The organism is Thioclava sp., from assembly GCF_048263065.1.
Taxonomy (GTDB): Bacteria; Pseudomonadota; Alphaproteobacteria; order Rhodobacterales; family Rhodobacteraceae; genus Thioclava.
Window position 1 is genome coordinate 447,699 of record NZ_JBLXEM010000001.1, and the last position, 110,608, is coordinate 558,306.

Here is a 110,608-nt window from a genome sequence, read left to right on the forward strand (position 1 = left end):
CGAAAGGGATGCCGCGCAGCCCTTCGCGTTCGAAAATCTGGTCAAAGCGGGTGATGTCGGCGGGCGTCATCGCGCCAAGCGTGTCGCGCCCGGTCAATTCGCGACCATCGGTACTAAGGTTCAACTCGCGGATATGGGTCATGCCGTGGGTCTCAACATAGCCGTCATGGCCGTACAGCATTCCGTTATCCGAACTGTCATCGTGACGTGCCCAGACATTCTGGGGCACTTTATCAAGGAAGGCGCGCGGCGCGCGACCAAACAACCGTTCGGGGCCGAGACGCGACGAGGAATAGCCATAGATTGACAGGGTGGAATGGCTGGCAGTCGCACGCCCGGCCCGCGCCCAATCGCGCCCAAAATGCGCACCCGAGCCGCAATTGACGATCAGCGGACGGCGCCCCGAGGTCAGTTCAAACGCTAGTGTCGAGGCGTGTCCATTGGCCGAGGCCAGCCCTTGCGGCGGGGGCGCCGTGTCGATGATCAGCGAGCTGCGCCCGCCTTGCATGCGCGAAAAGCCCATCGCCATCGGTTCACGCCGCACCCCCCGCACGCCAGTGGCCGACAGCGCCGCATCCAGCCGCCCTTCCAGCCCGCGCCCGCCGCCATGAAACCGCGCCAACCCGCCATCGGAATGACGCAGCGCACGCAAGGTCGGGGCGATCCGCGAGATAGCATCCAGAATTTCGCCGGGGGGCGTGCGACCGGCCGCCTCAAGCGCCTCGCAGGCCCAGTTGAGCAGCGTCAGAACTTCCAGCAGGTCTTGCGGGTTGCGCGTGGCAATCGCGCCATCTGCGTCAATCCGGGTTGCACATTCGCGCGTGAGCGCCTTGATCGCGGGATCGGCGTAATGCTCCATCCCAGTCAGCGCAAGTCCGGCATAGATCAACCCGGTCAGCGCCTCAAATCGGGGCAAGCCGGGGGCGGTGGATTTCCAGCGGCTCGACAGGAAAATCGTTTGTTGGCCGAGCGCGCGAAAAAACAGGTCCGAATCAGCGCTTGAGCGCCCGTTCAGGATCAAGATCGCGTGGTTGATCCAGCGGATCAGCCGGCAGCCCGTCAGATCGGGTGTCCAGCCCAGCCCTTTGCCCCTGCCAAATCGGGTGATCCAACCAAAGACCCAATCCTGCGCGCGCAGCCGCGCCTCGCGGTCGCCGACAGCGGCCAGATCATCCAGCCACGAAAAGCCCTGAAGCGCCTCTTCAAAGCTTGGATCGGGCATCGGCAGATCCCAGATACTCACGCCCGGTCCTTCGACCAAAAAGCCGGAAAACAGGAAATTTCCCTGAATAAGCTGACGTCCGCGTGCGAACGACCCTATCGTGCGCGGCTCGGGCTGGCTGACAAAACCGGTCGCAGGCCGTGCCCGCCCGGCCCGCGCTGCAGCGAGACGGTTCAACGCCGTGGCGAGTTTTGCCGATGATTGGGAGCTGTCTTTGCTCATACCTGCCGCTCTAAAGCCCTTCTGCCGGGGATAAGCGCTACGTTATCGAGGCTTCGCCCCGCTGTCACCGGTCTGACGCACAGATCACGCCAAGCGTTGCAGTCGCGCCATGTAAAAGCCGTCCATGCCGCCACGATCTGCCCAAAAATCGGGGCGCAGGCGCAATCCGCCCTCGGGGGTGATCCAGTCTGGCTCGATGCCGGGCAACTCGGGCGGGATGACGCGCAGGTCTGGATGGCGTTCCAGCGCCGATTTGATTTGCGCCTCGCCTTCTTCCGGTAGCAGTGAGCAGGTCGCGTAAACCAAGCTGCCACCGGGTTTGAGCCAGCCCAGCGCGCGATCCAGCAAGTCCGCTTGCAGTGCGAAGAGCGGTTTGATCGTTGCACTGTTCTTGACGAAAGGCAGGTCGGGGTGGCGGCGGATCGTGCCAGTGGCCGAGCAGGGCGCATCCAGCAAAATCGCATCAAAGGGCGCATCGGGCTGCCAGTTCAGCGCATCGGCAGCGATGATTTCGGCCTCTAGTCCGGTGCGGTCTAGGTTTTCGACCAGCCGCTGTAGACGCGGCCCCGAAATATCCAGCGCTGTGACCTGCGCTCCTGTTGCGGCGAGTTGCAGCGTTTTGCCCCCCGGTGCCGCGCAAAGATCAAGAACGCGCGCGCCCGGTGTCGGGGCCAGCAATTTCGCAGGCAGGGCCGCAGCGGCATCTTGCACCCACCAATCGCCAGTTTCAAAACCGGGAAGATCGGTGAGCTTGCCATGTGCATTCAAGCGGAGCGAGCCGGTGGGCAGCAACTCTGCACCCAAAGTTTCGGCCCATTTCGGCGCGTCTGATTTGACGCTTAGATCAAGCGGAGCGCCTGCCAGATGCGCGGCCTCCATGGTTTGCGCGGCGCGCTTGCCATAGGCGGCCATCACGCGGCCGCGCAGCCAGCCGGGCATTTCCGGCGCAGGTTGTTTTGCCCAAGCCTCGGTTTCGACCGAAACCTTGCGCAGCACCGCATTCACAAGCCCCGAAAAGCTGCTGGTCTTTGGTCCGGCTGATTTCGCCAGTGTCACGGCAGCATCCACCACGCCATGCGGGGCCTGATTTTCCTCAAGCAGTTCGACCGTGCCCAGCCGCAAAAGCGCCATGATATCGGCCGATGGTTTACGCCGCAGATGCGGCTTTAGCACCCCGTCAGCGCGTGCTAGATGGCGCAGCGTTGTCGTGGCAAGACGCTGGGCGCGAGCGCGCTGGGGCGGCTCCAACCCGTCCAGCGCGTCTTGGCCAATCTGGTCAGAGAGGCTCTCGTGATCCTCGGTGACGCCGATGATCAGGCCGAGGGCGGCGAAACGCGCGGGATCTGGTCGTGCCATTGGATGCGGCCTTGTAGCTTGTTGCGATTGGGTCAACGGCCTATATCATGCGCGCGCCCCCTGACAAGGAACACAAAGCCCATGTCCGACCTGAACTCCGAACAATCGCCCGACTCTTCGCAAGATAAACGCGATCTGCCATCTGCCGCAGTGCGTGCCTTGGCCGAGGCCGAAGAGCGCCGTCGCGCGGCTCAAGGTCAAGCGCTGCCCACGGAATTGGGCGGGCGCGACGGGCCAGAGCCTGTGCGCTATGGCGACTGGGAGAAAAAGGGCATCGCGATCGACTTTTGAGCGATGCGCGATGTGGGAAGCGCCGGGGGTTTTACACCCCCGGACCCCCGCAGGATATTTCAAACACTTGGAAGAATGCGGGCGGTTACAGCCCCAAGACGTCGAGCATGTCATATTCGCCCGGAGCCTTGTCTTGTCCCCAAAGCGCGGCTTTGAGCGCGCCGCGTGCAAAGATCGCGCGGTCGGTGGCAACATGGCGCAGGATGATGCGCTCGCCTTGACCCGCGAACAGCACATCATGTTCCCCTACGATATCGCCGCCGCGAATGGCCGAGAAGCCGATGGCCCCTTTCGCCCGCGCGCCTGTGATCCCGTCGCGACCCGATTCGCGGTTCTCGGCAAGGTCGATTCCACGCCCTTGCGCGGCGGCCTCGCCCAGCATCAGCGCAGTGCCTGAGGGCGCGTCGACCTTTTTGTTGTGATGCGCTTCGATCACCTCGATATCCCAATCGGTATCAAGGGCGGCGGCGACTTTCTTGGTGAGTTGGGTCAGCAGGTTGACCCCGAGGCTCATATTGCCCGCCCGTACAATCACCGCATGGCGCGCGCAGGGTTTGAGGGCTGCGATGTGATCCGCGCTCATGCCGGTGGTGCCGATCACATGGGTGAGGCGGGCTTGCGCTGCAATTTTGGCAAAGGCGAGCGTGGCCTCAGGTGCAGTAAAGTCGATCACGGCTTGCGCACCGGAAAATGCTTCAAGCGGATCGGCGGTGACGATCACGCCATTGGCGTGGCTGCCCATCGCCTCGCCCAGATCACGCCCTATCCAGTCATGGCCCGCGCGTTCGATTGCGCCGACAAGGCGTGCGCTGTCGCTGTCCTGAATGAGGCGGATCAACATTTGACCCATCCGTCCGGATGCCCCGGTGACTACGATACCCGGCAGGTTGCTCATCTGACATCATCTCCTTCACGCTTTGGCGTTATCTAGCCGCTTGCATGCGCCCATGCAAAGCCCCCCGTTGCGCGCGCGGGCCCGAGGCATTATGTGAGCGCCATGGCTAAGAACAGTTCCTCAGCGGCTCGCGGGCCGAAACTCCGTCAGCTTCGCATGGGCGAGCTGATCCGGCACACTCTGTCGGATCTGCTTTTGCGTGGCGATGTGCATGATCCCGATCTCAACCGGATTTCGGTTACCGTGGGAGAGGTGCGGTGTTCGCCCGATCTCAAGGTCGCCACCGCCTATGTCACGCCCTTGGGCGGTCAGGGTGGCAGCGAATTGATCGCGGCACTGGTGCGCAACAAGGGTGAGCTGCGCCATCTTCTGGGCAAAGAGATGACGGCGAAATACGTCCCCGATCTGCGGTTTCGTCTGGATGAGACCTATGACCAGATGGACGACACACGGCGGCTGTTTGCCGATGAAACGGTCCAGCGCGACATTGCGGCGCGCGATGAAGGCGATGATGACGACGCGCGCGATTAAGGCGGGTGTGGCGGCGCTGGTGCTGATGGCAGCGCCGGTTTGGGCCCGGGCGGCGGCGCCATGTTCTGACATGGATTTCGACGGGCTGACCTATACCGTATGCGAGGCGCATGCGGGGGATGATCTGCGTCTTTACCTCAATGACTCCGATGGCCAGTTGATAGGCACACCCGAGCGTTTGGCGGCGATCCTGCCTACCGATAAGCAGATTGTTTTTGCGATGAATGCGGGGATGTATCACCCTGATCGCAAGCCGGTGGGGCTGTTTGTCGAAGGTGGCACCGAAGAGCATAAAATCGTGACCTCGGAAGGGCCGGGCAATTTCGGATTGCTGCCCAACGGGGTGTTTTGCGTTGGCAAGGCGCTGTCGGTCGTGGAATCGCGCACTTTCGCCGCCGACCCGCCGAATTGCCGCTATGCGACGCAATCGGGGCCGATGCTGGTGATCGACGGCGCGCTGCACCCCAAGTTTCTCGCCGATGGCACCTCGACCAATATTCGCAATGGCGTCGGAGTTTCGCCGAATGGTCAGACGGCGTGGTTCGCGATTTCCGACCAACCCGTGACCTTCCACCAATTCGCGCGGTTTTTCCGCGACGATCTTGGGGCGAAAAATGCGCTGTATCTGGATGGCAAAGTGTCTCGCCTGACGGTGCCCGCGCAGGGCCGCGAGGATCTGGGCCTGCCGATGGGGCCAATCGTGGCGCTGATCGCACCCAAACCCGCTGCCAATTGACGCCACCGCCCCCCTGCGCTAGCAGACGCGCTGCATAGATAAGGGACGATCATGGCTCGCAAAAAAGGGCGCGACATTTCGGGTTGGCTGGTGGTGGACAAGCCTTCAGGCGTTACCTCTACCTCTGTGGTCAACAAGGTGCGCTGGGCGCTGGATGCCAAAAAGGCGGGCCATGCGGGTACGCTGGACCCGGCGGCGACGGGCGTATTGGCCGTGGCGCTGGGCGAGGCCACCAAGACTGTTCCGTTCATCACCGATGCGCTGAAATGCTACCGGTTCGTGGTGCGCCTCGGCGCGTCGACCAAAACCGATGATGCCGAGGGCGATGTGATCGCAACGTCAGCGGCGCGCCCATCGGATGATGAAATCCGCGCTGCGCTGCAGGCCTTTGAGGGTGATATCGAACAGGTGCCGCCGCAATTTTCGGCCGTCAAGGTCGATGGCGAGCGCGCCTACGCCCTCGCGCGTGCAGGCGAGGAGATGGAACTCGCGGCGCGCCCGCTTTACGTCGAAAGCCTTGTGATGATCGCGCGCCCTGATGCGGATCATGTCGAGTTGGAAATGGTCTGTGGCAAGGGTGGCTATGTGCGCTCAATCGCGCGGGATCTGGGGCGAGCCTTGGGATGTTTGGGCCATGTCGAGTGGCTGCGCCGCGAATGGTCGGGGCCGTTTGAGGCCAGCGACGGGATCAGTCTTGAGCAGATCGACGCACTCGCCAAAACGCCGGAACTCGACGCGAAACTGTTGCCGCTGGAACTGGGTCTTGACGATCTGCCCCAGCTCAAAGCCACGCCCGAGGGGGCGGTGCGGCTGAAGAACGGCAACCCCGGCATGGTCATTCCCGCCGCAGACGCGATTGAATGGGGCGATGAGGCTTGGGCCAGTTTCGAGGGCAAACCGCTTGCCGTTGGCATCTACAAATCGGGAGAGTTGCACCCGTCGCGAGTCTTTAATCTTTAGCTTTCATCCGGCAATAAATACTCCCGCCGGAGGCGCCTGCCCGTAACATTTACGCGCCCCCAGTTTTAAGGTGCGACCAAAGATAAAGAGAGCGAATGATCACGCGTGAACATATCAAAGGCGATGCGCCCTCAATCGCGGTCTATTCCGATTGCGAGAAATATCGCTACGCACTGACCCGTGTCTGGGACGCAACCAAGCCGCGCGTGCTGTTCGTTATGCTTAACCCCTCGACCGCTACCGAGGTGCAAAACGATCCGACCGTTGAACGCTGCGAGCGTCGTGCGCGCGCGCTGGGCTTTGGCGCGTTTCGGGTGACCAATATCTTTGCCTGGCGGGCCACCGATCCCAAGGTGATGCGCGCGCAGGCCGATCCGGTTGGACCGGAAAACGATCAGATGATCCGCGACAGTGTCGATTGGGCAGGCGAAGAGCGCGACCGGATCATTTGCGCGTGGGGTGCCCACGGCGCGCATCTTGATCGCGGGGCCGCAGTGGAACGCTTGCTGCGCGCCGCCGGGCGCGATTTGCACCAGTTGGGACTGACCAAATCGGGCGCGCCAAAACACCCGCTTTATATCGCCTATCACCGTCAGCCCGAGCCGTGGCGCGAACCGTGTGCGTGATCGCATTCGGCGTGCAGTGTTAACGAACCGATAGCATTTTAACCTTTTTTCATTAGGGAAACCTCTGGAAAGGGCGTATTGATCACGCAAATTCACAGAGGTGTGAGAAATGCTGTTTTTGTCTGGTTTGTTGGGGCTCCTCGTTGCCGGGACGTCCGCGGGTTTGCTGGCTTTCAAGCCGGACGAAGATGCCTCCGATGTCGCGCCTGACGCGGATGTTGAAGATGAAGCCAGCGATAGTGACGCGCCAAGTATGCTTGATTTCGCGACCGCAACAGATTTCCTGGTCACGCCAGACAACGTGTCTGGCCCTGATGACGTTCCCGCCGAGGTCAGCGCGGGCGAAGAGCGTGTCGATCCCGTTATATCCGCTGCGGCGTCACAGGGCGATGATATCGTCTGGGGCGATGCGCAGGGCGACACGATTGAGGGCGGTGCAGGCGACGATCAGGTCGCGGGCTACGCGGGCGATGACACTTTGTTGGGCGGGGACGGGAGCGATGGCCTGTTTGGCGATGGGGGCGATGATATGCTGGCTGGGGGCGCGGGCGATGATGCGCTCGATGGTGGCGATGGCGATGATCTTCTGGTTGCCGAGGATGGCGATGACGCTTTGGTCGGTGCCTTTGGTGCAGACACGCTGATGGGCGGCGCGGGCAGCGATATGCTGTCGGGCGGCGCTGACGGCGATCTGCTGCGCGGCGGCAGCGGTGACGATACGCTTGAGGGCGATGCGGGCGATGACACGCTATCGGGTGATGCGGGCCATGACGAGATGTCGGGCGGTGCTGGCGATGACATGATCGTTGGCTTCAATCTGGACGCGGGCTCTGATAACGGTGACGATGCGGATTTACTGAATGGCGGAACCGGCGCTGACACGCTGATGATCGGTTCGGGCGATTGGGCCAACGGTGGTGACGATGGCGACCTGTTCACAGTGGGCGAATGGATTGACCCCGCGACGCCCGCCATGATTGCCGATTACACCCCAAGCGAGGATCAAATCGCGATCGTCTATGACCCGCAGACCACGCCAGATCCTGTGCTAACGGTTGAACAATCGGAGGATCACGCAGACGCGTCTTGGCTCTTGCTCAACGGGGTGCGTTTGTCCGAGGTGCTGAATGCGCCCGATCTAAGCGCCGAGGACGTGCTGCTGGTCACGCCGCAGCAATTTGCGTGGCTCTAGGGCGCAGGTTTCGCGAAATATAACTTTTCTTCGCGCCGATTCGCGCCTATACGCGCGCATCCGGCCTGCAAGGGCTGGGTGCCTATGGACCCTGCTGGACGACATCCCGGCTTGCGCCCGAACCCTCAATGTAAGGAGATCCCGATGTCGATCACTGTTGAAGACAAAAACGCGCTGATCAAAGAATTCGCCACCAAAGAAGGCGACACCGGTTCGCCCGAAGTGCAGGTTGCGATCCTGACCAAGCGTATCTCGAACCTCACCGAGCATTTCAAAGAGCATAAAAAAGACAACCACTCCCGTCGTGGTCTGCTGATGCTCGTCGCGCAGCGCCGCAAGCTGCTCGACTATACCAAAGCCAAGGATACTGCCCGCTACCAGTCGCTGATTGAGCGTCTCGGTCTGCGCCGCTAACAGCCGTCGGTTTTCCAACTGCGCAAACGCCCGTCTCTTAGGAGGCGGGCGTTTTGCTTTCGCGCCTGTGGTTTTGGCGGAATTTCAAGAAGTCGATTGAACTGAAACTGCGTCTTTTGTGGCGATTTCACCTGAATACTGAAATTAAAAAGACGATTTGACCAAACAATATCAATGGCAGGGTGATTTCCCTAATTTTCCTTCGGTTTGCAAAGATTTTATGTCACCGTTTCCTGTGAACAGGACACATGAAATCTTGCGGCATGGAGGAGCAAATGGGAGTTGGCGTCTGGATTAGCCTGACCACGTATTTCGTTTTGATGATAGGCATCGGCGTTTACGCTTGGCGAAAATCGACTTCGAATTCTGAGGAATATATGCTGGGCGGGCGCAATCTGCCCCCCGCCGTTGCCGCTCTGTCGGCGGGGGCATCGGATATGAGCGGCTGGCTGCTGCTGGGCTTGCCCGGCGCGTTGTTCGTATCGGGCCTGACGCAAAGCTGGATCGGCATCGGCTTGTTTGTCGGCGCGCTGGTGAACTGGATCGTTGTAGCCCCGCGCCTGCGCGAGCAGACCGAGCGCTATGACAACTCCCTCACCATTCCGGGGTTCTTGGGCAACCGGTTCCCCACCCAAGCCACACTGCTGCGCCTGGTTTCTGCGGTGATCATCGTGGTGTTTTTCGCCGTCTACACGGCCTCGGGGCTGGTCGGTGGCGGCAAGCTATTCGCCAGTGCCTTTGGTGGCAGCTACATGGCGGGCGTGATCCTGACGCTGGGGATCGTGCTAGTTTACACCGTGATCGGCGGGTTTTTGGCCGTCAGTCTGACCGACTTCGTCCAAGGGTGCATCATGATGCTGGCGCTGGTGATCATGCCAATCGTGATCCTAACGACCGGGCAGGGCGATGGGGTGGGTGCCGCCGCAGATCGCCTAACGGCGATTGATCCAAACTACTTGTCGATGACGCATGGGTTGACCTTTGTGGGCTGGCTTTCGGCGGTGGCTTGGGGTCTGGGCTATTTCGGCCAGCCCCATATCATCGTGCGCTTTATGGCGGTGCGCTCGGTTGCTGATGTGCCCAAAGCGCGCAATATTGGCATGGGCTGGATGGCGATTTCGCTGATCGGCGCGATTTCGGTTGGTATTTTCGGGCGCGCCTATGCCGAGCGTAACGGGCTGAACGTCGCCGATCCTGAAACGATCTTCATCATCCTCTCGAACCTGCTGTTCAATCCGCTGATCACCGGGTTCCTGTATGCCGCTCTTCTGGCCGCAATCATGTCGACCGTGTCGAGTCAGTTGTTGGTCTCGTCGTCGTCGCTGACCGAGGATTTCTACAAGATGGTTCTCAACCGCGAAGCATCGGACCGCACCTTGGTCAATGTCGGGCGTCTAGCAGTGCTGGCGGTCGGTATCGCGGCGATCATCATCGCACGCAACCCTGACAGCAAAGTGTTGGGGCTCGTGTCCAACGCTTGGGCCGGTTTTGGTGCAGCCTTTGGCCCGCTGATCCTGCTGTCTCTGACATGGAAACGCATGACGGGGATCGGCGCTGTGGCGGGTCTGGTCGTGGGCGCGCTGACGGTGATTGTCTGGATCGCTTTGGGGTTGAACAAATCCTTCATGGGTGGCGCGGGGGTCTATGAGATCATCCCCGGTTTCATCGCCGCGCTCATTGCGATTGTAGCGGTCAGCCTTGCGACCCGCGACACCGGAGAGTTCCGCGCAATCCCTGCAGAGTGATTAACGCCGACTGATCAAACTGATCAAGGAGCGCCCGTCTTGCAAGAGGCGGGCGTTTCAGTGCCAAGATCGTTGATATACTCAGCCAAGGTTTCTAGGGTCAACGAAATTGTTAAATGGCCTTTTGAGCAATGGGTTAGAATGTCTCCAAGAAATGCGACGGTGGACTATATTCGACTGCTGGCAGCTTTCGCGATTGTGTGGTTTCATAGCAATGCGCCGGGCCATCAACTCGCCTATCTCGGCTTGCCGTTTTTTCTTGTCTTGCTGGGGCTGCCGTCGCGAGCATCGCTAAAGGTCAAGGCGCGGCGCTTATTAAGACCGTTCGTCGTTTGGTCGCTGATCTATTCAGGCGCAAAGATGGTTCAGGCTTTGCTTCGCCATGAGCCCCCGCTTGGTTGGTTGGAGCCATGGATGCTGATGACTGGCACCAGTTTGCATCTGTGGTTTTTGCCGTTCGCGTTCGTGGTGTCCCTGCTTTACCTGCGAGATCATCCGAAATGGCTATTGGGTTTGATGCCGGTCGTCGGTGCATTGGCCATGATCGTTTTCGCAAAGGTTCTGTCGCCACCCTTTGCGCAATGGGCGTTCGGGATCGTACCGCTGACCTTGGGTTATTGCTATTTTCGTTGCGGGCGCTGGGTTGTGCTGCCTTGGGTGATCAGCGTCGCGCTGCTGTTTGCGTTCCGTCCAGCCTCTGACAATGGTGCGATCGCTTTGGGAACTGCGGCGTCTTTGCTGTTGATGCAGATCCGCTTGCCGCAATCAGCGCTATCGGATTGGTGCGCGCGTCTGTCTTTATTGATCTATCTTGATCATCTTTTGGTTATTGGAGTCGGGCAATTTATTGGCCTGACCTCGTATGCGCTCGCACTCTTTGCTATCAGTGGGGCGATGGTTCTATCGCTAGGCATTACGTGGCTGGCCCGTGTGACGCGATTTGGCGCATTGCTGACCTGAGCGACACCCTGCGCAAGCGCGCCGCCCCCCAACTCCATGCTTCCCAACTCCCTTATTTTCCTGTATGGCCCTGCCATCTGTGACGTGACGCCCAAAGCCCCCGGGCACATGCGAATAGGATAGGGGGCGGCGGCAATGGGGCCGCCATGCAAATCGGGAGACACGGGATGGGCCCGTGGGTGCTCCCAGACAGGATACGCTGAATGTTCAATATCGTTAAAAAATCAATCCAGTGGGGCGAAGAAGAGCTCACGCTGGAAACCGGCAAGATTGCGCGTCAGGCTGACGGCTCGGTTATCGCCACTCTAGGTGAGACCTCGGTCATGGCCAACGTGACATTTGCCAAGGCGCCGAAACCGGGTCAGGATTTCTTCCCGCTCACGGTGCATTACCAAGAGAAATACTACGCTGCGGGCAAAGTGCCGGGCGGCTTCTTTAAGCGCGAGGCGCGCCCGACCGAGAAAGAGACGCTGACCGCGCGTCTGATCGACCGTCCGTGCCGTCCGCTGTTCGTGCCGGGCTTCAAACATGAAGTGCTGGTGATGTGCACCGTGCTGTCGCACGATCTGGTCAATGAACCCGATATCGTGGCGATGATCGCGGCCTCGGCTGCGCTGACCATCTCGGGCGTGCCCTTCATGGGGCCGATCGCGGCGGCGCGCGTGGGTTTTGCGGATGGCGAATACATCCTCAACCCCGAAGTCGACGACATGCAGAAACTGCGCGAGAACCCCGAGCAGCGTCTCGACCTCGTTGTCGCGGGCACCAAAGACGCCGTGATGATGGTCGAATCCGAGGCTTACGAGCTGTCGGAAGCCGAAATGCTGGGTGCTGTGAAATTCGGTCACGAGGCGATGCAGCCCGTGCTGGACCTGATCATCGATCTGGCGGAATCGGCGGCAAAAGAGCCCTTCGATTTCCAAGCGCCCGATTACTCGGAGCTGTATGAGGCTGTGAAAGCAGCGGGCGAAACCGAGATGCGCGCGGCGTTTGCGATCAAAGACAAGCAAGAGCGCACCAATGCGATCTCTGCGGCTGTCGCCCTGATCAAAGACAAGCTGACCGAAGAGCAGCTTGCTGATGCCAACCTTGGCTCGGCGATCAAAAAGCTGGAATCCTCGATCCTGCGTGGCGACATCATCAGCGGTGGCGCGCGTATCGACGGGCGTGACAACACCACCGTGCGTCCGATCGTGTCCGAAGTTGGCATCTTGCCGCGCACCCATGGTTCGTCGCTGTTCACCCGTGGTGAAACGCAGGCGCTGGTCGTGACCACGCTGGGCACGGGCGATGACGAACAGATCATCGACGCGCTGCATGGCAACTCGCGCTCCAACTTCCTGTTGCACTACAACTTCCCGCCCTACTCGGTCGGCGAAGTGGGCCGTGTGATGGGTCCGGGGCGTCGTGAAATCGGTCACGGCAAGCTGGCATGGCGCGCGCTGCAAGCGGTTTTGCCCGCAGCGACCGACTTCCCTTACACCATTCGCTTGGTGTCCGAGATCACCGAATCCAACGGCTCGTCGTCGATGGCGTCGGTCTGCGGTGGGTCGCTGTCGATGATGGATGCGGGCGTTCCGCTGAAAGCGCCGGTGGCTGGTGTGGCGATGGGCCTGATCCTTGAAGAGGATGGCAAATACGCCGTGCTGACCGACATCCTTGGTGACGAAGATCACCTTGGCGATATGGACTTCAAAGTGGCGGGTACCGAGAACGGCATTACTTCGCTGCAGATGGACATCAAGGTTGCGGGCATCACGCCCGAGATCATGGAGCAGGCGCTTGCGCAGGCGAAAGACGGCCGGATGCACATCCTTGGCGAGATGAACAAGGCGCTTTCGGCTGGCCGTCAGGAATTCTCAGCCCATGCTCCGCGTATCGAGACGATGCAGATCCCGACCGACAAGATCCGTGAAGTGATCGGCTCGGGCGGCAAAGTGATCCGCGAGATCGTCGAAGTATCGGGCGCCAAGGTTGATATCAACGACGAAGGCATCATCAAGATCGCCTCGGCCAATGGTGAGGCCATCCAGAAGGCTTACGATATGATCCACGCGATCGTGGCCGAGCCCGAGGAAGGCCATATCTACACCGGTAAGGTCGTGAAGCTCGTCGATTTTGGCGCCTTCGTGAACTTCTTCGGCAAGCGCGACGGTCTGGTCCACGTCAGCCAAATCGCCAACACCCGCCTGAACCACCCGAGCGATCTGCTCAAGGAAGGTCAGGAAGTGAAGGTGAAACTTCTGGGCTTTGACGACCGCGGCAAGGTGCGCCTTGGCATGAAAATGGTCGATCAGGAAACCGGCCAAGAGATCGTGGCCGAGAAGAAAGAAGACTAAGAGCGGCGACGCTGTTGTCGAAAATTGCGCTGGCCCCTGCCCAAAAGCGGGGGCCTTTGCTATTTGATACATAGAAGCCGCGCGCAGGAGATGTCATGGAACAGACAAGCCTACTCAAACCGGTCACCGCGCAGCGTAAACACGGTGCGCGATTGACTTGCGTTGCGCTGACACACAACGAACGGCGCATTTTGCCGGAGTTCCTTGCGCATTATCGCTCGCTTGGGGTTGATCATTTTCTGATGGTTGATGATCGCTCGGATGACGGCTCACGCGAGCTGCTTGAAGCGCAACAGGACGTTAGCCTGTTTACGCCAGTCGATGGTTCAAGTTATTCACGCGACAAGCGGTTCTGGCGTGCCCTGCTGCTTGATGAGTATTGCGATGGCTCTTGGGTTGTCGTGCCCGATGTCGACGAACATCTGGTCTATCCTGACATGGAGAGCCGCGATTTTTTGTCGGTGGTCTCTGCGTTAGAGGCCGAGGGTGCAGAAGCGGTGCAGGCGACGATGATCGACATGTATTGCGACGCGCCGTTCAGCGAACATCGCTACGGAACGGGGCGGTTGATTGATACATTTCCGCTTTTCGATGGCCCGGATTCCTACATCCGGATCGCCAGCCCAAGAAAATTTCGCGCAAAATATCCGACACCCTATTTCCAAGTGATTGGTGGCATGCGTCAACGCGCTTTTGCTCCGTTTGGAATTGTGCCGGGTTCGGTTGAGGCAAAACTGGTGCGACGCTTTGGTGATGTCGGGGGCAGCTATGAAACTGGCGCGATCAATCGGCTGAGCGCCGCGCTGCTGCGCCACACGCTGCGGTCACGTCTGCGCAAAGTGCCGCCATATAACTTGACCAAGATACCATTGTGCCGCTGGAAATCGGGCATGTATTTTTACAACGGAGCGCATGCACTCTCTCGATCGCTGCCGTTAGCGAAGACGCGCATGGCGCTTTTGCATTTCAAGTTCACCAATGGGGTTGATCAGATCCGTTACATTGCAGATCGGGGCGAGCATGCTGAAGGGGGCGCCCACTACGCGCGTATTGTCGAGCAAGGGGTGTTGCTGGCGCGTTCACCAAAGTTCGGCGGAACGCGCTTTTATAACGGCAGTCAGGCACTGGGCAGGCTGCTAAGCTAATCTGTGTATTGCTTGCCTGCTAAGAGGGTGTCGTCTATTGGACTCTGGGGGGGCACCGAAACGAGAGGTGGTCGAGAGATATGACGTGGAGAGACGAGTGACACTCAAAAAGCCAACTTTCAGGAACTTGCGTCTTCGGATGCATCGTTTCACTGGTCGAAAAGTTACGAGCCTTGACGGGCTGAGCTTGATTTGTAGCGAAGACAAGATCCCACGTTCGGTCGCGACGGCGATTATCAAAGGGGGCTACGAGCTCGCTGAACGGCAACTTGCCCGGAAAGCTATCCGTCGAGATGACAGGGTAATTGAGATCGGCACCGGGGTTGGCGTGGTTGGGCTTGTCTGCACTCAGGCGGCAAGCGCGGGACGCGTCACATCCTACGAGGCGAACGCCATTCTAGAGCCGATCATTCGCGAAAACTACGCGCTCAACGGACTATCACCGAACTTGATACTCAAGGCGGTTACGGTCGATGGTAGCCCAATTACCTTTTATCGCGACCCCAAGATTATTTCTTCGTCCGTCATTGATCGCGGTCTTGAAAACGAGAAGGTCACTGTAGAAAGCGTGCCAATTGAACAGGCTTTGCTGGAAACCAACGCAAACGTGTTGGTGATGGATGTCGAAGGTGCCGAGATTGCCTTACTCGGTGCCGCAGATTTGTCTAACGTGCGTGAAATGATTATCGAAGTGCATCCTCATATCATGGGCGTAGAGGCAATTGATGGTATGCTGGCTGATCTCGTTGAGCGTGGCTTTACCCTGCGTGAAAAGCGGCACAAAACAGTGTGGCTCAGCCGAGAACCAAGCTAACCCATGTGGCCTGCCTATGTCATAAACCTCGCCGATAACACCGTGCGGATGGATCGGGCGCGGGCGGTGCTGGAGGGGCAGGGGGTTGCGTTTCAGCGGGTTGAGGCGGTCAATGGCTGGCAATTGCCGCAAGACCGGATCGACGCGTGTTATAACGTGGCGCGCAATGCGCGCGCGGGGCGTCAGCCGCTCGTGCCGGCTGAAATCGGGTGCTACCTGTCGCATATCGAGGCTTGGCGTCAGATCGCGGAAGGGTCGGCCGAGGGCGGCGTCATTTTCGAGGATGATTTCGAGGCAAACGAGACTTTGCGCCCCGTGATCGAGGCCTTGTCAGCCGACGGTGCGCGCGATTGGGATATGGTGAAACTGTTCACGCTTGATCCGCAGGTCGCGCTTGCGCAGGCGCGTGATCTGATCCCCGGCATTCGCATCGGAATTCCTTACCGCGTGCCCACCTGCCTGATCGGTTACGCGCTGACCCGCTCTGCCGCGCAGCGCTTGCTGGCCCAAACCACATCGTTTTTCCGCCCCGTGGACGAGGATCAGAAATTCGTTTGGGAGACGGGCTTGCGCGTGGCGTTGGTGCTGCCTGCGCCCGTGCGCATCGGGGATCAGCAGGCCGTGACGGGCACTATCGGCAAGGCACGCCGTGCTGGTCGGCGTGGCGGCTTGGGGCAAGCGCTGCATTCGCTGAGGTATGGGCTCCGCTATCGTCGTGCGCTGGCGTGTCACCGGCGCAAGGAAGGTTGGTCGTGTGATGACTAAGGCGACGCCCAAACGCGTGCTACATTTCCATTTCGGCAAAGAGGGGGGGGCGGAGCGGTTTTTCGTTAACCTCGCCGGAGCTTTCGCCGAGCGCGGTCTGGAGCAGCGCTTTGTGATCCGCCCGAACCGGACTTGGGAGGGTGACATCACACCGCTCGGCCCGGTGATGCGCAACAATTTCAGCCGGATTTCGCCGCTAAGTCTGCTGGCGCATTGGCGTGCAAACGCGTGGGTGCGCGATTGGAAACCCGATGCGGTGATGGCGTGGATGCCGCGCGCTGGCCGGTTGCTGCATGACTGGCCTGGTGTCGTGAAACTTGCGCGGATGGGCGATTTTCCGGAAAACCTTAAGCATTTTGGTAAATGCGATGTGTTGGTAGGAAACCTGCCCGGCATCGCCACGCGCTGTCGCGATCTGGGCTGGCAGCGCCCGGTTCTGACGATCTCGAATTTTGCCCGCAAGGTCGATGCGCGCCCGATTGATCGCGCTGCGATGGGCACACCAGAAGGGGCGTTTGTCGTCGCCGCCTCAGGTCGTTTTGTGCCGCGCAAAGGGTTCGATACCTTGATCCGCGCGGTTGCCCGCCTGCCTGATGCATATCTGTGGCTGCTGGGGGATGGCCAGCAACGCGATGCCCTCGTGGCGCTGGCAAAAGAGTTGGGGATGGCCGATCGCGTGCGGTTTGCGGGATGGGTGAGCGAGCCGATGCATCATGTCGCGGCTGCCGATGCGTTCGTGATGCCGTCGCGCCACGAGCCCTTGGGCAATACTTTGCTTGAGGCGTGGCAGGCGGGCGTGCCCACGGTGGCCACACGTTCTGAAGGGCCCGATTGGTATATGCGCGACGGCGTGGATGGGATCGTGACTGACATCGACGACGACGGCGCAATTGCTGCGGGTCTGGCGCGGTTGCGCGATGAGCCCGATCTGGCTGCTACATTCGTGCGTAATGCGCATGCGCGGCTGAATGCCTATTTCAGTCGTGATGCAGTGGTAGATGCGTATCTGCGTGTGTTTTCAGGCGATTTTACGGCGCAGACCGGGCCCGATTCGGGATGAAAGCGTTGGTGATCAATCTTGATCGTGAAACAACCCGTTTGGCGTTTCAACAGGCGCAGGCAGAACGGCTTGGATACGAGATTGAGCGGATCGCGGCTGTGACGGTTGATGCCATCGCGCCGCCCACGGATGATCAGGTCTGGGCGCGCTGGCAGCGCCCTTTGCGCGGCGTCGAGATTGCTACGCTGATGTCACATCGTATCGCATGGCAGCGCGTTGTCGCCGAAGACTGCGCAATGCTTGTGCTTGAAGATGACGCTTGTTTGATGAACAGTGCGGCGGCGTTTTTGGCACAGGTGCAAGCGGCTTTGAATGTTGAGTTTGCGACACTTGAGACGCGCGGGCGGCGCAAGATCGTGGGCCGGCGTCACGCTGACCTGCCGGGTCTGCGGCGGCTGTATCTTGATCGTAGCGGGGCTGCGGCGTATCTGCTTTGGCCTGCAGGGGCGCGCAAGCTTTTGGCGCGCGCCGATGCGGTCCCCGCGCTGGCTGATGCAGTGCTGGTTGAGACGGCGGGGTTGCTGCGCTGGCAGGCCGACCCGGCGCAAGCGATCCAGATTGACATGGCGCAACGCTATGGGCTGAGCGCCCCGATCCCGGTCGCCAGCGCAATTTCCAGCGTGGCGCGACCGTCGCGCGGAGGCTGGCGCTTTCGTGTCAGGCGCATCTATCGGCAAATCGTGATGGGCCTAATCGGATTGCGCACCTTATTGGGGGCGCAGCGGCGCGAAATACACCCCGCACCACAACAAGGGGGGCGCTAATGGCTGGCCTGCGTATGATTCGAAACTACCTGACTTGGCAGTTCGGTCACCCGACTCATTTGTTTTTGCACATCCCCAAAAATGCCGGGGTGAGCCTGCGCAAGCATCCGCAGTTGCAGGGGCGTATCTTGCCCGCTGATCCCTATCTGCTAAAGGACCGCGCTTATCGCAAGGAATTGCTGGCAACGATGAACGCCAATGGCGAGCACCACGGCTATCAACACGCGCGTTGGAGGGATTTGTCGCCCAAGGCGCAGGCGCGCTTGCAGGCCTTTGCGGTGGTGCGCAATCCGTGGGCGCGCACGGTGTCACGCTGGACCTTTGGCAAGCTGGCGATGGAAAAATCGACGCGCTCCAAGGATTATACCGCCCAAACTTTCGAAGCGTTTCTCGAAGAGCGCCATGTCTGGGGCAACAAGCCGTTTTACTGGCACCGCGCGATCCGTGGTTGGTATCCGCAGATTGATTATGTGACCAATGAGGTCGGTGAGATTCAAGCCGACATCCTGCGACTGGAACATTTGCGCGATGAACTGTCCGCCTATTTCAAGGTCGATCCCGCGCCGCAGCGCAACCGATCCGCCAAGGCCGATTACCGCAGTTTTTATACCCCGCGCACAATCCAGATCGTTGCCGATTGGTATGCCGCCGATATCGAACGTTTCGGGTTTGATTTCGACACGCCCGCGCAGCGCAACTACTGGGCGCAAGAGCGCGCATGAAAAAGCCCCGGCACGGTGGCCGGGGCTTGATACAATTTAAGGTGATCCTCAGACCTTAACGGTGCGCAGATAGGGCAGCTTCACGTCGACATCGCCGTATTTCGCCTTGGCTTCCTCGGTCGACAGCGACAGGCCGACGATCACGTCCTGACCCGGCATCCAGTTGGCGGGGGTTGCCAGCGGCTGGCCGTCGGTGGCTTGCACGGCATCAAGCGCGCGCAGGATTTCCGCGAAGTTGCGACCAACGGTCATCGGATAGATGATCATCAGGCGGATTTTCTTATCGGGGCCAACGATAAACGTCGTGCGCACCGAAGCCGAATCTGCCGCCGTGCGTCCGTCGGGCAAATAGGCCTCTGCGGGCAGCATGTCATATAGCTTAGAGACAGTCAGCGAGGTGTCGTCGATGATCGGGAAGTTCGCGGGCGCGCCTGCGATTTTCTCGATGTCGGCTTTCCATTTCTTATGCTCTTCGACGGAGTCGACGGATACGCCCATCACCTTGGTGTTGCGCTTTTCGAACTCGGAAGCGAGCTGGGCGACCGCGCTGAATTCGGTGGTGCACACGGGCGTGAAGTCTTTGGGGTGCGAAAACAAGATCGCATAGCCGTCACCGACCCAGTCGTGAAATTTGATCTCGCCAGCGGTCGAGTCGGCAGTGAAATCGGGAGCAATATCGTTGATGCGCAGGCCCATGAGGCAACCTCCTGTCAGTGAAAATTCATCGTCAGACCGGATATAGGCCTTTCGACCGCTCCCTTCCAGACACTTGAGCCTCTTTTTAAGTTGCGCTGCGTGACATCTTGTCCTCGGCTCTGCGCGGTGACAGGTTTGGTCAGTATTCAGCCAAGGAGGCGGCGATGATCGAGAAGCAGGATTTTTATATCAACGGGCAATGGGTGGCCCCGAAGGTGGCGCGTGACTATCAGGTGATTGATCCGGCCAGCGAAGAACCATGCGCGGTGATCTCACTGGGCGATCAGGCCGATACGGATGCCGCCGTGAGCGCGGCCAAGGCGGCTTTGCCCGCTTGGAAAGCCGCCGATCCGGCAAAGCGCATTGCCGCTGTCGAGCGCATCGCCGAGATCTATGCGCGCCGCTCCGAGGAAATGGCGCAGGCGATGAGCCTTGAAATGGGCGCGCCGATTGATCTGGCGCGCAAGAACCAAACTGGTGCTGGTGCCTATCACATCGCCAATTTCATCACGGCTGCAAAGGACTTCCCTTGGGTGCATCCGCTAGGCGATGGCACACCGGGCGCGATGATCGCGCATGAGGCGGTGGGTGTTGTGGGGCTGATTACGCCGTGGAACTGGCCGATGAACCAAGTCACGCTGAAGGTGATTCCGGCGATTTTGGCGGGCTGTACGATGGTGCTGAAACCCTCCGAGGAATCGCCGCTGTCGTCGCTGCTATTTGCAGAGATCTTGGACGAAGCGGGCTTGCCGCCGGGCGTCTTCAACCTTGTGAACGGCGACGGGGCGGGCGTGGGCTCGCAGCTGTCGAGCCATCCCGATATCGAAATGATCTCGTTCACCGGCTCGACGCGCGCCGGGCGCTTGATCTCCAAAGCGTCGGCGGAGACGTTGAAACGCGTTGCGCTGGAATTGGGTGGCAAAGGCGCCAATCTGGTCTTTGCCGATGCGGATGATGACGCGGTTGCGCGCGGTGTGAAGCATTGCTTCCAGAACTCGGGGCAAAGCTGTAACGCGCCGACGCGGATGCTCGTGGAACGCTCCGCCTATGACCGCGCGGTCGAAATCGCGCGCAAAACGGCAGAAGAAACCAAGGTTGCCAGTCCGCGTGAAGAGGGCAAGCATATCGGCCCGGTGGTGAACAAATCGCAATTCGAGAAGATCCAGGGCTTGATCGAAAAGGGTATCGCTGAGGGGGCCAAGCTGGTGTCCGGTGGTCCCGGTCGCCCGGAAAACCTCAATCGCGGGTTTTATGTGCGTCCCACGGTCTTTGCCGATTGCGATCCGTCGATGACGATCATGAACGAGGAAATCTTTGGCCCCGTTCTGTCGATCATGCCGTTCGACTCGGAAGAGCAGGCGATCGAAGTGGCGAATGCCACGCCCTACGGGCTGACGAATTATGTCCAGTCCGGTGATGGCGCGCGCCGCAATCGACTGGCGCGGGCGCTGCATTCGGGCATGGTCGAGATGAATGGCGAAGATCGCGGTGCAGGTGCGCCATTTGGCGGCGTCGGTGCCTCGGGGCGTGCGCGCGAAGGCGGTCGCTGGGGCATCGAGGAGTTTTGCGACGTCAAATCGATCTCGGGCTGGGCTGAATAGGGGCGCTGCCCCCGGCCTTCGTCGTCGCCGTGCGCGCGTTGCGCTTGGCGACGACCAATTTTCTTGCAACTCAGAGACCGATGAAAGTTGCGATCTCGCCTGGACCCCGCGTCAAGTTACAAGGCGGGGTGCAAGCGCGCGGCGTGCGCGGCTACGCGATGCGCCAGATTTTCGCTGGCAGGCCTTGGCGCACTGCGGTGCCCGAGATCGGGTTGACCCAGACGCCGGGTTTGTCGCGCGTCGGATCAATCAGCCCGAGATCATTAAGCAAGACACCCGCCGCCAGTCGCGGATCGCCCGGCTTGGTGTCACCGTCGATGGTGATGTCATGCGCGCCAAAGCCGCGATGGCCAAAGCCGTGCTCGATTGCCACCGTGTCGGGCGCGATGCCTTCGCGGACCACCGCTACGCTGTCTAACGTGCCCCCCGGCGTGCTAAGCCGCACCATGTCGCCGGTGCGGATGCCATGAGCGCGCGCCAGGGCGCTGCCCACGATCACCGGATTGGAGGCGACGATGCGCAACAGCACCTCGGCCCCGACAGAATACGAGTTCTGCAACGGGGATTTGTAGCTGAACACCCGGATCGGCCAGTCCTCTTTCGCGTAGTGATCAGATACTTTCGAGCCATCCGCGAATTCCGCCTCGCGCCATGATGGCGTGCCGGGCACGCGGGTGCCGGTGGTGGCGCGGCGGAAGCTGCCAAGCTCTTCGTTCCAGATCAGCATCGGCTTATCAAACGCATAGGTCGCGCGCGCGCCGTCATAGCTGTGCTCGATGTTTTCATAGCGCCCGCCCTTGGCATAGATCGTCGCGGCGCGACGCCATTCATCAGGCTTGAGCACCGCTTTCAGATCATCCGCGATCCGCGCGACATTGGACAACTCGATATCCTCGTCGCTGGCAGGTGCCACCGGCGTCTTGCCTTGCATCGCGACATTGGCCGCGCCCCGCATATACCAATCTTCAGCGCGATTAAGCGGATGCAACTTGCCTTGGGCATCGGGAATCGCCTTGTCGCCGAAACCGGGCAGTCCCATGCGTTTGGCGGTCGCGATCAGGAAAGTCTCCATCCCGACGCGCTCACCTTGAGCATTCTTTTCCATCCTCGGCTCGATCACCGGCCAGCGCGCACAGGTCGCTTTCGTGGCAACGCCGCCCCACGGTTTGGTGAAGCCCCAAGTTTCATACATCACCGAATCCGGCACGATGTAGTCTGAAATCCCCGTGCTTTCATTGATGAAGGGATCAATCGAGATGATCAGCGGCACCACTTTGGGGTCTTTGAGCTTTTCGACCAAGGGCGCAACGCCGGGGATGCCGTAGACCGGGTTTGTATTGCGGAAGATCAGCGCCTCGGCCCCGTAGGGGTAGTGGTTCACCATCGTGGAAATCCACTCCGTCGCCAGACCCGGTGCGTTGGGATACCAAGGGCCGTCGGCGGGGTAGGGCTTGCCTGCCGCTTTCTTGCGCTTAAATTCGCTGGTTTTTTCATAGGGCACATTGCGCCCGGCAGGCAGCCCTTTGGCTTTCACCGCGCCGGGGAAATGCGCCAGATCATAGGCCGGACCCTTGTTGTCGGGGAACCAGCCGCCCGCGATCATCGCGCCGCCTTTCCAGTTCAGGTTGCCAATCAGCGTATTGAGCATGCTGAGCGCATAGGCATTGGCAAAGCCCGACCCGCCCATCATCCCGCCATGGCTGTCGACCGCAGCACGCCGCCCGTGGCTGGTGAATTCGCGCGCGAGATCAATGATTTTCGCGGCGGGAATGCCGCAGGCGTCGCTATAGGCCTCAAGGCTTTGATGATGCGCTTCTTCGCGCAGCAAAGTGAGCGACGTCTTGATCGCAACGCCGCCGTTTGCCGTGTCCACCTCGCCCTCAAAGAACAGCGGCGCGGGTGCGTTTCCGGCAGGGATCGGGCCATTTGACGAGGCTACAAGATAGGGATCAGCGTCGGAATAGGCGTCGCCCTCAACAGCCAGCCCCAGATCCGAGCCGCGCAGGAAATGCCCAAAGCGCGGATGGGTTTCGTCCACGATCACCAGATGGGTTGCGTTGGTCCAGCTCGCCTCGCCCGCGGCATCGGCGGCGGCATGCGAGGGCTGGGCGAGGTAGTCGTGATTGATCCGATCATTGTCAAACATCCACGCCATCATTGCCATTGCCAGCGCGCCATCGGTGCCGGGCTTGATCGGCATCCAGCGTGATCGTTCCCCCGAAGGGCCATTTTGCGCGTTGTTCAGGATCGGATCGATCACCACATAGCTTAGATCGCCATCCGAGCGCGCCTTGGCCACAAGGTTGCCGATGCGTTTGAACGGGTTGCCCGCATTGCCCGGCGCAGTGCCTGCGAAGATGATGAATTCAGCATTTGAGAAATCGGGCTTGGCGTGAGGCATTGCCTTAAAGTCGCCAAACAGGGCACCTGAACCCGAGCGGAACGCGCCGCCGCAATAGCTGCCATGGCGGGTGAAGTTGTTTGAGCCAAAGCTTTGCTTAAGCCAGCGCAGCACGAAATTGTCGCGCCCGTCATCGACGCAATTCATCCACATCAGGCGGTTGGCGCGCGGCCCGAATTCGGGTGCGCCCTCAACTGCTGGGGTTTCAAGGTCGCGGATTTCGCGCAGACCGGCAACACGGCCCTCACCGAACAGATCGCCACCCTCGACGACCTCTTCGATCAGTTGCTCAAAGCTGATCGTCTGCCATTGCCCCGAACCGCGCGGACCGACCCGTTTCAGCGGTTTCAGCACCCGGCGCGGGTTCTCGACCTGTTGCAAAACGGCATTGCCGCGCCCGCAGGCGGTAGAGCGGTTGGTCAGCCCATTGCCTTTCCCAGCCTGCGCCATCGCGGCGAAACTTTCCGCGACCGAGCTTTCATAGGGGATGAAGGGATCGGTGCTCATCGGGGAATAGGGGTTGCCGGTGACGCGCAGCACCTTGTTGGCCTTTTTGTCCACCCGCACCCGCACACCGCACATCGTGGTGCACCCGATGCACATCGTATAGCTCATTGCCTGATCGGGGTTCAGCACGACATCCCCGGTTTCGGGATTGACGGTATATTCCGCCGGGATCGAGTTGCCGGTCAGGTGTTCATTGCGCGGCACCTCGCCCGACCACTTGCCTTTGACGAGCTTTTTCACCGTTCCGGCATAGCCCACACCGAACGTGGCCAATGCTCCGGTCGCGACGGCACCTTTAAGAATGTTGCGGCGATTGGTCATGGCGGTCTCCTCAGACAGAGCGAGCGGGATGAGCGGGCGTAGAAGGGCGACGCCCGGCGGGCGGGGTCGCATCGGCCCAAGGGAAGAAGGTCGTGTAGGCGATCAGCAGGAAAATCCAGAGCCCGAAGGTGCCAATCACCCCCATCAGCCCGTCAAGCCCGCTGGGCAGCAGCGCGTCATAGAGGCCAGAGCCGACTTTCGGCACCGCCTGACCGCCCATGAAGACCGTCCAGCGAAACATCCAAGCGGCATGGATCGCGATCAGCCCGGTCGCCCAGCCGGTGTTGCGCGGCGCGACAAGCGCTAGAACGAAGGGCACCGCGATGGCCAGCGCGCCCCAAACGGCGATCTGCTTCCAAATCGGGAATCCCGCGACCGAGGCCAGAGCTTGGGTATGTGCAGGCGAGAGGCCCGAGCGTGCAACGGTAAACCAGATGATGCCCAAGCCCCCAACCACGGCCAGCGCAAAGACCAGATCGCGGTTAAGCGATTCTTCCAGCGCGCCGTCGCGGTTCAGGACGCGTTCAAGCACCAACATCACGCCCAGCGCGCCGACGAAGCCGGTGGCGGCAAATTGCAGCGGCAGCAGCGGCGTGTTCCAGAGCGGGCGGGCGCGCACCACGGCGACTTCGGTGCCCGTATATAGAAGGATGCCAAGGGCAGCGAGCCCCGCGCCAAGGCCCAGAAGGCGGGCAAAGCCGTTTGCCTCGCCTTTCAGCGCCAGGATCCGGAACAGCCACGCAAACCGCCAACTCTCTTGCCCCATCGCATAGAAGGCGGGGCGGTGAATGGCCCATGCAAAGGCAAGCAACAGCACGACGTAGCTGGGGACAATCCACGCCCCCCACGCCATCCATGATGTCGTGTGGGTGTAAACGAAGAACTCCCAGAACCGGAAGGGTTGGTGCAAATCGGCCAGCAGGGCCACTGGGGCGACGATGCCGGTGGTAACAGCCACCATCAGCGCCAGCCGCGCTTTGGGCACATCGACTCCCCGGCCGAACACAAAGCCCGGCAACGCCATCAAAAGCGCCGTGCTTGAGATCGCGATCAAGAAGAAATATTGCACCGCCCAAGGCAGCCAAGCGGCCTCATGCACGGTGCCGACGAGTTCGTGGACTTGAACTTGCATCACAGACCCTCCTCATGGCTGCGGGCGCTATCGGCCATCTCGGGATGATAGGCAGCCTCACCGGCCACCCGACCGTCCAGAACGTCATCCAAGCCGATATAATAGACGTTGGGATTGGTGTGCATCTCGGGGCGCAGCACCGAGACCTCGTTCTCGCGCAGCATCCGCGAGACTTCGCTGTCGGCATCGTTCAGATCGCCGAAATTGCGCGCTCCGCCGACGCAGGTTTCGACACAGGCCGGCAACAGCCCCGCCTGCGTGCGGTGGAAACAGAAGGTGCATTTATCCGCGACCTGCGTCTCATGGTTGATGAAGCGCGCGTCATAGGGACAAGCCTGAACGCAATAGGCGCAGCCCACGCATTTGCTCGCATCCACCAACACTTCGCCATTCTCGGCCTTAAATGTCGCCTCGACCGGGCAGACCGGAACGCAGGGCGGATCATCGCAATGGTTGCACAGTCGTGGCAGCATCACCATCGCAGGATCTTGGCCGTCTTTGACCAGTTCATAGACCGAAACATGGGTGCGAAATGCGTCTTGGGGAACGTCATTTTCCATGATGCAGGCAACCGTGCAGGCCTGACAGCCAATGCATTTGCGCAGATCGACCACCATGCCCCAATGGGGTGTGGCCTCGGGGCTGTCTGCGCTGGCGGCTTCGGCGGATTTGCTGGCACCGGCAACGGTGGCGGCGGCGCCGATGGTCACCTTGCCGATCGCGCCAAGAAAGCCGCGGCGGGTCGTGTCCATGGGGCTGATCCTTTCTATACTGGGTCAGCCTGAACAGTAATATGACGCGCCGCGCCGCGGTATCGGTGCAAACCCCGAGGGGTCTGGGGGTTAACCCCTAGTCGGCCTGCCATCCCGCTGCGACAAGCAGTCGCACCAGATCGGCCGCACTGCTGGCCTGCATCTTCTCCATTGCGTTGTGGCGGTGGTTCTCAACCGTCTTGAGGCTAATGCCCAGATCATGCGCGATCTGTTTGTTCTGCCGCCCTGCCAGAACTGCACGCGCGACTTCGCCCTCGCGCGCAGTCAGGCTGTCAACGCGTTGGGTCAGTTGGGCGCGCTCACTTATGGCCTGCGCACGCTCACGACTGATGCGCAGCGCTTCGTTGATACGTTCAACCAAGGCCATGCCCTTGATCGGCTTTTCAAAGAAATCCATCGCGCCTGCGCGCATTGCACGCACAGCCATTGGTACATCGCCGTGACCGGTAATCATGATCACCGGCAGCGGGCAGTCGCGCCGCCCGAGTTCTTCCAGCAGTTCCAACCCCGTCATGCCGGGCATGCGCACATCGGCTAGAATGCAGCCCACCGCCTGATCGCCCAGCGTGGACAGCAGATCTGCGGCGCTGGCATGAGAGGCAATCGTCAAGCCAAGCGAGGACAGCAGAAACCCCAACCCCTCGCGCGCGGCGCGGTCATCATCGACGATATGGATCACAGGCGTGTCGCTCATGTCTCATCCTCACCGATCGGCAGCCAGATTGCCACCCGCAAGCCCACCCCGTCCGTTGGGATTTTCGCCCGCATCCAGCCGCCATGTGCCTCTATGATCGAACGCGACAGGGCCAGCCCCAGCCCGATCCCCTCGGGTTTCGTGGTGTAAAACGCTTCGGCGAAATGGGCCATCGCGGTCTCGGTCATACCCGTGCCGCGATCGCGCACAGACAGGCAGATCCCCGCGCCATGGGCAGGATCATCCGAACGCTCGGCGTTGATCATGATGCGGCGCTGGTCAGGCTCGGTTTGCGCCATCGCGTCCACCGCGTTCTGCACGAGGTTGAGGATCACTTGCGTCAGATGCACCCGGTCGCCGGTCACCTGCGGGAGGCTCTCTGCGCACATCACCTCGACATGGATCCCGGCGCGATGGGTCTGCGCCTCATAAAGCGCGCTACATTCTTCAAGCAGATCACACATCTTGATCGGGGTGCGCTGGCTTTCGCGCTTGCGCACGAAGGCGCGGATGCGGCGGATCACGGTGGCGGCGCGCTCGGCTTGCCCCGCTATCTCGCCCGAGGCGGTCTCCATATCCGCTTGCGTAAAACTGCCGGTCTTGAGCCGCAGCAAACAACCCTGCGCATAGTTTGAAATCGCCGAAAGCGGTTGGTTCAACTCATGCGCGATGGACGAGGCCATCTCGCCCAAAATCGACAGGCGCGCGACATGCTCCAGCTCGCGCATATGCAGCCGGTCGGCGGTTTCGGCGCGCTCACGTTCGATCATCTCTTGCTTGAGTTGCGTATTGGCGGTGTCCAGCGCGCGGGTGCGCCGCCGCACCAGTGTCTCAATGCGCACGGAATAAAGCGCCCAGAATATCAACGCCACCGCCAGCGCGATCAGCCAGTCGCTGTAATCGGCAATAAAATCGCGCAGGTTGACCGGACCGGTGCGGGCATAGGGGCCAAGCTGTAACTGGCGCAGCAGATTATGCACCGGTTGGTAATCCAGCGGCACCGTCCATTGATTGACCGAGGGCATCTGCATCAGGGCAATCGCGACTTTCTTGGCCAATTCCGGCGAGGTTTTGGGCGTTTTTGCAAAGGGCCAGCCGGGGTAGATCGGGCTAGAAAGCGCGCAGCTTGTTTCGTCTGACGGCTGCAGGGCAAAAGCGTGCAACGCCCCGTAGCGCGCCGGATCTTCGCGCTGCAATTGCTCAAGCATGCAAGGGCGCAACACAGCCGCATCGGCGCGCCCGTCCAGCACCGCTTGGGCCGCGCGCTCCATCGGATAGCCCGTCACCTCAAGTTGCACCTTACTCGGCAGCCGGGGATCTGCCTTCAACATCTCGGACCAAATCACCTGAAACCCGCCAAACGCCTCGGGGGCATTGATCGCTAGCTTGCGCCCCGCAAGATCGTCGAGAGTTTTCAGGTCTTGCGTCGTGACCAGTGTCGAGCCCACGGGCTGATCGGACTGCGCGGTGGCGATGCGGCTGATATGGTAGCGATATTCCAGCTCGGCATAATTGCCCGGATTGGTGATGACGAAATTTAGGTCTTTCGCCGCAAGCGCAGCGTCAAGCTGGTGGATATCAAGCGGCTCGAAGTGAAAATCATAGCCGGGCAACGCCGCATCCAGCGCGGCTTCGGTGGGCTTCCAATGGCTGAGCGAGTGATCCGAGCCGAGGTAATCCAGAACTCCGATCCGCAGCGTCTCTTGCGCCTGCGCCGCGGGAGCCAGCAAGATCAGGCAAGCGAGCATCGGCAGCGCATGCCGCCAGCCAGCCCGCAACCGCGCGGCCACGATCTTCAAGTCCCACATCGCTATTCCCACAATCTCGCGCCGGAGCCAGATCCGTTCGCCCGGCTTTCGGGATGCCAGAATGTTTAGGCGCGGTCAAATGCAGGCATTCCGGGAGAACACGACACGGTCTTAATCGTTGCACGTGTGAAGACGAAAGGGGCGCTGACCCCAGCTTGGCTCGCTCAGGCCCGTCGAGATATTTGGATCAAGAGGAAAAGGGGCGGTTGCGCAGGCGGTCACCCTTCGACATGATCGCGCGGATTTCGCAACGGGAGATGGTGATGGCGTTCACATTGGCGACTTGGAATATCAACTCGGTGCGGCTGCGCGAAGGGCTTGTGTGCAAGTTGCTAAGCGAAGAAGCGCCCGATGTGCTTTGCTTGCAGGAATGCAAAAGTCCGGTCGAGAAAATCCCGACGGAGGCGTTCCGCGCCTTGGGCTACACCCATATGATCGCGCGCGGTCAGAAGGGCTACAACGGCGTGGCGATCCTGTCCAAGCTGCCGATTACCGAGGTCGCGGCGCATGATTTTGCTGATCTTGGCCATGCGCGCCATGTTGCGGGGCAGCTGGAAAATGGCGTCACGATCCACAATTTTTATGTGCCAGCCGGGGGCGATGTGCCTGACCGGGAGGTGAATGAGAAATTCGGTCAAAAGCTCGATTATCTGACGCAGATGCGCGATCATTTTCGGGCCGAGGGTGTGAAAAAGGCGATCCTTGTGGGGGATCTGAATATTGCCCCGCGTGAGGATGACGTCTGGAACCATAAGCAACTGCTCAAGATCGTGTCGCATACGCCTATTGAGGTTGATCATCTGAACGCTGCGATGGAGGCGGGCGATTGGGTGGATGTGACGCGTCAGGATATTCCCGAAGGCCAGCTTTATTCGTGGTGGAGCTATCGCGCGCGCGACTGGGATGCGGCGGATAAGGGGCGCCGTCTGGATCACGTCTGGGCGACCTCGGATATCGCGGCGGCGGGTCATTCCAGCCGCGTCTTGCGTGCGGCGCGCGGCTGGGAGCAACCCTCGGATCATGCGCCGGTGTTTGCCAGCTTCGATCTTTGATTGGCGCGGGCAAAGCGTGTGGCGAGGTTCAGATTTCGCCCGGCGCTTAGCCCGAAAAGTCCTGCCCAGATTGCGGCCGCCAGCGGTGGCGTAAGCGGGCTTGCAAACCAGCTTGTCCCCGCCGCTGCGCCGTAATGCAGCGCGAATTCAAAGGCGAAGATCAGCAAGATCAGGACCAAGAGCATCGGGTCGCCGGGCGTTGTTAATTGTCGTGTGGCGACGTCGATTTTGACGCTCCAGCGGGCCGCATGCAGCCAGCCCAGCGCAATCCCTGCTGCGCCGCCGATGACAGCGAGTATCAGGTCAAATGACGATGCCTGCGGGAAAATTCCGAAAAACCCGTGTAGTCCTAACGCGCCAAAGATGACGGGCATCAGGGCCAGTCGCTCTACCCGGATCGTGCGGGCGTGCAGGCGTTTGACGCCCAGCCAGACCAGACCTGCGAACAGAAAATAAACGTATGTGGGAATATGTGACATCGTATCGCCTTGTGTTGGATTGACATGTGCAAAGGTAGCCCAAATCTTAACGCTGTAAAAATAAGGGTTGAACACAATGTCGCGCACTGACCAACACGAGGACACCTATCATCATGGCGATTTGCGCAAAGCGCTGTTGGACAGCGCGCGTGTATTGCTCGAAGACGGGGGGCCGCCCGCGCTGAGCTTGCGCGAGATTGCCCGCCGCGTCGGGGTGTCGGCCCCAGCCGCCTATCACCATTTCCGCAACCTCGAGGCCATCGCGCAGGCGGTGGCTGAACAGGGGTTCGGCGAACTCGCAGCGAAGTTGGCTGGCGCGCAATCGGGCAGTGGCGTGCACGCGATGGGGATGGCGTATATCGGCTTTGCACAGGCCAATCCAGGGCTGTATCGGCTGATGTTCTCCGATGGGCTGGCTGCGAAATCCGATGCGGGGGCGGCGTTGCAAGCAATGCGCACGCAGGCATTCGCAACGTTGCGCAGCGCGCTTGAGCCACAGGTGCCGCAAGATCAAACGCCGGCATTGGCGCTGTATTTGTGGTCAGTGACGCATGGCTTGGCGCTATTGGCGATTGACGGGCAATTGGGCAGGGCTGAGCAGGCGCAACAGCAGATCGCGCAGGTGCTTGAATTGACCGGGCGTGCCTTGCCGCCCCTCGCGACGACCTGACGCAGGACATTCGGGGTTTGCGTTTCCACCCACGCGCGCCATATAAAAACGGAAACTCCGAACCCGATGGTGAGAGACATGTTAGAACTTGGTGCCACGCAAAAAGCCGCCCCCGCAGGCGATCTGATCAAGGACGTATCTGAGGCCAATTTCATGGCCGAGGTCGTCGAGAAATCGCAGACCGTGCCCGTCATCGTTGATTTCTGGGCGCCATGGTGTGGCCCGTGCAAACAGCTTGGTCCGGCGCTTGAGGCCGAGGTCATGGCCGCAAAAGGCGCGGTCGTAATGGCCAAGGTCAATGTCGATGAGAACCAAGGGATTGCGGGCCAGTTGCGGGTGCAATCGATTCCCACAGTATACGCCTTCTGGCAAGGCCAGCCGATTGATGGCTTTCAGGGCGCGCTGCCCGGATCGGAGGTCAAGGCTTTCGTCGCCAAGGTGATAGAGGCCAGCGGCGGCGCGGATAACGGTCTTGCGGATGCTGTCGAGGCGGCCGAGGCGATGCTGACCGAGGGCGCGGCAGAAGATGCGGCTGAAACCTTCGCGGCAATCCTAGACGAAGACCCGGAACTGGCCGAGGCGCACAGCGGGTTGATCCGCGCGTGCATCGCTTTGGATGATCTGGATGGCGCGGGGGCTGCGCTTGCGGCGGTGCCTGCCAAGCTGACCGACACCGCCCCGATTGAGGCCGCGCGCGCACAGCTTGATCTGGCGAAACAGGCGCAATCGGCGGGCCCGCTAGATGATCTCAAGGCCAAGGTCGACGTCAATGCAGACGATCATCAGGCTCGTTTTGACTATGCGCAGGCGCTTTATGCGGCGGGTGATGCCGCCGGGGCGGTTGATCAATTGCTTGATCTGTTCCGCCGTGATCGCGAATGGAATGATGGCGCGGCCAAGACGCAGCTTTTCACGATTTTCGACGCGCTCAAACCCAATGATCCGGTTGTGCAGTCGGGTCGGCGCCGTTTGTCGTCGATGATATTTGCCTGATCGGCCCGATGACCTATCTCGGAGGAATGATCAAACACGGCGACCTGCCCGACACTCTTCCACTTTTCCCGCTTCCCGGGGCGCTGCTGCTGCCTCGGGCGCGGCTGCCTCTACATATCTTTGAGCCGCGCTATCTTCAGATGATCGAGGATTGCATGAAAACCCCGCAGCGGCTGATCGGGATGATCCAGCCGCTCAAGGGGCCGGAGGGGCAGAACCACCTTAACGCGATTGGCTGTGCGGGTCGTCTGACCGGGTTTTCCGAAACTGAGGACGGGCGCTACATGATCACGCTCGCGGGGGTTTCGCGCTTTCGGTTCCTGCACGAGCAAGAGGGGTTCACGCCCTATCTTTGCGCGTCCGTCGACTGGAAGCCGTTCGCGCGTGATCTTGGTCCGGCGGAACAGGATAGCGGCTTTGATCGCGATGCCTTTTTCGACTTGCTTGAGCGCTATTTCGTGGCGCAAGGGCTCGATACCGATTGGGAGTCTTTGCAAGAGGCCGAAGAGGAATTGCTGATCAATTCTCTTGGCATGCTGCTGCCGCTAGAGCCTGAAGATAAGCAGGCGATGCTTGAGGCTCCCTGCCTTTCGACCCGGCGCGAAACCCTAGTGACTTTGCTGGAATATGCGCTGCATGGTGGCAGCGAGGAGAAGCTGCAATGAGTGACGGAACCGATACACCGGATGCGGAGGCGCAAAACGAACGCGCCAAGCCGCTATTTGATCGCCACATGCTTGAGGCGCTGGTTTGCCCGCTGACCCATGCGGTTCTCCACTATGACGCCGAGGCGCAGGAGCTGATCTCAAAGCCCGCCCATTTGGCGTTTCCAATTCGCGGCGGCATTCCGATCCTGCTGGAAGACGAAGCGCGCCGCCTTGACGGTTAAACGCGACGATTAAAGCGGCCGTCCTTGCAGCAAGCGGGGCAGGGGGCCTGACAGCCCTGCTGCTTGGCGCATGAAGCCCCGACGCAGACCGGGCAAGGCCTGCACGATCCCCATACCAAGATCACGTCCCGCACGAAGTAGTGGATTGTTGCTGGAAAACAGCTTGTTGACGCTATCCATGCCCAGCGCAAGCGTGGTTGAATCAAACCGCCGCCAGCCCTGATAGCGTTCCAACACATCCAGCGCACCAATGTCTTCGCCGCGACGCACGGCCTCAACCAATATCTCGGCGAGGGCAGCCACGTCGCGCAGGCCAAGGTTCAGCCCCTGACCGGCAATCGGATGCACGCCATGCGCCGCATCGCCCACAAGTGCAATACGCGGCGCGGCATAAGCGCTGGCGAGCGTCAGATTGAGCGGATAGCTAAACCGTGGCCCGGCCAGCTTGATTTCACCCAGAAAATCGCCAAAACGCGGGCGTAGAACCGCGAGGAAATCTGCGTCATCCAGTGCTGCGATGGCTTGGGCGGTTTCGTCTTTCTCGCTCCAGACGATAGACGAGCGGTTGCCTTTGAGCGGTAAAATCGCCAGCGGTCCCGACGGCATGAAGAATTGATGCGCCACGCCGTTATGGGGCAACTCGTGCTCAATCGCGGCGACGAGGGCGGTCTGACCATAGCCCCAGCCTTCGCGCTTGATCCCTGCACGCTCGGCGACGCCTGAACGCCGCCCATCCGCGCCCACCAAAAGCTTGCTGCGCAGCTTGCGCCCATCGGAAAGCGTCGCGACGATTGCCCCCGGTTCAACGGTTTGCTCGGTCACTTGCGTGTCATGTATCAAGGTGATCGCGGGATTGGCCTCCATCGCGTCCAGAAAGGCGCGATACAGATAGCGGTCCTCAAGCATGTAGCCGACCGGGGCCTGATCAAGCTCACGCGCGTCAAAATGCAGGAACATCGCCGCGCCGCCTTCGCCGGCATGGCCGTCGCTTGCCTTGACCTCCATCATCGGTTGCGCGGTATCGGCCAGCCCCTGCCAGACGCCAAGCGTTGACAGCAATTTCTGTGATGCAATCGCAAGCGCATAAGCGCGCCCGTCAAACGTATCGGTGGCGCGTTGGCGCGCGGGTGCGGCGTCAACCAGCGTGACGGTTACGCCCGCCGAGGCCAGCGCAAGTGCCAATGCAGGCCCGTTCAGCCCACCCCCAGCGATCAAGACATCGGAATCGTGTTTCATAGTGCTTACTATGGCGCGCCGTGCGGGATTGTCCATGCGCGCCGGTGTCGCTAGCGTGACGTCAAACAGGTTAGGAGACGGGCATGGAATGGCGGCTGGCAGGTGCGGCGGAACAGGGACGTGCGATTGCAGCGGGACAGCTTGATCCGGTGGAACAGACCGAGGCCTATCTGGACGCCGCGCAGCATGCCAAAGACATCTACGCCCGTCTTACGCCGCAGCGCGCCCGAGATGAGGCAATGGCAGCCCATCAACGCGCCAAGGCGGGGCAGCGGCGTGGGTTGTTGGACGGCGTCGCGCTAAGTTGGAAGGACTTGTTTGATAGCGCAGGCGTTGCGACTGAATCCGGGTCGCGATTGCTGGCGGGACGTGTGCCGGGTGCGGATGCCGTGGTGCTGGCGCAAGCCGGGCTTGGCGGTGCGGTGTGTCTAGGCAAAACCCATATGACGGAACTCGCGTTTTCGGGGCTCGGCGTGAACCCGATGACCGCCACGCCAGCCAATATTCATAACGCGAATCTCGCGCCGGGCGGATCGTCCTCGGGGGCGGCGCTCTCGGTGGCGCGCGGGTTGGCAGCGGCGGCGATTGGCTCGGATACTGGCGGATCGGTGCGTATTCCGGCGGCTTGGAATGATCTGGTGGGTTTGAAAACCACGCATGGCCGGGTGCCGACGCGCGGGGTGGTGCCGCTCTGTCGCAGCTTTGACACCGTCGGACCGCTTGCGCGCAATGTCGAGGATTGCGCCCATATTCTTGCGCTGCTCGAGGGGCGCAATCCGCCTGATTTGCGCGAGGCTTCGCTGAAGGGCACGCGGTTGCTGGTGCTGGAAGGGCTGCCGTTTGAGGGTACGCGCGAAAAGCCGGTGCAAGGGTTTGAAACGGCGGTGGATCGGCTCGCCAAGGCGGGCGCTGTCATTGAGCGGCGCGGCCTGTCGATGGTCAGGCCTGCGATGGATCTGTCGGGCATTTTGTTTGCGCCCGAGGCGTATGGCGAGTGGAAACATCTGATCGAGGCCGCGCCCGACAAGATGTATCCGCTGATTTTGGAACGCTTCCGCAGCGGGCGCGATGTGCTGGCATCGGACTATGTGGCGGGCTGGCATGCGCTGGCGGGGTATCGCGCGGACTATCTGGCCGCCACGGCGGAATATGACGCTGTGCTGGTGCCCACCGCACCGATTGAGCCACCCGATGCGCAACGTTTGCTGACCGATAAGGCCTATTTCGAGACGGAAAACCTGCTGGCGCTGCGCAATACGCGGATTGGCAATATTCTGGGTCTTTGCGTGCTGACGCTGCCAACGGGTGTGGCGTCCTGCGGGATTTCGCTGATGGGCGCGCCGATGGCCGAGGACCGCCTGCTGCGTCTTGGGGTGGCCGCAGAATCAGCGCTCGTCTGAAAAGTCACAGTCTTGTGTGTCAAGCCACTTTAAGCGCTGTCTTTTTCTGGACGCGCCCGCTTGGGTTTTGTAACCTGTGTCTCAATACGGGGCGACATAGACTCCGAACCATGAGGCAATGATGGATTTTCCCGAGCGGTTTTCGAACCTGCCCGAATATGCGTTCCCGCGTTTGCGGGGGTTGCTTGATTCGCACGCTCCCGGCGGCGATCCTCTTGCCATGTCTATTGGTGAGCCGCGTCACCCTATGCCTGCTTTCGTGGGTGAGGTGATCGCGCAAAACCTTGAAGAATTTGGGAAATACCCCGCTAATGACGGCACGCCAGAGTTGCTGAATGCGATTTCTGACTGGCTGAAACGGCGTTATAGCATTGCGGTTGGGCCCGATCAGATCATGGCGCTCAATGGCACCCGCGAGGGCTTGTTCAACGCGGCGATGGCGCTGGCACCCGAGTTGAAAAATGGCAAACAGCCCGTGATCTTGATCCCGAACCCGTTTTATCAGGTTTACGCGGTGGCTGCGGCTGCGGTGGGGGCCGAGCCGATCTTTGTGCCCGCAGGCCCAGACACCGCATTTCTGCCAGATTATGCGGCACTTGCGCCTGAAATTCTGGATCGTGTGAGCGTGGCCTATCTGTGCTCACCCTCGAACCCGCAGGGCGCGGTGGCATCGCGCGACTATCTGACCGATCTGCTGGCGCTCGCCGAAAAGCACGATTTCCGCATCTTCGCGGATGAATGCTATTCCGAGATCTGGCGCGAAGCTGCGCCCGTGGGGGCCGCCCAAGTCGCGGCAGAACAGGGCATCGACCCCGAGCGCGTGGTGATTTTCCATTCGCTCTCGAAGCGGTCGAACTTGCCGGGGCTGCGGTCGGGATTTTTGGCTGCCGGCCCGGAAAGCATCCGCCACATCCGCCGCTTGCGCGCCTATGCCGGTGCGCCGCTGCCCCAGCCTTTGCAGCGCGTTGCCGAACGTGCTTGGGCTGACGAGGCGCATGTGACCGAAAGCCGTCGGCTTTATAACGAAAAATACGACATCGCAGGGGCGGTGTTTGCGGGGCTGGACGGGTTCAAACTGCCCGATGGCGGCTTTTTCCTGTGGTTGCCCGTCAAGGATGGCGAGGCGGCAACGCTGAAGCTATGGCAAGAGACCGGCATTCGGGTCTTGCCGGGCGCCTATCTGGCGCGCGACGTAAATGGAGAAAATCCCGGTAAGGGATTCATACGGGTGGCCTTGGTCGCCCCAAAAGAAGAAACGCAGCGCGGGCTTACACAGCTACGCGACTGCCTATACGATTGAGGACGGTAGGTTATGGCATCTTATCAGGTACGACAGCGCGATCCGCTTTTTGATCAGGACACGCAGGCAGTTCTTGAACGGCGCGGCAAAGAGTTGGTGGGGGCCGTGCTGGTTCTGATCGGCGTTCTTGCGGCGATGATGTTGTTTTCCTACGCCCCCGAAGACCCCAGTTGGATGGCAGCCTCGGATCAGCCGGTGCAAAACTGGCTTGGCCGGATCGGGGCGGGGATCGCCTCGCCACTGTTTGTCATCGTGGGCCATGGCGCGTGGCTTCTGCCCGCCGCTTTGCTGGTTTGGGGAGTGCGTTTGATGACCCACCGCGGTGAAGATCGCGTTCTTGCGCGCATGATCTTTTTCCCGATCGCAGTGGCGATGGCCGCCGTTTACGCCGCCCTGCTGGTTCCCGGCGCGCAATGGGGGCAGGCCTTTGGTCTGGGCGGGCATTTTGGCGACATGATTGCAGGTTCGTTGCTGGGGATCGTGCCAGTGTCGGGGGCCTTCGGGCTCAAGCTGTTGTCGCTGGTGCTGGCGGTGGCAATGCTGGCGATGGCCGCGTTTGTGCTAGGCTTCACCAAGCCCGAGCTGCGCATGATTGTACGGTTCATGTGGTTGGGCACGGTGGCGGTTTATGTCGGCGTGATGAATGTGCTGGGCAAAGGGGCGTCGGCCTCGGTGCATGGTGCACGTCTGGCGGCCGAACGCGCTCGCGAGCGCAGAGCGCAGGCCGCAGAACGCGCCGCTGAGCAGGCCGCTTGGGAAGAGCAACAGGCCTTGGCCGCGGGCCATTGGGCCCCCGAGGTCGAGCCAGTGCGTCCCTCGCTACTGTCGCGTATCCGTCGCCCCGTCGAACCCGAATATGACGCCTATGATCCCACCCCCGAGTTGTTTGAGACCGAGCCGCATTGGGGCAGTCTTCCGCAAGAAGCCCCCAGCGATGACCGTATTCGTGCGCGCATCACGCAGGCGGTGCAAAACCGCAAAGCTGCGGTGGTGACGCCTGATTATGCGCCCGATTATGCTGTAGAATCCGCACCTCGTCTGGCCCATGACCTGCCCGAGGCGATGATTGCGCCCGAACCGCAAGCGCCAGCGTCGGTGCTGGCCGCCGTAGCAAAACGCCTCGCGCGCGCACCCCGTCAGTCTCAGGTCAGCGCCGCGCAACCTGCGATGCGTGCCGAGCCGGTGTTGCGGGCCGAACCGCCGTTACACGCCGCGCCGCGCTACATGCCCGGCCACGGGCCTGCGGTCACGGTGACGCGTGAAGCGCCCGCCGAGCAAGGTTATGACTGGACACACCCCAATTGGACGCCGCCCGAAGAGGACGGCGACGTGATGGATCTGCGCACCGATCATTTTTACTCCGGCGATGATGGGGCCTTTGACGTGGCCACCGGCGAGACCCAATGGGTCGAAGAGCCGATGATCGATTCCTATGACACCTATCAGGCCTATGAGGCCGAGGTTCCCGAACTGCCCGCCGCCGCGCGTGGGTTGGACCGCAAGGTCATCAAGCAGCCCGAGGCCAAACGCGTCGTGCAGCCGGTGAGCAAACCCGCGATGCCCTCGCGTCGTGCCCTTGAAGAGGCGCAGCCGAAACTGGCGTTTGAGGCCAAACCAAGCGCGCCTTATGAAATGCCGCCGCTGTCTTTGCTGACCAACCCGGTTTCGATCCAGCGTCATCAGCTATCGGATGAGGCACTTGAGGAAAATGCGCGGATGCTGGAATCGGTGCTGGATGATTATGGCGTCAAGGGAGAGATCGTCTCGGTTCGCCCCGGTCCCGTGGTCACGATGTATGAACTCGAACCCGCGCCGGGTTTGAAGGCCAGCCGCGTGATCGGTTTGGCCGATGATATCGCGCGTTCCATGTCTGCACTTTCGGCGCGGGTCTCGACCGTCCCAGGGCGTTCGGTCATCGGGATCGAACTGCCCAACGAGCATCGCGAAAAGGTCGTGCTGCGCGAAATCCTGTCGGCGCGCGATTTCGAGGATAAGAATACCAAATTGCCGCTTGCGCTGGGTAAAACGATTGGCGGTGAGCCGATTGTCACCAACCTTGCCAAGATGCCCCACCTGCTGATCGCAGGGACCACGGGCTCGGGTAAATCGGTGGCGATCAACACGATGATCCTGTCGCTACTGTATCGGCTGTCGCCCGAGGAATGCCGGTTGATCATGATCGACCCGAAGATGCTGGAGCTGTCCGTTTATGACGGCATTCCCCATCTGCTGAGCCCGGTCGTAACCGATCCGAAAAAGGCGGTTGTGGCGTTGAAATGGGTGGTCTCCGAGATGGAGGACCGCTACCGCAAGATGTCGAAAATGGGCGTTCGCAACATTGAGGGCTATAACGGGCGCGTCAAAGAAAGCCTTGAGAAAGGCGAGATGTTCAAGCGCACCGTGCAGACTGGTTTCGATGAGGAAACTGGCGAACCGATCTTTGAAACGGATGAATTCCAGCCCGCAACGCTGCCCTATATCGTCGTGATCGTCGACGAGATGGCCGATCTGATGATGGTCGCGGGCAAAGAGATCGAAGCCTGCATTCAGCGTCTGGCACAGATGGCGCGGGCCTCGGGCATCCACCTGATCATGGCGACGCAGCGCCCCTCGGTCGATGTCATCACCGGCACGATCAAGGCCAACTTCCCAACCCGGATCTCCTTCCAGGTGACGTCTAAAATCGACTCGCGCACCATTCTGGGCGAGCAGGGGGCCGAACAGCTTCTGGGCATGGGCGACATGCTGTATATGGCGGGCGGCGGAAAGATCACGCGTTGTCACGGTCCGTTCGTGTCGGATGAGGAAGTCGAAGAAATCGTCAATCATCTCAAAAGCTTCGGTCCGCCGGAATATATGTCGGGCGTGGTCGATGGGCCTGATGATGATACGGCCTCCGACATCGACGCGGTGCTGGGGCTGAACACGGGTGGCAATACTGGCGGCGAAGACGCGCTTTACGATCAGGCGGTGGCGATTGTGATCAAGGATCGCAAATGCTCGACCTCGTATATCCAGCGCAAACTGGGGATCGGCTATAACAAGGCCGCGAAACTGGTTGAGCAAATGGAAGATCAAAGCGTGGTCAGCGCCGCCAACCACGTCGGCAAGCGTGAGATCCTTGTGCCCGAACAGGGATAGGTCGGCGCGTTCAGTGGCGCAAAAGCGCTCAATTTTTCGAAAAGCCCCGGCGCAATAACACGCTGGGGCTTTTCCTTTGCGCCAGAGCGCTTAAGTTCAACGGCATGAAACAGATACGCATCCTTTTGGCCGCCGTGTTCACGCTGGCATTCGCGCTTCCGGCTATGGCCGAGAAGCTGTCGCTTAACGCAATTTCGGCCTACCTCAATGGAATAAAAACCGCGTCAGCCGATTTCACGCAGGTCAATTCTGACGGCTCAATTGCCACCGGAAAGCTGTATCTCAAACGTCCCGGTCAGGCGCGCTTTCAGTACAATTCGGATAAAACACTGGTCTTGGCTACGGCCAACCGGGTGGCGATATTTGATCCGAAATCGAACCAACCACCGGAACAATACCCTCTGGTGAAGACGCCGCTTAACTTGATTTTGGCCCGCAATATTGACCTCAATCGCAACCAGATGGTGACCGGGTATAGCACGGATGGGCCTAAAACGCTGGTGACGGCACAAGATCCGGAGCATCCCGAATATGGCTCGATCCAGCTTGTGTTTACTGCCAGTCCGGTCGAGCTGCGCCAATGGGTGATCACCGATCAGGCTGGCGCCAAGACGACGACAATCCTGAACAACCTTCAAAAAGGCGGCGATTATCCAACCTCGCTGTTCTCGATCGATCTGCAGATTGCGCGGGGCAGATGAGCCCTGCCCATCGTTTAGCGGCGACAGCTTTCTAGCTGAATCTCATACATCTGGGCGCGGGCCTCGACCCGATTTGCCACTGCCAAAAGCCACGTTTTCGAGCGATGCGAACCTCGCGAGAACCCGCCACGTCCCTCGTGATAAGCAAGGTACTGGTTGCGCGCATCCGATTTGGAAATCCCAAGCTGCTTAGTCGTGCCATCCATGTACCAGCCCATAAAATCGGTGGCGTCGCTGATGCGATTGCGCTTGGCGCCAAAGCTGCGGGTGTCTTTGCGATATTCATCCCAAGTCGCGTCAAGCGCCTGACTATACCCGTAAGCCGAACTTTGGCGCCCGATCGGGATAATCCCAAGCGCAAAGCGGTTGGGTGTCTTGGCATTGCCGTCGAACTTGCTTTCTTGGTGGATCGTGGCCATCTGCACGGCGACCGGGACGCCCCATCGGGCCTCGGTTTTACGCATCGCAGAGTAGTATTGCGGCCGTTCACGCACGAGTGCGCAGGCGTTATCAAGGTTACGCGGCGGTTTGGGTGGGCCACCGCACGCGGCAACCACCAACAATAGCCCAAGGGCGAGAATTTTCTTCATCACTGCTCTTCTTTGCTCTAACGGCTTATTTGCAGCCATATTAGGCTGTTTTTCCCGTTTCGGAAACCGCAAAGGCGCATTGAGTCGTAAAGACTGTTTGTTTCATCTGCACAGACTGTTTCCGGCAAAAATGCGGCAAGAATGTGGACATCGTGGGTCTTCACAATTTATTAATGAAAAAAGAGGGGTCGCAATGCACAGTTCTCAGGCGAAATATCACATCGGCCAGATCGTACGGCATCGAAAACATCCCTTCCGGGGCGTCGTGTTTGATGTCGATGCCGTCTTTTCCAATTCGCAGGCGTGGTACGAAGCGATCCCCGAAGACGTTCGCCCAAGCAAAGAACAGCCCTTCTATCATCTGCTTGCCGAGAATGATGACAGCTTTTACGTCGCTTATGTGTCGGAACAAAATCTTATTGCAGATCGCACCGGAGAGCCCGTGAGCCATCCTGATCTGCCGGATTTGTTCGGCGATTTCGACAATGGCACCTATCCGCTGCAGTTCCAGCTCAACTGACCGGAGCTATCCCGCCGCGCGTTCCAGCACCGGCGCAAGCGTCAAGCGGAACGCCAGAAGGTTGCGGTTGTCGTTGCGCGTATATCCCAGATTGGTGGCTAGATCGCGGATGAGAAACCAGCCAAAACCGCCTTCCGGCAGGCTTTCGGGGCGTGGTCGGGCGTCGTTGTTATCCGTTTCGGACAGGCAGGTCATGGGCAATGGCACACCATCATCACTGACCGAGCAGCTAAGCCCCTGCGTATCGCGCACCATTGACAGCGTGATCGTGCCCACCCCGGTATCGCCGTAGCTATGTTCGACGATATTGTTTAACACTTCCGCCAAGATCAGTTCCAGCGTGCTCGCCTCATCTGGCGTCATCACCCGCGCGAATCTAGCGAGTGCAGCGCGCAAGGACGTGCGCACCGAAATGGCGCTGGCTGGAAAACTCAGGTGAAAAATTCGGGGGGCGGCGCTGGATCGGGCGGTGGCACTGGGCTTTTCCCAGCTGACGCATCACGCATATTTCCGCCCCGCATTAAGTGCTGTGTCCAGATCGGGATGGATACGAAACACCGTATCCATGCGGGTCAGGCGAAACACCTTATCGACATTGCCGGTCAAGCCACACAGTTCCAACTGTCGGTGCGGTGCGAGTGATTTCATTACGGCAACCACTGCACCCAGCCCGGAACTGTCCAGGAATTGGATTTTCGACATGTCCAGAATGACCCGAGGCGCAGGTTGCACGGTCACTTCGCGCATTTGCTCCTTAAAGCGGATTGCGATTGCGGCATCGAGGCGTGGCTCGTCGACATGGACCACAAGGATGCCATCATAGGCTTCGGAAAAAAGGTTCATCTACGGCTCCCGCAGCAAGTTTTCTGAATGCAGGCTAGACGCCAATGCTTACCATTCGGTATCCGTGGGGCAGAATTTGGGGAGAAGGACATGGAAAATGTGGTGATCGTGGGCGCGGCACGTACGCCGATGGGCGGAATGCAGGGCGTGTTTAGCGATGTGAGTGCTGCCGATTTGGGCGGTGTGGCGATTGCGGCGGCGCTTGGTGGCGCAGGCGTGGCCCCGACCTGCGTCGAAGAACTGCTGATGGGCTGCGTGCTTCCGGCGGGGCAGGGTCAGGCCCCCGCGCGCCAGGCCGGTTTCGCGGCGGGTTTGGGCGAAGACGTGCCCGCGACCACGCTTAATAAGATGTGCGGCTCGGGGATGAAAGCGACGATGATCGCCTTTGATCAGATCGCGTTGGGTCAGACCGGTGTGATGGTCGCGGGCGGCATGGAGAGCATGACAAACGCGCCCTATCTGCTACCCAAAATGCGCGGTGGGGCGCGGCTGGGCCATGCGCAGGTGATCGATCACATGTTCCTCGACGGGCTGGAGGACGCTTATTACAAGGGTCGCCTGATGGGCACGTTCGCCGAGGATTGCGCGCAGGCGTTTCAGTTTACGCGCGAGGCGCAGGATGACTACGCTCTGGCTTCACTGTCGCGCGCGCTTGCGGCAGAGGAGTCGGGCGCATTTGCCGATGAGATTGCGCCGGTCACCGTCAGAAGCCGCAAGGGCGAAACAGTTGTGGGCGTTGATGAGCAGCCCGCCAATGCGCGCCCCGACAAGATCCCGCAGCTCAAGCCCGCGTTTCGCAAGGATGGCACGGTGACGGCGGCGAATTCGTCGTCGATTTCGGATGGCGCGGCGGCGCTGGTGCTGGCCTCGGAAAAGGTTGCGCAGGCCGAGGGACTGACGATCCGCGCGCGCATCCTGGGCCATGCGAGCCATGCCCAAGCGCCTTCTGAGTTCCCGACCGCTCCAGTCCCCGCGATAGAAAAGCTGCTGCAAAAGCTGGGTTGGAGCGTCGAGGATGTCGATCTGTGGGAGGTAAATGAGGCCTTCGCGGTGGTCCCGATGGCGTTCATGCACAAGCTGGGCGTGCCCCATGACAAGGTGAACGTGAATGGCGGCGCCTGCGCGCTGGGCCATCCGATCGGCGCATCGGGGGCGCGCATCATCGTCACGCTTCTCAACGCGCTGGAAAAGCGCGGGCTGAAACGCGGTATTGCCGCGATCTGTATCGGTGGGGGCGAGGGCACGGCCATCGCGATTGAACGCTCATGAAGGTTGATTACGAAGATCTGTCCAAGCGCATCGCGGCGTTGACGGCAGGCGAAACCGATGAGGTCGCGCTGATGGCGACGCTGGCCTGTGAGATTCATCACAGCGATGACCGGTTCGACTGGACGGGATTCTACCGAGTGACTGCGCCGGAGTTGCTGAAAATCGGCCCCTATCAGGGAGGGCATGGCTGTTTGGTGATCCCATTCGCGCGCGGCGTCTGCGGCGCGGCGGCGCGCACGGGCGAGACGCAGCTTGTGGCCGATGTCGAGACCTTCCCCGGTCATATCGCCTGCGCCAGTTCCACGCGATCAGAGCTGGTGATCCCGGTATTTGCCAAGCGCGGGGTGATCGGGGTGCTTGATATCGACAGCAACCAGCCCGACGCGTTCACGCAAGAAGACGCAGACGCGCTAGAGGGGATCTTGCGCGATGTGTTTGGCCATCTATGAGGGGATTATGATGACACATACCGGCTCTTGCCTGTGTGGCGCGGTCACCTACGAGGTGCGCGGCGATTTGCGGCCCTCTGTTGCGTGCCACTGTTCGCAATGCCGCAAAACCTCGGGGCATTATTGGTCTGCGACGCAGGTCGATGACGGTGAAACTGACGCTTACCTGCGATGAAGGGCTTCGTTGGTATCGCTCGTCCCCGCAGGCCGAGCGTGGGTTTTGCCAGCACTGCGGGGCGTCGCTGTTTTGGCGAATGGATGGCGAGGGGCGTACTTCTATCGGGTCGGGCACGCTGAATCTGCCCACTGGGATGGCGACCGCCAAGCATATTTTCGTGGCCGATAAGTCGGATTACTACCAGATCGAACCCGGTCCCGAACAACTGCCCTGACTTGACCACCCGCGCCTGTCGGTGCATCCCCGCGCGATGAGCTATGTCTACGATCCGCCCAAAGACGCCCCACGCATCCTGCATGCCGATCACGAGGTTCTCGTGGTTGACAAGCAGGCGGGGCTATTGTCGGTGCCCGGCAAGGGGCCGGACAAGGCGGATTGCCTGCTGAGCCGCCTGCGGGCGATTCATCCGCAGGTTCTTCTGGTGCATCGTCTGGATACCGATACATCCGGCGTAATGGTCTATGCGTTGACCCCGCACGCACAGCGCCATCTGGGGCTGCAATTCGAGAAACGGCAGACCAAAAAGGTCTATCAGGCGCGGCTTTGGGGCGAGTTGGCGCAAAAAGAAGGCACGGTCGATCTCCCGCTTTGCGTCGATTGGCCCAACCGCCCCCGCCAGCATGTCGATTTTGAAAACGGGCGTGCGGCGCAGACCGACTGGCGGGTGATGCGCCATGAAGACGGCACCACCCGCATTCGTCTGATGCCGCTGACCGGGCGCAGTCACCAGTTGCGCGTGCATATGACTGAGCTGGGCCACCCGATCTTGGGCGATCCGCTGTATGCCGAAGGGCCGGCGCGCGGCTTCCCCCGGCTGATGCTACACGCAGAATCCCTTCGCTTTCGCCATCCCGACGGCGGTGTCCACCTTAGCTTTAGCGCAGACTGCCCCTTCTGATATTGATACAATCGCGCTCTTTTCCCCGCGCGCGCGGGCGGGCATACTCTGCCTAGTTGAACGCGGAGACCTCCCATGCCCAAACCCCTGCGCCTAGGCGTGAATATCGATCATGTCGCGACGATCCGAAATGCGCGCGGCTCGTCCTATCCTGACCCGCTGCGCGCGGCGCTGATGGCGCAAGAGGCGGGGGCGGATGGCATCACTGCGCATCTGCGCGAAGACCGCCGCCATATTCGCGATGGCGACATTGACGCGCTGATGGCGGGTATCAAGGTGCCGCTGAACTTCGAGATGGCCGCCACGCCCGAGATGCAATCCATCGCCCTGCGCCATATCCCACATGCCTGCTGCATCGTGCCCGAAAAGCGCGAGGAGGTGACGACCGAAGGCGGCTTGGACGTTGCGGGTGATCTGGCGCGGCTGACCGATTATGTTGCGCCGCTGGTCGAAGCGGGCATTCGCGTGTCGATGTTCATCGGCCATGATCCCGCGCAAATCGAAGCCTCGGCCAAGATCGGCGCGCAGGTGATCGAACTGCACACGGGCCATTACTGCGACATGCATCATGCGGGCGATTTCGCGGCGCGTGATGTGGAACTAGAGGCGCTTAAGGCGGGGGCCGCTTATGCCGACAGCCTTGGGCTTGAAGTGCATGCAGGCCACGGGCTGACCTATGACACGGTCACCCCTATTGCCGCGATAAAGCAAATCCGCGAACTGAATATCGGCCATTTCCTGATTGCCGAGGCGATCTTTACCGGCCTCGCCCCCGCGATTGTGCACATGCGCAAGCTGATGGACACGGCGCGAGGATGAGATTTCATGCTGATATAGGGCTTTGAAATGAAAAGATATTACTGGATTTATGCCGCGTGGTTCATTGGGGCGTCAATTGGTTTGCCTATCTTGCTTGAAGTCGTAAGGCATTTCTCCGGTGTTGACCTTTACAGCTCGTTCGTAACGATTGCGCCCGCAATGGTCGCGGCGATGGTCGCCGGGATGAGTTTCGTGAAAGGGCGTGAAACGGCTCCGACGTCATCGGAAAGCTGGCGATTTGCGCGCGGCTCGCTGGTGATCGCGCTCGTCTTTTCGATGCTTTACGCCGCCGCGTTTTTCGCGATCTTCCCAGAGGTGAAGGAGAGTCTGCACGGCCTGTTCGAACCCACCATGCTCGGTGTGATGGCTGTCATCTTGGCGGTGGTGTTCCTGATCATATTCCTCACCAACCGAATATTTTTCGCTATGGGCGCGAAGAACGGGCTGAAGGCCGCGCTGCGCAACAAAGCGAAGGCAGGCTGAATGATCCTTGGCATCGGCACCGATCTTGCCAATATCGAGCGGATCGAGCGCACGCTTGCCCGCTTTGGTGACCGATTTCGCAATCGGGTCTTTACCGACGTTGAGCAGCGCAAAGCCGAGCGTCGCCGCGATACGCCCGGCACCTATGCCAAGCGTTGGGCGGCGAAAGAGGCCTGTTCCAAGGCGCTGGGCACCGGGCTGCGTATGGGGATTTCATGGAAAGATATGGCGGTCACAAATCTGCCAACTGGACAGCCGGTGATGCATCTGACCGGCTGGGCTGCGGATCGGCTTTCAGCCATGACGCCAGAGGGTTACGAGGCGCAGGTTCATGTGACATTGACCGATGATCACCCTTGGGCGCAGGCCTTTGTGGTGATCGAGGCGCGCAAGCTTTCTTGACTCGGGCGTGAGGCTGGGTAAGGAGGGCGAGAATTCATAAAGGCAGGGCAGATGGCGAAAACGAAAACCGAAGGCGGGATCTGGGAAACCGTGAAGACGATCTTCTGGGCGCTGTTGATTGCAGGCGTATTCCGCACGCTGTTCTTCCAGCCGTTCTGGATCCCCTCGGGCTCGATGAAAGACACGCTGCTGATTGGCGATTTCCTGTTCGTCAACAAAATGGCTTACGGCTATTCGCGTTATTCCTGCCCGTTCTCGGCCTGCCCGATCACCGGACGCATTCTGGATCGCGCACCGACGCGCGGCGATGTCGTGGTGTTCCGCCACCCGACCAAAGATGTCGATTTTATCAAGCGTCTGATCGGGATGCCGGGCGATACGATTCAGGTGACCGACGGATTGCTGTATATCAACGGCAAGGCAGTTGGTGAGAAACCCGATGGCGATTTCACCGAGGTGATGGCACCGCAAGGGCCGCAGCAGTTGATGCCGCGCTGTGCCAACGCGCCTGTGGGCGAAGGCGATGCCTGCATCAAGCACCGCTATATCGAAACGCTGCCCAATGGGGTGAGCCACGAAATCCTCAAGATCACCGATGGCGGTTATGCCAATAACACCCCGGTCTTCACGGTGCCCGAAGGCGAATATTTCTTCATGGGCGACAACCGCGACAATTCTGAAGACAGCCGCTTTTCGCAAGCCGTGGGCGGTGTCGGATATGTGCCCGCAGCCAACCTCGTCGGGCGCGCGGACCGGATCATGTTCTCGTCTGCCGGACGGTCGCTGTTTTACTTCTGGACGTGGCGTTCGGATCGTTTCTTCAAGGCGGTCAATTGAAGCTGAGCGCGGATATCAAGGCCTTTCAGGGCCGGTTGGGGTACACCTTCACCCGACCCGAGATCTTACTGCGCGCGCTCACCCATTCGTCGATTTCGACCGCGACCCGGCCCGACAATCAACGTCTTGAGTTTCTGGGCGACCGGGTGCTGGGGCTGGTGATGTCCGAGGCGCTGTTTCTGGCGGATCGCGCCGCGTCCGAGGGGCAGATGGCGCCGCGCTTCAATGCGCTGGTGCGCAAAGAGGCCTGTGCCGATGTGGCGCGCCAGATTGACCTTGGCGCGGTGCTAAAACTGGGCAGATCCGAGATGATGACCGGCGGGCGGCGCAAACAGGCGCTGCTGGGAGATGCGATGGAAGCGGTAATCGCCGCCGTCTATCTCGATGCTGGTTTTGAGGCTGCGCGCGATCTGATCCTGCGACTTTGGGGCGAGCGGCTTGAGGCCGTCGAAGAAGACGCGCGTGATCCGAAAACCGCCTTGCAGGAATGGGCGCAGGCGCGCGGCCTGACCCCGCCAAAATATGAGATCACGGGCCGTTCTGGCCCCGATCATGCCCCGAAATTTACCATTGAAGCCCTGTTGGATAACGGCGCGCGCGAAACCGCGCAGGCTGGCTCCAAGCGTCAGGGCGAAATGGCCGCTGCCAAGGCGTTGCTGGCGCGGCTGAAGGAGAGCGAATGAGTAACCCGACACGCGCCGGTTTCGTGGCCCTCATCGGAGAGCCCAATGCTGGTAAATCCACCCTGCTGAATGCGATGGTCGGGGCAAAAGTCTCGATCGTGACGCATAAGGTGCAAACCACGCGCGCGCGCATCCGTGGCGTGGCGATGCAGGGTCAAAGCCAGATCGTGTTCGTCGACACGCCCGGTATTTTCCGCCCGCGCCGACGTTTGGACCGCGCGATGGTGCAGGCCGCTTGGGGTGGGGCAGCGGATGCCGATGTCGTGGTGCTGCTGATCGAGGCGCATCGCGGGCTGACCGAGGGTGGCAAGGCCATTCTGGAGTCGCTGAAAGAGCGCGAAGGTCTGCGCGTGGCGCTGGCGATCAACAAGATCGACAAGGTGAAATCCGAGACGCTGCTGGGCTTGGCCGCGCAGCTTAACGAGAAATTCGAGTTTGCTAAAACCTTCATGATTTCCGCCGAGCGCGGCCATGGCGTGGCTGACCTGAAAGAGTGGCTGGCAGGCGAGATGCCTGAGGGGCCGTGGCTCTATCCCGAAGACCAGATAGCGGATTTGCCGCTGCGCATGATCGCCTCGGAAATCACCCGCGAAAAGCTGACGCTGCGTCTGCATGAAGAGCTACCCTATCAGTTGACCGTCGAGACCGAGAATTGGGAAGAGCGCGAGGATGGCTCGGTGCGGATCGACCAGCTGATCTATGTCGCGCGCGACGGTCATAAGGGCATTATCCTTGGCCATAAGGGTGAGACGATCAAGTCGATCTCCAAGGCGGCGCGGATGGAGCTGATCGAATTCCTCGACCGTCCCGTGCATCTGTTCTTGCAGATAAAGGTGCGCCCGAATTGGCTGGACGATGCCGAGCGCTATTCCGAGATGGGGCTCGATTTCAAGGACGGCAACTGAGATGGCGGCGCGGCTCACGACCGATCTGTGGGTGCACGCCTATCTCAAGCGGCTGGAACTGGCCAATATCCCGGCCTATGTGACCGCGCATGGACAGCAAAGTTCCGGCGCGGTGCTCGTGAAATGCGCGCGCCTAGATGGGACCGCGCAAAGCTACGAACGGCGCATCGATTTGATGACGGGGGCCAGCGCGTGGATGTTGCTGCACGACGGCCCCGAGGCAGAGGTCGATGCGAGTATTGCCAAGCAGCGCAGCTTCGACCCCGACCTCTGGGTGATCGAAATCGAAAGCCGCGATGGGCGCACATTGCTGGATGAAGAGGGGCTTAGCGACTAAGCCGCATCCACGCCATCACACGCCCGAGTGCGACTATTACGAGCCCGCCCAACCAGAACGCGATCACGAATTGCGCGGACCAGATTGCCAACCCATTCCAGCCAAGCTGCGTGAGATTGAGAAAGAAATACGGATAAAATCCGGTCTCAAGTCCCCGGACCACCGCATAGACTAGATAGACCGCGGGCCAGATCAACCAAAGCCCTGCGTCCCGCCATTGCAGCGAACGCTTGGGCGCGAAAAGCAGCCACCAGATCGGCACTAGGATCGGCGCGGCGGTGTGATACAGGAAATTCTCCAGCCAATTGAGGCCATAAAGCTCCGCATTCCCCGCCAGAAGCAGGTGATAGACCGCGCCCACGATGGTCATCCACAGCATGAGGGCCGCCAATAGTGCTGGCGAAAACAAGCGCTTGCGCCACAGCATCACGCCGAACAAAATCCCGACTAACGAGTTGGTCCAGATCGTGAAATAGCGCAGCATCAGCCACAGGATGCCCAAGGGCACCGAGGCGTGGGGATGCGCGGCGAGATTGGTGCTAAAGCTTGCCGCGAAGGCAATGACTTCACATAGGAAAATTAGCAATGCGAGGGATTGGGATATGCGTGTCATGGGTGCAAGCTAGGCTGAGTTTCGCCGCACGCGCAATTCACGAAGCCGCTTGCGCCGCAACGTCACGCATTCGATAGTCTCGCCATGGACTGGCAAGATCACGGCACCATTCTGTCTGCGCGCCCGCATGGTGAAAACTCGATGATAGTCGAGCTGTTCACGGCCGATCATGGCCGTCACGCGGGCGTGGTGCGCGGCGGGGCATCGCGCAAGATGGTGGGGATTTTGCAACCGGGCAATCGCGTGGCCGCGACATGGCGCGCGCGTCTTGAGGACCATCTGGGCAGCTTTACAATCGAGCCGCTGCAAAGCCGCGCGGTGATCCTGACGGATCGTCTGGCGCTGGCGGGGTTGAACGCGACCTGCGCGCTGCTGCGGTTTACCCTGCCGGAACGCGAGGCGCATATGCGGGTTTTCGCGGCGTCCGAGGCGCTTTTTGATCTGTTCGTTGAGGGGGGCGACTGGGCGGTCGACTATCTGCGCTGGGAGATGGGGCTGCTCGAAGAGATGGGCTACGGCCTTGATCTGAGCCAATGCGCCGTCACGGGCACCCGCGATGATCTGGCCTATGTTAGCCCGCGCACGGGGCGGGCGGTCAGTCGTGAGGCAGCAGGCGAATGGGCGCCAAAACTGCTGCATTTGCCGCTATTTTTGCTGGGGCAGGGGCCAGCCACGGGAGCTGAGATTGCGCAGGGGTTGCGCTTGACCGGGTTTTTTCTGGGCGAACGGATGGCCACCGATCTGGGTAATCGCCCGCTGCCCGAGGCGCGTAACCGGTTGGTGGATTTGCTGGCGCGTCAGGGCTGAGCGCGGTCGTCCAACACCAGTTGCAACAGTGCTAGATCGAGCCAGCGCCCGAATTTTTTGCCCACTTGCGGCATCATCCCGACATGGGCAAAGCCAAGTCGTTCATGCAGGCGCACGGACCCGGTATTGGCCGCATCAATGGCCGCGATCATGACGTGAAAACCACTCGCCCGTGCGCGGGAAATCAGCGCCTCCATCATCTGCGCGCCCTTGCCGCCGGAACGGTGATCTCGGTGAACATAAACCGAGTGCTCCACACTCAGATGATAGCCGTCATGGGGGCGAAACGGGCCAAAACTGGCGTAACCTACGGCCTTTCCGCCGTCCTCCCAGACGAGCAGCGGATAGCCTGCCGCCTGCCGATCGGTGATCCAGTCGCGGCGGTTTTGCGCATCGACCTCGATATCGTTCCAGATCGCCGTCGTGTTGCGCACCGCGTCATTATAGATTTCAGCGATGGCTTCGGCGTCGTCTGGCTTGGCGTCCCGGATCATTTGCGCTCTCCCTGCTTAGGGTGCAGATTTGGCGCGCAACTTCGCGCGACGCAAGCCTCATTTCGCGGCGAGGAAACGCGCGGTGCGGATCACGGCTTCATCGGCCGGGGTGAATTTGACGCCTAGATCATCGGTTGCCGCCGCATGGCTAAGATGCATTTTTTGGCCAATCATCGGCAAGATCAGCGCGATTTGCGGGTCGAATAACGCCATCAGCTTTAGGAGGAATTTCGGCGCCAAGCGTTGCGAGATTTTGCGATCGGGGAAATTGGCCTGAAGGGCTGCCGCAAGATCGCGGAAATTGGCAAAACTCTCTGCGCAGATATAGCGCTTGTTGATCGCTTCGGGGCTATCCAGTGCTGCGATATGACAGGCCGAGACATCGGCGATATCCACGACCGGCAAGTCCAGATCGGGCTGCATCGGGTCGCGCCCCGACAAAAGACGCGCAACCACCGCGACCGAAGATCCGGTGTGCTTATCCATCGGCGTGCCGCAAACAAGGCCGGGGTTTATGACGCTCAATTGCATTTCGGGATGGGCTTTGACAAAGTCCCAAGCGGCGCGTTCCGCGAAGATTTTTGAGCGCGTGTAGGCGCTGCAAGTCGGGGCCTCGGGGTTGGACCAATCGGCCTCGGTTATCGGGTCCGAGGTCACACCATGCATCACCGCCTCCATCGAAGAGGTCAGAACGACACGCGTCACGCCTGCCTTATGCGCCGCCTTGAGCACGCGCTTGGTACCCTCAACCGCCGGGCCGATGATCTGGGATTCGTCCTTGGGCTTGCTGAGGGGAAAGGGCGAGGCCGTGTGCATCACGCCATTCACGCCGCCCATCGCTTCGGCCCAACCGCGATCCGTCATCAGATCGGCCTCGACAAAGCTAAGACGTGCCAGGGCCTCTGGCGGCAACCCCGCAAGTGCCGCGCGTACCTCTTGGCTGCGCCCGGATTTTCGCAACGTGCCGCGCACAGTATCGCCGCGCGCCAGCAGATCATAGGCGATCTTCTTGGCGATAAACCCGGTGATACCGGTGACGAGGATCGTGCGGGGCATACGGCCCTCCTGATGTGGGTGGTTATGATCAAATTGGCGAGGACGGGGGGGAAGTCAAGTTAGCCCCGTCAGCAGGGGCAATCACGTGTGGCTGAGATGCCGCCAATGCAAAGGGCGGCGCCCGATGGACACCGCCCGATTTGTTATGTTCAAACGACGTTAGCCCAGCAAGCGGCGCGCAATGACCTGCGCCTGAATTTCGGCGGCGCCCTCAAAGATATTGAGGATGCGGGCGTCACACAGGATGCGCGAGATTTGATATTCCAGCGCGAACCCGTTGCCGCCATGGATCTGCAGCGCGTTATCGGCAGCCGCCCAAGCGACCCGCGCGCCCAGCAGTTTCGCCATGCCCGCCTCAAGATCGCAGCGATGACCGTGATCTTTTTCCCAAGCCGAGAAATAGGTTACCTGGCGCGCGATCATGATTTCCACCGCCATCATCGCCAACTTGCTGGCCACGCGGGGAAACTCGATAAGCGATTTGCCGAATTGCTTGCGGTCTATGGCGTATTGCATGCCGATTTCCAGCGCCGATTGCGCCACGCCAACGGCGCGCGCTGCGGTTTGGATGCGCGCAGATTCAAATGTCTCCATCAGCTGCTTGAAGCCCTTGCCTTCTTCGCCGCCCAGCAGGTTTTCACCCGCCACGCGGAAGCCGTCAAAGGCCAGTTCGTATTCCTTCATGCCGCGATAGCCCAGCACCTCAATCTCGCCGCCAGTCATGCCGGGCGTCGGGAAGGGGGCGTCATCGGTGCCCGGCGTCTTTTCCGCCAAGAACATCGACAGACCTTTGTAGTCGCTTGAATCGGGGTTGGTGCGCGCCAGCAGCGTCATCACATGGGTGCGCGCGGCGTGGGTGATCCAAGTCTTGTTTCCGGTGACAACCCAATCGTCGCCATCCTTGATCGCGCGGGTGCGCAACGAGCCAAGATCAGATCCGGTATTGGGTTCAGTGAAGACAGCGGTGCTCAGGATCTCACCGCTCGCAAGACCGGGAAGCCATTTTTCCTTTTGTGCCTCGGTGCCGCCGCAGATGATCAACTCGGCTGCGATTTCCGAGCGCGTGCCAAGCGAGCCAACGCCGATATAGCCGCGCGAGAGTTCTTCGGTCACGACCGCCATCGACGCTTTGGACAGGCCGAGCCCGCCATATTCCTCGGGGATGGTCAGGCCGAACACGCCCAGTTCCGCCAGTTCCTCGATCACCGACATCGGAATCAGCTCATCCTTGAGGTGCCATTCATGGGCAAAGGGTTTCACCCGGTCCTCGGCATAGCGGTAGAACTGCTCGCGGATCATTTCCAGCTCTTCATCCAGCCCGGATTGACCAAAGATCGAGCGGCCCTGCACGTCTTGAAGCAGGGTAACCAGACGCAAGCGCGCCCCATTACTGTTGCCCGAGGCAATCAGTGTGGCGGCAGCGTCCGACGGGGTCCACGAGACGCCCATATCGGCAAGACGCACCATCTCGCCCTGGTTCATCTGGATGCCGCCCGCGATTTGGGCGAGATATTCGCCGAAACCGATCTGCAAGATCAGCTGCTCGATCTCGCCGAACTTGCCTTCGTCGGCCAGCCGCTTCGCCCAGCCATGCAGTTGCTTGAGCGATTGTTCATAGGTCGTCAGCCACGCCAGACCATGGGCCTGATACTGATGCGCCTCCAGCAGGGCACCAGAGATGCGCCCGTCCTTGGTAGCCTTGGCGCGCAAGGCTTCGGTCGCATCCGAGACAAGCGCCGCCAATTCGGGCAAGGTCGCTTCGCTAAGCGTTAGAAGGTCATCCAGAATGATCGTCGTAACCATATCGGCCCCGTCATGTGCCATGAATCGGCTCCCTATTCTGCAGTTGCATAGTGCATAGGTATTTTGCATCTGCAGCGCAATTAAAATACGCTCAAAGCTTCATTAAAGACCTAAAATGTCGTGCGCGTCGCCGCGTCACCATGCTCCGAGTGATTTTTGCAGCGCAATTCCGCCTGATCTTCGCGCCGGGCTGGTCGCGCGCGCCCCACGCGTTAAAAGCAGGAAAACTGCGGAGGGACATATGGCGGGATTGGAGGTCTGGCAGATCGGTCTGGCGTTTGCGGTGACGCTGTTTGCGGGCTTTGTCAAAGGCGCGGTCGGCTTCGCGATGCCGATGATCATGCTGTCGAGCTTTGCCTCGTTTCTGCCGCCCGAGATCGCGCTAGCGCTGCTAATCCTGCCGACCTTGGTGAGCAACCTCATTCAGGCGTTCCGGCAAGGCGTGGGCGCGGCGTGGGGCTCGATCCAGAGCTATCGTTTTTACATCGCGATGATTATTATCTTCATCCCGGTCAGCGCCAGCTTCGTGCGCATCCTACCGCAAGACGCGATGTATCTGCTGCTGGGCGTGCCGATTGTCGCCTTTGCTATCTGGCAATTATCGGGGCGGCCACTGGTGCTGCCGGTGCATCATCGCAAGCGGACCGAGACGATTTTGGGCGTAATCGGAGGGCTGTATGGCGGGATTTCGGGTATCTGGGGGCCACCGTTGATCGTCTACCTGCTCTCGATCCACGCGCCCAAGCAGGAAGCCGTACGCATTCAAGGTGTGGTATTCATGATTGGCGCGGTGATCCTGACAATATCGCATCTCGCCTCAGGGGTGTTGAATGCGCAAACGGTGCCGCTTTCGGCGCTAATGGTGGTGCCAGCGCTGATCGGGATGCGGCTGGGCTTTGGCGCGCAGGATCGCCTTGATCCGGTGCTGTTTCGCCGCCTGACACTGATCCTGCTGGGCCTCGCGGGCGCCAATCTGGTGCGCCGCGCGCTGATGGGCTAGGCGGCGACTGGACCGCGCCCGTGACGACGCGCTGCGGCCAATGTCGCGGCCTCATATCCGCTGGCGATCTTTAGGACGGGTTTGCGATGCAGCGGCAGCTCGCCAGCGCGCGCGATCTCAGCCAAAGCGGTTGTCGCCGCCAGCAGGGGTTGGCGCGCGAGACGTCCGATATGCAGGCTTTCCACCTCACAGCCATCGGCGATCAGCAGGTGATGTCCACCCAACAAAATTCCCTGCCAGCTAAGCAATCCGGGGCGATCCGGTTGCAGCGCAGTGCAAGCATCGACGAGGTGATGTGCCTCGATCAGCACCTTCTCTTCGCCTAAAATGTAGTCGACCGATGGCCCGCACAGCGCGATCCGATGTTGGGGTAAAAGCCACAAATCTCGGGTTTTGCCAAAGACTGGGGCGCGCAGTTGAACGGGGCGCAAGTGACCCAGCGCAGGCAAGGTGACGCGCCCTGCCCAGACGACCTTCTGCGGCCCGGCATCGGCTGTAAGAACCTCATCGCCCGCGCGAATATGCGCGGCGGGGCGCGAGCCCCGTGGGGTTTCGATCGGCGTGGCTGGGGCGAAACATGCGCCCGGCCCAAGCGGGTGGAGGTGATCGCCCAGCGCCAGCCACGACACGCGCGGACCAAGCTTGGCGCGACCATCGCCCGCCACCAGCGCCATCGCCTCGGCGCGGGTGGGCGGCAGCGGCGCGTGGCCGGAATGTTGGCGCAGCGTGCCATGGTCCAGCGCCTTGAGCGTCAACAGGCTTTCGCGACCCGGCCCATCCCAACGCCAGCTAAGACGCATCCGCCCGCCGGTCATGATCTCGGAACGTGCATCCAGCGAAATCGCATGCACCTGATCGCCGCGCCGTTGAGTCAGCGAAATCCGCCCCTGTGCATCCAGCCCAAGCGACAGAAATTCACGCCAACCAGCGGTGCGATCTTCCAGATGGATCAGCGGCAACGGCCCGCTTTCGTCGCGCACCAGCGTGAATTCCAGCATCAAGGTGCCTTGCGCCAATATCGGCGGCAAAACGCGATCATCAAAACGGTAATGGCCGCGATGGGGCTCGAACGCGGCAATCCAGCCAGACGCGCGGCTCATGCGGCGCGACCTTGCAAGAGGTTGGATTCAAAACTGCGCAAAAGCGGGCGCGCAGGTGGCCCAAAGCCGTCGCCAGTCAGCGGGCAAAGCTCGGGAAAGAGCGTCAGGATTTCGGCCTGAAGATCGGCTTCCAGCCCCCCCATCGTCATCGGGCCGGGCAGGAAACTCTCAGTAGCGATGCCTTCGGAGAAAACGATGTGATGGCAATCAAACAGGATATGGACATACGTGACCATACCGCCTTCGCAGCGTGTGATCGTGGTGCCATTCACCAGGTTTTTTGCCGCGATCAGAACTTCTGAGGAATCAAACAACAGTTCTGCCATCGGATCGCACACCAGCACGCGGTGCTGCGGCGACAACAGCAGGTCGCGGTTGGCCCCAAGCGTGCCTTGACTGAACCGGATCGGCGCGAAATTGTCGTGCGCCGGCACCGTTTTAGAGCCACTCCAGATCAGTGGCTGCGCGCCCGCATCCTGCGTCATCACCAGATCGCCGGGGCGCAGGACCTCGACCGGGCGCAGGCCTTCGGGGGTGTCGATCAGCGTGCCAGCCACGAAACAGGCCACGTTGAGATCAACCACGCCAACCGAGCTATCGCCCGCCGAATTTTCGATCGTATAGGTGAAGGCGGTCTGTTCGATATCGGCGCCCGAATCGATGCTTACCGTGCCGTCAGGGTTCAGCGTGATCGACTGCCCGGTAGATAGCGTGACCGTATCGCCTGCCACGACGTCGATACCGTTGACCTTGGTGATTGTGATGCTGCCGGCAGCCGTGTTCGTATCGTTCTGGGTTAGGTCGAACTCTTTGATCTTGCCTGGCTTGAGCTGCAAGTCGTCATCCGTCGCAATCAGCGCGGTTTGCACGCTATCCGCCGCGATCAGAACGTTGGAATCATATGAGGTATCCGACACATCCGCGACGCCGATCTTAAGCGTATTGGGCACGCCCGCATTGACCGGAAAGGTGACGGACATGGTAACAGTAAAGCCGTCCATCTCGGTGTTGTAGCTGTCGCCCGTGTTGTCGATATAGAGGCTGTCATTCGCCCCGCCATTCACGTTGGACACCGAGGCAGAGCCATCGCCCACATTCACCGTCGCGGGCGTGCCATTGACCCAGATTCCGAAGAAGTCATTGTAGTTAGAGTTGATATATTCGGGATATTCCTCGGAGGCGAAAACGAAGGTCAGGGTCATAGTATCCCCGACAGGCGTGAAATTCACCTCAAGGATTGAGGCGTCATAGGTGGTCGTGCCCGCCATCGCGTTGAAATCGCTGTCGCTAGGCCCGCTCGTATTCGTTGATGTGCTAGTCGAACTGTTCACATCGCCCGAGCTGCGCGTGAAGCTGTCGGCGTAACCGGTAGATAAGATGACACCGCTATCGGAGGGCGCAACACCGGGCGAAATTGTATCCGCGTCGCTATAAATCGCCGAGGACCGGGAGTCTCCCGTATAGGTCGCCGAATTTACCGTCACACCACTGCCAAAGATGGTCTGCGCCATCTGTATCGCGGTTGCGTTCAGATCATATGTCAACTCTGCCATTTTTGCCCCCGAACCCCTCGAAGACAGCGCAACACATTTGCGGTCATTGCCGCATTCCGCGGGCCATTTGGCCTCGTTTATGTCATGTGGGCTTTTGCCCTGCTCGTGTTGCCCTGCCTCGGGCCGTTTATATTTTTCCTTATACTGACAGGTTTTACGGTGATTGCGAGCCCTGGGTCACGCAATAGCGAGCAGAGGTGGCGGTGTTGCAACAGCCATTGCCCGCGCTGCTTTTGCGCTTTACTTCTATCGGCGATGTCAAAAGGAGCGCGAATGACCATTGATGCCGTTGCCCTAAGCGCCGATCTGATCCGCTGCCCCTCGGTCACCCCTGATGAGGGCGGGGCGTTGGTCTTGCTGCAATCCTTGCTGACCGATGCCGGTTTTGAATGTGCGCGCGTGGATCGCAATGGCACACCCAATCTGTTCGCGCGCTGGGGGGCAAAGGGGGCGCCCAAGACGTTTGGTTTCAACGGCCATACCGATGTCGTGCCGGTGGGCGATGCGCAGGCGTGGTGCCATGATCCCTTTGGCGGGCAGATCGTAGACGGTGTTCTTTGGGGGCGCGGGGCGCAGGATATGAAATCGGGCGTGGCCGCATTTGCTGCCGCTGCACTGGATTTCGTGCGCGAGACCCCGCCCGATGGTGCGGTGATTTTGGCGATCACCGGGGATGAGGAAGGGCCGGGCCGCGATGGTACGTTGGCGCTGCTCGACTGGATGGCTGATCAAGAGGAAGCGATGTCGGTCTGTCTGGTGGGTGAGCCCACTTGCCCCGAGGTGATAGGGCAAATGATTAAAATCGGGCGGCGCGGCTCGATGACCTTCTACATCGAAGCCGAGGGCGTGCAGGGCCATGTCGCCTATCCCCACCGCGCGAAAAACCCGCTGCATGCGCTGGTAGATCTGCTTGGGGAAATGACGCAGAAACCGCTCGACCCCGGCACCGAACATTTCCAGCCCTCCAGCGTTCAGATCACCACCGTCGACTGCGCCAACCCGGCCAATAACGTGATCCCGGCGCGCGCTACGGCCACGGTGAATATCCGCTTCAATGATGCTCATACCAGCGCCTCGCTGATTGATTGGGCGACGGCGCTGGCCCGCGCAATCACTGATCAATCGGGCGTCAACTTCACGCTCAATCCCGATGTATCAGGCGAAAGTTTTGTCACGCCGCCCGGCGCGTTTGTCGATCTGGTCGCGCACGCGGTTCAGGCTGAAACCGGCGTCACCCCCGAATTGTCCACCTCCGGGGGCACCTCGGATGCGCGGTTCGTCAAAGACCACTGCCCGGTTGTAGAATTCGGCATTGTCGGCGACCGTATGCATCAGGTTGATGAGCGTGTGCCGGTCGATCAAATCGAAACCCTTAAACGCGTCTATACGCGCATTTTGCAGGACTATTTCGCGTGATTATCGAGCCCGTTAACGATATTTCCCCCTGTCATTCGCTGCGACGTGCAGTTTTCATCGATGAACAGGGTATTTCTGAGCCCGAGGAATGGGACGATCTCGATACGGGCGCAATTCACTTGCTGGCGCGTGACGGCGATTCTCCCTTGGGCACGGCACGATTGATCGTTGCCGGTAAGACGGGCAAGATCGGGCGCCTCTGCGTGGCCAAATCAGCGCGCGGCACCGGCCTTGGCGCGGCGCTTGTCACCGAGTCTTGCCTGCGCCTCAAAGCCCATGGCTGTTCACGCGCCTACCTGTCGGCGCAAACCTATGCGATCCCGTTTTATGAACGCTTGGACTTCACCGCTTATGGAGTGGATTACGACGACGCAGGCATTCCGCATCGCGACATGGAAAAACCGCTGTAGATTTCTAGACGGCACGGTCGAATTTTGTCGTCAGGTGGATCAAACTTTCTGAATCCTGGACGCCCGGAATCTCGCCGATCACGTCAAGGACCTTGTCGAGTTGCGGTGTCGAATTGGCCGCGATTTGCAGCATCAGGTCGATCCGCCCCGAGGAGGTGACGATCCGCTCGATTTCGGGCAGGGTGCGCAGTTTTTGCAAAATCGCAGCCTGCACCCGCAGATCGATTTCGAGCAGGACCGTGGCGCGCAGGCGCGCGGCCTTGGCAGCCTCGCCCAGTTTGACCGTGTAGCCAGCGATCACACCATTGGTTTCCAGCCGCTCCAGCCGCGCCTGCACGGTCGAGCGCGCCACGCGCAATCGGCGCGCCATCGTCGCCAGCGATATCCGCGCATCGGCCGAAAGCAGGCCGAGAATCTTCTGATCTAGCTCATCCATAGCCATACCTTACAAATTGACCGGCACTTTCGTCATTCTAACGAAGTTTCGCAACATTTTTGTTCTTTCATCTGGTGAAAACGTGCCGCATATCGCGGACTATCGAAAGACAGGAAAAGGGCGGCTCATACGTACCTTGCCTGCGGACTGGTTGAAACGCGTAAGCGCTCTCCCAACCCGCTCGGGGCAAGAGGTGGCTGCCACTCATATGGCAAGGAGCAAGCCGATGGGACTGTCGAAAACGATCTGGGCGAACCCCGTTGAAGTCATCCGCACCAAGCAGCCGGATCATCCGGTTCTGGTGTTCGCGCCGACCGTGCTGCAAGCCACGGCGCGCCGTTTCATGCGCGGCTTTCCGGGACTCGTGACCTATGCGGTGAAATCCAACCCCGATGAGATGGTTGTCGAGAATCTGATCGCGGCTGGAATTCGTGGCTTTGATGTCGCTAGCCCCGCCGAGATTGCGATGATCCGTCGCCTCGCGCCCTCTGCTGCGCTGCACTACCACAACCCGGTGCGCGGGCGTGACGAGATCGCTTTTGCGGTGAAGATGAATGTAAAAACGTGGTCGGTGGATTCGATCTCGGAGTTGGAAAAACTGATCGAGATGGTACCGACCGAGGGGTGCGAAATTTCCGTGCGCTTCAAGTTACCGGTATCGGGTGCCGCCTATAACTTTGGCGCGAAGTTCGGGGCGACTGCAGAAATGGCTTCTGTGTTGTTGTCGCGTGCGGCAGCGGCGGGGTTCATTCCTTCGCTGACCTTCCATCCGGGCACGCAATGCACCGATCCGATGGCGTGGGATGCCTATATTCGCGCCGCTGCCGAGATCGCGCGCAATGCAGGCGTGCAAATCGCGCGTCTCAATGTCGGAGGCGGGTTTCCGAACCATCGCACGCAGGGTCCGGCTCCGGTACTCGAAGAGATTTTTGCGCTGATCGAGCGGGTCGCGGACGAGGCATTCGGTGCGGCGCAACCTGCGCTGGTTTGCGAACCCGGTCGTGGTCTGGTCGGTGATGCGTTCGTGCATGTCACGCGCGTCAAAGCGGTGCGCGACGGGGCGCATGTGTTCCTCAATGATGGCGTCTATGGCGGGCTGGCCGAGATGCCGCTGATCGGTGTGATCGACCGCGTTCAGGTGATCTCGCCCGAGGGTCAGTTTCGGCATGAGCCTGGCGAGCCGCGCGTTGTGTTTGGCCCGACTTGCGATTCGGTGGATCGTATGCCGGGAGAAATGGCGCTGCCGATGGATCTGGCCGAGGGCGATTTTATTGTCTTTCAGGGTATGGGGGCCTATTCGAGCGCGACCAACACGCGCTTTAACGGCTTTGGTCAGCTTGAAGTGGTCACGGCCCTTAGCCTTGATTTCTAAGCTCTGACGGGCGCGTCCCGACAAAGACAATGAAAATTAACCAACCTTGCCTTACACTCAGTGGGGCAAGGTTTTTCATTTGTCTCGGAAGGGGGCGTGGTGCGGAGGCTGTTTGACAGGGTGATGTCGGTTTTCCGCCGGCACGACAAAGCCCGTCCCGAGGCGCGCACTGCCGCGCGCGGGCGTGGGTCGGTCGATCATGTCCTGCTGCTGGATGGCACGATGGGCAGTTTGCGCTCGGATCGGATGACCTCGATCGGGATTATCTACCGGTTTTTACGCCGGGCTGCGCCGACGGCCTCGGTCTATTACGGCAAGGGACTGCAATGGCGCGAATGGCATGATACGTCTGATGTTTGGTTCGGCTGGGGGGTGAACCGACAGATTTTGCGCGCCTATGGCTGGCTGGCGATGCGCTATCGACCCGGCGATCGGATTTTCCTGATCGGCTATTCGCGCGGGGCCTTCGCGGCGCGCTCGTTGGCGGGGATGATTGAACGTGTGGGGTTGCTGCGCGCTGACGTGGCGATTGAACGCAACACCAAGACGGCATGGCGCCATTATGAGGGGGCAACGCCTGCGCCGATTATGCAGGGTTTTCGCGACGGGCTGTGTCATCCATCGGTGCGTCTAGAGATGGTGGGCGCGTTCGATACCGTTTCGGCTCTGGGCGTGCGGCTACCGTTTTTCTGGGTGCTGAATGATCGCCGCGCGCGGTTTCACAGCCATATTCTGGGCGAAAGCGTGCATCACGGCTATCAGGCGCTGGCGCTGGATGAAACGCGATCAGTGCTGGAGCCTCTGATCTGGGATTGCGAGGGAACGGGGGCGTCGCGGATCGAGCAGGTCTGGTTTCGCGGCTGTCACGGTGACATCGGCGGGCAGCTTGCGCATTTCGAGGATGCGCGCCCCTTGGCAAATATCCCGTTGGTCTGGATGCTGGAAAAGGCCGAGGCGCTGGGCCTGTCGCTGCCACCGGACTGGCAAGAGGCCTTTCCCCGCGATGTCAACGCGCCCTCAGTGGGCAGTTGGCGCGGCTGGGGAAAGTTCTCCTTGCTGCGCGCGCCGCGCATGGTCGGGCGCGATCCGAGCGAAAGCTTGCACGAGACGGTGGTGCTGACCCGCCCGGGGAAATGGAAAGCGATCCTGCGCCCGCGTCTGATGCGCGAGGATATGTACCTCTCCGAAAAGGTCACGCCCGCGCCGATGCCCCCGGCGTCAGGGAGTCATCACGAAACAGGTGGCGGTTCCAGTAGCATAGAGTCGCCCGTCCTGCGCGCCCCGGATCTCGCCACGCGCGACACCGGTTGAGCGCCCGATATGATCAAGTGTGCCGACCGCGATCACCTCGGTGCCCGGTTTGATCGCGCGGATCAGGTTGACCTTGAACTCTAGCGTAGTCTGGGTCTGACCCCGTTTCAGGCCGGTGATCACCGCGCAGGTCATCGCGGTGTCCAGCACCATCGCATACCAACCGCCATGAATGCCGCCATAGCCATTGGTTTGCGGATGAGCGGGTGTGCCGTGCAACCCGACACGGCCTTCCTCGACCTGCGTGATCTTATAGGCCATCAACCGTTGCACGGTGGGTGAGGGCACTTCGCCCGCCGCCATTTTGCGAATGTAGTCGAGCCCAGATATGCTCAGAACCTCGTCAAGCGCGAGGAAATCTTCGGGGCCTTCGGCGTAAATGGGATCGGGCATTGGTGTCTCCTGCTGGTTGCGTCACAGGCTAGCGCCGGTTTTGGCAATGCCAAGGACATGCGTGATTTTTCCTTGCGTCACGACGCTAGCGGGCACGAAAAAGGGGGGCGCGCGGCCCCCCGATTCAGATTGCGCCGATGGTCTCTCAGGCGACGTTTTCGAGAACTGTCTCGGGTGTCACACCCAAAGCATGGCACACATCGCGCGTCAGGGTCGGGCGGTTGAGCGTGTAGAAATGCAGATCTTCGACGCCGCCCTCAATCAGCTTGTCGCAAAGCTCCGTGCACAGCGCGGTTGCCAGCAACTGTTCGCGATCATCGCGGGTTGCCGCCTCAAACGCCTCTTCGACCCAAGCGGGGATTGAGGTGCCGCAGCTTTGAGCGAATTTCTTGGCCCCTTTCCAGGATTGGATCGGAAGGATGCCGGGGATGATCTTGGTGGTGATCCCCTCTTTCACGCAGGCGTCGCGGAAGCGGAAGAACGTGTCGGCCTCAAAGAAGAACTGAGTGATGGCACTGGTGGCCCCCGCCTCGACCTTGCGCTTGAGCCAGCGCACATCGGCCAGATTGTCAGTGGCTTCAGGATGAGGTTCGGGATAGGCACCGCAACGAATGGTGAAACGGCCATCTTCGGCCAGTGCCTCGATCAACTCGACCGAAGAGGCGAACCCATCAGCATGGGGGGTGAAGCCGTTCGACCCTTTGGGTGGATCGCCCCGCAGCGCGACGATTTCGGTCACGCCGACTTCGGCATAGGCATTTACGATGTCCATCGTCTCGGCCTTCGTGGCCTCAACGCAGGTCAGGTGCGCCGCCACATTGAGCCCGTAATTCTTATGAATCGCGCCCACCGCCTCATGGGTCAATTTGCGCGTCGTGCCGCCCGCGCCATAGGTGACAGAGACGAATTCAGGCTGAAGCGGGGCCAGAAGTTGCGCCGTTTCCCACAACCGAAAGGACGCATCCAGCGTCTGGGGCGGGAAGAATTCGAAGCTGATTCTCGGCGTGGTCATGGCGGCGTTCCTTTTGTTCGGTCTCTTGTGTCAGATCGGCGGGTGTGAGACAAACTCATAATCTTCACAATTGTTATGAGCCAAACCACAAGATGCATCTCGAGTTCCGTCACCTGCGCACGATCAAGGCGATTCATGATGCCGGCGGGCTCGCACGGGCGGCGGACGTTTTGCACATAACACAAAGTGCGCTCTCTCACCAAATCAAGGGGCTGGAGGATCAGACGGGGGTCGAGCTGTTCGTGCGCCGCTCCAAGCCGCTGAAGCTGTCGGCGGCGGGCATGAAGCTGTTGCGACTGGCCGAGCGCATCCTGCCCGAAATCGCTGCGACCGAGGCTGAATTCGACGCGCTGCGATCAGGCCGCGCGGGGCGATTGCATATCGCGATCGAATGTCACGCCTGTTTTGACTGGCTGTTCCCGGTGCTGGAGAAATTCCGTCACGCTTGGCCCGAAATCGACGTCGATATTCGCCCCGGACTTGCCTTCAACGCCCTGCCTGCCTTGGCGCGCGAAGAGGTCGATCTGGTGATTTCGTCAGATCCCGAAAAGATCTCCGGTGTGCAGTTCAACCCACTTTTCGATTACGCCCCCACGCTGGTGGCCCCCGCCAATAGCCCGCTGGCGGCGAAACCCTTTGTCGAGGCCGCCGATTTTGCCGATCAGACGCTGATCACCTATCCGGTGGATCGCGCGCGCATCGACATTTTTACGCAATTGCTGACGCCCGCCAAGGTCGAACCCAAAGTGCAGCGCAAGGTCGAGCTGACGGCGGTGATCTTGATGCTTGTGGCCTCGGGGCGGGGGGTGTCGGTGCTGCCCGACTGGGTGCTGCGCGAGGTGAAATATCAGCCCGATTATATCACCCGCCCGGTGACAGCGCAGGGCCTGACGAAACGCCTGTTCGCCGCCACTCGGGTCGAAGACGCGACCCAGCCCTTCATGGCCCATTTCCTGCGGCTGGCGCGTTCAGAGCCGGTGAAATTGCAGCGCGCGTGACGGGGGCGGCGCGCAGGCTCTTGGATTCCGCGCGCAACCCTTGTAAGGCAGCCGCTTGACAGCCGAAGGAGCCCCCGATGCAAGGCAGCGCAAACCTCAACCTGATGATCAAGGCCGCGCGCAAGGCGGGCCGCTCGTTGGTCAAGGATTTCCGCGAGGTCGAAAACCTTCAGGTCTCGACCAAGGGGCCGGGTGATTTCGTGTCCAAAGCCGACCGCGAGGCCGAGGCGATCATCAAAGAAGACCTGCGCGCCGCGCGCCCGTCTTATGGCTGGGTGGGCGAAGAAACCGGCGAGGAAGAGGGCGAAGACCCGACCCGCCGCTGGATCGTCGACCCGCTTGATGGCACTACGAATTTCCTGCACGGCTTACCCCATTGGGCCGTTTCGATCGCGCTGGAACACAAGGGCGATGTGATTGCGGGCGTGGTGTTTGATGCTGCCAAGGATGAGATGTATTACGCCGAAAAAGGCCTTGGTGCGTTTATGAATGAAACGCGCTTGCGGGTTTCTGGGCGTCATAAAATGATCGAGTCGATCTTTGCGACCGGAGTGCCCTTTGGTGGCAAAGCAACCCTGCCAGCAACCTTGCAAGACCTTGCGCGTTTGATGCCGCAATGTGCCGGTGTGCGGCGCTGGGGCGCGGCGTCGCTGGACTTGGCCTATGTCGCCTCGGGGCGCTATGAGGGCTATTGGGAGCGCGGGCTGAATTCCTGGGATATCGCGGCTGGGCTGATTCTGGTGAAAGAGGCGGGCGGCTTTGTGTCGTCCCTGCGCGAGGGCCGCACGATCTTTGAATCTGGCTCGGTGATTGCAGCGAATAACGCAATGTTTGACCCGTTGAAAAAAGTTCTAACAGAAAAATCCTAGAATTTTAGACGTTCAATCGTCTCTAGGTTGATTTCTCGCGATTTGTTCACTCCTTGTTCACTCTCTCGTGGCAGCGTGCAAATGCTGCCATAGGAGGGACGCTGCCATGTTCCAAGATGCTTACTGGGCCGATGCTGGTCCAAACCAATCGCGTGCAGAATTCGGTGGGGCCTACCCGATCGAAGCCGCGTTGGATGAATTGCGCCTTGCCGCGCGCGATCTTGCTTTTGCTGAAGCTGCCGAAATGATTGCGCAAAACCGTATTACGGTCATAGACGGAATGATTGCCGCATGTGAGGCCGATGCTGCGGAGTGTGCGGCGAGTGAGGCGGCGGCCTTAAGCGATGCGGCAGCGAATTTGCGCGAAGAGAGGGCGTCGCTGGCAGAAACACTACCGCTGGAACGCGCGTTTCGCGCCGATCAACGCGATCTTGCCAGCGCCCGGATCGCAGCGGTGCAAACGCGGCTTAAGGCATGGCTTGATGACCCTGCGGCGATTGAAGTCCCGTTCAATCCCAATATCGCCCCTGATGAGGCGATTGCATTGGCGCAAGAGGGGCTGGCATGCTCACCCGAAGAGATCGCGATGGCAGCACGATCGGATGCCCGCGCGCGCCTGTATGAGGTATCCTCAGGTGAGGCGCTTGATATTTCGCCCGTCGCGCCTGTCACCAATACGTATTGCGCGGCTTGGGTTGCGGGGCGCTTGGTCGCGCGCGCACGGGCACGGCGACATTAAGCGCGCTGGGCGACACTACGGCTGCGGCGCATCGCGGTTGGATTGTCTTGCGGCGCAGGGTGGCAGAGAAGCCTTTTCGCAGCACGCCTGAAATCTGGGTCAAATTCGGCGTGAGACAAAAGTAGTGCTGAAGATGTTTCATACCACTGGCAGATCAACGCCCGGGCAATAGGGGCTCTTGGCAGGCTAGTAACGGAACGCTCAGTCTCAGAAGGGGGTGAACATAGATGGAAACTCGCCATGCGCGGTTAATCTATGTTAACGTTTTCCTGCTCGAAACCGGTTCGGGTTATCTCTAAGGGGCAGAGAATGATTCAAGAGTTCAAGGATTTCATTGCAAAGGGCAATGTAATGGATATGGCGGTCGGCATTATCGTCGGCGCCGCGTTTACCGCAATCGTGACTTCGCTGGTGGGTGATCTGATCAACCCGATCATCGGTTTGGTCACTGGTGGGATCGATTTCTCCAATAAATACGCCGTGCTGTCTGGCGAGGTTCCCGCTGGGGCAAGTCTTGCAGCCGCACGCGATGCGGGGGCTTCGGTTTTTGCCTACGGCTCGTTCATCATGGCCGTCATCAACTTCCTGATCATCGCTTTCGTGGTGTTCATGCTGGTCAAGATGGTGAACCGCGTCAAATCCGCCGCAGAAAAACCAGATGACGTCGCGCCCGAAGTGGCGACCGGTCCGAGCGAGCTTGATGTCTTGCTTGAAATTCGCGATTCCTTGAAAAAATAAGTCGACTTAACACTGATTGACCAAGGCCCGGGAAAGCCCCGGGCCTTTTGTCGTTTTACTGTGCTGCGTGCAGCAGCGTTTCCGTTTTGCTGAGCGGTAGGTTCAGCGCTTCGGCCACCGCAGGATAGGTGATCTGGCCGTCATGCACGTTAAGTCCGGCGGCAAGGTGGGGGTCCTCGGCGCAGGCGCGTTCCCAGCCTTTATCGGCAAGTGCCAGCATAAAGGGTTGGGTCGCATTCGACAGCGCCAGCGTTGCCGTGCGCGCTACCGCGCCGGGCATATTCGCCACGCAATAATGCACAATGCCGTCGACCTCATAGATCGGATCATCATGTGTGGTCGCGTGCGAGGTTTCCACGCAGCCGCCCTGATCAATCGCCACATCAACAATCGCAGCGCCCGGCTTCATCGTTTTCAACATATCGCGCGTCACCAATTTGGGCGCAGCCGCCCCCGGTATCAGCACCGCGCCAATCACCAGATCGGCCCCGGCCACGAACTCGGCGGTCTCGGCTTTCGACGAATAGGCGGTGCGAAACAGCCCCGCGAATGTGTCATCGAGATAGCGCAGACGCGGCAACGAGCGATCCAGCACCGTCACATCCGCTCCCATCCCAGCGGCCACGCGTGCCGCATGCGTGCCGACCACGCCGCCGCCGATCACGACAACTTTGGCGGGCGGCACGCCGGGCACGCCCCCCATCAAAACGCCACGCCCACCATTGGCTTTTTGCAGCGACCAAGCACCCATTTGCGGTGCAAGCCGCCCGGCAACTTCCGACATCGGTGCGAGCAGCGGCAGTGTGCCGTCTTTGGCCGTCACGGTTTCATAGGCGATGCAGGTTGCGCCCGATTGCATCAACTCGCGCGCTTGCGTCTCATCTGCGGCCAGATGCAGATAGGTGAACAGGATCTGACCTTTGCGCAGCATCGCGCGCTCGTCCGCTTGCGGCTCTTTGACCTTTACGATCATGTCGACCGCTTCAAAAACAGCCTTAGCGTCGGGCGAAATCTTGACACCCACCGCCTCGTAATCAGCATCCTCAAAGCCCGCGCCCAACCCCGCGCCCGCCTCGACAAGGACTTCGTGGCCATGTGCCACCGCTTCTTGGGCCGCAGCTGGTGTCAGCCCGACCCGATATTCGCGTGTTTTGATTTCACGCACCGTTCCGATTTTCATCGCGTTTCCTCCTCCGATGGTCGTGTAACGTCCGTAAGTCATTATGAGTTTCGTCGCGCGGCAATGGTTTGCCAATAATCGGTTGTTGCCGGGACGCGCCGCCGATATCTTCGGTCAAGACAGCCTAAATCGACAGGAACTTGCATGGACGGCAAATTGGACGCGACAGACCGTCGGTTGTTGACGGTGTTGCAAAAGTCGGGACGAATCTCGAATGCCGACCTGAGCGAGAGGGTGAACCTCTCGCCCTCGGCCTGTCATCGGCGTGTGCAGCGGCTGGAGGAAGAGGGGTATATCCGTGATTATGTGGCGCTTTTGGATGCGCGTAAGATGGGGCGTACAACGGTAATCTACGTCGAGATCAAGCTGTCGGGGCAGGCGGATGAAATCCTTGCCGCCTTTGAACGCGAGGTGCAAAGAGTGCCCGAAGTGCTTGAGTGTCATTTGATGGCGGGATCTGCGGATTATTTGCTGAAGGTCGTCGCCAAAGACACCGAAGATTTCGCGCGTTTGCATCGCGCCAAACTGGCGTGCCTGCCCGGCGTAATGCAGATCCAGTCAAGTTTTTCGCTGAAATGCGTGCAATGGACGACCGCGCTGCCGGTTTGACTTAGGCGCGCCAAAAGCGCGGGAGGAAGAGCACGAGGATTGCTAGCATCCCGATCCGTCCCAGCAACATCGCCAGCGTCATCAGCCATGTCGCTGTATTGGAAAACTCGGCCATCGTGCCACTGCTGGCGCTAAGTGGTCCGACGGCATACCCGATATTTCCCAGCGCCCCCCAAGTGGCAAACAGCGCCGAGATGAAATCGGCACCTGTCATCGAGATCGCGACCGAAATCACGCCAAGCGCCAGAATGTAGCCTGTGAAATACAAGATCAGTGAGGAGAGCACGTCTTCCTCAAGAACCTTGCCGTAGAGCCGTGGTAAAATCACCCGATGCGGAGCATGTAACCGGCGCACCGAGGTGCGGATGACCGCCGCCAGCGCCTGCCAGCGAAACACCGAAAGCGCGCCGGAACTTGATCCGGTGCAGCCCCCGATCAGCCCGACCCAATAGACCAGCACCACGCCGAAACTGCCCCAATGGGTCACGTCCGAGGTGCCAAATCCGGTGCCTGTCATAATCGAGGACAGGTTGAAACTGCTGTCGCGCAACACCTCTTCGAATGTGCCTTGGCGATGCAGGTAGCGCCAGATCAGCAAGGCACCCAAGGCAATCGCGAACCAGCGTAGAAAGGCGCGCACTTGGTGATCCTCCCAAAACGGGCGCAGATTGCCGTGGCCAAACTGGACGTAGCGAATGAACGGTAGCGCCGAGGCGAGCATGAAAAACGTCCCGGCATATTGTGCGGCGGGCGGAAAGCCTGCGAAGCTGGTGTCATGGGTGCCAAATCCCCCCGTCGCAAGCGTCGCCATCGCGTAGCAAATTGCATCGAAAGGGGTCATGCCGGTAGAGGCGTAGCTGACAGCGCAGATAAATGTCAGCGCGCCGTAAACCCAAAGCAGCGATTTCGCGATGTCGCGGGCGCGCGGCATCACCTTGCCCAGCGTATCAAATCCTTCGGTCTGGAAATAACGCATCCCGCCAATGCGCAGCACCGGCAGGAAAATCATCGCGACAAAGGCAATACCAAGCCCGCCAAACCAGTTCAGCATCGCGCGCCATAGCAGCACCGAGCGCGGCAGGTCATCAAGATCGGTGAAAACGGTGTAGCCGGTGGTGGTGATTCCTGAAGCGGCCTCGAAATAGGCGTTTGTAAAGGTGACATGCGGCGCGCCCTCAATGAAGGGAAGAGAGGCGAACAGCGGCACGGCCAACCAGATCGCGGCGGTCAGAAGATAGGCTTGCCGGGTGGTTAGCCCGTCATTGCTTTCACCGCGCGTCGCCATCGCAAGCAGGGTGCCCACCAGTATCGTTTCAATCGCAGCTTCAAGGAATTCCTGCCAATTCGGGTTGGCGTCGTGAAGGTCAATCACTATCGGCAGCAGCATTGACGCGCCCAACGCCGCAAGGATGAGACCAAGCAAATGTATGACGGGCCGGACATCGGGCATGATTGAAAACGATTCCAGCCTTAAGAGCCAATGCGTGGGGAGAGGGTAGGCGATGCAAGGGTTTAGGCAAGGTTAAATCGGCGGTGCGGGGTTTGGAAAACCAAAAACCCCCGACGGCGAAGCCACGGGGGTCATCAGCGCGGGCAAGCCCGCCAGCATTTTCAGACGCCTCAAGCGGCGTAAAGGCGCTTAGAGCGCGCCTTCGCGCTGTGCCTTCTTGCGTGCCAATTTACGGGCACGACGAACGGCCTCGGCTTTCTCGCGCGCTTTTTTGACGGAGGGCTTCTCGAAATGTTGCTTGAGCTTCATTTCACGAAACACACCCTCGCGCTGAAGTTTTTTCTTCAGAGCACGAAGCGCCTGTTCGACGTTGTTGTCGCGAACGCTGACCTGCATGTGGTGTCACCACCTTCCTAAGTTAGAGTTGCAGTTGCTTGCAGGAGCGCCCCATATAGGGGGGAAAGGCTGGCTTGTCTACTGCCGCCAACAGAGGAAACGCGATGAAAAACGATCATATCGACATGGACCGCGCCCGCGCCGAGCTATTAACCGTGATCAAGCCGCATGTGCCCTTTGATGGCTGGTCCGAGCCCTCATTTCGCGCCGCCGTGGCTGATCTGGGGATCGATTCGGGCTTGGCGCGCGTGATTTGCCCGCGCGGGGCGGTTGATTTGGCGGTTGCCTATCATCGCGAGGGCGATGCGCTGATGCTGGAAAAGCTGACCGAGGCCGACCTGTCGGGGATGAAATTTCGCGACCGGATCGCCACGGCGGTGCGGTTTCGTCTTGAGGTAAGCGATCCTGAACTCGTGCGGCGCGGTGCTGCGGTGTTTGCGCTGCCCCACAATGCGGCGACGGGGTCGAAACTCGTCTGGGAGACTTGTGACAAGATCTGGCGCGCCTTGGGCGATCAAAGCGAGGATTATAATTGGTATTCCAAGCGGCTGACGCTGTCGGGCGTTTATTCGTCGACCGTGCTTTATTGGATGGGTGACACAAGTGACGATCACGCCAAGACTTGGGAGTTTCTCGATCGCCGTATCGAAGGCGTGATGCAATTCGAAAAAGTGAAGAGCAAGCTGTTGAAACTGCCCTTCGCAACACAAATCCTTGGGACGATCCGTGCGCCAAAACCGCGCGACGACATGCCGGGAAAGGAGGCGCGCTGATGAACCTGCCTGCACAGATGCGCTGCGTTGAAATTACCGAAGCTGGCGGGCCGGATGTGTTGGTGCAATCTTCGCGTGCCGTGCCAGTGCCGCACCACGGCGAGATCTTGATCGAGGTGGCCTATGCCGGCGTCAATCGCCCTGATGCGCTGCAACGTTTAGGGGCCTATCGCCCCCCGCCCGGTGCCTCGGATCTGCCGGGGTTGGAATGTTCAGGGCGTGTCGCGGCACTGGGGTCTGGTGTCACGCAATGGGCGGTCGGTGATGCCGTTTGCGCGCTGTTACCGGGTGGCGGCTATGCCGATTACGCGACCTGTCCTGCCGAACATGCTTTGCCGGTGCCCGTCGGGCTTGATCTGAAATCGGCGGCGTGCCTCCCCGAGACCTGTTTTACGGTTTGGTCTAACGTAGTGATGCGCGGCGGGCTCAAGGCTGGCGAGCGGTTCTTGGTGCATGGTGGTTCCAGCGGCATCGGCACGACCGCGATCCAGATTGCCAAGGCGCTGGGCGCGCGGGTGTTCACCACTGCGGGTAGTCCCGAGAAATGCGCTGCTTGCGAGGGGCTGGGCGCGAGTGCGATCAACTACAAGACTGGCGATTTCGTTGATATTCTGCGTGCCGAGGGTGGCGCGGATCTGATCCTCGACATGGTTGGCGGTAGCTATATCGCGCGCAATATCAAGGCGATGGCGGATGACGGGCGGATGGTGATGATCGCTTTTCTCGAAGGCCCCAAAGCTGAGATCAACTTTGCACAGGTCATGATGCGCCGCCTGTTGATCACCGGATCGACGCTGCGCCCGCAATCTGACGCGGCCAAGGCCGAAATCGCGGCACAATTGCGCGCGCATGTCTGGCCGATGATCAGCGCGGGCAAGCTGCGGGTGATCCATGATAGCGCCTATCCGCTGGCACAGGCCGCGATGGCGCATACCCGCATGGAATCAAGCCAGCACATCGGCAAGATCGTGTTGGAGGTAGCCGGCGGTTGATCCCGCCAAAGGAGGTGAATGATGAGCGATGGATTCAAAATTCTAGACGGATTTTCCGACCCCGTTCTGGCCGTCGAGGCGCGTGGCAAGGTCGATGCCCAAGCCTATGAGACGGTGCTGATCCCTGCGATCGAAGACAAGATTTCCGCGCTTGGCAAGGTCAAGCTGCTTTATATCATCGGCGAGAGCTTTGACGGGTTCACGCTGGGCGCGGCTTGGGATGACACCAAAGTCGGGCTGACGCATCTGGGCGATTTCAGCAAGATTGCACTGGTGACTGATGTGGAATGGATCAGGCTGGGGATGCGCGCCTTTGCCCCAATGATCCCCGGCGAGGTGCGCTTGTTTTCGCTAGCCGAACGTCAGCAGGCCGAAGATTGGATTTCGGCCTAGCGCACTTTCTCCATCAACGCGCCGCTGAGGGTGCAATCGCGAATTGTGTCTGCGCCACAGCGGCGCGGGCTTAGGTCTTTGCGCAGGCAGACGCGGACCTCTTGGATGCGGCCCTGTTTGCAGGTGATTGTGACCTCATCGGCGGATAGATCGGGGTTGGATTCCAGAAATGCCTGCTCCACCACCTTAGCGGGCAGTTTTACGTCGCGTTTGAGGTGGGCGAAGACCGGGGGAATCACCACGCTGTCATAAGCTTTGCGCGCGGTCTCGAAATACTGACTGGCCGAAAGCCCGGCGCAGCGCCCGTGCTTTTTCCACTGATACCAAGCCGTGCCCGGCGCACCCATGATGTCCTCCATCTGGGCGGTTTGCGTCTTGGACGGGTCGCGCGCGGTGGTGTGGCAATAGCTGGGCCAGCCCTGTTCGTTTTGCGGCCAAAGCCCATGCAGAACAAATGAGAAATCGTTGCGCGCGTCGCATTGTGGCGAGTGGCGCGCGTCCCCTGTCGTGGCGCACCACGTGGGTGACCAGCTGAGCGACAGCACATAATAGTCGAAATTTCCCGCCTTCCCACCATCGGCATGGGCGAGCGTTGCGCTTAGTATCAGGGTAACAGCTAGAACAAGGGCTTTCATTTTCTCTTTTCTCCGGGCGCGCAAACGACTATATGGGCCTCAATTCCCCTTCCAGAAATGGACCGCGGCAGGGAACGTCCTTCGCCGCAGCCGGTTTCTCGGCCTGGGAGAGATATGTAAAGGATGGCCGCGATGACGAACAAGCCCCTCATGGCAAAGGCCACCGCCGTGTGGCTGGTGGACAATACGACGCTCACCTTCAAACAGGTCGCGGATTTCTGCGGCATGCACGAGCTTGAGGTGCAAGGCATCGCTGATGGCGATGTGGCATCTGGCGTGAAAGGCCAAGACCCGGTCGCCGCCAACCAGCTTGATCAGGCCGAAATCGACAAGGCCGAAGCGGACCCGCTGTATAAGCTGAAGTTGAAATTCAACGCCGCCGCCGTGGGCGAGGATAAACGCCGCGGCCCGCGCTACACGCCGCTATCCAAACGTCAGGATCGCCCGAACGCGATTTTGTGGCTGGTGAAATTCCACCCCGAACTGGCCGATGCGCAGATCGCGCGCCTCGTGGGCACCACCAAACCGACGATCCAGTCGATCCGCGAGCGCACGCATTGGAACATCCAAAGCATGACGCCGATTGATCCGGTCGCGCTGGGCCTGTGCCGTCAGACCGAATTGGACGGCGAAGTGCAGAAAGCTGCCAAGAAATCCTCGGCCGAGGGCGTGATGAGCGATGATGAACGGCGCAAACTGGTCTCGACCGAGCAGTCCTTGGGCATGCCCGACGAGCCGCGCCTGCCCAGTTCGATTGCGGGGCTTGAGAACTTCACCTCGTCCGATCTCAAGGATGAGAACGAGGACGACAAGAAAGATTTCTCGAATGCCGATAGCTTCTTCAACCTGCCAGAGGATGATGAAGACGACGAGGATGACGACAAGAAATAAGGCACCCCTGCGCTTATATACGAAAGGCCGCTTCTTCGGGGGCGGCCTTTTGCGTGGCTGGGCTGAGATCGTTTCTGTGGGCGCTGGCCGCCTTAAGCCTGTTGCATCCGTTCGATATAGGCGCGCAACTCTTCGGCCTCATGGCGGGCATCGCGCAGGCCATCCATTGCGGCGCGCAGCTCTGCTTCGGATTGGTTGAGCTGTGTGCTCAACTCCGCCTCGCGATGCTCGTAATAGGCGAGCGTCTGGTCGCGGTTCTCTTCGGCCTCATGCAAGGCTTGGGCCATCTGTTCCAGCTCGCCCATATCAGCGCGGCTGACGCGGGTCAGACGATGAATCAACCATGAGGCAAACCAGCCAAGTGCGAAGGCAACAAAGAGGGTGATTGCAGTGGCGATAACAAATTCGGTTCTATTCATATGCTGTCCTCTTAACCCTTCTTATCCAGATCCGCGGGGCGGCTGCGGGGGCGTGGTGTATCGGTTTCCGGCGTCTCAACCGGTATCGCTTCCGAACTGGCAGCGTCGGGCTGTGCCTCTTGCGCAGCGGGGGCACCATCATCGCCCGGAGCGGCTGTTGCATCATCTGTGATCGAACCGTTCCATTGCGGCTCGGCGGTGTCGGTGCCTTGGCTGCTTTCATCCAGACCGTTGTCCACAGGTGTCTCATCAAGCAGCACAAATTCGATCCGGCGGTTTTGTTCGCGCCCGGCTTCGGTGTCGTTAGTGGCAATTGGCTGGTCCTCGCCATAGCCCTTGGCGACCAGATTGCCGGTCAGAACACCGCGATCGAGCAGCCCGCTCAGCACCGCTTGCGCGCGCTCTTGCGAGAGCTGCAAGTTCATCTCGGCGCGGCCCTGATTGTCGGTATAGCCATCCACTTCCATCCGGAATTCGGTGCAGTTCTTCATCGCCGCCGCCAGCGCATCCAGTGATTTGACGCTATCTTCTGACACCTGAGCCGAGCCCGGATCAAAGTTGATCTTGGCCTTAGCCAGCGAGCCGTTCAGGCGACTTACACATTCCTTGCCATCGGGCAGGGCCAGTTTTTCATCCAGCCGCTTGTCATATTTCACCTGCAGATCCATCTGCACGTCTCCACCGATCTGACCCGTCAGCAAACGCGCGATCTTGTCCGAGGCTTGCGCATCGCCGGTGGTGCCTTTGACGCTGATCTCTTTGGCGGTCACGACCAGCGTGCCATCATGCAGCATCGTCAGCGCCTCAAGACCGGCCAATGTGCGCACCGGCCAACCTGCGGGCAAGGCTGCATCGACGCGCGTTGCGCCGTGGACCTGATCGTGGCCAAACTGGGCACGTGCATAGTTTTCGACCGCTTCACGTTGGCGCGCATCCAGAACGCGCCCCTTTAGGGTCACGTTACCCTTACCATCGCGGATCGCCGTGAATTGCGCCTCTGCGGCCTTTGCCGTGGCGTTGGGTTCCAATGTCGCTTTAAGCGAAAACACTGTCGGCAGATTGGATTCCAGCTCGCCCACCACGTCGTCAAAAGTTTTCTGATCGACCGTGGATTTCGCATCCAAGACGATGTCCGCATCCGAGAAGGTGACACTCCCTGCGCCGAGTTGCCCCAGCGAGGAGATCGCCATGCTCGCGGCCTTGGCCCAATCGGTCGAGGGCACGCCCATCCCGACGGTGCAGCTTAGCGTGCCTTTCGCCCCAGCCGCGCGGGCCGCTGCCAGAATTTGATCGCGTGCTTTGTCAGTATCGGCGGAACAGGCATCGAAATGCGGGCCGTCCGCGTCAATCAAAAAGCGCAGCGTAAACGGCGTGATCACTGGACGGGGCGCGGAAATATCATAATCAAGCTTAAGGTCGGCGGGGCGGCGACGTGCCAGCGAGGTCTCGACCCGGCCTTGTTCGGTCGGACTGTCGGTGATCGCCTCGACTGAAACCTTACCGGCCTGCACCGACACCTTGGAACGCGGCAGCGTCTCCAGCGTGCTAAGCCCGAACCTCATCGCCTCGTCCCAACCCGCAGGCACCGGATAATCGGCGGTTTCCAACAGATCAGTCACGCCCTCATCGCCCGCAACTTTTTTCAGGTTTTCGACAATTGCCTTGCGATCGACCGACACTGGCACCAGCCCGATCAGCGAGATCCCGTTTTCATTGCGCAGCATCTGCATGGAAAACGGCGGCGGGCTAAGCGCTGCGGTGTTTTCGACATCGGTATTGTCCACCACGCGCGAGCTGTCGACATATTTATCTGCCAGCGAAACGGCGCGAAAGCGCTCTGCCTCGGTGGGGGCCGTTCCGTTCAGGATGACTTGCAACCCGTCGGTCTGGACCTGCATCCAACCGTGGTCGTTGGTTTCCATCGCGAGGCGCACCTCGGATTTCGTGCGTTTTTCGATCACGGTGGCAGAGCCACCTGCGATTACCATCGACAAGATCAGGGCAATAACAAAAGCCGCAATGGTCATGAGCGTACTGCGCGAGCGCATTTGTTAGATTTCCTCCCCGGCGGACTTGGTTGCTCATTCTTTAAGGTGCGGGAGGGCGGGGATCAATCGCAAGGAGTCTACACGATTGCGCCAATGGCAAGAAACAGCGCGCCCAGCAGCCCCGTATTGCGATTGGAGCGAAACAGATCGAGGCAAATATCGGGATTGTCGATGTCAAGATTACGCATCTGCCACAGCATGTGCCAGCCCATCGCCCAAGGCGCGCAAAGCGACAGGGCAAGGCGCAGCGGCCCGGCGTTTGGCAACAGCGCCATCAGCACCGCGATGCTCATCAGCGAGACAGAGGTGATCAGAAACCCGCCCAGCCATTTCGCGCTGTCATCGCCAAACAGCCGCGCTGTGGATTTCACCCCGATCAGCGCGTCATCCTCTTTGTCCTGATGGGCGTAGATCGTGTCGTAAAACAGCGTCCAGACCAGCCCCGAAAGATAGAGCAGCACCGGCGGCCAAGATAGCGATCCGGTATGCGCCACCCATGCCAGAAGCGCGCCCCAGTTAAACGCAATCCCCAGGAAAACCTGCGGCCACCAAGTGAAACGCTTGGCAAACGGATAGATCGCAACCGGCGCAAGCGAGACGATCCCCAGCAAAATTGCCGGGGCATTAAAGGTCAGCAGGATTGCATAGGAAATCGCCGCCTGAAGCGCCAGCCAGACCAGCGCCGCCTTGACGCTGACCTGCCCCGAGGGGATCGGGCGCGAGCGGGTGCGAGCGACGCCCGCGTCGATCTTGCGGTCGGTGATGTCATTCCAAGTGCAGCCCGCACCGCGCATCAAAAACGCGCCAACCGCGCACCCCAAAGCCAGCCACAGATCACGCCAGACGAACCCGCCGGTATGGGCAGCGGCCAGCGCAATTCCCCACCAGCAGGGCAGCAACAACAACCACGTTCCAATCGGGCGATCTGCGCGGCTAAGTCGCAGGAAGGGGCGCGACCACGCAGGCGCGATCCGGTCCACCCAATTACCACGATAGGCATCGGCAACCGTGCCGGTGCTGTCTGGGTGTGCCGCCTCTGGCGTTTCGGTTTTTCCGCTCATAAAGTCCGCCCTATGGAACGTGCCAAGATCAGACTCTCAATAGAGCACCCGCTGGGCGCGGGGCAAGCCGTGCCGCTTGACCCCGATCAGGCGCATTACCTTTTCGCGGTGATGCGGCTGGAAATTGGCGCCCGCGTGGCCCTGTTTAACGGGCGCGACGGGGAATGGACCGCCGAGGTCGCCGAGGCGCATAAAAAGCGTGGTGTTCTGGTTTGTGTCGCGCAGGCGGCGGCGCAGCTTGATCCGCCCGATCTGTGGCTGATCTTCGCGCCGATCAAAAAAGAGCGCACCGATTTCATCGTCGAAAAGGCGACCGAGCTGGGCTGTGCGCGCATCCTGCCGATGCAAAGCGAGTTTACCAATTCCGCCCGTATCCGCCAGGACCGCCTGCAAGCCCATGCCCGCGAGGCCGCCGAGCAATGCCTTGGTACCTTCGTCCCGCCGGTCGCGGATTTGCAGCCGCTGGCTAAACTGCTGGATGGTTGGGATGCCGCGCGCCGGATCCTGTGGGCCGATGAGGCGCTGGTTGGTCCAGCCGAGACGCTCGCCACTTTGCCGCCCGGTCCTTGGGCGATTCTGATCGGGCCAGAGGGTGGCTTTTCGCCGTCCGAGCGCGCCAAACTGCGGGATCTGCCTTTCGTCACTCCGATCAGCCTTGGCCCGCGAATTCTGCGCGCGGATACGGCGGTTTGCGCGGCGATTACCCTTTGGCAAATTGGCATCGGGGATTGGCAGTGATCCGCCCCGAACTGGCGCAAGCCCTACATCGCTGGCGTGAGGTGATCGCGGCCATTTGCGTGGTAGCCTTTGGCGGCTGGCTGATCTGGCTCGGCGGCTGGCTGCTGATCCCGCTCGGGGCTGCAGCCTGCGCTATCGGCGTTGCCTTTGCGCTGATTGCGCTGCGCCGCTTGCGGTTTGCGCGTGCGGTCGGCGCACCGGGGCTGGTCGAGGTGGTCGAAGGGCGGATTTCCTATTTTGCGGCATCGCGTGCCCGCGCGATTGGCGGCCCAGATAGCAGCGCGCCCCAAGGCATGGGCGGTGAGCTAGCGCTGCGCGAGCTGGTCGAGATCCGCTTGCTGCATCTGTCGGGGCGTCAATATTGGCGGTTGCGCACCATCGGGGGCGAAGCATTGCTGATCCCGCTTGAGGCCGCCGGGGCCGAGACGCTGTACGATGCCTTTGCCAGCCTGCCCGGTATCGACATGGGGGCGCTGTCTTCGGCGCTGGATCGGCCCCTCACCGCACAGAGCCTGTGGATTCGAAAATAGGTTTCGCGCTTGACTTGCAGGCTAGGTCGCGCCACCTGTTCCCTCCTGAAATTAAGCGCGAGGCTCTGATGTCTATTCCGCAAGAGGGCGGCGGTCCGATCGAAAGATACGAGCAGCTGGCCGAATACTTAGCCTCGGGCGAGAAGCCCCGCGATGCTTGGCGCATCGGCACCGAGCACGAGAAATTCGGCTATTGCGCCAAGCGCCAATTGCCCTTGCCCTATGAGGGTCCGTGCTCGATCAAGACGATGCTGGAAGGGCTGCGCGACGGCTTTGGCTGGACGCCTGTGCTTGAGCAGGGCAACATCATCGGGCTTGAGCGCAACGGCGCGAATGTCAGCCTTGAGCCGGGTGGCCAGCTGGAATTGTCTGGTGGCCCGCTTGAGACGATCCACCAGACTTGCGACGAAGTGAACGAGCATCTGCGCGAAGTGCAAAGCGTGGCCGACAAGATTGGCGCGCGCTTTATCGGGCTGGGCGCTGCCCCTATTTGGAGCCAGGACCAGATGCCGATGATGCCCAAGGGGCGCTATCGGTTGATGACGGATTACATGGATGAGGTGGGCACGCTCGGCAAGCAGATGATGTATCGCACCTGCACCGTGCAGGTGAATCTCGATTTCGCATCCGAAGCGGATATGGTCAAGAAAATGCGCGTGGCGCTGGCTTTGCAACCCGTCGCGACGGCGCTGTTTGCTAATTCCCCCTTCCTTGATGGCAAGCCTAACGGCATGAAATCGTGGCGCAGCCACATCTGGCAAAACCTTGATGATGCGCGCACCGGCATGTTGCCCTTCATGTTCGAAGAGAGTGCCGGTTATGATGCCTATGTCGAGTATGTTCTCAACGTACCGATGTATTTCGTCTATCGTGATGGCAAATATATCAATGCCTTGGGACAATCCTTCCGCGATTTCCTGAAAGGCGAATTGCCCGCGCTGCCCGGCGAAAAGCCCACGCTTAGCGACTGGGCCGATCACCTGACCACCGTCTTCCCCGAGGCGCGTTCCAAGAAATACATCGAGATGCGCGGCGCCGATGGCGGGCCATGGCGGCGTCTGTGCGCGTTGCCCGCATTTTGGGTCGGGCTGCTGTATGATCAAAGCGCGCTCGATTCAGCTTGGGATTTGGTGAAAGACTGGGATCACGAAACCCGCGAAGGTCTGCGCCACGCCGCGGCGGTCGATGCGCTGCAAGGCGGGTTTGGTGGCGTGCAGCTGCATGACCTCGCACGCGAAACCGTGGCGATTGCGAAATCGGGCTTGGCTGCGCGGGCACGTCCCGGCGCGGGCGGCATGATTTCGGATGAGACCCATTTCCTCAACGCGCTTGAGGAATCGGTGGAAACAGGGCGCGTGCCAGCCGATGAGTTGCTGGAAAAATACCACGGCGAGTGGAATGGCGATCTTAGCCGGATTTACGCCGAATATAGCTACTAAGGCGGGACTTCCTAAGAGGGGCGGGGACTAAGCCCGACCCGCTTTTCCAAGGAGCTGTGCTCGGCTCTGGCGAGGTACGTCGATCTAACCCGCCAGATCGAAAAGAACTTGCTTCACGGTGGCGATTGCCATCGGATTGCTGAGGCTTGGCGCATGACCACACTCGTCGAATAAGGTGAGGCCGGGCTTCGGCCCGCAGGTCTGCATCCTAGCGGCAATGTCCTGCGTCAAAAGATCGGATTGCGCGCCGCGAAACAGATGCATCGGCGTGGTGATCGTTTCGTAATGGTCCCAAGTCGAGAAATCCTCGGGGTGGACCTCGAACTGACGCACGATACGCGGGTCATAATGCAATGTCAGGCGGCCATCATCACGCCGTCGCACAGAGGTTTCGGCCATGCGCTGCCAGAAATCATCCCCGGCGGGACCGAACGGAATGTAGACCTGCCGCAGTCGCGCCTCAGCCTCGGCCACCGTCGCAAACACGGGCGGCGTGCCAGTATAGGCGAGGATTCGGTCAATCGCGGGTTGTGGCAGTTCCGGCCCGATATCGTTGACGATCAGCGCCTTAAGGCGCGACGCGTGTGGCCCCGAGGCGATACGCAGGCCAATGATTCCGCCCATTGAGGTCCCCAGCCAAGCTGCCCGCTCGATCTCTAGCGCGTCAAGCAGCGCCAGCGCCTGCTGCGCATAGGCGTCGAGGCAATACTCGGCATCGGGGTCATGCGCCCAACTTGAGAACCCGCGCCCGATCGTGTCCGGGCAAATCACGCGCCAATGGTCAGACAGTCCTGCCGCGAGTTCGTCAAAGTCGCGTCCGGTGCGCGCAAGACCATGCCAAAGCACCAATGCCGGAGCGTCAGGGGCGCCCCACTCGGTGACATGGATTTCATGATCGGGGATCGCGATAAAGCGGGATCTGGGGGTCATTTGCGTGTCTCCCGGCCAGCAAGGGTGCCTGCAATTCCGGCGGGAAAGAAATAGACCAGCAGGATAAACACGATTCCCAGCCACAAGAGCCATCGGTCGGGGTTCAGCAGATTGGGCAGGATCGGCAGCCCGATCAGCGCGTCGGAGGCTGCTTGCATCAAGTCGCGCAGGTAGTATTGCGCCATGACAAGCGCCGCTGCCCCGATGACTGCCCCCCACATGGTCCCCATGCCGCCGATTACCACCATCAGAAGGATGTCGACCATGATCTCAAAGCTCAGCGTTGTGTCGGGTCCGGTATATTGCAGCCACGTCGCATATAGGGCGCCCGCCAGTGCTGCCATCACCGCCGTGAAGCCGAAGACAAAGGTTCGGTACGCCACGACGCGGTAGCCCAGCGCCTCTGCGCGGGCCTCGTTTTCGCGGATGGCCTTGAGCACCGTGCCAAGAGGCGAGACCGTGACGCGCAGCAAGATCAGATAAAAGACAAGCGAACCGCCAAAGATGAAATAATAGGCCGCTATCTTGCCATCCATACGCACCCCGAAAAGCCGCGCAGTCCGCCCGGACGCGTCATGAAAAAGCGCGGTCGCGGGGCTGAAAAGGTCGGGCGCTGAATAGGTAAGACCGTCCTCGCCCCCCGTGAGTTTCGAAAGCTGCGAGGCCAGCACCAGCGCAACCGAGGCGACGGCGAGCGTGACCATGGCAAAGAAAATCGCCTTCACCCTGAGCGACAAAAGCGCGATCAGAACCGCCAAGACCAGCGCCGCCAGCACACCCGCCGCGCCGCCAAGGATCAGAGCGCTCCAACTTGCGTCATGCTGTGCCAGAGCGATCCCCACGCCATAAGCGCCAAGGCCGAAGAACATTGTATGCGCGAAGCTGACAATACCGGTGTAGCCAATCAGCAGGTCGTAGCTGGCCACCAGCACGATGAAAACGCAGATCCGGGCGGCGACCTCAATCGCGCGCACACCGGGAAACAGGAAGGGCGCGAACAAAAGGGCGATGCCAATCCCCAAAACGATCAGCCGGACGCTCCAGCCGCCAATGCCAAGCCGTGCCATATGCGCCCCCTATTTCACTGCGGGGCGAAGCCCGTTGGGCCGCCACATCAAGATCACCATCATCAACACCATGTTCGATGCCAGCGCCGCCTTGGGCATGAGAAAGCCCACATAATTATCGATCAGCCCGACCATCAGCGCCCCCAAAAGCGTGCCCTCAATCGACCCAAGCCCGCCAATAATCACGACGATGAAAACCACGATCATCATCTGCGCCCCGAGCGTCGGCGAGATCAATTGCTGGTATCCCGCCCACATCGCGCCACCCATCGCGGCCAGCGCCGAGCCGAGCATGAAAACTCCGATAAAAAGCCGGCCAACGCGAAAGCCCAGCGCCTCGACCATCTCGCGGTTCTCGACCCCCGCGCGCACCAGAAGGCCCACGCGGGTCCGATTGAGAAGCAGGGAGAGCGCAGCGTAGACCATGACGCCCAGAACCACCGCGAAGATCCGGTAGGTCTCGATCGAGACGTTGCCCCAAACGAATGACCCCTGCAGGAACCTCGGGCGCGCCACATTCAGCGGCGAGCCGCCCCAGATCACGAAGATCAGCTGCTCGATCACGATCAGCGCCCCCATGGTGATCAGGATCTGGCGCAGGTGATCGCGATAGACCGGGCGGATGATTATCCTCTCGAACAGGAAGCCGCCGATCAGCCCGAACAGCACTGCAGCCCCGATCGCGATCATCAGTGCCGAAAGGTTCAGCACCCAACTTTCCGAGCCCAGCCAGCCCGACATGTGGGCCAGCACCGTGGCCGCAACGAAGGCGCCGAGCGAGGCAAAGGCGGAGTGACCGAAGTTCAGCACATCCATCAGCCCAAAGACGAGGCTTAGCCCCGAGGCCATCAGGAACAGCATCATCCCCATCGCAAGCCCCGCGACGGTCAGCGTCAGCCAGACCGAGGGCGAACCGATCAGCCCGAACGCGATCAGCGCGAGGATGAGCGGCAGCAAATTCACGTTGCCAAGGCGATTGAGTGTTTGGTTCATGGTCATTCTTGTTTCCCTCACACCGACAGGCTCAGCAGACGGGTCTGCAATTCGGTATCCTCGGCGAAGGCGTCGATTGAGCCGGTATGCACGATGCGCCCGTCCTCGATCACCGCCATGTCGCGCCCGAGCGCGCGCGCAAATTCAAAATTCTGCTCGACCAGCAGGATCGTGGTGTCTCGGGCTATTTCTTGGAAAGCCTCGGTCATCGCGTCTACGATCGCAGGGGCAAGCCCCTTGGTTGGCTCGTCGATCAGGATCAGCTCGCGCGGTTCGATGATCGCGCGCGCGACTGCCAGCATTTGTTTCTGCCCGCCCGAAAGCCCGCCCGCAGCGGTGTTCCAGAATTTCTTGAGCGCGGGGAACAGATCAAAGATCCAGTCCAGTCGCGCGCTATCAAATTGCCCGCGTGCCGTGGCGAGCGCCATGTTTTCCGCCACAGTGAGGGCGCGAAAGATGCCCATGTCCTCGGGCACAAAGGCCACGCCCTTGCGTGCAATGACCGACGTGTGCAGCCCGCTAATTTCCGTGCCTTGGAACCGGATCGATCCGGCATGGGGCGCCCAAAGCCCCATAATCGTGCGCAGCGTCGTCGTTTTGCCCGCGCCGTTGCGCCCGAGCAGGACAAAAACGCCGCCCTTGGGGACGGTAAAGCTGACGCCGTGGAGCACATTGTAGCGACCAATGCGGGTTTCGATGCCGTTGAGTTCAAGCGCGTTCATGCCGCCCCCCGCTTGCCGAGATAGACCTCTCGCACGAGGTCCGAGGCCATGACCTCGGCGGGCTTGCCGTCAGCCAGCAACGTGCCGTTGTGCAGCACGATAATCCGGTCGGCGAGCGCGCGCACAACGTCCATCTTGTGCTCGACCAGCAGCACGGTGCGGCTGCGGTCTTTCTTGATCTCGGCGATCAGGTCCAGCACGTCGGGCGCATGGTCAAGCGACATTCCCGCGGTGGGCTCGTCGAACATAAAGACATCAGGCTCCATCGCCAGCAAAAGCGCGACCTCAAGCTTGCGCTGATCGCCATGTGACAGGGCCGAGGCGGGTTGATGCGCGACCCCGGTCAAACGGGTTTGCGCAAGATAACCCTCAGCCTGCTCGATCAGCTCGCGATGGCCAGAGGCGCGGCGCAGGAACTGCCGCCCGACGCCTGATCGCGCCTGCACCGCAAGGCGGATATTTTCCAGCACGCTCAGCTCGGGGAAAAGATTGGTCAGTTGAAAGGCGCGCCCCACCCCCGCCCGCGCACGGCCCGAGGGCGCAAGGCGGCCAATGTCACGCCCGTCCTTCAGCACCTGCCCGGAACTCGCGCGCAGCTGGCCCGAGATCAGGTTGAAATACGTTGTCTTTCCTGCGCCGTTCGGCCCGACGATCACGGTCAATTCGCCGGGGTGAAAAGCGCAGCTCACGCCGTTCACCGCGACATGACCGCCAAAGCGGATCGTCAGATCACGGGTCTCCAACGAGGGGGGCATCGCGCTGTCTCCTGCCTGTTGTAGAGGCCGCCCCATGGCGAGGCGGCCAAGACTTGGGATCATTGCCTTCGGGGGATCAGTTCTTGTTTTCTCGCCCGACGGGGATGTCCATTTCGGAAGGTTTGATGACCCGCACAAGTTCGGGCACGGCCCAGTCGACGTTCGGATCGACCTTGATCTTAAAGGCATACATGTCTTGCATGGCCTGATGGTCCGAGGCGCGGAAGATCATCTCACCCTTGGGCGTGTCCCAGCTCATCCCCGCCATCGTCTTGATCAGATCGTCAGTTTTGAGCGAGGGGCTTTCCTTGAGCGCCTTCACGACTGCCAGCGCTGCCGTCATACCACCCGCAGTAAAGAAGTCGGGCGGCGTGCTGTAGCGCTTTTCATGCTCTGTCACCAGCCAGTCGTTGATCGGGTTTTTGGGGATTCCGTAGTAGTAATAGGTCGCGCCCAGCATGCCCGGGACCGCCTTGTAAGACACCATCGCGGGCAGGATGTTGCCCCCCGCCGACAGCTCAATGCCATAGCGGCCCGGATCCATCCCGGCGATCTTGCTCAGCGGATCACTACCGCCGGCGACATAGATCAAGATCACCTTGCGGCCCGGCTTGTCCTTGAGCGCCGCGAACATGCGTTCTGCCGCCGCGGTGTAATCAGTGGTTTTAAGCGGGACGTATTCCTCGTCGACAACCGTCGCCCCACTGTCCTTCAACGCCGATTTAAACGCCTCGATCCCGTCACGCCCGAAGGCATAATCCTGCGCCAGCGTCGCGACATAAAGATCCTTGTCGGGGTTCAGCGAAAGCGCCTGCGCCTGCATATCCTGCGATGAGTTCCGCGAAGTTTTGAAGACGTAACGATTGGAATCCTTGCCCGTCAACGAATCCGCCACCGCCGGCTCGACAATCAAGATCCGCTTGTATTGCTTGGCGATTGGCAGCATCGCCTTGGTCACGCCCGACGAGGTGCCGCCGACCGCGATGAGCGCGTCGTCGTCGCCATAGGCCTCGGCCAGCACGGCGCGCGCGACGTCGGGCTTGAACTGGGTGTCTTTGTGAATCAGCTCGATCTTGTGGCCGTTCACTTCCATCGTGTTGTTGGTCGCGTATTCAAGGCCCATTTTGAAGCCGATCTCATCCTGCTTCGAATAGACATCGAGACTTGAACCCGAGGTGCCGTGGATGAGCGTGATTTTAACAGTGTCGGCAAGCACCGGCGCGGCGATCAATGCCGCAGCCAAGGCACCGCCGAGTAGGCGGATCGAAGTTTTCATGGTTTCTCCTCCCTGTGTCGACACAGCCAAGTGCGTTGTGCCGTGCCCGGTTATCGACTAATTCTTTCATCGGCCAATTCCGGTCGCGAAATGTTGGCAGAGGGCGTTCGCCCGGGCAAGATCGTGGAAATACCTAACCAGTCCCAGTATTCCGCCGCCGACGATGCCTTTGCGCGCGGTGAATTTGCGGCGCTCGGCTTTATGGAGGCACCGATAGGTCTGGTGATCACCGAGAACCGGGTGATCCGGGCCTGTAACCGCAGCTTCGCCGCGATGTTCGGTTACACGGTTGAGGAGCTGCGCGACCAAAGCTTCGCCATGCTTTACCTGTCAGAGCAAGAATTTGCGCAGATCCGCGACAAAGGTGTCAAGGAATTGCGCGAAAAGAACCGCTATTGGGACGAACGCATCATGGCGCGCAAGGATGGCGCGCAATTTTGGTGTCGTGTGCGCGGGCGCACCTTTACCCCAGACAGCCCTTTGATGCGCGCCGTCTGGAGCTTTGCTGACATTTCCGACCAGCGTCCGGTGCAACCGTTAACGCCGCGCGAACGTCAGGTGATCATGCTTTTGGGCGAGGGCGACACATCCAAAGAGATCGCGCGCAAGCTCGACATCTCGCACCGCACGGTCGAATTGCACCGCGCCAGCCTGCTGCGCAAATACAACGCAGCCAACGTGGCCCAGCTATTGATGGCGCTGGGCGGCCTACCGAGCACGCCTTGAAGGCGCATTTCACGCGGCAAACGCAAGGCTGCAGGAAAGCAGGCGGTCGCCCGCGTTGCTGTCCTGCTTTTACACAACCCCCTCAGACGGTGCCGCCAAGGCTGCCTTCCAGCTCGACCAGTTCCTGACCGCCGGCCATGAGGTCCTGCAACTCTTCGGGCGTGATCTGGCCGCGCTGCGCGGTGCCCAGCGTCTTGCCACGATTGAGAACGGTAAAGCGGTCGGCCACCGCCATCGCGTGGCGCACGTTATGGGTGATGAACACGACCGCGATCCCTTGCTTGCGCACCTTGTCGATGGTCGAAAGCACATTCGCGGTTTGGCGCACCCCAAGCGCCGAGGTCGGCTCGTCCAGGATCAGCACCTTCGCACCGAAATGCACTGCGCGCGCAATTGCGACCGTCTGACGCTCGCCGCCTGACAGCGTGCCCACCGCCTGATCGGGGCCGCGCAGGTTGATGCCCATGCGGCGCATTTCCTCCATCGTTACCGAATTGGCGTGCTCATGGTCGAAGAACTTTAGCGGCCCGACCTTGCGCAAGGGTTCGTTGCCCATAAAGAAATTGCGGCTGACCGACATCAGCGGGATCATCGCGAGGTCTTGGTAAACGGTCGCGATCCCGGCGTTGATTGCGTCACGCGGCCGGTCGAACTGCAGCGGCTTGCCCTCGAACAGGATCTCGCCTTTGGTGGGTTTGTGCACACCAGACATGGTCTTGATGAAGGTCGATTTGCCCGCGCCGTTATCGCCCAGCAGGCAATGACATTCGCCGGGAAACACTTCAAGAGAGACCCCGGCCAGCGCGATCACAGAGCCGAAATGCTTTTCGATATTCTTCATCTGGATGATGGGAGCATGCTCGTTCATCTTATCTCTCCCCGGTAATCAGGCGACGGACATAGGTGTTCAGGATCACCGCGCACAGCAGGATGACGCCCAGAAACACCCGGAACAGTGAGCTTTCGACCCCGGCAAAGAACAGCCCTTGCTGCACGACGCCAAAGATCAGCGCGCCAAGCGCAGCCCCGATGACGCTGCCATAACCGCCCGTCAACAACGCGCCGCCAATCACCACGGCGATGATCGCCTCGAACTCCTTCAGCAAGCCGCGATCCGCCCCGGCCGAGCCGAACTCCATCACCTGACAGGTCGCAAAGACGGTGGCGCAGAAGGCGGTGAACATGAACATCAAAATCTTGACGCGGTTCACTGGCACACCGGCATAGCGTGCAGCTTGCGCATCGCCGCCGCTGGCGAAGATCCAGTTGCCGAACCGCGTGCGCGTCAGAACGATATGACCGATCACAACCAGAACCAGCGCCCAGACGATCAGCATCGGCACGCCATCAACGACCGGCTGTCCTTTGCGCAGGCCGCGATCAAAGGTGGCGATCATCCCGGCATTGCCCAGCCAAGTGAACACACCCGTCAGGATCTTGCCGCCAAACACCGCCGCGAGCCAATCGCCCTGCGCCGCCTCGGAGACGCCGCCGATGATCGTTTTGCGCTCGATCGTCTGAGGGAAATAGATCGTAAAGCCACGCAGGATGAACAGCGAGGCTAGTGTCACGATGAAGCTGGGCAGCCCGGTGCGCACCACGATAAAGCCGTTGAGCGCGCCAATAGCCAAAGCCAGCACGAAGGTCACGATGATCGCCAGCCAGACGGGCCAGCCCAAGGTGACGGAGAACATCGCGATCATCATACCCGAAAAGCCGATCATCGAGCCCACGGAGAGGTCGAACTCGCCCGCGATCATCAGCAGGCAGGCGCCCACCGCAATGATCATGAATTGCGCCGAGACTTGGCTCCAGTTCATGATGCCTTGGCTGTTGAACATGCCACTGTCGTGGGCGAAGACTGCAAACAGGGCAAAGACGACAATGGTGCCGACGATGCCGCCCAGTTCAGGGCGGATCAAGGCCTCGCGCAGACGCGAGCGCGACTTGATCCTCTCGTCATCGGGCAATTGGGTGGGGGCGTGTGACATGGCGCGTTGATGCTCCGAGAAAGAGAAAAGAGAGGGGGCGGCCTATGCGCAGCGGCCGCCCCCGGTTCACATCAGCTCAGCGATACTCACCGGCGAATTTTTCGACCATTTCCAAGCCGTCGGCAGTCACGAAGCCGGGGCCGGAATTGATGTTGTTGCCGGGCAGAACGCCGTAGCGGTGATAGTTCGTCATTACGATCACCGGCAGATAGGCCTGCAAGAAGGGCTGTTGGTCGATGCCCCAATTGATGATGCCCGCTTTGATACCTTTGACGATTTCCTCACCCAGATCAAACGTGCCGAAATAGATGTCACCCGCCATGCCGTTTTCTTCCAGCGCCTGAATGGTCGGATCGGCCGAGGTCGGGCCGAGCGTCAGCACCGCGTCGGTTTCGGGATTGGCCGAAAGATAGGCCAGAACCTTGTTCTTGATCTCGGACGGGTCTTGGCCAGCGTCAATCATCTGGTTGCCCAGTTCGACCTCCAGCCCATCGGCAAAGCCCTGACACCGCTCGGTCGAAGAGGGCGAGCTAATGTAGTGGTTCACGCACAGAAAGGTGCTAATGCCATCGGCCTTGGCACGCTGTCCTGCGGCAAGACCCGCGTCATATTCGGGTTGGCCGACATACATCAGCGCGCCCAAGTCGCGGGCCTGCTGGGGCGTGCCGGAGTTGATGATGATCACGTCGATGCCGGAATCCACGGCGTTTCGGATCGGTCCGGAGAGCACATCGTAATCGGCCAGCGTGGTGATGATGCCGGTCGGGCTTGAGGCAGCAGCCTGCTCGATGATGCGCGCCATATCGGCCAAGTCACCTGTTGGCGGGTTACGATACTCGACCTGCACATCCATCTGCTTGCCCGCAAGTGCCAGACCGTTCTTGATTGTGTTCCACCAGCTATCGCTGTCGGGGGCGTGGCTGACGAGAATGTACGTTTCACCTTCTGCTGAGGCCGATGTGGCCGCCATCAGAGGCGCTGCCGCGACCGCAGCCGCCAGCGCCAGATGTTTCATCAGTGACGTCATGATTTCCTCCCAAAAATTGACTGTCTCCCGGCAAATGCGTGTCTCGCCTTTGCCCCTCCGAGTCGGAGTAAAGCATGTCGGGACTATTCTTGCAACCGGTTGCAAAAATCATCGCACTCTTTCAAGCTGCGCAGAGTTGCGATACGCGCTAGAAACCGCGCAACAGGCGCAGAGGGAGCAGACCGGAATGGCCGTTACGTTGAAAGAGGTTGCACAACGCGCCGGGGTTTCGCGCTCGGCGGTGTCGCGCGTGTTCACGCAAGGGGCCTCGGTTTCGGACAAGATGCGGCGCAAGGTCGAGAAGGCCGCGCGCGAGTTGGGCTACAGTCCCAACGCGCTGGCCTCGTCGCTCACCACCGGGCGCACCAAGCTGATCGGGCTGGTGTCGAACAACTTTCACAACCCGATTTTTCTCGAGGTGTTCGACCTGTTCACCCGAGGCCTGCAGGATCGCGGTTTACGTCCGTTGCTGGTGAACCTGTCGGATGAGACCGAGCCCGAGGCCTCGGTGCGCATGTTGCGGCAATATTCGGTCGATGGGGTGGTGGTGGCGTCCTCTACCTTACCGCCCGGCTTTGCCAAGGCGTTTCGCGATGTCGGCATTCCGGTGGTGCATGCGTTCGGGCGGGCCTCGACCGCGCCGCAAGTGCATGTGGTGGGGATCGACAACGTGGAATGCGGGCGGATGGCAGCACGCACGCTGATCGCGCATGGCTATCGAGATGTGGCCTTTTTGGGTGGCCCCGAAGGGGCGACGTCAACGCAGGATCGCTATAGCGGGTTCATGACCGAGCTTTCGGCGCATCGCGCGATCAAAACCAGCTACTCCTTTGCCGATGCCTATTCTTTTGATGCGGGACGGCGCGAAATGCTGCGATTGCTGCGCGCGCGCCCCGCCGAGGCCTATTTCTGCGGTGATGACGTGTTGTCGATCGGGGTGCTGTCTGCGATCCGCGAAAGCGGGCTGGATGTGCCCGGCGATATTGGCATCATCGGGCTCAATGACATGGAAATGGCGCGTTGGGAGAATATCAATCTTACCACGATCCGCCAGCCGATCCGCCAGATCATCGCCTCCACGATTGAACTCATGGTGGCGATGCTGGACGAGCCCGACCGCTATCCAGAGGCGCGGATATTCCCGTGCTCCGTGATTGAGCGGGCGACCCTGCGCCCGCTCTCTTAGCGAAACATTGGCGGGCGCGCATCGACCCAGACACCCTCGGCCTGACCGCTTTGCGCCACGGCAAACACCGCCGCCATCGAGCGCAGACCGTCTTCGGCACGCGGATAAAGGTTGGCGGCCGGGTCCATGGCGCGGCCCTCTTTCTCGGCGCGGATAGCCTCGGCCAGATCGGCATAGATGTTGGCAAACGCCAGCGGCATCCCCTCGGCGTGGCCAATCGTGACGCGGCTGGTGCGATCCGCCTCGGGCGACAGATTAGCCTCGCCGCGTTCGATCACTTGCAGGCGCTCGCCCAAAGGCATCCAATACAGCTGGTTGGGCTGTTCCTGCGCCCACCGCAAACCGCCTTTCTCGCCAAAGACTTGCAAGGTCAGTCCGTGCTGGCGCCCGATCGCGATGGAGCTGGTCCAGAGCCGCCCGACCGCGCCCCCGTCAAAGCGCAGATTGACCATCGCGTCATCTTCCAGCGTGCGGCTCGCAATGCAGCTGACCGTATCGGCCGACAGCATCCGCGCCTCTTGTCCGATCACGAAACTGGCCATGTGCAGCGCGTGAATGCCGCAATCGGCAAACTGCGCCGAAACCCCCGCCTGCGCGGGATCATAGCGCCAGCGCACCCGCGGATTGTCTGCATCGGCGGCATCGGCGTGATGGCCATGGGCGAACTCGGCCTTGACCAGACGGATCTGCCCCAGATCGCCGCGCGCCACCATCGCGCGCATGTGGCGCACGAGTGAATAACCGCTATAGCCGTAATTCACGGCGCAGATTTTGCCGGTCTCGCGCGCGAGGTTAACGATCTCTTCGCCTTGCTCGACCGTCATCGTCATTGGCTTTTCGCACAGCACATGAAAGCCCGCTTCGAGAAACCCCTTGGTGATCTCGAAATGGGTGGCGTTGGGCGTGGCGACGGTGACCAGATCGACGCGGTCTTCACGCGCGCGCTCGCCCTCTAGCATCTCGCGCCAATCGCCATAGGCGCGATCAGGGGCCAGCCCCAGCCGCTGCCCATATTCACGCCCGGCCTCGGGGCGATGATCAAGCGCGCCCGCGCTGAAATCAAATGCCCCATCCAGCCCCGCGCCGAGGCGGTGCGCCGGCCCGATCTGGCTGCCTTCTCCGCCCCCGATCATGCCCCATTTCAGTTTAGACATCTCGCACGCTCCTCAGTTAAATCCAATGGATTCAAGATATTCCCGGTTCTTTTTGGCGTCGCCAACAGGGTCCGGGTCCAACAGTGGGTCGCAATCCTGCTCGACCGTGCACCAGCCTTCGAAACCCGCGTCCAGCAGCACCTGACGCACAGCAGGGAAATCGACATCGCCCTGACCGAGGTTGCAGAAGATTCCCTGACCGCAGGCATCGTAAAACCCGGTGCGCTCTTGCACGGCGCGGGCTTTGACCAACGGGTCGATATCCTTGAAATGCATATAAGAGATGCGGTCGATATGGCGCTTCATGAAGGCCACCGGATCATAGCCCGCATAGGAGTGATGCCCGGTATCGAAGCAGATTTTCAGGATGTCTTCATCGACCTCATCCAGCAGGCGTTCCAGTTCCGGCTCGAAATCCATGAAGCCTGCGGCATGGGCGTGAATGCCCACCGTCAGCCCATAGTCTTGCGCCCCGATCTTTGCGGCCTGCGCGATCCGGTCGCGATAGGCACCCCATTCGGAAGCGTCCATCTGCTCGGCCTCACCGGCGCGCCCGGCGGTGGGGGCGCGGCGCGGTGAGATGGAGTCGATCAGCACCAGATGGCGCGCGCCATGGGCCTGCAACGCCTTGCAGGTGCGATGCGTGCCATCAAGCACATCCTCCCATTGCGCGGGGTCGTGAAAGGCGCGAAACACCACGCCGCCGATCAGCTCCAGATCATGGGACGACAGCGCCTCGCCCAGAACGGCGGGGTCTTCGGGCATGAAGCCGACGGGGCCAAGCTCGATCCCCTTATAGCCCGCATCGGCGCAATCCTGCAGCACCGATTGCCAGCTGGGATTGCGCGGATCCTGCGCGAATTCGACACCCCATGAACAGGGCGCATTGCCAATTCTGATAGCCATTCTCTTGCCTCTCCTATCCGGGAAATGTCGCGATATCGTGCCATTTTTTCGCGCGCGCCGAGGCCATCGCCGCCGCGATCACCCGGTTCACCTCATGCCCGTCGCGAAAGGTTGGCCAGACTGGCGTGCCAGTGGCGATGGCGCTTAGAAAGTCGCGCGCCTCGATGATGATCTGGTCCTGATAGCCGGTGCCGTGGCCAGGGCCTTGGCAGAAGGCGGCGTAATCAGGATGGGCGGGGCCGGTCAGGATCTTGGTGAAGCCGCGCGTCGCCTCGGGCCCCTCGGCCTGATAGAGCCAAAGCGCATTCTGATCTTCTTGATCGAACCGGATTGCGCCCTTTGTTCCAGTGATTTCATAGGCATAGCCCATCTTGCGTCCGGTGGCGATGCGCGAGACATAGATTTGCCCCATTGCGCCATTTTCAAAGCGGCACATCATCTGGGCGTGATCGTCATTATCGACGACACCGCCGGGGCGGGTGGTGTGAACGGTTTCGATCTCGGCCATGACGCGCGCAATCGGGCCGATCAGCGCCAGCGCGGCGTTGAGGATATGCGGCGCCAGATCGCCCATCGTGCCATTGGCCGCGCCTTGCGTACGCCAGCTCGCGGGGGCCTGCGGGTCGGCGTAGAAATCCTCGGTATGCTCGGCGCGAAACCAAGTGATGTCGCCGATCTCGCCGCGCGCGATCAGGTCGCGGGCGAACTGGCTGGCGGGGGTGCGGATATAGTTGAAGCCGACCATATTCGCCACGCCCGAGGCCTCGGCGGCCGCCACCATCTCGGCGCTGTCTTGCAATGACGCGCCTAGTGGTTTCTCACAAAACACGGGCTTGCCCAGTTCGAACGCGGCCAGCGCCACATCGCGATGGGTTTCCTGCGGGCTGGCAATGATCACGGCCTGAACTGCCGGGTCATTCACCAGCACGCGCCAGTCATCGGTGGCGCGTGCAAAGCCATAGGCGGCGCGATAGCGTTCAGCACTTTGCGCGCTAGAGGCGCAGACCATTTCTAGATGCGGGCGCAGGGCAGGGTCGAACACCGCCCCAACGGCAGACATCGCCACCGCATGGGCCTTGCCCATGTAGCCGCCACCCAGAATGCCGATCCCGATCCGAGTCATCGCAACATCCTCCGAGATTTTGAATTACAATTTGCAACCGGTTGCAAAAGTTGTATCCTGAGAATCGTAACCCCGCAAGCTGTGTTCGGCACCCGTCCGAATTTTCCCGACAAAAAGGTTCGCGCTGACATGACAACGCCGACAGACACAATTCGCCTGACCACGGCCCAAGCGACCATCCGCTGGCTTTCCAATCAGTTCATTGAGATTGACGGGCAGGAGTTGCGCCTGTGCGGCGGGGGTTTTGGCATTTTTGGCCATGGCAATGTGACGTGCTTGGGTGAGGCGCTGCATGGTGTGCAGGACGTGCTGCCGCTTTATCGCGGCCAGAATGAGCAAAGCATGGGATTCGCGGCGGCGGGCTATGCAAAGCAGTGGCTGCGCCAGCGTTTTATGTTTTGCACCGCTAGCGCAGGGCCGGGTACCGCGAACCTTCTGACCGCAGCGGCGCTGGCCCATGCTAACCGGCTGCCGATGTTGTTGCTGTGTGGCGATACCTTCATCACACGCCTGCCGGACCCGGTCTTGCAGCAGATGGAGAATTTCTCGGATCCGACCTTCGGGGTGAATGACGCGTTCAAGCCGGTCGTGCGCTATTGGGATCGGATCTGCCATCCGGCGCAGATCCTGCAATCGCTGCCCAATGCGCTGGCAACGATGCTGGACCCGGCGGATTGCGGTCCAGCCTTTCTTGGTCTGCCCCAAGATGTGCAAGGCTGGAGCTATGACTATCCGACAGCGTTCTTTGCGAAGAAGGTTCACCGCATCCGCCGTCAGGCGCCCGATCCCGCCGAAATTTCGGATGCGGTGGCGTTGCTGAAATCGGCAAAGCGTCCGATGATTATCGCAGGCGGCGGCGTTCAGTATTCCCGCGCCGTGGCGGCGTTGACGAGTTTCGCCGAGACCCACCAGATCCCGGTGGTCGAAACTATTGCCGGGCGTGCCAATCTGATCGCCACCCATCCGCTTAATATCGGGCCGATCGGGGTGACGGGATCAGATAGTGCCAACGCGATTGCCGAGCAGGCCGATGTGATCCTCGCTATCGGCACGCGTTTGCAGGACTTCACCACCGGATCGTGGACAGCATTCGCGCAGGATGCCACAATCATCGCGATCAACGCCGCGCGCCATGACGCGATGAAGCACATGTCTCTGCCGGTGGTGGGGGATGCGCGTGTCTCTTTGACGGCGCTGACACAGGCGCTCAATTACACTGCACCCGCCGAATGGGTCAGTCGGGCGCAGGGCGAGCGTAAGGTTTGGGACGACTACGTTGCCAAGAACGTCGCCCCCGGCAATCGCCCCAATTCCTATGCGCAGGCGATTGGCGTGGTGAATGCGCATTGCGATCCGCGCGACCGCGTTGTGGCTGCTGCTGGCGGGTTGCCTGCCGAGGTCACGGCGAATTGGCGCACGCTGGATGTGGGCACGGTCGATGTGGAATTCGGCTTTTCCTGCATGGGCTATGAGATTGCAGGCGCTTGGGGTGCGCGCATCGCGCAATCCGAGCGTGAACCCGATCAGGACGTCATCACCTTCTGCGGGGATGGATCATACATGATGCTGAATTCCGATATTTATTCCTCGGTCCTCAGTCAGAAAAAGCTGATCGTGCTGGTGCTCGATAACGGTGGCTTCGCGGTGATCAACAAGCTGCAAAACAACACCGGCAATGAAAGCTTCAATAACCTGCTTGCCGATTGCCCGACCATCCCCGAACCGTTCGGCGTTGATTTCGTGGCCCATGCCGCGGCAATGGGGGCGGCGGCGGAAAAGGTCGCTAACCCGGATGAGTTGGCGGCGGCGTTCCAGCGCGCCAAAGCATCAGAGCGGACCTATGTGATCGTGATGGATGTCGATCCTTACGAGGGCTGGACTACGCAGGGCCATGCCTGGTGGGAGGTGGGCACACCCCAGATGTCGGATAGCGCGAAGGTGCGCGAGGCGCATGAGGACTGGGAATCCAGTCGCCATAAGCAGCGGCGGGGCGTGTGATGGTCCTCGATGCAATCGCAAAGCGCGATTTTCTCGTGCTCGGTCGGGTGGGCATGGACCTGACGCCGGACCCGCCCGGCGCGCGTCTGCGCGAGGCCCAAACCATGATGGTCGCGATGGGCGGCAGTGCGGCCAATATCGCGGCGGGGCTGGTCAAGCTTGGCTGCAAGGCGGCGCTGATGACCTGCGTGTCCGATGATGCGGTGGGCTGGTATTGCGAGGCTCAGCTTGATGCCTATGGCGTGGACCGTTCGCTGGTGAAGCGCATCCGGGGCGAGGAACGCACCTCTCTGGCGCTGTATGAAACGCGCATGCAAGAGCATCAAAGTGTTATCTATCGCAACAATGCCGCCGATTTCCAGATGAGCTTGGACGATGTCGATGTGGTGGATTTCTCTCGCTATGGCGCGCTGGTTTCGGCGGGCACCGTCTTTGCCGCCGAACCTTCGCGCAGTGCGGCGTTCCGTGCGTTCGAGTTGGCGCGCGCTGCCGGGCTGGCGGTAATTTTCGATGTCGATTACCGCCCCTATAGCTGGCCTTCGCCAGAGGTCGCGCAAGACGTTCTCTCACGCGCGGCAGCCCTGTCTGACGTGATCGTGGGCAATGACGAAGAGTTCGGTTTTATGGCCGGAGGGATTGCGCAGGGCATGGACAAGGCGCGCGATCTGGCGGGGTCGGGCGCGGCTATCGTGGTCTACAAGATGGGGCCGCAAGGCTCGGTTACCTTTGCCGATGGTGCAGCTCTGCGCAACGGTATCTTTCCCACCACCGCGCTCAAACCCACCGGGGCGGGCGACAGTTTCATGGCCGGGTTCCTCGACGCGCTCTCTCGGAGGCGACCCTTGGGCGAGGCGGTCCTGCGCGGCTCTGCCTGCGCCTCGATCGTTGTCGCCAAACCCGGCTGCGCCCCCGCCATGCCCGACACTGTCGAGCTGGACGCCTATCTCGCCACCCATCCCGGCCCAACACAAAGCTGAAAAGGAGACGCCATGCATATCGCGCCCCATGACAACCAGAACAAACCCATCGTGGATGTCGATCACGACCTCGTCCCGCTGAACTATTTCAACATCGTCAAGCTCAAGAAGGGCGAGAGTTTCGATTATACCGTGCCGGGTTATGAAACCTGCGTTGTGCCCGCCACGGGCACAGTCGATGTGGATGTCGAAGGCGCGGTGTATGAGGGGATCGGCAATCGCACCGTCGATGTTTGGGATGGCGAGCCCGAGGGCGTTTACGTTCCCGTCGGTGCTCGCGTCCGCATCACATGCCTTACGGACAACACGGAGACCTTCATCGCAGGGGCGAAATACGACAAGGTGCTAGAGCCCTTCGATGTGCGCGCCGATGCGCTTGATAAGGTGCAATACGGCTCGGATGACACTAAGACCCATCGCAAGATCAAGCATATCCTTGGCAGCAAGCATCACGACAAGGTCGGTCGTCTTCTGGTGAGCGAGCTTTACACCGTGGGGCAGGGTGGCTGGTCAGGCTTCCCGAGCCATAAGCATGACACCGACCGTCTACCTGACGAGACGCGCCATGACGAGACTTACAACTTCCGTTTCCGCCCCGATTACGGCTCGGGGCTGCAGATGCTGCAGCGCGAGGATAACAAGCCGGGCGATGCCTATCACATCATGGATCGCTCAACGATCCTGATCGATAAGGGATATCACCCGTGCGCGGTGCTGCCGGGCTATGAGATGTATTATTTCACCATCCTCGGCGGGCTAAGCCAGCGTAGTCTGAAGCAGTATTTTCAACCCACCCATGCTGCCCAACTTCATACTATTCCGGGCATCATGGATATGGTGGCGAAGTTCAAATGAGCCTCGTGACCCTTGCCGATATCTTGCAGCCCGCATTGCGCCAGCACCATGCGGTGGCCGGATTGGTCACGTTGGGCTGGGAGGATATGCGCGCCTATGTCGCCGCCGCCGAGGCCGAGGGCGTGGCGGTGATCCTGCAAGCCGGGCCATCGTGCCGCGAACACACGCCGCTGCCGATCCTGGGCAAGATGTTTCGCTACTTGGCTGAAGAAGCCAGCGTGCCCGTCGTCGCCCATCTCGATCACGGCTACACGTTCGAGGAATGTAAGGAGGCGATTGAGAGCGGCTTCACCTCGGTGATGTTTGACGGCTCGCGCAAAGCGCTGGCGCAAAATATCGACGAGACAGCAGCCATTGTGGAGATGGCCCATGCGGCAGGGGTGTCCTGCGAAGGCGAGATCGGCTTTGTCGGATACTCTGGCGGTGAAGGCTCGGCCGGGACCGACCCGGGTGAGGCCGCGCGTTTCGCCCGTGAAACTGGCGTTGATGCGATGGCGATCTCGGTGGGGAATGTGCATTTGCAGCAAGGCAAAGAGGGAGGGCTGGATGAGGCCCGCATCCGCGCCATCGAGGCCGTGACCGATCTGCCCCTCGTCATTCATGGTGGCTCGGGCGTGCCGGTGGCGCAGCGCCGGGCGCTCGCGCGCGGCTCGAAAATCTGTAAATTCAATATCGGAACCGAACTGCGCATGGCGTTCGGGGCAGCTTTGCGTGCGGCGGTCAATGCCGATCCCGACCGCTTTGATCGGGTGCAGATTATGAAGGAAACGCATGAACCTCTGGTCGCGGCCACGCGTCAGGTGCTGCAAGCGTTCAAGGGAGAGTAAAATGCTCAATATTGGGATTTTAGGATGCGGGCGGATCGGTCAGGTCCATGCTCGCTCAATCCGTCAGATCGAGGGCGCAAGGATCGCCGCCGTCGCCGATGCCTTCCCCGAACCGGCGGCGGCGCTAGCCGCGCGCAGCGAGGCCCGCGTGATGGGGTCGATGGAGATGATCGAAAGCAAGGACGTCGATGCGGTGGTGATCGGCACGCCGACCGATACGCACTACGATCTGATCCATGCCGCCGCCGCTGCGGGCAAGGCGATATTTTGTGAAAAACCGGTGGATATGTCGGCCGCGCGGATCGAGGATTGCATCAAGGCGGTGGAGCGTGCGGGCGTGCCGTTCCTGACCGCCTTCAATCGCCGTTTCGATCCGAATTTTGCCAATCTGCAGGCCCGGATCGTGGCGGACGAAATTGGCGCGGTCGAGATCGTGACGATCCTGTCGCGCGACCCCGCCCCGCCGCCGATCAGCTATATCCAAAGCTCGGGCGGGCTGTTTCGCGATATGATGATCCATGATCTCGACATGGCGCGCTTCCTGCTGGGCGGGGACGAGCCGGTCTCAGTCTATGCCACCGGCGCGGCGCTCGTTGATCCCGCGATTGCGGCGGCGGGCGATGTCGATACGGCGGCAGTGATATTGACCACGGCGTCGGGCAAGATCTGCCAGATATCGAATTCGCGCCGCGCCAGCTATGGCTATGATCAGCGCATCGAAGTTCACGGCGCGCGGGGCATGTTGCGCGCAGAAAATATGCTTGAAAACACCGTCGAGGTCGCAACCGATACGGGGTTTCGCAAAGCCCCCGCACAGCATTTTTTCCTAGAACGCTACGCCGCCGCCTATTTCGCCGAAATGGCGCATTTTGTGCGCGCGGTCTTGGACGGCACGCCGATTACGCCCGGCATCACCGACGGGTTGCGCGCGCAAAAGCTTGCGGATGCAGCGACCCTGTCGCAGGCGCAAGGGCGGCCAATCTTTCTTTAAAATAATGTCGGTGACGCCGCGCCTTTTAGGCTTCAGACCCATTGATTTGAACGTCCACTCGTCCCCCGTTGTAACCGAACCCTGTTGAGCCATGCGCTTGCTGCAGCCGTCATGTTCCGGCTGAAAACCAATGCGTCTGACGCCTAGGCCCGCATTTTCCCCGCGTGACGCCCCGAACGCCCCATGCTAGGCAGAGTCATGAGCAAATCCACCCCCATCCCTTCGCGCCAAGAGATTCTCGATTGGCTTAATGATAATCCCGGCCAAAGCGGCAAGCGTGACATCGCGCGCGCCTTTGGCGTGACGGGACAGGCCAAGATTGAGCTCAAGCGGATCTTGCGTGAAATGCAGGCCGAAGGGCTGATTGAAAAGCGCAGCCGCAAGTTCCGTGACCCGGACAGCCTGCCGCCGGTCACCGTTTTGCGGATACTGCGCGAGGATGCCTCGGGCGATCAATGGGCCGAGCCTGCGGAATGGTCGGGCGAGGGGCCTGCCCCCGTAGTGCTGTTCGTGCCTAAGCCCGGAGAACCCGCCCTTGCGCAAGGTGATCGCATCCTCGGCCGGCTGACCCCCGTTGAGGGCGAAAGCTATGGCTATCAAGCGCGTCTCATTCGCAAGATCGGCGAGGCGGCCCATCGTATCCTCGGGGTGTTTCGCAAATCGACCGAGGGTGGGCGGATCATGCCCATCGACAAGGGGCTGGCCAATGAATGGCAGGTGCCTGCCTCGGCGACGCTGGGGGCCAAGGATGGCGAGCTGGTCGAGGCCGAACAAACTGGCCCGCGCGGGCGCATGGGGCTGCCCAAGGCGCGCGTGATCGAGGTGCTGGGCGATCCGGGCGCGCCGCGTGCGGTCTCGTTGATCGCGATCCATCAGCACGGCATCCCCGATGATTTCCCCGACGCCGTCGTGGCCGAGGCCGATGCGGCCAAACCCGCAACGCTGGACGGGCGCGAGGATCTGACCGAGCTGCCATTTATCACCATCGACCCGGCGGATGCGCGCGACCGTGACGATGCCTGTCTGGTGGTCCCCGATGATGATCCCAAGAATGCGGGCGGGCATGTGCTGTGGGTCGCGATTGCGGATGTGGCCCATTACGTCACGCCGGGATCAGAGCTGGATCGTGAGGCGCGCAAGCGGGGCAATTCCAGCTATTTCCCCGACCGCGTGGTGCCGATGCTGCCAGACCGCCTGTCGGGCGATCTGTGTTCGCTGCATGAGAATGTGGATCGTGCGGTTCTGGCGGTGCGGATGAAGATCGACTCCTTCGGGCGCAAGATCAGCCACCGTTTCACGCGCGGCATGATCCGGTCTGTGGCCTCGCTGGAATATGCGCAGGTGCAGGCCGCGCAAGACGGGACCCCGGATGAGAAGACCGAGGATCTGGTCGAGGATGTGATCGCGCCGATCTACGCCTGCTATCAATCCCTGCTACACGCGCGCGCGCAACGTCAGCCGCTGGAACTGGAATTGCCCGAGCGTCAGATCGTGATCGGCGAGGATGGCAAGGTTGCCTCGATCCAGTTCAAGGAGCGCCTTGATGCGCATAAGCTGATCGAGGAATTCATGGTGCTGGCCAATGTCGCCGCCGCCGAGGAACTCGAACGGCTCAAGCGCCCGTTGCTCTATCGCGTGCACGAAGAACCCAGCCTCGAAAAGATCGAGGCGCTGCGCGAAGTGGCACAAGCCTCGGGGTTCACCTTGGCCAAGGGGCAGGTGCTTAAGACCTCGCATCTCAACAATCTGCTCAGCCAGTCCGAGGGCAGCGAGTTCGACGAGCTGCTCAACATGACCACGCTGCGCTCGATGACGCAGGCCTATTATCATCCGCAGAATTACGGGCATTTCGGCCTTGCGCTGCGCTCTTACGCGCATTTCACCTCGCCGATCCGGCGCTATTCCGACCTGATCGTGCACCGCGCGCTGATCTCGGGGCATGGCTGGGGCAAGGACGGGTTGAGCGCGTGGGATATCGAGCATCTCGAAGAGACCGCCAAGCAGATTTCCGATACCGAGCGGCGCTCGATGGCGGCGGAACGTGACACCACGGATCGCTATCTCGCCGCGTATCTAAGTGAACGCGTGGGCGGCGAATTCACCGGCCGGATCGCGGGCGTGCAGAAATTCGGCGCTTTCGTGCGGCTCGATGAGACGGGGGCTGACGGGCTGATCCCGATCCGCGAAATCGGGCGCGAGTTCTTCCATTACGACCGCGACGCACAGGAATTGGTGGGTGCGGAAACCGGGCTGACGATCAAGCCGGGATTGCGCGTTCTGGTGCGCTTGGCCGAGGCCGTGCCGATCACCGGTGGGCTGATGCTGGAGCTGCTGGAGATCGAGGGGCAGGACATGCCTTCGGGCAAGCGCAAGGGCCGCCGACCGGGCACGCACCCGCCGCGCAAGGTTGCGCGCGGGGCGTCGAAGAAACGTGCGATTGCGCGCAAGGTCAAACGCACGCGCAAACCCTGAGCGCTACAGCATCCACTCGATTGGCAGGCGCTGGGCAATCGCCAGAAACACGCGATGCGTCCTAGGCACGCCGGGCTCGCGTTTCAACTCAGGCTGACCGGGGCGCGACCAGCGCAGCCGTTGTGCCCGGCTTAGCCGTACCTGCCATGCCCGCTCAGGGATGAACTGCGCAAAACTGTCGGAAATCCGCTCGGCAATTTCGGGCGCAGAAATCACCACGCCCAGTTCGGTGTTGAGCCGCATCGAGCGCGGATCAAGGTTGAACGAGCCGATGAACACCCGTGCGCGATCCACGGCAAAGACCTTGGCATGCAGCTTGTTGCGTGAAAACGGCGAGGTGCCCTTGATCGCGCTGCCCATGAACTGGCCCGGTCGCATCCCGCGCGCATGTTCAGCCTCGGCGTCGGGGGCATATTCATACAGTTCAAGACCTGCGCGCAGCATCGCGCGGCGGCGATGCGCATAGCCCGAATGCACAATCGGCACGTCGGTGGTGGCGTAGGAATTCGTGAGCACTTTGATCGTCACCCCCGTGCGCGCGATCCGGCGCAAGAGTCGCACACCTGTGCGCGTTGGCACTAGGTAGGGCGTGATCAGCAACAATTCCTGACTAGGCTGACCCAGTGCGCCGATCAGGCATTGCCACAGCAATTTGCGCCCGCGTATCATGCCGCGGATTTTGGCGGGGGGGTCGTAGATTAGTTGCGCCTCGGCAAGAATCACCTTCGCATCCGCGCCAAGGATTGCAAAACTGCGCTCTGAAGCTTGCAGGGTGTCGCGATAGGTTCTGGCTTCGGACGCGGAGAGGCGCAACTCTGCCTTTTGCAATAGTGCTGCGGCCTCCGCTTCGGGACAGATGCCAAGCATCAGCCTCGCAGGAATTGCGGGAATCGCATTCCAATACAGATCGAATTGTTCGCAGACTGTTGGCACGATGGGGCCTGATACCGCCACATCCATGTCCATAAACAGACCGCTTTCCGAATTCGGGTCGAAATAGTCATCTCCGATATTGCGCCCACCTAAAATCGCGATACGGCCATCCGCAACCATCGCCTTGTTGTGCATCCGTCGATTGAGGCGGCGAAAATCCGACAGATAGCCTAGCACGCGCGCGCGCCGGATCGGGAAGGGGTTGAACAGCCGCACCTCAATTTCGGGCATCTGGTCAAGCGCGGCCAGAATCCGGTCCATTCCAGCGGTGCCATTATCATCAATCAACAGCCGCACGCGCACGCCCCGCGCCGCAGCCTCGCGCACCGCCCGCAGCATCAACGCGCCCGCCGTATCATTTTGCCAGATGTAATATTGCAGATCGAGCGAGACCTCGGCGGCGGCGATCAGTTCCAGTCGTGCCGCAAACGCATCCACCGGATCAGCCAGCAGTTGCACCGCAGATTTATCCTTGGGGGCGTCAGCCAAACGGGCGCGCAACGCCTGCGCAATCACGCCGCTTTCGGGTGCGATCAGGGTCTGGCCCGATGCGAAAGGGCCACGCGGACGGCGATGCGACAGCCGCGCAACAACCAGCGTGAGCGCGATCAAGGTGATCACTCCCGCAAGCAAGGCCCAAAGGACCAGATGAATCAGATCTCGCTCCATTGTGGGGTCAATGTAGGCGGATCAAAGCATTAGGGAAGTGCGCAGCGAACACAACGATGCTCAGGGCAAGCGCTCCAACACCCCATTCATATTTTGGAGATATGCTTTTTCTGCATAACGGCATGAACTGGACATAAACGCGTAGGCGCGTCACATCCCGCAACAGGGAGCAGCGATATTTTTGGAGAGACCATGAAACGCGCCATCTCTTGGGGTGTCTGTGCCCTGTCATTGTTTGTAACGCCCGCCATTGCTCAGGCAGGCAGCGTAGAAAAACTCAAACTCGGGGAAAGCAAAGTCCTCGCCAGCTATATTGGCGGCGATTGCGGTGCGCCCGCACCCAGCTTTGAATCCATCGAAAGCTTCTTGCCCGCGTCCAAGCTGGTGATTTATTCCGACGGGGGCGTTGGCGCGTTTGAAAGCAAGCGTTGCGGCGGCGAGATCGAGGGTCGTCAGGTGCTGGCCACAGCAGTCAAGCCCGGCACCGAAATCAAGATCTTTCAAGCCAAACGTGTCGGCGTCAAAGTCGACTAAACGGGCTCCCTTGATTTGAAGTAAGAGAAGGCCGAGGCGCGCAGCTTAGGCATTCCGAATTGTAGGATATAGCCTACCCAACCTGTCGGCCTTCGGGTCGGCAGGTTTTCGTTTTTCGGCCATATTTCTGGCTGATTATTCCGATTTAGAGGATACTATCGTGGAAACTCGTGTTTTCCGCGCGAAAGGGCCATTTTGCCTTTTGATTTCCTGTTCAGTGAAAACGGTCAATATCGGAGGCAGTGCAAGTTCTTGACCCAGTGTACAAAAGGACCAAACCCTTTGAAGATCCTAAAAAATCTAACACTTGCACAGATATTCCCCGCAGTGCCGGGAGATACAAGCTTGAACTGCTGCGGGGATGCTGACTGCGGCCATTACAGCATTCCTCCGAATGTCGGGAAGCATGCGTTTTTAGCTCGTGGTGCCAATCAGCGTCGTCGAATAGTCGCGAAGCAATTTGTTGGCGCGGTGCGCATGCTTGGTCGATTCACTATGATCGTGTCATGTGGGGTTCTGACCGGCTTCCCGGTGATCGCGCAACCCCCGCAGACGGTAGAGCTTTCGACGCGAACCTTTTGGCTCGGCAAAGTGCCCAAGACTATGAGCGTAGACCCGCCTTTCTTCGCGCCGCGGCGGGTTCATTGGATCGAAAAGATCATAGAAGCAGACCCAGTGCTCAAGGATACGGTCATCCATGTCGAGCTTGCTTTGCGTCCGGCGTCGAAGAATGCGGAGGCAATCAATATGTATTACGCACCCCTCCGCCGCGATAGACTTGACCCGCGCTACGACCTGCCGGGCTACCTTATCTTTGGCTCTCCTGTCTCGGTCGCTGATCCGACAAGACTCCCCAACAGGCTGCACTATATTCCCCAATCGCCCGACGCCGGATTCGACGTTACTTGCAGCGTCGATAACCTGCGCGAAAAGATGAGGCTCTGTATCGTTTACGCGACCTATCCGCCAGACGATGGCATCCGCCTCAAGGCGCGGCTCTATTTTCCGAAAGACCCTGCCACGCGGCCCGGCTATTTCCGTGAAGTCGCCGAACGGATGCGCGATCTGGTCTACTGCCTAGATGTGACTGATGACCTGGTCGATGTGCAGAAAGACCGCCCTTCGTTGACTGGATGCCGGCCTGACGTCAACTCGTAAGGGTGTAGGGTGGACCAAGTGGATCAAATGCAAAACTTCGATCCTGACGTGAGTGACGGCTGCCGAACGCATTGCCTTAAAGCTCTGCATGGGCTTGGTGATCCGCTGTCTTAAGCGCCGAAAGGATTGGCCCCGGGCGGCAGATCACGGGGCGCATAGAGATAGTCGATGCCAAAGCTTGTGAAGACACACTGTCAGCCTGCCTGCCGCGCAGCGCGACCAACCTGCTCTGCCCGCCCAAAAGCCCGAGACCTCTGGCATTGCTACACCGTACGACGGAACCTCATCCAGATCGTACCCAGAAACGCTCTTCGGGTTCAGATACTTGGCTAAAAATGGTTCGCTCGACAGGCGCGCTTCATCATCCTCGGGTTCTAATCGCGCTGATCAATATCTGGCGGGTCCATTACAACGTCTTTGACTGGCGGCCTATTCCCTTCCCAAACGAGGAACCCTATACGCATAAAGTCATGGTAAACTATCTGCAGACAGCAGGACTTTTTGTCATTGTCACGACCGGTAGCGATACCGTGCATGTTTCGACTGATTTTGAGCATTTCGAACCAATTATTTCACAATCGGTGATGAAGGATGCCGTTGCCCCGCTCCCTGATCGCGCAGCGCTGCTGCTTGTCGGCTCCGACGGCCTCTATACTTTTGAAGCTGAATGTCCTGTGCCAGGCGACTGAATTGTTCTGTTTGCCGGAGCGAATACCTTACGGCAGGCACGGTGCGTTTTATGTCTCCAAAGAGGTCTCCGGCCGCTTTTCGCGCCAGAGCGATGGGTGGCCGCCCCAAATGACAACTCTCTATTGGGCAGGCATTATCGCAGCATTCTGCAATTCGGGCTCATAGCCGACATCAGGCACTGATGAGGATAACCGCTAAAATAGCATGGGTGGCGATAATAATCGCCACCCATGTCCTACCGTGCGCAACGGCTCTGTGCGCCGTGCACGGAGTTTTCTTTTTGCGCGCGTGTCGGTTTTAACCGATTGCGGCGGCTTTCACGTCGTCGTCGATATAGGGCACATATTGCGCGAAGTTATCGGCAAACATCTGCACCAGCTTGGCAGCCTGCGCGTCATAGGCCGCGCCATCGCTCCAAGTGCGGCGCGGATCAAGCAGCACATCGGAAACGCCATGCACCGACACGGGCACTTCGAAGCCAAAATTCGGGTCCTTGCGGAACTCGACGTCATGCAGCGATCCGTCCAGCGCCGCCGTCAGCAAGGCGCGGGTCGCACGGATCGGCATCCGCGAGCCAGTGCCAAATGCGCCACCGGTCCAGCCGGTGTTGACCAGCCAGCACGACGCATTCGTGTCGTGGATCTTTTCTTGCAACAGCTTGCCGTAGACCTCGGGGCGGCGCGGCATGAAGGGCGCACCAAAGCAGGTCGAGAAGGTCGGCAACGGCTCGGTCACGCCTACCTCGGTGCCCGGCGTCTTCGAGGTGAAGCCCGACAGGAAGTGATACATCGCCTGCGCAGGCGTCAGACGCGCGATCGGAGGCAACACGCCATAGGCGTCACAGGTCAGCATGATGACGTTTTTCGGTTGCCCACCCAAGGAGGTCGGAGACGCGTTTGAGATGTAGTGCAGCGGGTAAGCGCAACGCATGTTGTCGGTCAGCGAGTTATCCTCGAAGTCCAGCTCTAGCGTTTCGGGGTCAAACACCATGTTTTCAACCACGGTGCCGAACATCGAGCAGGTCGCGTAGATTTCCGGCTCGGCTTCTTTGCTCAAATTGATCGTCTTGGCGTAGCAACCACCTTCAAAGTTGAAGATGCCTTTTTCCGACCAGCCATGTTCGTCATCGCCAATCAGGATACGTGAGGGATCAGCCGACAGGGTGGTTTTGCCGGTGCCGGACAGGCCAAAGAACACCGCTGCATCATCGGGGTCGTCAATGGCGTGGTTGGCCGAGCAATGCATCGCCATGATGCCCTTGCCGGGTAGAATGTAGTTGAGCAGCGTGAAGACGCCCTTTTTATTCTCACCTGCGTAGGCCGTATTGCCGATCAGGATCACCTTTTTGTCGAAGTTCAGCGCAATCACAGTTTCCGAGCGGCAACCGTGGCGTTCGGGGTCGGCCTTGAAGCTGGGGCAGTTGATGATCGTCCATTCCGGGCTGAAGCTGTCCAACTCGGCGCGCTCGGGGCGGCGCAGCATGGTGCGCATGAACAACCCGTGCCAAGCGAGTTCCGCGACGAGACGCACATCAAGGCGATGCTCGGGGTCGGCGCCGCCGTAAAGATCCTCAACGAACATGTCGCGACCCTTTAGGTGGGTCAGCATGTCGGCATGCAGGCGATCAAACGCCTCGGGTTCCATCGGTTTGTTATTGTCCCACCAGATCGTGTCTTCCACGTTCGGCGTGCGCACGACGAATTTGTCTTTGGGCGAGCGCCCGGAATGAACGCCGGTGGTGCAGTAAAATGCGCCGCCTTTGCCCAACGTGCCCTCACTGCGCTTGATCGCTTCTTCGATCAGGGCTGGTTCCAGCAGGTTGTAATAGACATTTCCCAGACCTTCGATTCCTTGGTCCTCAAGGCGTTTCGCTGGGTTCACTCGTCCGATGTCCATCTTTCGCTCCCCATGCCGTCATACGGCGTTCATTGGGTTCCTCCCGGCATCCCGTGGCCTCAGGGTGCCGATCCAAGTAAGAATGTTACTCGAATGGGTCGCCTATAGCATGACTATTTCAAGATGGAACAGGAAGCATTGCCACAGTTAGCGCAACCATCTTCGGGTTTAGCGCCACCATCGCGAAAACTTGCCCATAGGTGAGGCAAATTAGTCAAACCTTCGGTTTTTTCGGCTCAGATGATTCGGGAAACGGGTGTGATTCGCACATCTTGGTTGATTTGCGCCGACCAAATGCAGATGATGTGGTCAATAACAAACATAAAGAGCAGCAATGAGGGATACGGGCATGCCAAAGATCGCTCTCGTCGACGATGATCGCAACATTCTGACTTCGGTGTCGATGACACTTGAGGCCGAGGGATATGAGGTCGAAACTTATAACGACGGTCAGGCCGCATTCGATGCGTTCAACAAACGCCTTCCGGATATGGCCGTGTTGGATATCAAGATGCCGCGGATGGACGGAATGGAGCTGCTGCAAAAGCTGCGCCAGAAAACCGCGATGCCGATCATTTTTCTGACTTCCAAAGATGATGAGATCGATGAGGTTCTCGGTCTGCGCATGGGCGCGGATGATTACGTCAAGAAACCGTTCTCACAGCGCCTTCTGGTCGAACGGATCCGCGCGCTATTGCGCCGTCAGGATGCGATCAGCACCGGCGAGGTCGCTACGACCGAAGAGACCAAGGTCATGGTACGCGGCGCGCTGGAAATGGACCCGCTGCGTCATGCTGTGACTTGGAAAGGCAATGATGTCACGCTGACCGTGACCGAATTCTTGCTGCTTCAGGCGCTGGCGCAACGGCCCGGTTTCGTGAAATCGCGCGATCAGTTGATGGATGTCGCCTATGACGATCAGGTCTACGTCGATGATCGCACTATCGACAGTCATATCAAGCGCTTGCGCAAAAAGATGCGCACCGCTGATGATGAGTTTTCGGCGATCGAGACGCTCTATGGTATCGGCTACCGCTACAATGAAGAGTGATGTGATATCAGCATGAGTATCGCGGGGAGAATAGGGTTGGGACGGTCACGCAGCACCAAGGCTCGCGCTTCGGGCGGAGATGTCATCCTTGGCGAGGACTGGATCGGCCCGGCAGGTGCCGTTGACGGGGATTTGCGCAAAGGGCGCGCGCGGCGTGGCTTTATCGCGCTGAACCGCTCGCCGCTGGCGCGCAAGATCATCACGTTCAACCTGCTCGCGATGATCGTTCTGGTGGTTGGTGTGCTGTATCTCAACCCGTTC

At 60.4% G+C, this 110,608-nt stretch carries 113 protein-coding genes (2 of these 113 only partly in view); 69 read left to right on the plus strand and 44 right to left on the minus strand.

The features are described 5' to 3' along the window. On the minus strand, positions 1-1,444 hold the 5' portion of the coding sequence (locus tag ACN0SD_RS02265) for a heparinase II/III family protein (protein WP_417806585.1). It extends 278 nt beyond the left edge of the window; 1,444 of the gene's 1,722 nt are visible here — the first part of the coding sequence; it begins with the start codon at positions 1,442-1,444; its stop codon lies off the left edge, out of view. An 84-nt stretch (positions 1,445-1,528) separates the two neighbouring features. Continuing rightward, entirely contained in the window at positions 1,529-2,800 is a 1,272-nt protein-coding gene (locus ACN0SD_RS02270; protein ID WP_417806586.1) for an RsmB/NOP family class I SAM-dependent RNA methyltransferase, read from the minus strand. An 81-nt stretch (positions 2,801-2,881) separates the two neighbouring features. Between ACN0SD_RS02270 and ACN0SD_RS02275 the strand changes: the two genes are divergently transcribed. Then, positions 2,882-3,091: a DUF1674 domain-containing protein gene (locus ACN0SD_RS02275; protein WP_417806587.1), complete on the plus strand. Its 210-nt coding sequence runs from the start codon at positions 2,882-2,884 to the stop codon at positions 3,089-3,091. An 85-nt stretch (positions 3,092-3,176) separates the two neighbouring features. Here the strand turns inward: ACN0SD_RS02275 and dapB are convergent, their stop codons facing one another. Continuing rightward, positions 3,177-3,986 carry a 4-hydroxy-tetrahydrodipicolinate reductase gene (dapB, locus tag ACN0SD_RS02280; RefSeq protein WP_417806588.1) on the minus strand — a complete coding sequence of 270 codons (810 nt, stop codon included), beginning with the start codon at positions 3,984-3,986 and terminating at the stop codon, positions 3,177-3,179. Positions 3,987-4,088: 102 nt separating this feature from the next. Between dapB and rbfA the strand changes: the two genes are divergently transcribed. The 15 genes from rbfA to ACN0SD_RS02355 all read left to right on the plus strand — a co-directional run bounded on the left by rbfA (position 4,089) and on the right by ACN0SD_RS02355 (position 18,759). Next, complete coding sequence (gene rbfA, locus ACN0SD_RS02285) at positions 4,089-4,517, plus strand: 30S ribosome-binding factor RbfA (protein ID WP_417806589.1); 429 nt, start codon at positions 4,089-4,091, stop codon at positions 4,515-4,517. Continuing rightward, complete coding sequence (locus tag ACN0SD_RS02290) at positions 4,453-5,253, plus strand: phosphodiester glycosidase family protein (protein WP_417806590.1); 801 nt, start codon at positions 4,453-4,455, stop codon at positions 5,251-5,253. Before rbfA ends, ACN0SD_RS02290 begins: the two co-directional genes overlap by 65 nt. Positions 5,254-5,304: 51 nt before the next feature. After that, complete coding sequence (truB, locus tag ACN0SD_RS02295; protein ID WP_417806591.1) at positions 5,305-6,213, plus strand: tRNA pseudouridine(55) synthase TruB; 909 nt, start codon at positions 5,305-5,307, stop codon at positions 6,211-6,213. 95 nt (positions 6,214-6,308) lie between these two features. Then, entirely contained in the window at positions 6,309-6,839 is a 531-nt protein-coding gene (locus ACN0SD_RS02300; RefSeq protein ID WP_417806592.1) for a DUF1643 domain-containing protein, read from the plus strand. A gap of 109 nt (positions 6,840-6,948) precedes the next feature. After that, positions 6,949-8,031, plus strand: coding sequence for a calcium-binding protein (locus ACN0SD_RS02305; protein WP_417806593.1), 1,083 nt, complete (start codon positions 6,949-6,951; stop codon positions 8,029-8,031). A gap of 144 nt (positions 8,032-8,175) precedes the next feature. Beyond that, complete coding sequence (gene rpsO / locus ACN0SD_RS02310; protein WP_417806594.1) at positions 8,176-8,445, plus strand: 30S ribosomal protein S15; 270 nt, start codon at positions 8,176-8,178, stop codon at positions 8,443-8,445. A 275-nt stretch (positions 8,446-8,720) separates the two neighbouring features. Further along, positions 8,721-10,190, plus strand: a complete 1,470-nt coding sequence (gene putP / locus ACN0SD_RS02315; protein WP_417806595.1) for a sodium/proline symporter PutP — start codon at positions 8,721-8,723, stop codon at positions 10,188-10,190. Between the two features lie 162 nt (positions 10,191-10,352). Further along, on the plus strand, positions 10,353-11,150 hold the full coding sequence (locus tag ACN0SD_RS02320; protein WP_417806596.1) for an acyltransferase family protein: 798 nt from the start codon (positions 10,353-10,355) through the stop codon (positions 11,148-11,150). 203 nt (positions 11,151-11,353) lie between these two features. Continuing rightward, positions 11,354-13,489, plus strand: a complete 2,136-nt coding sequence (gene pnp / locus ACN0SD_RS02325; RefSeq protein WP_417806597.1) for a polyribonucleotide nucleotidyltransferase — start codon at positions 11,354-11,356, stop codon at positions 13,487-13,489. Positions 13,490-13,584: 95 nt separating this feature from the next. Further along, positions 13,585-14,634 (plus strand): glycosyltransferase family 2 protein, encoded by a 1,050-nt coding sequence (locus ACN0SD_RS02330; protein ID WP_417806598.1) that lies wholly within the window; start codon positions 13,585-13,587, stop codon positions 14,632-14,634. A gap of 97 nt (positions 14,635-14,731) precedes the next feature. Continuing rightward, complete coding sequence (locus tag ACN0SD_RS02335) at positions 14,732-15,448, plus strand: FkbM family methyltransferase (protein ID WP_417806599.1); 717 nt, start codon at positions 14,732-14,734, stop codon at positions 15,446-15,448. Positions 15,449-15,451: 3 nt separating this feature from the next. Next, positions 15,452-16,213 (plus strand): glycosyltransferase family 25 protein, encoded by a 762-nt coding sequence (locus ACN0SD_RS02340; protein ID WP_417806600.1) that lies wholly within the window; start codon positions 15,452-15,454, stop codon positions 16,211-16,213. Next, entirely contained in the window at positions 16,206-17,273 is a 1,068-nt protein-coding gene (locus ACN0SD_RS02345) for a glycosyltransferase (RefSeq protein ID WP_417806601.1), read from the plus strand. The genes ACN0SD_RS02340 and ACN0SD_RS02345 overlap by 8 nt, the downstream gene beginning before the upstream one ends. An 8-nt stretch (positions 17,274-17,281) precedes the next feature. Next, a complete protein-coding gene (locus ACN0SD_RS02350) occupies positions 17,282-18,037 on the plus strand; it encodes a glycosyltransferase family 25 protein (RefSeq protein WP_417806602.1) in 756 nt (251 codons plus the stop codon). Then, the gene (locus tag ACN0SD_RS02355) at positions 18,037-18,759 is read left to right on the plus strand and encodes a sulfotransferase family 2 domain-containing protein (RefSeq protein ID WP_417806603.1); all 723 of its coding nucleotides are present in this window, start codon (positions 18,037-18,039) and stop codon (positions 18,757-18,759) included. The genes ACN0SD_RS02350 and ACN0SD_RS02355 overlap by 1 nt, the downstream gene beginning before the upstream one ends. 48 nt (positions 18,760-18,807) lie before the next feature. On the opposite strand, the gene ACN0SD_RS02360 is transcribed toward ACN0SD_RS02355, so the two are convergent. After that, complete coding sequence (locus ACN0SD_RS02360) at positions 18,808-19,455, minus strand: peroxiredoxin (protein ID WP_417806604.1); 648 nt, start codon at positions 19,453-19,455, stop codon at positions 18,808-18,810. Between the two features lie 164 nt (positions 19,456-19,619). Here ACN0SD_RS02360 and ACN0SD_RS02365 point away from each other — a divergent pair, with 164 nt between their 5' ends. Next, entirely contained in the window at positions 19,620-21,056 is a 1,437-nt protein-coding gene (locus tag ACN0SD_RS02365; RefSeq protein WP_417806605.1) for an aldehyde dehydrogenase family protein, read from the plus strand. Positions 21,057-21,207: 151 nt separating this feature from the next. Here the strand turns inward: ACN0SD_RS02365 and ACN0SD_RS02370 are convergent, their stop codons facing one another. From ACN0SD_RS02370 to ACN0SD_RS02390, 5 genes are all read right to left on the minus strand, one after another. After that, positions 21,208-24,285, minus strand: coding sequence for a molybdopterin dinucleotide binding domain-containing protein (locus ACN0SD_RS02370; protein WP_417806606.1), 3,078 nt, complete (start codon positions 24,283-24,285; stop codon positions 21,208-21,210). A gap of 10 nt (positions 24,286-24,295) precedes the next feature. Further along, complete coding sequence (gene nrfD / locus ACN0SD_RS02375) at positions 24,296-25,417, minus strand: NrfD/PsrC family molybdoenzyme membrane anchor subunit (RefSeq protein WP_417806607.1); 1,122 nt, start codon at positions 25,415-25,417, stop codon at positions 24,296-24,298. After that, positions 25,417-26,169, minus strand: a complete 753-nt coding sequence (gene dsrO / locus ACN0SD_RS02380) for a sulfate reduction electron transfer complex DsrMKJOP subunit DsrO (RefSeq protein ID WP_417806608.1) — start codon at positions 26,167-26,169, stop codon at positions 25,417-25,419. Before dsrO ends, nrfD begins: the two co-directional genes overlap by 1 nt. Positions 26,170-26,266: 97 nt before the next feature. Beyond that, positions 26,267-26,884 (minus strand): response regulator transcription factor, encoded by a 618-nt coding sequence (locus ACN0SD_RS02385; RefSeq protein ID WP_417806609.1) that lies wholly within the window; start codon positions 26,882-26,884, stop codon positions 26,267-26,269. Beyond that, positions 26,881-28,692, minus strand: coding sequence for a sensor histidine kinase (locus ACN0SD_RS02390; RefSeq protein ID WP_417806610.1), 1,812 nt, complete (start codon positions 28,690-28,692; stop codon positions 26,881-26,883). Before ACN0SD_RS02390 ends, ACN0SD_RS02385 begins: the two co-directional genes overlap by 4 nt. A 263-nt stretch (positions 28,693-28,955) precedes the next feature. Between ACN0SD_RS02390 and ACN0SD_RS02395 the strand changes: the two genes are divergently transcribed. Next, positions 28,956-29,744, plus strand: coding sequence for an exodeoxyribonuclease III (locus ACN0SD_RS02395; protein ID WP_417806611.1), 789 nt, complete (start codon positions 28,956-28,958; stop codon positions 29,742-29,744). Here ACN0SD_RS02395 and ACN0SD_RS02400 read toward each other — a convergent pair. Next, the gene (locus ACN0SD_RS02400) at positions 29,711-30,223 is read right to left on the minus strand and encodes a DUF6622 family protein (RefSeq protein WP_417806612.1); all 513 of its coding nucleotides are present in this window, start codon (positions 30,221-30,223) and stop codon (positions 29,711-29,713) included. The two genes, ACN0SD_RS02395 and ACN0SD_RS02400, sit on opposite strands and share 34 nt — an antisense overlap. A gap of 76 nt (positions 30,224-30,299) precedes the next feature. Between ACN0SD_RS02400 and ACN0SD_RS02405 the strand changes: the two genes are divergently transcribed. The 4 genes from ACN0SD_RS02405 to ACN0SD_RS02420 all read left to right on the plus strand — a co-directional run bounded on the left by ACN0SD_RS02405 (position 30,300) and on the right by ACN0SD_RS02420 (position 32,775). Further along, the gene (locus tag ACN0SD_RS02405; protein WP_417806613.1) at positions 30,300-30,893 is read left to right on the plus strand and encodes a TetR/AcrR family transcriptional regulator; all 594 of its coding nucleotides are present in this window, start codon (positions 30,300-30,302) and stop codon (positions 30,891-30,893) included. Between the two features lie 78 nt (positions 30,894-30,971). Then, on the plus strand, positions 30,972-31,886 hold the full coding sequence (locus ACN0SD_RS02410) for a tetratricopeptide repeat protein (RefSeq protein ID WP_417806614.1): 915 nt from the start codon (positions 30,972-30,974) through the stop codon (positions 31,884-31,886). 26 nt (positions 31,887-31,912) lie between these two features. Next, entirely contained in the window at positions 31,913-32,551 is a 639-nt protein-coding gene (locus tag ACN0SD_RS02415) for an LON peptidase substrate-binding domain-containing protein (protein ID WP_417806758.1), read from the plus strand. Positions 32,552-32,619: 68 nt separating this feature from the next. After that, positions 32,620-32,775 (plus strand): Trm112 family protein, encoded by a 156-nt coding sequence (locus tag ACN0SD_RS02420; RefSeq protein ID WP_417806759.1) that lies wholly within the window; start codon positions 32,620-32,622, stop codon positions 32,773-32,775. A 9-nt stretch (positions 32,776-32,784) separates the two neighbouring features. On the opposite strand, the gene ACN0SD_RS02425 is transcribed toward ACN0SD_RS02420, so the two are convergent. Beyond that, positions 32,785-34,047, minus strand: a complete 1,263-nt coding sequence (locus ACN0SD_RS02425) for an FAD-dependent monooxygenase (protein ID WP_417806615.1) — start codon at positions 34,045-34,047, stop codon at positions 32,785-32,787. A gap of 47 nt (positions 34,048-34,094) precedes the next feature. Between ACN0SD_RS02425 and ACN0SD_RS02430 the strand changes: the two genes are divergently transcribed. The 4 genes from ACN0SD_RS02430 (at position 34,095) to ACN0SD_RS02445 (ending at position 40,553) form a co-directional block, all read left to right on the plus strand. Beyond that, complete coding sequence (locus ACN0SD_RS02430) at positions 34,095-35,411, plus strand: amidase (protein ID WP_417806616.1); 1,317 nt, start codon at positions 34,095-34,097, stop codon at positions 35,409-35,411. A 121-nt stretch (positions 35,412-35,532) separates the two neighbouring features. Next, positions 35,533-36,711: an aminotransferase class I/II-fold pyridoxal phosphate-dependent enzyme gene (locus tag ACN0SD_RS02435; protein ID WP_417806617.1), complete on the plus strand. Its 1,179-nt coding sequence runs from the start codon at positions 35,533-35,535 to the stop codon at positions 36,709-36,711. 12 nt (positions 36,712-36,723) lie between these two features. After that, complete coding sequence (locus ACN0SD_RS02440) at positions 36,724-39,852, plus strand: DNA translocase FtsK 4TM domain-containing protein (RefSeq protein WP_417806618.1); 3,129 nt, start codon at positions 36,724-36,726, stop codon at positions 39,850-39,852. A 104-nt stretch (positions 39,853-39,956) separates the two neighbouring features. After that, complete coding sequence (locus ACN0SD_RS02445) at positions 39,957-40,553, plus strand: LolA family protein (protein WP_417806619.1); 597 nt, start codon at positions 39,957-39,959, stop codon at positions 40,551-40,553. 14 nt (positions 40,554-40,567) lie between these two features. Here ACN0SD_RS02445 and ACN0SD_RS02450 read toward each other — a convergent pair whose 3' ends face one another. Further along, positions 40,568-41,143 carry a lytic transglycosylase gene (locus ACN0SD_RS02450; RefSeq protein WP_417806620.1) on the minus strand — a complete coding sequence of 192 codons (576 nt, stop codon included), beginning with the start codon at positions 41,141-41,143 and terminating at the stop codon, positions 40,568-40,570. A gap of 193 nt (positions 41,144-41,336) precedes the next feature. Between ACN0SD_RS02450 and hspQ the strand changes: the two genes are divergently transcribed. Beyond that, the gene (gene hspQ / locus ACN0SD_RS02455; RefSeq protein WP_417806621.1) at positions 41,337-41,663 is read left to right on the plus strand and encodes a heat shock protein HspQ; all 327 of its coding nucleotides are present in this window, start codon (positions 41,337-41,339) and stop codon (positions 41,661-41,663) included. Positions 41,664-41,669: 6 nt separating this feature from the next. Here hspQ and ACN0SD_RS02460 read toward each other — a convergent pair whose 3' ends face one another. Together ACN0SD_RS02460 and ACN0SD_RS02465 are read right to left on the minus strand one after the other, a co-directional pair. Next, positions 41,670-42,107, minus strand: coding sequence for an ATP-binding protein (locus tag ACN0SD_RS02460; RefSeq protein WP_417806760.1), 438 nt, complete (start codon positions 42,105-42,107; stop codon positions 41,670-41,672). A 54-nt stretch (positions 42,108-42,161) separates the two neighbouring features. Continuing rightward, positions 42,162-42,506 carry an STAS domain-containing protein gene (locus tag ACN0SD_RS02465; protein ID WP_417806622.1) on the minus strand — a complete coding sequence of 115 codons (345 nt, stop codon included), beginning with the start codon at positions 42,504-42,506 and terminating at the stop codon, positions 42,162-42,164. Positions 42,507-42,596: 90 nt separating this feature from the next. Here ACN0SD_RS02465 and ACN0SD_RS02470 point away from each other — a divergent pair, with 90 nt between their 5' ends. From ACN0SD_RS02470 to ACN0SD_RS02520, 11 genes are all read left to right on the plus strand, one after another. Next, on the plus strand, positions 42,597-43,775 hold the full coding sequence (locus tag ACN0SD_RS02470; protein WP_417806623.1) for a thiolase family protein: 1,179 nt from the start codon (positions 42,597-42,599) through the stop codon (positions 43,773-43,775). Continuing rightward, complete coding sequence (locus ACN0SD_RS02475; protein ID WP_417806624.1) at positions 43,772-44,224, plus strand: GAF domain-containing protein; 453 nt, start codon at positions 43,772-43,774, stop codon at positions 44,222-44,224. The genes ACN0SD_RS02470 and ACN0SD_RS02475 overlap by 4 nt, the downstream gene beginning before the upstream one ends. A gap of 143 nt (positions 44,225-44,367) precedes the next feature. Then, on the plus strand, positions 44,368-44,616 hold the full coding sequence (locus ACN0SD_RS02480) for a GFA family protein (protein WP_417806625.1): 249 nt from the start codon (positions 44,368-44,370) through the stop codon (positions 44,614-44,616). A 36-nt stretch (positions 44,617-44,652) separates the two neighbouring features. Further along, a complete protein-coding gene (locus ACN0SD_RS02485) occupies positions 44,653-45,300 on the plus strand; it encodes a pseudouridine synthase (protein WP_417806626.1) in 648 nt (215 codons plus the stop codon). Between the two features lie 75 nt (positions 45,301-45,375). After that, positions 45,376-46,119 carry a pyridoxine 5'-phosphate synthase gene (locus ACN0SD_RS02490; protein WP_417806627.1) on the plus strand — a complete coding sequence of 248 codons (744 nt, stop codon included), beginning with the start codon at positions 45,376-45,378 and terminating at the stop codon, positions 46,117-46,119. Between the two features lie 27 nt (positions 46,120-46,146). Further along, positions 46,147-46,602 (plus strand): ABZJ_00895 family protein, encoded by a 456-nt coding sequence (locus ACN0SD_RS02495; RefSeq protein WP_417806628.1) that lies wholly within the window; start codon positions 46,147-46,149, stop codon positions 46,600-46,602. Continuing rightward, positions 46,603-47,004: a holo-ACP synthase gene (gene acpS / locus ACN0SD_RS02500; protein WP_417806629.1), complete on the plus strand. Its 402-nt coding sequence runs from the start codon at positions 46,603-46,605 to the stop codon at positions 47,002-47,004. 51 nt (positions 47,005-47,055) lie between these two features. Further along, positions 47,056-47,841 carry a signal peptidase I gene (gene lepB / locus ACN0SD_RS02505; protein ID WP_417806630.1) on the plus strand — a complete coding sequence of 262 codons (786 nt, stop codon included), beginning with the start codon at positions 47,056-47,058 and terminating at the stop codon, positions 47,839-47,841. Continuing rightward, positions 47,838-48,524, plus strand: a complete 687-nt coding sequence (rnc, locus tag ACN0SD_RS02510) for a ribonuclease III (protein ID WP_417806631.1) — start codon at positions 47,838-47,840, stop codon at positions 48,522-48,524. Before lepB ends, rnc begins: the two co-directional genes overlap by 4 nt. After that, positions 48,521-49,429, plus strand: a complete 909-nt coding sequence (gene era, locus ACN0SD_RS02515; RefSeq protein ID WP_417806632.1) for a GTPase Era — start codon at positions 48,521-48,523, stop codon at positions 49,427-49,429. Before rnc ends, era begins: the two co-directional genes overlap by 4 nt. 1 nt (position 49,430) lies before the next feature. Further along, the gene (locus ACN0SD_RS02520) at positions 49,431-49,766 is read left to right on the plus strand and encodes a DUF1491 family protein (protein ID WP_417806633.1); all 336 of its coding nucleotides are present in this window, start codon (positions 49,431-49,433) and stop codon (positions 49,764-49,766) included. On the opposite strand, the gene ACN0SD_RS02525 is transcribed toward ACN0SD_RS02520, so the two are convergent. After that, positions 49,756-50,379 (minus strand): Pr6Pr family membrane protein, encoded by a 624-nt coding sequence (locus ACN0SD_RS02525; RefSeq protein ID WP_417806634.1) that lies wholly within the window; start codon positions 50,377-50,379, stop codon positions 49,756-49,758. The genes ACN0SD_RS02520 and ACN0SD_RS02525 overlap by 11 nt on opposite strands. An 84-nt stretch (positions 50,380-50,463) precedes the next feature. Here ACN0SD_RS02525 and recO point away from each other — a divergent pair, with 84 nt between their 5' ends. Beyond that, positions 50,464-51,186, plus strand: coding sequence for a DNA repair protein RecO (gene recO, locus ACN0SD_RS02530; RefSeq protein WP_417806635.1), 723 nt, complete (start codon positions 50,464-50,466; stop codon positions 51,184-51,186). Here recO and ACN0SD_RS02535 read toward each other — a convergent pair. The 3 genes from ACN0SD_RS02535 to ACN0SD_RS02545 form a co-directional block, all read right to left on the minus strand. Next, positions 51,177-51,680, minus strand: coding sequence for a GNAT family N-acetyltransferase (locus tag ACN0SD_RS02535; RefSeq protein WP_417806636.1), 504 nt, complete (start codon positions 51,678-51,680; stop codon positions 51,177-51,179). The two genes, recO and ACN0SD_RS02535, sit on opposite strands and share 10 nt — an antisense overlap. 57 nt (positions 51,681-51,737) lie before the next feature. Next, positions 51,738-52,736 carry an NAD-dependent epimerase/dehydratase family protein gene (locus tag ACN0SD_RS02540; protein ID WP_417806637.1) on the minus strand — a complete coding sequence of 333 codons (999 nt, stop codon included), beginning with the start codon at positions 52,734-52,736 and terminating at the stop codon, positions 51,738-51,740. Between the two features lie 159 nt (positions 52,737-52,895). Continuing rightward, positions 52,896-54,560 (minus strand): acyl-CoA dehydrogenase family protein, encoded by a 1,665-nt coding sequence (locus ACN0SD_RS02545; RefSeq protein WP_417806638.1) that lies wholly within the window; start codon positions 54,558-54,560, stop codon positions 52,896-52,898. Between the two features lie 220 nt (positions 54,561-54,780). Between ACN0SD_RS02545 and ACN0SD_RS02550 the strand changes: the two genes are divergently transcribed. Then, positions 54,781-55,539 (plus strand): sulfite exporter TauE/SafE family protein, encoded by a 759-nt coding sequence (locus ACN0SD_RS02550; protein WP_417806639.1) that lies wholly within the window; start codon positions 54,781-54,783, stop codon positions 55,537-55,539. Here the strand turns inward: ACN0SD_RS02550 and ACN0SD_RS02555 are convergent. Continuing rightward, the gene (locus ACN0SD_RS02555; protein WP_417806640.1) at positions 55,536-56,639 is read right to left on the minus strand and encodes a Hint domain-containing protein; all 1,104 of its coding nucleotides are present in this window, start codon (positions 56,637-56,639) and stop codon (positions 55,536-55,538) included. The two genes, ACN0SD_RS02550 and ACN0SD_RS02555, sit on opposite strands and share 4 nt — an antisense overlap. Continuing rightward, a complete protein-coding gene (locus ACN0SD_RS02560; RefSeq protein ID WP_417806641.1) occupies positions 56,636-58,192 on the minus strand; it encodes a choice-of-anchor L domain-containing protein in 1,557 nt (518 codons plus the stop codon). The genes ACN0SD_RS02555 and ACN0SD_RS02560 overlap by 4 nt, the downstream gene beginning before the upstream one ends. A 273-nt stretch (positions 58,193-58,465) precedes the next feature. On the opposite strand from ACN0SD_RS02560, the gene dapE reads away from it, so the two are divergent. After that, positions 58,466-59,608, plus strand: a complete 1,143-nt coding sequence (dapE, locus tag ACN0SD_RS02565; protein ID WP_417806642.1) for a succinyl-diaminopimelate desuccinylase — start codon at positions 58,466-58,468, stop codon at positions 59,606-59,608. Next, a complete protein-coding gene (locus ACN0SD_RS02570) occupies positions 59,608-60,018 on the plus strand; it encodes a GNAT family N-acetyltransferase (RefSeq protein ID WP_417806761.1) in 411 nt (136 codons plus the stop codon). Before dapE ends, ACN0SD_RS02570 begins: the two co-directional genes overlap by 1 nt. 4 nt (positions 60,019-60,022) lie before the next feature. Here ACN0SD_RS02570 and ACN0SD_RS02575 read toward each other — a convergent pair whose 3' ends face one another. Further along, positions 60,023-60,454 (minus strand): Lrp/AsnC family transcriptional regulator, encoded by a 432-nt coding sequence (locus ACN0SD_RS02575; protein WP_417806643.1) that lies wholly within the window; start codon positions 60,452-60,454, stop codon positions 60,023-60,025. A 226-nt stretch (positions 60,455-60,680) separates the two neighbouring features. Here ACN0SD_RS02575 and ACN0SD_RS02580 point away from each other — a divergent pair, with 226 nt between their 5' ends. Next, on the plus strand, positions 60,681-61,826 hold the full coding sequence (locus ACN0SD_RS02580) for a type III PLP-dependent enzyme (protein WP_417806644.1): 1,146 nt from the start codon (positions 60,681-60,683) through the stop codon (positions 61,824-61,826). A 123-nt stretch (positions 61,827-61,949) separates the two neighbouring features. After that, complete coding sequence (locus tag ACN0SD_RS02585) at positions 61,950-63,137, plus strand: DUF2235 domain-containing protein (RefSeq protein ID WP_417806645.1); 1,188 nt, start codon at positions 61,950-61,952, stop codon at positions 63,135-63,137. Here ACN0SD_RS02585 and ACN0SD_RS02590 read toward each other — a convergent pair. Together ACN0SD_RS02590 and metF are read right to left on the minus strand one after the other, a co-directional pair. Next, complete coding sequence (locus tag ACN0SD_RS02590) at positions 63,045-63,530, minus strand: PaaI family thioesterase (RefSeq protein WP_417806646.1); 486 nt, start codon at positions 63,528-63,530, stop codon at positions 63,045-63,047. The genes ACN0SD_RS02585 and ACN0SD_RS02590 overlap by 93 nt on opposite strands. Before the next feature lie 145 nt (positions 63,531-63,675). After that, positions 63,676-64,542 carry a methylenetetrahydrofolate reductase [NAD(P)H] gene (gene metF, locus ACN0SD_RS02595; protein WP_417806647.1) on the minus strand — a complete coding sequence of 289 codons (867 nt, stop codon included), beginning with the start codon at positions 64,540-64,542 and terminating at the stop codon, positions 63,676-63,678. A 92-nt stretch (positions 64,543-64,634) separates the two neighbouring features. Between metF and ACN0SD_RS02600 the strand changes: the two genes are divergently transcribed. From ACN0SD_RS02600 to mscL, 4 genes are all read left to right on the plus strand, one after another. Beyond that, positions 64,635-65,540, plus strand: a complete 906-nt coding sequence (locus ACN0SD_RS02600) for a LysR family transcriptional regulator (protein WP_417806648.1) — start codon at positions 64,635-64,637, stop codon at positions 65,538-65,540. A 77-nt stretch (positions 65,541-65,617) separates the two neighbouring features. Next, entirely contained in the window at positions 65,618-66,409 is a 792-nt protein-coding gene (locus tag ACN0SD_RS02605) for an inositol monophosphatase family protein (protein WP_417806649.1), read from the plus strand. 106 nt (positions 66,410-66,515) lie between these two features. Next, positions 66,516-67,148: a hypothetical protein gene (locus ACN0SD_RS02610; RefSeq protein ID WP_417806650.1), complete on the plus strand. Its 633-nt coding sequence runs from the start codon at positions 66,516-66,518 to the stop codon at positions 67,146-67,148. Between the two features lie 309 nt (positions 67,149-67,457). Further along, positions 67,458-67,886 (plus strand): large conductance mechanosensitive channel protein MscL, encoded by a 429-nt coding sequence (gene mscL / locus ACN0SD_RS02615; protein ID WP_417806651.1) that lies wholly within the window; start codon positions 67,458-67,460, stop codon positions 67,884-67,886. A 55-nt stretch (positions 67,887-67,941) separates the two neighbouring features. Here the strand turns inward: mscL and ald are convergent, their stop codons facing one another. Then, positions 67,942-69,066, minus strand: a complete 1,125-nt coding sequence (gene ald, locus ACN0SD_RS02620; protein WP_417806652.1) for an alanine dehydrogenase — start codon at positions 69,064-69,066, stop codon at positions 67,942-67,944. A 144-nt stretch (positions 69,067-69,210) separates the two neighbouring features. Between ald and ACN0SD_RS02625 the strand changes: the two genes are divergently transcribed. After that, positions 69,211-69,675, plus strand: coding sequence for an Lrp/AsnC family transcriptional regulator (locus ACN0SD_RS02625; RefSeq protein WP_417806653.1), 465 nt, complete (start codon positions 69,211-69,213; stop codon positions 69,673-69,675). 1 nt (position 69,676) lies between these two features. On the opposite strand, the gene ACN0SD_RS02630 is transcribed toward ACN0SD_RS02625, so the two are convergent. Further along, positions 69,677-71,062 (minus strand): TrkH family potassium uptake protein, encoded by a 1,386-nt coding sequence (locus ACN0SD_RS02630; RefSeq protein WP_417806654.1) that lies wholly within the window; start codon positions 71,060-71,062, stop codon positions 69,677-69,679. Between the two features lie 252 nt (positions 71,063-71,314). Then, positions 71,315-71,521, minus strand: a complete 207-nt coding sequence (gene rpsU, locus ACN0SD_RS02635; RefSeq protein ID WP_011748553.1) for a 30S ribosomal protein S21 — start codon at positions 71,519-71,521, stop codon at positions 71,315-71,317. A gap of 104 nt (positions 71,522-71,625) precedes the next feature. Between rpsU and ACN0SD_RS02640 the strand changes: the two genes are divergently transcribed. Genes ACN0SD_RS02640 through ACN0SD_RS02650 form a run of 3 tightly spaced genes read left to right on the plus strand, consistent with a single transcriptional unit; the run spans position 71,626 to position 73,679 of the window. Beyond that, positions 71,626-72,294, plus strand: coding sequence for a COQ9 family protein (locus ACN0SD_RS02640; RefSeq protein ID WP_417806655.1), 669 nt, complete (start codon positions 71,626-71,628; stop codon positions 72,292-72,294). Next, positions 72,294-73,286 (plus strand): NAD(P)H-quinone oxidoreductase, encoded by a 993-nt coding sequence (locus ACN0SD_RS02645; protein ID WP_417806656.1) that lies wholly within the window; start codon positions 72,294-72,296, stop codon positions 73,284-73,286. The genes ACN0SD_RS02640 and ACN0SD_RS02645 overlap by 1 nt, the downstream gene beginning before the upstream one ends. A 21-nt stretch (positions 73,287-73,307) precedes the next feature. After that, on the plus strand, positions 73,308-73,679 hold the full coding sequence (locus tag ACN0SD_RS02650) for an STAS/SEC14 domain-containing protein (RefSeq protein WP_417806657.1): 372 nt from the start codon (positions 73,308-73,310) through the stop codon (positions 73,677-73,679). Here the strand turns inward: ACN0SD_RS02650 and ACN0SD_RS02655 are convergent. Next, positions 73,676-74,314 carry a ribonuclease T2 family protein gene (locus ACN0SD_RS02655; RefSeq protein WP_417806658.1) on the minus strand — a complete coding sequence of 213 codons (639 nt, stop codon included), beginning with the start codon at positions 74,312-74,314 and terminating at the stop codon, positions 73,676-73,678. The genes ACN0SD_RS02650 and ACN0SD_RS02655 overlap by 4 nt on opposite strands. 132 nt (positions 74,315-74,446) lie before the next feature. Here ACN0SD_RS02655 and ACN0SD_RS02660 point away from each other — a divergent pair, with 132 nt between their 5' ends. Beyond that, entirely contained in the window at positions 74,447-75,205 is a 759-nt protein-coding gene (locus ACN0SD_RS02660) for a DUF1013 domain-containing protein (RefSeq protein ID WP_417806659.1), read from the plus strand. Positions 75,206-75,297: 92 nt separating this feature from the next. Here the strand turns inward: ACN0SD_RS02660 and ACN0SD_RS02665 are convergent, their stop codons facing one another. From ACN0SD_RS02665 to ubiA, 3 genes are all read right to left on the minus strand, one after another. Then, on the minus strand, positions 75,298-75,624 hold the full coding sequence (locus ACN0SD_RS02665; protein WP_417806660.1) for a hypothetical protein: 327 nt from the start codon (positions 75,622-75,624) through the stop codon (positions 75,298-75,300). Positions 75,625-75,635: 11 nt separating this feature from the next. Continuing rightward, positions 75,636-77,672 carry an OmpA family protein gene (locus ACN0SD_RS02670; RefSeq protein WP_417806661.1) on the minus strand — a complete coding sequence of 679 codons (2,037 nt, stop codon included), beginning with the start codon at positions 77,670-77,672 and terminating at the stop codon, positions 75,636-75,638. Between the two features lie 77 nt (positions 77,673-77,749). Further along, positions 77,750-78,733, minus strand: a complete 984-nt coding sequence (gene ubiA, locus ACN0SD_RS02675) for a 4-hydroxybenzoate octaprenyltransferase (RefSeq protein WP_417806662.1) — start codon at positions 78,731-78,733, stop codon at positions 77,750-77,752. 12 nt (positions 78,734-78,745) lie between these two features. Here ubiA and ACN0SD_RS02680 point away from each other — a divergent pair, with 12 nt between their 5' ends. The 3 genes from ACN0SD_RS02680 to ACN0SD_RS02690 all read left to right on the plus strand — a co-directional run bounded on the left by ACN0SD_RS02680 (position 78,746) and on the right by ACN0SD_RS02690 (position 81,440). Continuing rightward, positions 78,746-79,471 carry a 16S rRNA (uracil(1498)-N(3))-methyltransferase gene (locus tag ACN0SD_RS02680; RefSeq protein WP_417806663.1) on the plus strand — a complete coding sequence of 242 codons (726 nt, stop codon included), beginning with the start codon at positions 78,746-78,748 and terminating at the stop codon, positions 79,469-79,471. Then, entirely contained in the window at positions 79,468-80,001 is a 534-nt protein-coding gene (locus ACN0SD_RS02685) for a hypothetical protein (RefSeq protein ID WP_417806664.1), read from the plus strand. The genes ACN0SD_RS02680 and ACN0SD_RS02685 overlap by 4 nt, the downstream gene beginning before the upstream one ends. Positions 80,002-80,069: 68 nt before the next feature. Then, positions 80,070-81,440, plus strand: a complete 1,371-nt coding sequence (locus tag ACN0SD_RS02690) for a glutamate--cysteine ligase (protein WP_417806665.1) — start codon at positions 80,070-80,072, stop codon at positions 81,438-81,440. An 84-nt stretch (positions 81,441-81,524) separates the two neighbouring features. Here ACN0SD_RS02690 and ACN0SD_RS02695 read toward each other — a convergent pair whose 3' ends face one another. The 6 genes from ACN0SD_RS02695 to ACN0SD_RS02720 all read right to left on the minus strand — a co-directional run bounded on the left by ACN0SD_RS02695 (position 81,525) and on the right by ACN0SD_RS02720 (position 87,183). After that, positions 81,525-82,370, minus strand: coding sequence for an alpha/beta fold hydrolase (locus ACN0SD_RS02695; RefSeq protein WP_417806666.1), 846 nt, complete (start codon positions 82,368-82,370; stop codon positions 81,525-81,527). After that, positions 82,367-83,437: a branched-chain amino acid ABC transporter permease gene (locus tag ACN0SD_RS02700; RefSeq protein WP_417806667.1), complete on the minus strand. Its 1,071-nt coding sequence runs from the start codon at positions 83,435-83,437 to the stop codon at positions 82,367-82,369. The genes ACN0SD_RS02695 and ACN0SD_RS02700 overlap by 4 nt, the downstream gene beginning before the upstream one ends. Positions 83,438-83,446: 9 nt before the next feature. After that, on the minus strand, positions 83,447-84,436 hold the full coding sequence (locus ACN0SD_RS02705) for a branched-chain amino acid ABC transporter permease (RefSeq protein ID WP_417806668.1): 990 nt from the start codon (positions 84,434-84,436) through the stop codon (positions 83,447-83,449). Between the two features lie 11 nt (positions 84,437-84,447). Then, entirely contained in the window at positions 84,448-85,152 is a 705-nt protein-coding gene (locus ACN0SD_RS02710) for an ABC transporter ATP-binding protein (protein ID WP_417806669.1), read from the minus strand. Beyond that, on the minus strand, positions 85,149-85,907 hold the full coding sequence (locus tag ACN0SD_RS02715; protein WP_417806670.1) for an ABC transporter ATP-binding protein: 759 nt from the start codon (positions 85,905-85,907) through the stop codon (positions 85,149-85,151). Before ACN0SD_RS02715 ends, ACN0SD_RS02710 begins: the two co-directional genes overlap by 4 nt. 76 nt (positions 85,908-85,983) lie before the next feature. Then, positions 85,984-87,183, minus strand: a complete 1,200-nt coding sequence (locus ACN0SD_RS02720; protein WP_417806671.1) for a substrate-binding domain-containing protein — start codon at positions 87,181-87,183, stop codon at positions 85,984-85,986. Between the two features lie 123 nt (positions 87,184-87,306). Between ACN0SD_RS02720 and ACN0SD_RS02725 the strand changes: the two genes are divergently transcribed. Next, positions 87,307-87,909 (plus strand): LuxR C-terminal-related transcriptional regulator, encoded by a 603-nt coding sequence (locus tag ACN0SD_RS02725; protein ID WP_417806672.1) that lies wholly within the window; start codon positions 87,307-87,309, stop codon positions 87,907-87,909. Positions 87,910-87,991: 82 nt separating this feature from the next. On the opposite strand, the gene ACN0SD_RS02730 is transcribed toward ACN0SD_RS02725, so the two are convergent. The 3 genes from ACN0SD_RS02730 to ACN0SD_RS02740 form a co-directional block, all read right to left on the minus strand. Then, complete coding sequence (locus ACN0SD_RS02730; protein ID WP_417806673.1) at positions 87,992-88,777, minus strand: ATP-binding cassette domain-containing protein; 786 nt, start codon at positions 88,775-88,777, stop codon at positions 87,992-87,994. Position 88,778: 1 nt separating this feature from the next. Continuing rightward, the gene (locus tag ACN0SD_RS02735) at positions 88,779-89,900 is read right to left on the minus strand and encodes an ABC transporter permease (protein ID WP_417806674.1); all 1,122 of its coding nucleotides are present in this window, start codon (positions 89,898-89,900) and stop codon (positions 88,779-88,781) included. Between the two features lie 76 nt (positions 89,901-89,976). Then, positions 89,977-90,927 carry a sugar ABC transporter substrate-binding protein gene (locus tag ACN0SD_RS02740; RefSeq protein ID WP_417806675.1) on the minus strand — a complete coding sequence of 317 codons (951 nt, stop codon included), beginning with the start codon at positions 90,925-90,927 and terminating at the stop codon, positions 89,977-89,979. 187 nt (positions 90,928-91,114) lie between these two features. Between ACN0SD_RS02740 and ACN0SD_RS02745 the strand changes: the two genes are divergently transcribed. Further along, a complete protein-coding gene (locus tag ACN0SD_RS02745; RefSeq protein ID WP_417806676.1) occupies positions 91,115-92,113 on the plus strand; it encodes a LacI family DNA-binding transcriptional regulator in 999 nt (332 codons plus the stop codon). On the opposite strand, the gene ACN0SD_RS02750 is transcribed toward ACN0SD_RS02745, so the two are convergent. Genes ACN0SD_RS02750 through ACN0SD_RS02760 form a run of 3 tightly spaced genes read right to left on the minus strand, consistent with a single transcriptional unit; the run spans position 92,110 to position 95,296 of the window. Further along, positions 92,110-93,267: a Gfo/Idh/MocA family protein gene (locus ACN0SD_RS02750; protein WP_417806677.1), complete on the minus strand. Its 1,158-nt coding sequence runs from the start codon at positions 93,265-93,267 to the stop codon at positions 92,110-92,112. The two genes, ACN0SD_RS02745 and ACN0SD_RS02750, sit on opposite strands and share 4 nt — an antisense overlap. A 12-nt stretch (positions 93,268-93,279) precedes the next feature. Next, entirely contained in the window at positions 93,280-94,173 is an 894-nt protein-coding gene (locus ACN0SD_RS02755) for a TIM barrel protein (protein WP_417806678.1), read from the minus strand. A 13-nt stretch (positions 94,174-94,186) separates the two neighbouring features. Continuing rightward, positions 94,187-95,296 (minus strand): Gfo/Idh/MocA family protein, encoded by a 1,110-nt coding sequence (locus ACN0SD_RS02760; RefSeq protein ID WP_417806679.1) that lies wholly within the window; start codon positions 95,294-95,296, stop codon positions 94,187-94,189. Positions 95,297-95,425: 129 nt separating this feature from the next. On the opposite strand from ACN0SD_RS02760, the gene iolD reads away from it, so the two are divergent. The 6 genes from iolD (at position 95,426) to rnr (ending at position 103,416) form a co-directional block, all read left to right on the plus strand. After that, complete coding sequence (gene iolD / locus ACN0SD_RS02765; RefSeq protein ID WP_417806680.1) at positions 95,426-97,294, plus strand: 3D-(3,5/4)-trihydroxycyclohexane-1,2-dione acylhydrolase (decyclizing); 1,869 nt, start codon at positions 95,426-95,428, stop codon at positions 97,292-97,294. Then, positions 97,294-98,271, plus strand: coding sequence for a 5-dehydro-2-deoxygluconokinase (gene iolC, locus ACN0SD_RS02770; protein ID WP_417806681.1), 978 nt, complete (start codon positions 97,294-97,296; stop codon positions 98,269-98,271). Before iolD ends, iolC begins: the two co-directional genes overlap by 1 nt. 12 nt (positions 98,272-98,283) lie before the next feature. Further along, complete coding sequence (locus ACN0SD_RS02775) at positions 98,284-99,126, plus strand: 5-deoxy-glucuronate isomerase (RefSeq protein WP_417806682.1); 843 nt, start codon at positions 98,284-98,286, stop codon at positions 99,124-99,126. Further along, positions 99,123-99,953, plus strand: a complete 831-nt coding sequence (locus tag ACN0SD_RS02780; RefSeq protein ID WP_417806683.1) for a class II fructose-bisphosphate aldolase — start codon at positions 99,123-99,125, stop codon at positions 99,951-99,953. The genes ACN0SD_RS02775 and ACN0SD_RS02780 overlap by 4 nt, the downstream gene beginning before the upstream one ends. A 1-nt stretch (position 99,954) precedes the next feature. Next, positions 99,955-100,944: an inositol 2-dehydrogenase gene (iolG, locus tag ACN0SD_RS02785; RefSeq protein WP_417806684.1), complete on the plus strand. Its 990-nt coding sequence runs from the start codon at positions 99,955-99,957 to the stop codon at positions 100,942-100,944. A 198-nt stretch (positions 100,945-101,142) separates the two neighbouring features. Beyond that, positions 101,143-103,416, plus strand: a complete 2,274-nt coding sequence (rnr, locus tag ACN0SD_RS02790; protein WP_417806685.1) for a ribonuclease R — start codon at positions 101,143-101,145, stop codon at positions 103,414-103,416. A 3-nt stretch (positions 103,417-103,419) separates the two neighbouring features. Here rnr and ACN0SD_RS02795 read toward each other — a convergent pair whose 3' ends face one another. After that, a complete protein-coding gene (locus ACN0SD_RS02795; protein ID WP_417806686.1) occupies positions 103,420-105,018 on the minus strand; it encodes a phospholipase D-like domain-containing protein in 1,599 nt (532 codons plus the stop codon). Between the two features lie 192 nt (positions 105,019-105,210). Here ACN0SD_RS02795 and ACN0SD_RS02800 point away from each other — a divergent pair, with 192 nt between their 5' ends. The 3 genes from ACN0SD_RS02800 to ACN0SD_RS02810 all read left to right on the plus strand — a co-directional run bounded on the left by ACN0SD_RS02800 (position 105,211) and on the right by ACN0SD_RS02810 (position 107,399). Further along, entirely contained in the window at positions 105,211-105,552 is a 342-nt protein-coding gene (locus tag ACN0SD_RS02800) for a hypothetical protein (protein ID WP_417806687.1), read from the plus strand. A gap of 282 nt (positions 105,553-105,834) precedes the next feature. Then, positions 105,835-106,710, plus strand: a complete 876-nt coding sequence (locus tag ACN0SD_RS02805) for a hypothetical protein (RefSeq protein WP_417806688.1) — start codon at positions 105,835-105,837, stop codon at positions 106,708-106,710. Between the two features lie 335 nt (positions 106,711-107,045). Then, positions 107,046-107,399, plus strand: a complete 354-nt coding sequence (locus ACN0SD_RS02810) for a hypothetical protein (RefSeq protein WP_417806689.1) — start codon at positions 107,046-107,048, stop codon at positions 107,397-107,399. A 298-nt stretch (positions 107,400-107,697) separates the two neighbouring features. Here the strand turns inward: ACN0SD_RS02810 and ACN0SD_RS02815 are convergent, their stop codons facing one another. Beyond that, positions 107,698-109,296 (minus strand): phosphoenolpyruvate carboxykinase, encoded by a 1,599-nt coding sequence (locus tag ACN0SD_RS02815; protein ID WP_417806690.1) that lies wholly within the window; start codon positions 109,294-109,296, stop codon positions 107,698-107,700. Between the two features lie 349 nt (positions 109,297-109,645). Here ACN0SD_RS02815 and ACN0SD_RS02820 point away from each other — a divergent pair, with 349 nt between their 5' ends. Next, a complete protein-coding gene (locus ACN0SD_RS02820; RefSeq protein WP_417806691.1) occupies positions 109,646-110,347 on the plus strand; it encodes a response regulator transcription factor in 702 nt (233 codons plus the stop codon). 12 nt (positions 110,348-110,359) lie between these two features. After that, on the plus strand, positions 110,360-110,608 hold the 5' end (the start) of the coding sequence (locus tag ACN0SD_RS02825; RefSeq protein WP_417806692.1) for a sensor N-terminal transmembrane domain-containing protein. 1,491 nt of this gene lie beyond the right edge of the window; 249 of the gene's 1,740 nt are visible here — the first part of the coding sequence; the start codon lies at positions 110,360-110,362; the stop codon falls past the right edge of the window.

What these genes read in the sequence shown, in the direction of transcription:
- ACN0SD_RS02355 (WP_417806603.1), top strand. Translation starts at nt 18,037, where the DNA reads ATGGCTGGCCTGCGTATGATTCGAAACTACCTGACTTGGCAGTTCGGT.
- hspQ (WP_417806621.1), top strand. Translation starts at nt 41,337, where the DNA reads ATGCACAGTTCTCAGGCGAAATATCACATCGGCCAGATCGTACGGCAT.
- ACN0SD_RS02810 (WP_417806689.1), top strand. Translation starts at nt 107,046, where the DNA reads ATGGTTCGCTCGACAGGCGCGCTTCATCATCCTCGGGTTCTAATCGCG.
- rpsU (WP_011748553.1), bottom strand. Translation starts at nt 71,521, where the DNA reads ATGCAGGTCAGCGTTCGCGACAACAACGTCGAACAGGCGCTTCGTGCT.
- dsrO (WP_417806608.1), bottom strand. Translation starts at nt 26,169, where the DNA reads ATGGACACGACCCGCCGCGGCTTTCTTGGCGCGATCGGCAAGGTGACC.
- ACN0SD_RS02670 (WP_417806661.1), bottom strand. Translation starts at nt 77,672, where the DNA reads ATGCGCTCGCGCAGTACGCTCATGACCATTGCGGCTTTTGTTATTGCC.
- ACN0SD_RS02775 (WP_417806682.1), top strand. Translation starts at nt 98,284, where the DNA reads ATGCATATCGCGCCCCATGACAACCAGAACAAACCCATCGTGGATGTC.
- ACN0SD_RS02425 (WP_417806615.1), bottom strand. Translation starts at nt 34,047, where the DNA reads ATGGACAATCCCGCACGGCGCGCCATAGTAAGCACTATGAAACACGAT.
- ACN0SD_RS02665 (WP_417806660.1), bottom strand. Translation starts at nt 75,624, where the DNA reads ATGAATAGAACCGAATTTGTTATCGCCACTGCAATCACCCTCTTTGTT.
- ACN0SD_RS02420 (WP_417806759.1), top strand. Translation starts at nt 32,620, where the DNA reads ATGCTTGAGGCGCTGGTTTGCCCGCTGACCCATGCGGTTCTCCACTAT.
- ACN0SD_RS02590 (WP_417806646.1), bottom strand. Translation starts at nt 63,530, where the DNA reads ATGCCCGATCCCATTTACGCCGAAGGCCCCGAAGATTTCCTCGCGCTT.
- ACN0SD_RS02755 (WP_417806678.1), bottom strand. Translation starts at nt 94,173, where the DNA reads ATGGCTATCAGAATTGGCAATGCGCCCTGTTCATGGGGTGTCGAATTC.
- ACN0SD_RS02550 (WP_417806639.1), top strand. Translation starts at nt 54,781, where the DNA reads ATGGCGGGATTGGAGGTCTGGCAGATCGGTCTGGCGTTTGCGGTGACG.
- ACN0SD_RS02440 (WP_417806618.1), top strand. Translation starts at nt 36,724, where the DNA reads ATGGCATCTTATCAGGTACGACAGCGCGATCCGCTTTTTGATCAGGAC.
- ACN0SD_RS02465 (WP_417806622.1), bottom strand. Translation starts at nt 42,506, where the DNA reads ATGAACCTTTTTTCCGAAGCCTATGATGGCATCCTTGTGGTCCATGTC.
- ACN0SD_RS02410 (WP_417806614.1), top strand. Translation starts at nt 30,972, where the DNA reads ATGTTAGAACTTGGTGCCACGCAAAAAGCCGCCCCCGCAGGCGATCTG.
- ACN0SD_RS02390 (WP_417806610.1), bottom strand. Translation starts at nt 28,692, where the DNA reads ATGTGGGACTTGAAGATCGTGGCCGCGCGGTTGCGGGCTGGCTGGCGG.
- ACN0SD_RS02605 (WP_417806649.1), top strand. Translation starts at nt 65,618, where the DNA reads ATGCAAGGCAGCGCAAACCTCAACCTGATGATCAAGGCCGCGCGCAAG.
- ald (WP_417806652.1), bottom strand. Translation starts at nt 69,066, where the DNA reads ATGAAAATCGGAACGGTGCGTGAAATCAAAACACGCGAATATCGGGTC.
- ACN0SD_RS02625 (WP_417806653.1), top strand. Translation starts at nt 69,211, where the DNA reads ATGGACGGCAAATTGGACGCGACAGACCGTCGGTTGTTGACGGTGTTG.
- ACN0SD_RS02430 (WP_417806616.1), top strand. Translation starts at nt 34,095, where the DNA reads ATGGAATGGCGGCTGGCAGGTGCGGCGGAACAGGGACGTGCGATTGCA.
- ACN0SD_RS02520 (WP_417806633.1), top strand. Translation starts at nt 49,431, where the DNA reads ATGGCGGCGCGGCTCACGACCGATCTGTGGGTGCACGCCTATCTCAAG.
- ACN0SD_RS02535 (WP_417806636.1), bottom strand. Translation starts at nt 51,680, where the DNA reads ATGATCCGGGACGCCAAGCCAGACGACGCCGAAGCCATCGCTGAAATC.
- ACN0SD_RS02640 (WP_417806655.1), top strand. Translation starts at nt 71,626, where the DNA reads ATGAAAAACGATCATATCGACATGGACCGCGCCCGCGCCGAGCTATTA.
- ACN0SD_RS02795 (WP_417806686.1), bottom strand. Translation starts at nt 105,018, where the DNA reads ATGGAGCGAGATCTGATTCATCTGGTCCTTTGGGCCTTGCTTGCGGGA.
- ACN0SD_RS02435 (WP_417806617.1), top strand. Translation starts at nt 35,533, where the DNA reads ATGGATTTTCCCGAGCGGTTTTCGAACCTGCCCGAATATGCGTTCCCG.
- ACN0SD_RS02470 (WP_417806623.1), top strand. Translation starts at nt 42,597, where the DNA reads ATGGAAAATGTGGTGATCGTGGGCGCGGCACGTACGCCGATGGGCGGA.
- ACN0SD_RS02650 (WP_417806657.1), top strand. Translation starts at nt 73,308, where the DNA reads ATGAGCGATGGATTCAAAATTCTAGACGGATTTTCCGACCCCGTTCTG.
- ACN0SD_RS02480 (WP_417806625.1), top strand. Translation starts at nt 44,368, where the DNA reads ATGACGGTGAAACTGACGCTTACCTGCGATGAAGGGCTTCGTTGGTAT.
- ACN0SD_RS02415 (WP_417806758.1), top strand. Translation starts at nt 31,913, where the DNA reads ATGATCAAACACGGCGACCTGCCCGACACTCTTCCACTTTTCCCGCTT.
- ACN0SD_RS02705 (WP_417806668.1), bottom strand. Translation starts at nt 84,436, where the DNA reads ATGACCATGAACCAAACACTCAATCGCCTTGGCAACGTGAATTTGCTG.
- iolG (WP_417806684.1), top strand. Translation starts at nt 99,955, where the DNA reads ATGCTCAATATTGGGATTTTAGGATGCGGGCGGATCGGTCAGGTCCAT.
- ACN0SD_RS02300 (WP_417806592.1), top strand. Translation starts at nt 6,309, where the DNA reads ATGATCACGCGTGAACATATCAAAGGCGATGCGCCCTCAATCGCGGTC.
- ACN0SD_RS02485 (WP_417806626.1), top strand. Translation starts at nt 44,653, where the DNA reads ATGAGCTATGTCTACGATCCGCCCAAAGACGCCCCACGCATCCTGCAT.
- putP (WP_417806595.1), top strand. Translation starts at nt 8,721, where the DNA reads ATGGGAGTTGGCGTCTGGATTAGCCTGACCACGTATTTCGTTTTGATG.
- iolD (WP_417806680.1), top strand. Translation starts at nt 95,426, where the DNA reads ATGACAACGCCGACAGACACAATTCGCCTGACCACGGCCCAAGCGACC.
- ACN0SD_RS02545 (WP_417806638.1), bottom strand. Translation starts at nt 54,560, where the DNA reads ATGGCACATGACGGGGCCGATATGGTTACGACGATCATTCTGGATGAC.
- ACN0SD_RS02370 (WP_417806606.1), bottom strand. Translation starts at nt 24,285, where the DNA reads ATGACCAATCGCCGCAACATTCTTAAAGGTGCCGTCGCGACCGGAGCA.
- nrfD (WP_417806607.1), bottom strand. Translation starts at nt 25,417, where the DNA reads ATGCAAGTTCAAGTCCACGAACTCGTCGGCACCGTGCATGAGGCCGCT.
- ACN0SD_RS02690 (WP_417806665.1), top strand. Translation starts at nt 80,070, where the DNA reads ATGTCTATTCCGCAAGAGGGCGGCGGTCCGATCGAAAGATACGAGCAG.
- ACN0SD_RS02405 (WP_417806613.1), top strand. Translation starts at nt 30,300, where the DNA reads ATGTCGCGCACTGACCAACACGAGGACACCTATCATCATGGCGATTTG.
- rpsO (WP_417806594.1), top strand. Translation starts at nt 8,176, where the DNA reads ATGTCGATCACTGTTGAAGACAAAAACGCGCTGATCAAAGAATTCGCC.
- ACN0SD_RS02275 (WP_417806587.1), top strand. Translation starts at nt 2,882, where the DNA reads ATGTCCGACCTGAACTCCGAACAATCGCCCGACTCTTCGCAAGATAAA.
- ACN0SD_RS02340 (WP_417806600.1), top strand. Translation starts at nt 15,452, where the DNA reads ATGTGGCCTGCCTATGTCATAAACCTCGCCGATAACACCGTGCGGATG.
- ACN0SD_RS02750 (WP_417806677.1), bottom strand. Translation starts at nt 93,267, where the DNA reads ATGTCTAAACTGAAATGGGGCATGATCGGGGGCGGAGAAGGCAGCCAG.
- ACN0SD_RS02730 (WP_417806673.1), bottom strand. Translation starts at nt 88,777, where the DNA reads ATGAACGAGCATGCTCCCATCATCCAGATGAAGAATATCGAAAAGCAT.
- ACN0SD_RS02800 (WP_417806687.1), top strand. Translation starts at nt 105,211, where the DNA reads ATGAAACGCGCCATCTCTTGGGGTGTCTGTGCCCTGTCATTGTTTGTA.
- ACN0SD_RS02540 (WP_417806637.1), bottom strand. Translation starts at nt 52,736, where the DNA reads ATGCCCCGCACGATCCTCGTCACCGGTATCACCGGGTTTATCGCCAAG.
- ACN0SD_RS02645 (WP_417806656.1), top strand. Translation starts at nt 72,294, where the DNA reads ATGAACCTGCCTGCACAGATGCGCTGCGTTGAAATTACCGAAGCTGGC.
- ACN0SD_RS02495 (WP_417806628.1), top strand. Translation starts at nt 46,147, where the DNA reads ATGAAAAGATATTACTGGATTTATGCCGCGTGGTTCATTGGGGCGTCA.
- ACN0SD_RS02290 (WP_417806590.1), top strand. Translation starts at nt 4,453, where the DNA reads ATGAAACGGTCCAGCGCGACATTGCGGCGCGCGATGAAGGCGATGATG.
- ACN0SD_RS02680 (WP_417806663.1), top strand. Translation starts at nt 78,746, where the DNA reads ATGGAACGTGCCAAGATCAGACTCTCAATAGAGCACCCGCTGGGCGCG.
- ACN0SD_RS02360 (WP_417806604.1), bottom strand. Translation starts at nt 19,455, where the DNA reads ATGGGCCTGCGCATCAACGATATTGCTCCCGATTTCACTGCCGACTCG.
- ACN0SD_RS02630 (WP_417806654.1), bottom strand. Translation starts at nt 71,062, where the DNA reads ATGCTGCTGCCGATAGTGATTGACCTTCACGACGCCAACCCGAATTGG.
- mscL (WP_417806651.1), top strand. Translation starts at nt 67,458, where the DNA reads ATGATTCAAGAGTTCAAGGATTTCATTGCAAAGGGCAATGTAATGGAT.
- iolC (WP_417806681.1), top strand. Translation starts at nt 97,294, where the DNA reads ATGGTCCTCGATGCAATCGCAAAGCGCGATTTTCTCGTGCTCGGTCGG.
- dapB (WP_417806588.1), bottom strand. Translation starts at nt 3,986, where the DNA reads ATGAGCAACCTGCCGGGTATCGTAGTCACCGGGGCATCCGGACGGATG.
- ACN0SD_RS02610 (WP_417806650.1), top strand. Translation starts at nt 66,516, where the DNA reads ATGTTCCAAGATGCTTACTGGGCCGATGCTGGTCCAAACCAATCGCGT.
- dapE (WP_417806642.1), top strand. Translation starts at nt 58,466, where the DNA reads ATGACCATTGATGCCGTTGCCCTAAGCGCCGATCTGATCCGCTGCCCC.
- rnr (WP_417806685.1), top strand. Translation starts at nt 101,143, where the DNA reads ATGAGCAAATCCACCCCCATCCCTTCGCGCCAAGAGATTCTCGATTGG.
- ACN0SD_RS02660 (WP_417806659.1), top strand. Translation starts at nt 74,447, where the DNA reads ATGACGAACAAGCCCCTCATGGCAAAGGCCACCGCCGTGTGGCTGGTG.
- ACN0SD_RS02450 (WP_417806620.1), bottom strand. Translation starts at nt 41,143, where the DNA reads ATGAAGAAAATTCTCGCCCTTGGGCTATTGTTGGTGGTTGCCGCGTGC.
- ACN0SD_RS02560 (WP_417806641.1), bottom strand. Translation starts at nt 58,192, where the DNA reads ATGGCAGAGTTGACATATGATCTGAACGCAACCGCGATACAGATGGCG.
- ACN0SD_RS02270 (WP_417806586.1), bottom strand. Translation starts at nt 2,800, where the DNA reads ATGGCACGACCAGATCCCGCGCGTTTCGCCGCCCTCGGCCTGATCATC.
- ACN0SD_RS02715 (WP_417806670.1), bottom strand. Translation starts at nt 85,907, where the DNA reads ATGCCCCCCTCGTTGGAGACCCGTGATCTGACGATCCGCTTTGGCGGT.
- ACN0SD_RS02575 (WP_417806643.1), bottom strand. Translation starts at nt 60,454, where the DNA reads ATGGATGAGCTAGATCAGAAGATTCTCGGCCTGCTTTCGGCCGATGCG.
- metF (WP_417806647.1), bottom strand. Translation starts at nt 64,542, where the DNA reads ATGACCACGCCGAGAATCAGCTTCGAATTCTTCCCGCCCCAGACGCTG.
- ACN0SD_RS02820 (WP_417806691.1), top strand. Translation starts at nt 109,646, where the DNA reads ATGCCAAAGATCGCTCTCGTCGACGATGATCGCAACATTCTGACTTCG.
- acpS (WP_417806629.1), top strand. Translation starts at nt 46,603, where the DNA reads ATGATCCTTGGCATCGGCACCGATCTTGCCAATATCGAGCGGATCGAG.
- ACN0SD_RS02580 (WP_417806644.1), top strand. Translation starts at nt 60,681, where the DNA reads ATGGGACTGTCGAAAACGATCTGGGCGAACCCCGTTGAAGTCATCCGC.
- ACN0SD_RS02735 (WP_417806674.1), bottom strand. Translation starts at nt 89,900, where the DNA reads ATGTCACACGCCCCCACCCAATTGCCCGATGACGAGAGGATCAAGTCG.
- ACN0SD_RS02445 (WP_417806619.1), top strand. Translation starts at nt 39,957, where the DNA reads ATGAAACAGATACGCATCCTTTTGGCCGCCGTGTTCACGCTGGCATTC.
- ACN0SD_RS02780 (WP_417806683.1), top strand. Translation starts at nt 99,123, where the DNA reads ATGAGCCTCGTGACCCTTGCCGATATCTTGCAGCCCGCATTGCGCCAG.
- ACN0SD_RS02655 (WP_417806658.1), bottom strand. Translation starts at nt 74,314, where the DNA reads ATGAAAGCCCTTGTTCTAGCTGTTACCCTGATACTAAGCGCAACGCTC.
- ACN0SD_RS02305 (WP_417806593.1), top strand. Translation starts at nt 6,949, where the DNA reads ATGCTGTTTTTGTCTGGTTTGTTGGGGCTCCTCGTTGCCGGGACGTCC.
- ACN0SD_RS02585 (WP_417806645.1), top strand. Translation starts at nt 61,950, where the DNA reads ATGTCGGTTTTCCGCCGGCACGACAAAGCCCGTCCCGAGGCGCGCACT.
- ACN0SD_RS02700 (WP_417806667.1), bottom strand. Translation starts at nt 83,437, where the DNA reads ATGGCACGGCTTGGCATTGGCGGCTGGAGCGTCCGGCTGATCGTTTTG.
- rbfA (WP_417806589.1), top strand. Translation starts at nt 4,089, where the DNA reads ATGGCTAAGAACAGTTCCTCAGCGGCTCGCGGGCCGAAACTCCGTCAG.
- ACN0SD_RS02745 (WP_417806676.1), top strand. Translation starts at nt 91,115, where the DNA reads ATGGCCGTTACGTTGAAAGAGGTTGCACAACGCGCCGGGGTTTCGCGC.
- ACN0SD_RS02330 (WP_417806598.1), top strand. Translation starts at nt 13,585, where the DNA reads ATGGAACAGACAAGCCTACTCAAACCGGTCACCGCGCAGCGTAAACAC.
- recO (WP_417806635.1), top strand. Translation starts at nt 50,464, where the DNA reads ATGGACTGGCAAGATCACGGCACCATTCTGTCTGCGCGCCCGCATGGT.
- ACN0SD_RS02740 (WP_417806675.1), bottom strand. Translation starts at nt 90,927, where the DNA reads ATGACGTCACTGATGAAACATCTGGCGCTGGCGGCTGCGGTCGCGGCA.
- ACN0SD_RS02555 (WP_417806640.1), bottom strand. Translation starts at nt 56,639, where the DNA reads ATGAGCCGCGCGTCTGGCTGGATTGCCGCGTTCGAGCCCCATCGCGGC.
- ACN0SD_RS02395 (WP_417806611.1), top strand. Translation starts at nt 28,956, where the DNA reads ATGGCGTTCACATTGGCGACTTGGAATATCAACTCGGTGCGGCTGCGC.
- ACN0SD_RS02600 (WP_417806648.1), top strand. Translation starts at nt 64,635, where the DNA reads ATGCATCTCGAGTTCCGTCACCTGCGCACGATCAAGGCGATTCATGAT.
- ACN0SD_RS02695 (WP_417806666.1), bottom strand. Translation starts at nt 82,370, where the DNA reads ATGACCCCCAGATCCCGCTTTATCGCGATCCCCGATCATGAAATCCAT.
- ACN0SD_RS02815 (WP_417806690.1), bottom strand. Translation starts at nt 109,296, where the DNA reads ATGGACATCGGACGAGTGAACCCAGCGAAACGCCTTGAGGACCAAGGA.
- ACN0SD_RS02345 (WP_417806601.1), top strand. Translation starts at nt 16,206, where the DNA reads ATGACTAAGGCGACGCCCAAACGCGTGCTACATTTCCATTTCGGCAAA.
- ACN0SD_RS02365 (WP_417806605.1), top strand. Translation starts at nt 19,620, where the DNA reads ATGATCGAGAAGCAGGATTTTTATATCAACGGGCAATGGGTGGCCCCG.
- ACN0SD_RS02710 (WP_417806669.1), bottom strand. Translation starts at nt 85,152, where the DNA reads ATGAACGCGCTTGAACTCAACGGCATCGAAACCCGCATTGGTCGCTAC.
- pnp (WP_417806597.1), top strand. Translation starts at nt 11,354, where the DNA reads ATGTTCAATATCGTTAAAAAATCAATCCAGTGGGGCGAAGAAGAGCTC.
- ACN0SD_RS02490 (WP_417806627.1), top strand. Translation starts at nt 45,376, where the DNA reads ATGCCCAAACCCCTGCGCCTAGGCGTGAATATCGATCATGTCGCGACG.
- era (WP_417806632.1), top strand. Translation starts at nt 48,521, where the DNA reads ATGAGTAACCCGACACGCGCCGGTTTCGTGGCCCTCATCGGAGAGCCC.
- ACN0SD_RS02475 (WP_417806624.1), top strand. Translation starts at nt 43,772, where the DNA reads ATGAAGGTTGATTACGAAGATCTGTCCAAGCGCATCGCGGCGTTGACG.
- ACN0SD_RS02760 (WP_417806679.1), bottom strand. Translation starts at nt 95,296, where the DNA reads ATGACTCGGATCGGGATCGGCATTCTGGGTGGCGGCTACATGGGCAAG.
- ACN0SD_RS02385 (WP_417806609.1), bottom strand. Translation starts at nt 26,884, where the DNA reads ATGAGCGACACGCCTGTGATCCATATCGTCGATGATGACCGCGCCGCG.
- lepB (WP_417806630.1), top strand. Translation starts at nt 47,056, where the DNA reads ATGGCGAAAACGAAAACCGAAGGCGGGATCTGGGAAACCGTGAAGACG.
- ubiA (WP_417806662.1), bottom strand. Translation starts at nt 78,733, where the DNA reads ATGAGCGGAAAAACCGAAACGCCAGAGGCGGCACACCCAGACAGCACC.
- ACN0SD_RS02400 (WP_417806612.1), bottom strand. Translation starts at nt 30,223, where the DNA reads ATGTCACATATTCCCACATACGTTTATTTTCTGTTCGCAGGTCTGGTC.
- truB (WP_417806591.1), top strand. Translation starts at nt 5,305, where the DNA reads ATGGCTCGCAAAAAAGGGCGCGACATTTCGGGTTGGCTGGTGGTGGAC.
- ACN0SD_RS02525 (WP_417806634.1), bottom strand. Translation starts at nt 50,379, where the DNA reads ATGACACGCATATCCCAATCCCTCGCATTGCTAATTTTCCTATGTGAA.
- ACN0SD_RS02720 (WP_417806671.1), bottom strand. Translation starts at nt 87,183, where the DNA reads ATGAAAACTTCGATCCGCCTACTCGGCGGTGCCTTGGCTGCGGCATTG.